The organism is Caulobacter sp. 05L422, from assembly GCF_056397765.1.
On the sequence record NZ_JBFTOB010000016.1, the window covers coordinates 54,363 to 145,222 of the forward strand.

85 protein-coding genes, 1 tRNA gene and 1 pseudogene (1 of these 87 only partly in view) are annotated in these 90,860 nt (G+C 69.2%); 45 read left to right on the plus strand and 42 right to left on the minus strand.

The window, feature by feature from the left end:
- Positions 1–1,531 carry the 5' portion of a glutamine--fructose-6-phosphate transaminase (isomerizing) gene (gene glmS, locus AC1DMQ_RS16105; protein ID WP_477034561.1) on the minus strand. Its footprint begins 290 nt before the window's first position, so only the first 1,531 of its 1,821 coding nucleotides appear in the window; the start codon lies at positions 1,529–1,531; its stop codon lies off the left edge, out of view.
- Positions 1,532–1,695: 164 nt separating this feature from the next.
- Between glmS and glmM the strand changes: the two genes are divergently transcribed.
- Positions 1,696–3,042 carry a phosphoglucosamine mutase gene (gene glmM, locus AC1DMQ_RS16110; RefSeq protein WP_477034562.1) on the plus strand — a complete coding sequence of 449 codons (1,347 nt, stop codon included), beginning with the start codon at positions 1,696–1,698 and terminating at the stop codon, positions 3,040–3,042.
- A 76-nt stretch (positions 3,043–3,118) separates the two neighbouring features.
- Here the strand turns inward: glmM and AC1DMQ_RS16115 are convergent, their stop codons facing one another.
- The 3 genes from AC1DMQ_RS16115 to AC1DMQ_RS16125 all read right to left on the minus strand — a co-directional run bounded on the left by AC1DMQ_RS16115 (position 3,119) and on the right by AC1DMQ_RS16125 (position 4,832).
- Positions 3,119–3,808: an alternative oxidase gene (locus tag AC1DMQ_RS16115; protein ID WP_477034563.1), complete on the minus strand. Its 690-nt coding sequence runs from the start codon at positions 3,806–3,808 to the stop codon at positions 3,119–3,121.
- A gap of 161 nt (positions 3,809–3,969) precedes the next feature.
- Positions 3,970–4,275, minus strand: coding sequence for a winged helix-turn-helix domain-containing protein (locus AC1DMQ_RS16120; protein ID WP_477034564.1), 306 nt, complete (start codon positions 4,273–4,275; stop codon positions 3,970–3,972).
- Positions 4,276–4,277: 2 nt separating this feature from the next.
- Complete coding sequence (locus AC1DMQ_RS16125; protein WP_477034565.1) at positions 4,278–4,832, minus strand: hypothetical protein; 555 nt, start codon at positions 4,830–4,832, stop codon at positions 4,278–4,280.
- A 186-nt stretch (positions 4,833–5,018) separates the two neighbouring features.
- Between AC1DMQ_RS16125 and AC1DMQ_RS16130 the strand changes: the two genes are divergently transcribed.
- Positions 5,019–7,430, plus strand: coding sequence for a membrane-bound PQQ-dependent dehydrogenase, glucose/quinate/shikimate family (locus AC1DMQ_RS16130; protein WP_477034566.1), 2,412 nt, complete (start codon positions 5,019–5,021; stop codon positions 7,428–7,430).
- On the opposite strand, the gene AC1DMQ_RS16135 is transcribed toward AC1DMQ_RS16130, so the two are convergent.
- Positions 7,431–7,850, minus strand: a complete 420-nt coding sequence (locus AC1DMQ_RS16135; protein WP_477034567.1) for a hypothetical protein — start codon at positions 7,848–7,850, stop codon at positions 7,431–7,433.
- 3 nt (positions 7,851–7,853) lie between these two features.
- Entirely contained in the window at positions 7,854–8,597 is a 744-nt protein-coding gene (locus tag AC1DMQ_RS16140; protein WP_477034568.1) for a DUF6065 family protein, read from the minus strand.
- Between the two features lie 84 nt (positions 8,598–8,681).
- Between AC1DMQ_RS16140 and AC1DMQ_RS16145 the strand changes: the two genes are divergently transcribed.
- A complete protein-coding gene (locus tag AC1DMQ_RS16145; RefSeq protein ID WP_477034645.1) occupies positions 8,682–9,188 on the plus strand; it encodes a prolyl-tRNA synthetase associated domain-containing protein in 507 nt (168 codons plus the stop codon).
- Positions 9,189–9,190: 2 nt separating this feature from the next.
- Here AC1DMQ_RS16145 and AC1DMQ_RS16150 read toward each other — a convergent pair whose 3' ends face one another.
- Positions 9,191–9,601: a hypothetical protein gene (locus AC1DMQ_RS16150; protein WP_477034569.1), complete on the minus strand. Its 411-nt coding sequence runs from the start codon at positions 9,599–9,601 to the stop codon at positions 9,191–9,193.
- A 137-nt stretch (positions 9,602–9,738) separates the two neighbouring features.
- Here AC1DMQ_RS16150 and AC1DMQ_RS16155 point away from each other — a divergent pair, with 137 nt between their 5' ends.
- Genes AC1DMQ_RS16155 through AC1DMQ_RS16170 form a run of 4 tightly spaced genes read left to right on the plus strand, consistent with a single transcriptional unit; the run spans position 9,739 to position 12,689 of the window.
- On the plus strand, positions 9,739–10,653 hold the full coding sequence (locus AC1DMQ_RS16155; RefSeq protein WP_477034570.1) for a tetratricopeptide repeat protein: 915 nt from the start codon (positions 9,739–9,741) through the stop codon (positions 10,651–10,653).
- Between the two features lie 20 nt (positions 10,654–10,673).
- Positions 10,674–11,336, plus strand: a complete 663-nt coding sequence (locus tag AC1DMQ_RS16160; RefSeq protein WP_477034571.1) for an LON peptidase substrate-binding domain-containing protein — start codon at positions 10,674–10,676, stop codon at positions 11,334–11,336.
- Between the two features lie 45 nt (positions 11,337–11,381).
- Positions 11,382–11,582 carry a Trm112 family protein gene (locus AC1DMQ_RS16165; RefSeq protein WP_477034572.1) on the plus strand — a complete coding sequence of 67 codons (201 nt, stop codon included), beginning with the start codon at positions 11,382–11,384 and terminating at the stop codon, positions 11,580–11,582.
- A 3-nt stretch (positions 11,583–11,585) separates the two neighbouring features.
- Positions 11,586–12,689 carry an acyltransferase family protein gene (locus AC1DMQ_RS16170; RefSeq protein ID WP_477034573.1) on the plus strand — a complete coding sequence of 368 codons (1,104 nt, stop codon included), beginning with the start codon at positions 11,586–11,588 and terminating at the stop codon, positions 12,687–12,689.
- A 6-nt stretch (positions 12,690–12,695) separates the two neighbouring features.
- On the opposite strand, the gene AC1DMQ_RS16175 is transcribed toward AC1DMQ_RS16170, so the two are convergent.
- The 3 genes from AC1DMQ_RS16175 to AC1DMQ_RS16185 form a co-directional block, all read right to left on the minus strand.
- On the minus strand, positions 12,696–13,946 hold the full coding sequence (locus AC1DMQ_RS16175) for a UbiH/UbiF/VisC/COQ6 family ubiquinone biosynthesis hydroxylase (protein ID WP_477034574.1): 1,251 nt from the start codon (positions 13,944–13,946) through the stop codon (positions 12,696–12,698).
- A 70-nt stretch (positions 13,947–14,016) separates the two neighbouring features.
- A complete protein-coding gene (locus tag AC1DMQ_RS16180; RefSeq protein ID WP_477034575.1) occupies positions 14,017–14,448 on the minus strand; it encodes an acyl-CoA thioesterase in 432 nt (143 codons plus the stop codon).
- A 12-nt stretch (positions 14,449–14,460) separates the two neighbouring features.
- Positions 14,461–14,745: a zinc-finger domain-containing protein gene (locus tag AC1DMQ_RS16185; protein ID WP_477034576.1), complete on the minus strand. Its 285-nt coding sequence runs from the start codon at positions 14,743–14,745 to the stop codon at positions 14,461–14,463.
- Positions 14,746–14,867: 122 nt separating this feature from the next.
- On the opposite strand from AC1DMQ_RS16185, the gene AC1DMQ_RS16190 reads away from it, so the two are divergent.
- Entirely contained in the window at positions 14,868–15,830 is a 963-nt protein-coding gene (locus AC1DMQ_RS16190; RefSeq protein WP_477034577.1) for an ABC transporter ATP-binding protein, read from the plus strand.
- Between the two features lie 107 nt (positions 15,831–15,937).
- Here the strand turns inward: AC1DMQ_RS16190 and AC1DMQ_RS16195 are convergent, their stop codons facing one another.
- Positions 15,938–16,834: a 5'-methylthioadenosine/S-adenosylhomocysteine nucleosidase gene (locus tag AC1DMQ_RS16195; RefSeq protein WP_477034578.1), complete on the minus strand. Its 897-nt coding sequence runs from the start codon at positions 16,832–16,834 to the stop codon at positions 15,938–15,940.
- A gap of 219 nt (positions 16,835–17,053) precedes the next feature.
- On the opposite strand from AC1DMQ_RS16195, the gene AC1DMQ_RS16200 reads away from it, so the two are divergent.
- The 3 genes from AC1DMQ_RS16200 (at position 17,054) to AC1DMQ_RS16210 (ending at position 19,597) form a co-directional block, all read left to right on the plus strand.
- Positions 17,054–18,130, plus strand: coding sequence for a purine nucleoside permease (locus AC1DMQ_RS16200; protein ID WP_477034579.1), 1,077 nt, complete (start codon positions 17,054–17,056; stop codon positions 18,128–18,130).
- 3 nt (positions 18,131–18,133) lie between these two features.
- On the plus strand, positions 18,134–19,450 hold the full coding sequence (locus AC1DMQ_RS16205; protein ID WP_477034580.1) for an NCS2 family permease: 1,317 nt from the start codon (positions 18,134–18,136) through the stop codon (positions 19,448–19,450).
- Positions 19,451–19,520: 70 nt separating this feature from the next.
- Positions 19,521–19,597: transfer RNA gene (locus tag AC1DMQ_RS16210), tRNA-Arg, on the plus strand.
- A gap of 36 nt (positions 19,598–19,633) precedes the next feature.
- Here the strand turns inward: AC1DMQ_RS16210 and AC1DMQ_RS16215 are convergent.
- The 8 genes from AC1DMQ_RS16215 to fucP are packed head-to-tail and all read right to left on the minus strand — an operon-like array spanning position 19,634 to position 26,834.
- On the minus strand, positions 19,634–20,362 hold the full coding sequence (locus AC1DMQ_RS16215; protein WP_477034581.1) for an SDR family oxidoreductase: 729 nt from the start codon (positions 20,360–20,362) through the stop codon (positions 19,634–19,636).
- Between the two features lie 11 nt (positions 20,363–20,373).
- Positions 20,374–21,585, minus strand: coding sequence for a UxaA family hydrolase (locus tag AC1DMQ_RS16220; RefSeq protein ID WP_477034582.1), 1,212 nt, complete (start codon positions 21,583–21,585; stop codon positions 20,374–20,376).
- Positions 21,586–21,590: 5 nt separating this feature from the next.
- The gene (locus tag AC1DMQ_RS16225) at positions 21,591–21,884 is read right to left on the minus strand and encodes a UxaA family hydrolase (protein ID WP_477034583.1); all 294 of its coding nucleotides are present in this window, start codon (positions 21,882–21,884) and stop codon (positions 21,591–21,593) included.
- A complete protein-coding gene (locus AC1DMQ_RS16230) occupies positions 21,881–22,921 on the minus strand; it encodes an aldo/keto reductase (RefSeq protein WP_477034584.1) in 1,041 nt (346 codons plus the stop codon). Before AC1DMQ_RS16230 ends, AC1DMQ_RS16225 begins: the two co-directional genes overlap by 4 nt.
- On the minus strand, positions 22,918–23,688 hold the full coding sequence (locus AC1DMQ_RS16235) for an IclR family transcriptional regulator (protein WP_477034585.1): 771 nt from the start codon (positions 23,686–23,688) through the stop codon (positions 22,918–22,920). Before AC1DMQ_RS16235 ends, AC1DMQ_RS16230 begins: the two co-directional genes overlap by 4 nt.
- A 4-nt stretch (positions 23,689–23,692) precedes the next feature.
- Positions 23,693–24,520: an amidohydrolase family protein gene (locus AC1DMQ_RS16240; protein WP_477034586.1), complete on the minus strand. Its 828-nt coding sequence runs from the start codon at positions 24,518–24,520 to the stop codon at positions 23,693–23,695.
- On the minus strand, positions 24,514–25,527 hold the full coding sequence (locus tag AC1DMQ_RS16245; RefSeq protein ID WP_477034587.1) for a zinc-binding alcohol dehydrogenase family protein: 1,014 nt from the start codon (positions 25,525–25,527) through the stop codon (positions 24,514–24,516). Before AC1DMQ_RS16245 ends, AC1DMQ_RS16240 begins: the two co-directional genes overlap by 7 nt.
- Positions 25,528–25,529: 2 nt before the next feature.
- Positions 25,530–26,834, minus strand: coding sequence for an L-fucose:H+ symporter permease (gene fucP / locus AC1DMQ_RS16250; protein ID WP_477034588.1), 1,305 nt, complete (start codon positions 26,832–26,834; stop codon positions 25,530–25,532).
- A 121-nt stretch (positions 26,835–26,955) separates the two neighbouring features.
- On the opposite strand from fucP, the gene AC1DMQ_RS16255 reads away from it, so the two are divergent.
- Together AC1DMQ_RS16255 and AC1DMQ_RS16260 are read left to right on the plus strand one after the other, a co-directional pair.
- Positions 26,956–27,300, plus strand: coding sequence for an L-rhamnose mutarotase (locus AC1DMQ_RS16255; RefSeq protein WP_477034589.1), 345 nt, complete (start codon positions 26,956–26,958; stop codon positions 27,298–27,300).
- Between the two features lie 170 nt (positions 27,301–27,470).
- Positions 27,471–28,337 carry a dienelactone hydrolase family protein gene (locus AC1DMQ_RS16260; RefSeq protein ID WP_477034590.1) on the plus strand — a complete coding sequence of 289 codons (867 nt, stop codon included), beginning with the start codon at positions 27,471–27,473 and terminating at the stop codon, positions 28,335–28,337.
- 111 nt (positions 28,338–28,448) lie between these two features.
- Here AC1DMQ_RS16260 and AC1DMQ_RS16265 read toward each other — a convergent pair whose 3' ends face one another.
- Both AC1DMQ_RS16265 and AC1DMQ_RS16270 read right to left on the minus strand, forming a co-directional pair.
- Positions 28,449–30,893: a TonB-dependent receptor gene (locus tag AC1DMQ_RS16265; protein WP_477034591.1), complete on the minus strand. Its 2,445-nt coding sequence runs from the start codon at positions 30,891–30,893 to the stop codon at positions 28,449–28,451.
- A gap of 107 nt (positions 30,894–31,000) precedes the next feature.
- Positions 31,001–32,203, minus strand: coding sequence for an acyl-CoA dehydrogenase family protein (locus tag AC1DMQ_RS16270; RefSeq protein WP_477034592.1), 1,203 nt, complete (start codon positions 32,201–32,203; stop codon positions 31,001–31,003).
- Positions 32,204–32,373: 170 nt separating this feature from the next.
- Between AC1DMQ_RS16270 and AC1DMQ_RS16275 the strand changes: the two genes are divergently transcribed.
- From AC1DMQ_RS16275 to AC1DMQ_RS16285, 3 genes are all read left to right on the plus strand, one after another.
- Entirely contained in the window at positions 32,374–33,141 is a 768-nt protein-coding gene (locus AC1DMQ_RS16275) for a helix-turn-helix transcriptional regulator (protein ID WP_477034593.1), read from the plus strand.
- 92 nt (positions 33,142–33,233) lie between these two features.
- Positions 33,234–34,154 carry an alpha/beta fold hydrolase gene (locus tag AC1DMQ_RS16280; protein WP_477034594.1) on the plus strand — a complete coding sequence of 307 codons (921 nt, stop codon included), beginning with the start codon at positions 33,234–33,236 and terminating at the stop codon, positions 34,152–34,154.
- Positions 34,151–34,633 (plus strand): cupin domain-containing protein, encoded by a 483-nt coding sequence (locus AC1DMQ_RS16285; RefSeq protein WP_477034595.1) that lies wholly within the window; start codon positions 34,151–34,153, stop codon positions 34,631–34,633. The genes AC1DMQ_RS16280 and AC1DMQ_RS16285 overlap by 4 nt, the downstream gene beginning before the upstream one ends.
- Here the strand turns inward: AC1DMQ_RS16285 and AC1DMQ_RS16290 are convergent.
- Entirely contained in the window at positions 34,617–35,543 is a 927-nt protein-coding gene (locus tag AC1DMQ_RS16290; RefSeq protein WP_477034596.1) for a LysR family transcriptional regulator, read from the minus strand. The genes AC1DMQ_RS16285 and AC1DMQ_RS16290 overlap by 17 nt on opposite strands.
- Before the next feature lie 100 nt (positions 35,544–35,643).
- Between AC1DMQ_RS16290 and AC1DMQ_RS16295 the strand changes: the two genes are divergently transcribed.
- From AC1DMQ_RS16295 to AC1DMQ_RS16305, 3 genes are all read left to right on the plus strand, one after another.
- A complete protein-coding gene (locus AC1DMQ_RS16295) occupies positions 35,644–36,813 on the plus strand; it encodes an MFS transporter (protein ID WP_477034597.1) in 1,170 nt (389 codons plus the stop codon).
- A gap of 20 nt (positions 36,814–36,833) precedes the next feature.
- Positions 36,834–37,868, plus strand: coding sequence for an aldo/keto reductase (locus AC1DMQ_RS16300; protein WP_477034598.1), 1,035 nt, complete (start codon positions 36,834–36,836; stop codon positions 37,866–37,868).
- A gap of 197 nt (positions 37,869–38,065) precedes the next feature.
- Positions 38,066–39,661 carry a flavin monoamine oxidase family protein gene (locus AC1DMQ_RS16305; protein WP_477034599.1) on the plus strand — a complete coding sequence of 532 codons (1,596 nt, stop codon included), beginning with the start codon at positions 38,066–38,068 and terminating at the stop codon, positions 39,659–39,661.
- A 15-nt stretch (positions 39,662–39,676) separates the two neighbouring features.
- Here the strand turns inward: AC1DMQ_RS16305 and AC1DMQ_RS16310 are convergent, their stop codons facing one another.
- Positions 39,677–40,900, minus strand: a complete 1,224-nt coding sequence (locus tag AC1DMQ_RS16310) for an ROK family transcriptional regulator (protein WP_477034600.1) — start codon at positions 40,898–40,900, stop codon at positions 39,677–39,679.
- A gap of 186 nt (positions 40,901–41,086) precedes the next feature.
- Here AC1DMQ_RS16310 and AC1DMQ_RS16315 point away from each other — a divergent pair, with 186 nt between their 5' ends.
- From AC1DMQ_RS16315 to ybaK, 8 genes are all read left to right on the plus strand, one after another.
- Positions 41,087–42,010 (plus strand): ROK family protein, encoded by a 924-nt coding sequence (locus tag AC1DMQ_RS16315; RefSeq protein WP_477034601.1) that lies wholly within the window; start codon positions 41,087–41,089, stop codon positions 42,008–42,010.
- Entirely contained in the window at positions 41,997–43,508 is a 1,512-nt protein-coding gene (locus AC1DMQ_RS16320) for a carboxylesterase/lipase family protein (RefSeq protein ID WP_477034602.1), read from the plus strand. Before AC1DMQ_RS16315 ends, AC1DMQ_RS16320 begins: the two co-directional genes overlap by 14 nt.
- Positions 43,509–43,567: 59 nt before the next feature.
- The gene (locus AC1DMQ_RS16325; RefSeq protein ID WP_477034603.1) at positions 43,568–47,023 is read left to right on the plus strand and encodes a glycosyl hydrolase 2 galactose-binding domain-containing protein; all 3,456 of its coding nucleotides are present in this window, start codon (positions 43,568–43,570) and stop codon (positions 47,021–47,023) included.
- Positions 47,023–47,757 carry an SGNH/GDSL hydrolase family protein gene (locus AC1DMQ_RS16330; protein ID WP_477034604.1) on the plus strand — a complete coding sequence of 245 codons (735 nt, stop codon included), beginning with the start codon at positions 47,023–47,025 and terminating at the stop codon, positions 47,755–47,757. The genes AC1DMQ_RS16325 and AC1DMQ_RS16330 overlap by 1 nt, the downstream gene beginning before the upstream one ends.
- Before the next feature lie 237 nt (positions 47,758–47,994).
- A complete protein-coding gene (locus AC1DMQ_RS16335) occupies positions 47,995–50,946 on the plus strand; it encodes a TonB-dependent receptor (RefSeq protein WP_477034605.1) in 2,952 nt (983 codons plus the stop codon).
- Positions 50,947–51,080: 134 nt separating this feature from the next.
- Positions 51,081–52,616, plus strand: a complete 1,536-nt coding sequence (locus AC1DMQ_RS16340; RefSeq protein WP_477034606.1) for a tryptophan halogenase family protein — start codon at positions 51,081–51,083, stop codon at positions 52,614–52,616.
- 395 nt (positions 52,617–53,011) lie between these two features.
- On the plus strand, positions 53,012–55,504 hold the full coding sequence (locus AC1DMQ_RS16345; protein WP_477034607.1) for a glycoside hydrolase family 3 protein: 2,493 nt from the start codon (positions 53,012–53,014) through the stop codon (positions 55,502–55,504).
- A gap of 77 nt (positions 55,505–55,581) precedes the next feature.
- On the plus strand, positions 55,582–56,055 hold the full coding sequence (ybaK, locus tag AC1DMQ_RS16350; RefSeq protein ID WP_477034608.1) for a Cys-tRNA(Pro) deacylase: 474 nt from the start codon (positions 55,582–55,584) through the stop codon (positions 56,053–56,055).
- On the opposite strand, the gene AC1DMQ_RS16355 is transcribed toward ybaK, so the two are convergent.
- Positions 56,052–57,002 (minus strand): bifunctional helix-turn-helix transcriptional regulator/GNAT family N-acetyltransferase, encoded by a 951-nt coding sequence (locus AC1DMQ_RS16355; protein WP_477034609.1) that lies wholly within the window; start codon positions 57,000–57,002, stop codon positions 56,052–56,054. The two genes, ybaK and AC1DMQ_RS16355, sit on opposite strands and share 4 nt — an antisense overlap.
- Positions 57,003–57,377: 375 nt before the next feature.
- Between AC1DMQ_RS16355 and AC1DMQ_RS16360 the strand changes: the two genes are divergently transcribed.
- Entirely contained in the window at positions 57,378–58,394 is a 1,017-nt protein-coding gene (locus AC1DMQ_RS16360; RefSeq protein ID WP_477034610.1) for a hypothetical protein, read from the plus strand.
- A gap of 25 nt (positions 58,395–58,419) precedes the next feature.
- Here AC1DMQ_RS16360 and AC1DMQ_RS16365 read toward each other — a convergent pair whose 3' ends face one another.
- The 5 genes from AC1DMQ_RS16365 to AC1DMQ_RS16385 form a co-directional block, all read right to left on the minus strand.
- Positions 58,420–58,794, minus strand: coding sequence for a hypothetical protein (locus AC1DMQ_RS16365; RefSeq protein WP_477034611.1), 375 nt, complete (start codon positions 58,792–58,794; stop codon positions 58,420–58,422).
- A gap of 39 nt (positions 58,795–58,833) precedes the next feature.
- On the minus strand, positions 58,834–61,326 hold the full coding sequence (gene gyrB / locus AC1DMQ_RS16370) for a DNA topoisomerase (ATP-hydrolyzing) subunit B (protein ID WP_477034612.1): 2,493 nt from the start codon (positions 61,324–61,326) through the stop codon (positions 58,834–58,836).
- Positions 61,323–62,486 carry a DNA replication/repair protein RecF gene (gene recF / locus AC1DMQ_RS16375; protein WP_477034613.1) on the minus strand — a complete coding sequence of 388 codons (1,164 nt, stop codon included), beginning with the start codon at positions 62,484–62,486 and terminating at the stop codon, positions 61,323–61,325. Before recF ends, gyrB begins: the two co-directional genes overlap by 4 nt.
- Before the next feature lie 41 nt (positions 62,487–62,527).
- A complete protein-coding gene (locus AC1DMQ_RS16380) occupies positions 62,528–63,277 on the minus strand; it encodes an SDR family NAD(P)-dependent oxidoreductase (RefSeq protein ID WP_477034614.1) in 750 nt (249 codons plus the stop codon).
- A gap of 80 nt (positions 63,278–63,357) precedes the next feature.
- Positions 63,358–63,732: a VOC family protein gene (locus tag AC1DMQ_RS16385; RefSeq protein ID WP_477034615.1), complete on the minus strand. Its 375-nt coding sequence runs from the start codon at positions 63,730–63,732 to the stop codon at positions 63,358–63,360.
- Positions 63,733–63,893: 161 nt separating this feature from the next.
- On the opposite strand from AC1DMQ_RS16385, the gene AC1DMQ_RS16390 reads away from it, so the two are divergent.
- On the plus strand, positions 63,894–64,022 hold the full coding sequence (locus AC1DMQ_RS16390; RefSeq protein WP_477034616.1) for a hypothetical protein: 129 nt from the start codon (positions 63,894–63,896) through the stop codon (positions 64,020–64,022).
- A gap of 42 nt (positions 64,023–64,064) precedes the next feature.
- Here AC1DMQ_RS16390 and AC1DMQ_RS16395 read toward each other — a convergent pair whose 3' ends face one another.
- From AC1DMQ_RS16395 to msrA, 3 genes are all read right to left on the minus strand, one after another.
- Entirely contained in the window at positions 64,065–64,754 is a 690-nt protein-coding gene (locus AC1DMQ_RS16395; RefSeq protein ID WP_477034617.1) for a hypothetical protein, read from the minus strand.
- Positions 64,755–64,838: 84 nt separating this feature from the next.
- Entirely contained in the window at positions 64,839–65,957 is a 1,119-nt protein-coding gene (dnaN, locus tag AC1DMQ_RS16400; protein ID WP_056444050.1) for a DNA polymerase III subunit beta, read from the minus strand.
- Positions 65,958–66,117: 160 nt separating this feature from the next.
- A complete protein-coding gene (msrA, locus tag AC1DMQ_RS16405; RefSeq protein ID WP_477034618.1) occupies positions 66,118–66,636 on the minus strand; it encodes a peptide-methionine (S)-S-oxide reductase MsrA in 519 nt (172 codons plus the stop codon).
- A gap of 97 nt (positions 66,637–66,733) precedes the next feature.
- Here msrA and AC1DMQ_RS16410 point away from each other — a divergent pair, with 97 nt between their 5' ends.
- Entirely contained in the window at positions 66,734–67,216 is a 483-nt protein-coding gene (locus tag AC1DMQ_RS16410) for a low molecular weight protein-tyrosine-phosphatase (protein WP_477034619.1), read from the plus strand.
- Between the two features lie 45 nt (positions 67,217–67,261).
- On the opposite strand, the gene grpE is transcribed toward AC1DMQ_RS16410, so the two are convergent.
- Positions 67,262–67,879 (minus strand): nucleotide exchange factor GrpE, encoded by a 618-nt coding sequence (grpE, locus tag AC1DMQ_RS16415; protein WP_477034620.1) that lies wholly within the window; start codon positions 67,877–67,879, stop codon positions 67,262–67,264.
- 10 nt (positions 67,880–67,889) lie between these two features.
- Entirely contained in the window at positions 67,890–68,966 is a 1,077-nt protein-coding gene (hrcA, locus tag AC1DMQ_RS16420; RefSeq protein ID WP_477034621.1) for a heat-inducible transcriptional repressor HrcA, read from the minus strand.
- Positions 68,967–69,088: 122 nt separating this feature from the next.
- Here hrcA and rph point away from each other — a divergent pair, with 122 nt between their 5' ends.
- A complete protein-coding gene (gene rph / locus AC1DMQ_RS16425) occupies positions 69,089–69,811 on the plus strand; it encodes a ribonuclease PH (protein WP_477034622.1) in 723 nt (240 codons plus the stop codon).
- Positions 69,812–69,981: 170 nt separating this feature from the next.
- On the opposite strand, the gene AC1DMQ_RS16430 is transcribed toward rph, so the two are convergent.
- The 3 genes from AC1DMQ_RS16430 to AC1DMQ_RS16440 form a co-directional block, all read right to left on the minus strand.
- Positions 69,982–70,212 (minus strand): helix-turn-helix domain-containing protein, encoded by a 231-nt coding sequence (locus tag AC1DMQ_RS16430; RefSeq protein WP_477034623.1) that lies wholly within the window; start codon positions 70,210–70,212, stop codon positions 69,982–69,984.
- Between the two features lie 22 nt (positions 70,213–70,234).
- Complete coding sequence (locus tag AC1DMQ_RS16435) at positions 70,235–70,771, minus strand: DUF2975 domain-containing protein (protein ID WP_477034624.1); 537 nt, start codon at positions 70,769–70,771, stop codon at positions 70,235–70,237.
- Between the two features lie 339 nt (positions 70,772–71,110).
- The gene (locus tag AC1DMQ_RS16440) at positions 71,111–71,713 is read right to left on the minus strand and encodes a glutathione S-transferase N-terminal domain-containing protein (RefSeq protein WP_477034625.1); all 603 of its coding nucleotides are present in this window, start codon (positions 71,711–71,713) and stop codon (positions 71,111–71,113) included.
- A gap of 27 nt (positions 71,714–71,740) precedes the next feature.
- Between AC1DMQ_RS16440 and rdgB the strand changes: the two genes are divergently transcribed.
- The 5 genes from rdgB to AC1DMQ_RS16465 all read left to right on the plus strand — a co-directional run bounded on the left by rdgB (position 71,741) and on the right by AC1DMQ_RS16465 (position 75,644).
- Entirely contained in the window at positions 71,741–72,346 is a 606-nt protein-coding gene (gene rdgB / locus AC1DMQ_RS16445) for an RdgB/HAM1 family non-canonical purine NTP pyrophosphatase (protein ID WP_477034626.1), read from the plus strand.
- Between the two features lie 13 nt (positions 72,347–72,359).
- Positions 72,360–73,502 (plus strand): radical SAM family heme chaperone HemW, encoded by a 1,143-nt coding sequence (gene hemW, locus AC1DMQ_RS16450; protein ID WP_477034646.1) that lies wholly within the window; start codon positions 72,360–72,362, stop codon positions 73,500–73,502.
- 68 nt (positions 73,503–73,570) lie between these two features.
- Positions 73,571–74,440 (plus strand): 16S rRNA (cytidine(1402)-2'-O)-methyltransferase, encoded by an 870-nt coding sequence (rsmI, locus tag AC1DMQ_RS16455; protein ID WP_477034627.1) that lies wholly within the window; start codon positions 73,571–73,573, stop codon positions 74,438–74,440.
- On the plus strand, positions 74,437–74,832 hold the full coding sequence (locus AC1DMQ_RS16460) for a YraN family protein (RefSeq protein ID WP_477034628.1): 396 nt from the start codon (positions 74,437–74,439) through the stop codon (positions 74,830–74,832). Before rsmI ends, AC1DMQ_RS16460 begins: the two co-directional genes overlap by 4 nt.
- Complete coding sequence (locus AC1DMQ_RS16465) at positions 74,829–75,644, plus strand: SirB1 family protein (protein ID WP_477034629.1); 816 nt, start codon at positions 74,829–74,831, stop codon at positions 75,642–75,644. The genes AC1DMQ_RS16460 and AC1DMQ_RS16465 overlap by 4 nt, the downstream gene beginning before the upstream one ends.
- 91 nt (positions 75,645–75,735) lie before the next feature.
- Here AC1DMQ_RS16465 and AC1DMQ_RS16470 read toward each other — a convergent pair whose 3' ends face one another.
- The gene (locus AC1DMQ_RS16470; protein ID WP_477034630.1) at positions 75,736–76,197 is read right to left on the minus strand and encodes a MarR family winged helix-turn-helix transcriptional regulator; all 462 of its coding nucleotides are present in this window, start codon (positions 76,195–76,197) and stop codon (positions 75,736–75,738) included.
- Between the two features lie 157 nt (positions 76,198–76,354).
- On the opposite strand from AC1DMQ_RS16470, the gene AC1DMQ_RS16475 reads away from it, so the two are divergent.
- The 4 genes and pseudogenes from AC1DMQ_RS16475 (at position 76,355) to AC1DMQ_RS16490 (ending at position 80,071) form a co-directional block, all read left to right on the plus strand.
- A complete protein-coding gene (locus tag AC1DMQ_RS16475) occupies positions 76,355–76,927 on the plus strand; it encodes a DUF308 domain-containing protein (protein ID WP_477034631.1) in 573 nt (190 codons plus the stop codon).
- Between the two features lie 110 nt (positions 76,928–77,037).
- The gene (gene gshB, locus AC1DMQ_RS16480) at positions 77,038–77,985 is read left to right on the plus strand and encodes a glutathione synthase (protein WP_477034632.1); all 948 of its coding nucleotides are present in this window, start codon (positions 77,038–77,040) and stop codon (positions 77,983–77,985) included.
- Positions 77,986–78,114: 129 nt separating this feature from the next.
- A pseudogene (locus tag AC1DMQ_RS16485) lies at positions 78,115–79,665 on the plus strand (YifB family Mg chelatase-like AAA ATPase).
- A gap of 67 nt (positions 79,666–79,732) precedes the next feature.
- Positions 79,733–80,071 (plus strand): DUF6559 family protein, encoded by a 339-nt coding sequence (locus AC1DMQ_RS16490; protein WP_477034633.1) that lies wholly within the window; start codon positions 79,733–79,735, stop codon positions 80,069–80,071.
- 100 nt (positions 80,072–80,171) lie between these two features.
- On the opposite strand, the gene AC1DMQ_RS16495 is transcribed toward AC1DMQ_RS16490, so the two are convergent.
- A complete protein-coding gene (locus AC1DMQ_RS16495) occupies positions 80,172–80,849 on the minus strand; it encodes a YiaD family glycine zipper/OmpA-like lipoprotein (protein ID WP_477034634.1) in 678 nt (225 codons plus the stop codon).
- Positions 80,850–81,046: 197 nt separating this feature from the next.
- Between AC1DMQ_RS16495 and AC1DMQ_RS16500 the strand changes: the two genes are divergently transcribed.
- Entirely contained in the window at positions 81,047–81,982 is a 936-nt protein-coding gene (locus tag AC1DMQ_RS16500; protein ID WP_477034635.1) for an isopenicillin N synthase family dioxygenase, read from the plus strand.
- Between the two features lie 117 nt (positions 81,983–82,099).
- On the opposite strand, the gene AC1DMQ_RS16505 is transcribed toward AC1DMQ_RS16500, so the two are convergent.
- Positions 82,100–83,788, minus strand: a complete 1,689-nt coding sequence (locus AC1DMQ_RS16505; RefSeq protein ID WP_477034636.1) for a TadE/TadG family type IV pilus assembly protein — start codon at positions 83,786–83,788, stop codon at positions 82,100–82,102.
- Between the two features lie 186 nt (positions 83,789–83,974).
- On the opposite strand from AC1DMQ_RS16505, the gene rlmN reads away from it, so the two are divergent.
- The 4 genes from rlmN to AC1DMQ_RS16525 all read left to right on the plus strand — a co-directional run bounded on the left by rlmN (position 83,975) and on the right by AC1DMQ_RS16525 (position 87,004).
- Positions 83,975–85,192 (plus strand): dual-specificity RNA methyltransferase RlmN, encoded by a 1,218-nt coding sequence (gene rlmN / locus AC1DMQ_RS16510; RefSeq protein WP_477034637.1) that lies wholly within the window; start codon positions 83,975–83,977, stop codon positions 85,190–85,192.
- Entirely contained in the window at positions 85,192–85,608 is a 417-nt protein-coding gene (locus AC1DMQ_RS16515; RefSeq protein WP_477034638.1) for a Cif family virulence factor, read from the plus strand. The genes rlmN and AC1DMQ_RS16515 overlap by 1 nt, the downstream gene beginning before the upstream one ends.
- 102 nt (positions 85,609–85,710) lie before the next feature.
- Positions 85,711–86,139, plus strand: a complete 429-nt coding sequence (locus AC1DMQ_RS16520) for a DUF350 domain-containing protein (RefSeq protein ID WP_477034639.1) — start codon at positions 85,711–85,713, stop codon at positions 86,137–86,139.
- A gap of 25 nt (positions 86,140–86,164) precedes the next feature.
- Entirely contained in the window at positions 86,165–87,004 is an 840-nt protein-coding gene (locus AC1DMQ_RS16525) for a S1 family peptidase (protein ID WP_477034640.1), read from the plus strand.
- Here AC1DMQ_RS16525 and AC1DMQ_RS16530 read toward each other — a convergent pair.
- Both AC1DMQ_RS16530 and AC1DMQ_RS16535 read right to left on the minus strand, forming a co-directional pair.
- Positions 87,001–88,713, minus strand: coding sequence for an AmpG family muropeptide MFS transporter (locus AC1DMQ_RS16530; protein WP_477034641.1), 1,713 nt, complete (start codon positions 88,711–88,713; stop codon positions 87,001–87,003). The genes AC1DMQ_RS16525 and AC1DMQ_RS16530 overlap by 4 nt on opposite strands.
- 33 nt (positions 88,714–88,746) lie before the next feature.
- Positions 88,747–90,297: a response regulator gene (locus AC1DMQ_RS16535; RefSeq protein WP_477034642.1), complete on the minus strand. Its 1,551-nt coding sequence runs from the start codon at positions 90,295–90,297 to the stop codon at positions 88,747–88,749.
- Between the last annotated feature and the right edge of the window lie 563 nt (positions 90,298–90,860).

Genomic DNA, 90,860 nt, shown 5'->3' on the forward strand with positions numbered 1-90,860 from the left:
TCTGGTCGTCGACCAGGGCGATCGGGCCGTGCTTCAGCTCGCCGGCCGCGTAGCCCTCGGCGTGGATGTAGCTGATCTCCTTCAGCTTCAGCGCGCCTTCCAGGGCCAGGGCCGACATTGGGCCGCGGCCCAGGAACAGCACGTCGCGCGCCTTGGCGATGTCGACGGCGATCTCCTTGAGGCTGTCCTCCAGGGCGATGGCCTCGGCGATCAGGCGCGGCGCCTCCAGCATCACCTTGACCATCCGCTGCTCTTCGGCGGCGTCGATCATGCCGCGCGCCTTGGCGGCGGCGACGGCCAAGGCGATCATCACGCTGACCTGTGCGGTGAAGGCCTTGGTCGAGGCCACGCCGATCTCGGGTCCGCAGTGGATGGGCCAGACCACGTCGACCTCGCGGGCCATCGTCGATTCCTGGGCGTTCACGACGACGGCGCTCTTCATGCCCTTGGCCTTGCAGTAGCGCAGGGCGGCCAGGGTGTCGGCGGTCTCGCCCGACTGCGACATGGCGATGACCAGCGAGCCCGGGCGCAGGGCCGGCTGGCGGTAGCGGAATTCCGAGGCGATCTCGACGTCGACCGGCAGGTCGGCCAGCTGCTCGATCAGGTACTTGCCGATCACCCCGGCGATATAGGACGTGCCGCAGGCGACGATCTGGATGCGCTCCAGGGCCTTGAAGTCCAGCCCGCCGGGCATGGCGGCGCGGGCGGTCAGGGCGTMGACATAGGCCGAGATCGTGCGCTGGCAGCCCTCCGGCTGGTCATGGATCTCCTTCTCCATGAAGTGCCGGTAGTTGCCCTTCTCCATCATCACCGCCGAAGCGGGGACCACCTTGACCGGGCGAACGACAGGAGCGCCCGAGGCGTCGAAGATCTTGGCGCTGTCGTGGTCGATGGCCACGTAGTCGCCCTCTTCCAGATAGATCACCCGGTTGGTGAAGGGGCCCACGGCCAGGGCGTCGGAGCCCAGGAACATCTCGCCCTGGCCCTCGCCCACCACCAGCGGACTGCCGCGGCGGGCGCCCAGGATCAGGTCGTCGGCCCCCTCGATCAGCACCGCCAGGGCGTAGGCGCCGGTCAGGCGGTCCAGGGTGGCCTTGAAGGCCTCGAGCGGCGCCAGGCCGGTGGCCAGCTCGGCGTCGATCAGCTGGGCGATGACCTCGGTGTCGGTGTCGCTCTCGAACACCCGGCCCGTGGCGGCCAGCTCGGCCTTCAGCTCGGCGAAGTTCTCGATGATGCCGTTGTGCACCAGGGTGACGCGGCCGGCGGTGTGGGGGTGGGCGTTCTGGACGTTGGGCGCGCCGTGGGTGGCCCAGCGGACATGGCCGATGCCGTTCTGGGCGACCAGCGGCTGCTCGGCCAGCACAGCCTCCAGGTTCTTGATCTTGCCCTGGGCGCGGCGGCGCTCGACCTTGCTCCCGACCACGGCGGCGATCCCAGCCGAGTCATAGCCGCGATATTCCAGTCGCTTGAGGCTGTCGATCAGTCGCTCCGAGACCGGCGCTTTTCCGACGATGCCGATGATGCCGCACATGGGCCATGATCCTTTGGAAAACGCAGCGGTGAGGACTATTGCTACCGTCGCGGTATATTTCGAGCGCCGCCTTTAGCATTCGCTTAGCGGCGGCCCTCATAAATCTGCATTTCGGATCGTTTCGCGGCCCGATGAAGACCTAATCAAGACGAGATCGAGAGATCATGAGCAAGCGCGCTTATTTCGGCACCGACGGCATCCGCGGCCAGGCCAACAAGCATCCGATGACCGCCGAGGTCGCCCTGCGGGTCGGGCTGGCGGCGGGCAAGCTGTTCCGCTCGCAGGACGACCGCCGCCACCTGGTGGTGATCGGCAAGGACACCCGCCTGTCGGGCTACATGATCGAGCCGGCCCTGGTCGCCGGTTTCGCCAGCGTCGGCATGGACGTGCGGCTGTTCGGTCCGTTGCCGACCCCGGCCGTGGCGATGATGACCCGCTCGATGCGCGCCGACCTGGGCGTGATGATCAGCGCCAGCCACAACGATTTCGCCGACAACGGCATCAAGCTGTTCGGCCCCGACGGCTACAAGCTGTCCGACGAGCAGGAACTGAAGATCGAGTCCCTGATGGACGAGGGCCTGCAGGAGGGCCTGGCCGAGCCGCGCGACCTGGGACGGGTCAAGCGCGTCGACGACGCCCAGGCCCGCTATATCGAGATCGTCAAGGCGACCTTCCCGCGCCACCTGAGCCTGGCGGGCTTGCGCATCGTCATCGATTGCGCCCACGGGGCCGCCTACAAGGTCGCGCCCGAGGCTCTCTACGAGCTGGGCGCCGAGGTGTTCCCGGTCGGGGTCGCGCCGAACGGCACGAACATCAACGCCGACTGCGGCTCGACCCATCCCGAGACCATGGCCAAGCTGGTGCGCGAGTATCGCGCCGACATCGGCATCGCCCTGGACGGCGACGCCGACCGGCTGGTGATCTGCGACGAGAAGGGCGTGGTGGTCGACGGCGACCAGATCATGGCCATCGTCGCCCTGGCCTTCGCCAAGGCCGGCAGGCTGAACGCCGGCGGCGTGGTCGCCACGGTGATGTCGAACCTGGGCCTGGAGCGGCTGATGGCCGACAACGGCCTGAAGCTGGAGCGCACCTCGGTGGGCGACCGCTACGTGATGGCCCGCATGCGCGAGGGCGGCTTCAACATCGGCGGCGAGCAGTCGGGCCACGTGATCCTGTCGGACTTCTCGACCACCGGCGACGGCCTGATCGCGGCCCTGCAGGTGCTGGCGGTGATGATCCAGAGCGGCAAGCCGATGAGCGCCCTGGGCCGTCAGTTCGAGCCCGTGCCGCAGCTGCTGGAGAACGTCCGCTTCGCCGGGGGCAAGCCGCTGGAGCACAAGACCGTCAAGGAGGCGATCGCCGACGGCGAGAGCCAGCTGAACGGCTCGGGCCGCATCGTGGTCCGCCCGTCCGGCACCGAACCCCTGATCCGCATCATGGCCGAGGGCGACGACCCGGCCCTGGTCAAGAAGGTGGTGAAGTCGATCGTCTCTGCCGTGAAGGCGGTCTGACGGCGCTAACCCCCAAACGACAACGCCCCGAGGGGGAACCTCGGGGCGCGTGCGGAGCCTGAGCGGGGCGACGGCGTCAGGCCGCCGTCTTCCAGTTCGGCTCCAGCACCACATGCGGCGGGCAAGGGGCGATCGCGCCTTGCGGCAGGCCGCGCAGTTCGTTGGCGAAGCCGTGATTGACGTCGCGGTGGTGGGCCTCGTCGGCGCGGACCACCTCGACCACGTCACGCAGCGTGGCGCCGGCGGGCAGGCTCCAGTAGTCCAGCGCGATCTGAGGCGCCGGCACGTTCGGGGACCGGCCCTCGTCGATCTCGGCCAGGTAGTGGGTATAGCTGATCACCGCCTCCTCCTCGAAATAGCCGACCACGCGGTGGGCGGTCTTGGAGGAGACGAGGTAGAGGCCGAAGAAGAACAGGTAGAACACCCACTGGGCGGCGACGACCACGAAGCGTTCGAACAGCGTGGGCTTGGCGACCTCGATGAAGGTCATCAGGTGCATGCGCTCGTTCTCGGCCTCGTCCATCAGGGTCTTGATCCAGCCCTTGTCGCTTTCCATCCGGCGCAGGCACTTCAGGTGGGTCAGGGTGGCGCCGACCATGCCGGGCACGGCGGCGACGGTTTCCAGCACCACCGCGCGATGGCCGTAGCGCTTGGCGAAGAAGGTGTCGGCGCAGAACCGCAGCGCCTTGACGAAGCCATGGGCGACAGCGTCGGAGACGCCCTTGGGCTGGTGGTGAACCGTGAGGTCGACGGGCTGGTGGGTCATCGTCTTTGTCCTGATGTCCCCGAGGTCCGCGCGGTGCGGGAACGGGTTCGACTGACCGTTTCAATAGCCCTGTCGTGAGCAAGGAGATATTCGGGGCCCGCCCCTAAGGGGCTCTGCGCTAAGGGGGTTTGCGTAGGTCCCCTGGAAGGGACGGCGGCGCCTCAGTCGCCGCCGTCCACCCCTTCCACCACCGCCCGCAGATAGTCGACGTGGCGGCGGAAGGCCTTGCGGCCGGCTTGGGTCAGGGCCACGCGGGTGCGCGGCCGCTTGCCGACGAAGTCCTTGGCGATCTCGACATAGCCGGCCTTTTCCAGGGTGTTCAGGTGGCTGCCCAGATTGCCGTCGGTCGCCTGGGTGACGGCCTTGAGCCGAGAGAACTCCACCGGATCGGCGTCGCGCTCGGCGTGGAGCGCGGCCATGATCTTCAGCCGCAGGGGCTGATGGATCAGCTCGTCCAGCTCCGCCATCCTCACGCCCTCCGCAGCCACAGACCGGCCACGAACAGCCCGCCGCCGCCGACCGCCGCCATCCAGTACGCGAGCCAGGGCTGGAAGAAGAAATAGCCGACCATGCTGGCGGCGAACATAGCCGCGCCGATCCACAGGTAGCGGGGCGCGTAGGCGATGCCGATCCCTGAATAGACCAGGCCGATCACCACGCCCGGAAAGGCGATCGCGGCATCGATGGAGGCGGGCCGAAACAGCGTGAAGGTGGCGGCGAAGAAGATCAGTATGGCCCCCATTCCGGCGACGACCTTCCAGCCCTGTCCGACCTTGGCCGCGCCCTTTGCGCCGCGGCCCAGCAGGATCGAGGCCGCGGCGCCGATCAGGTCCAGCACCAGCCACATCACGCCCCATTGTTCGGGGGGCAGGAAGCCCATCGCCGAATAGCCCAGGGCCCAGATCACGCCCCAGGACATCAGGATCGGCCCCGCCACATGGTAGCCTTTCAGCAGCCCGCTGCGGCGAGCGGCGCTCTCGATGTCGGTCAGCGCGGACGCCGCCTCGCTCTTGGAAATGCCCATCGCACCTCTCCTTGAAATGAGCGCCCAGAGCGCTCTGTAATACAGAGTGACAGGTTGATATGCTCTGTCAAGCAGAGTATTCTGCGCGTCATCGTCATTTCGACGCCTCCGGCCTACGGAGAGAGGAACTGATCGCTCGCCGAACATGTTCAGTCCGCGTACGACCGTTCAGTTCGGAGCATGGCGATGGCGTCCCTGGCATCTTCTCGGAAGGGCGCGGGCGGGTGGGCCGTCGTGCTGCTGGGCGTCGTCCTGGCGCTGATCGGACTGACCCTGACGATCGGCGGCGCCTGGCTCGCCGTGCTGGGCGGCTCGGCTTACTACGTGCTCGCGGGCCTTGGCCTGCTGGTCTCGGGCGTCCTGCTGATCCAGCGCCGGGCCCTGGGAGCCTGGATCTACATCGCCGTCTTCGTGCTGACCGTGCTGTGGGCGCTGTGGGAGGTCGGGCTGAACGGCTGGGCGCTGGTCCCGCGCGTGATCGCCCCGACGGTGCTTCTGGTCCTGGTGCTGGCCGCCCTGCCGGCGGTCGACCCCGGCCCGCCCGGCCGCCGCAAGTCGCTGGTCGGCTTCGCGGCGCTGGCGGTGTTCCTGATCGTCGGCGGCGTGGTGGTGGCCGGGGCCAACAAGGCCAAGGTCGACGGGCCGCTGCCCGCCGTCGCGGCCATGACCGACAACGACCCTTCGCTGATGCGGGTCGGCGCCGACTGGCCCGCCTATGGCGGCACTTATGCCGGCCAGCGCTATTCGCCCCTGACCCAGCTGAACGCCGGCAACGCCAGGAACCTGACGCGGGTCTGGATGATCCGCACCGGCGACATGCCCAGCGCCGCCGCCGAGGGAAAGTACGGCGCCGAGAACACCCCGCTGAAGGTGGGAAACAGCCTCTATGTCTGCACGCCCAAGAACATCATGATCGCCATCGACGCGGCCACCGGCCAGACCCGCTGGCGCTACGACCCCAAGGTCCCGGACGAGGCCATCCCCTACACCGCCGCCTGCCGGGGCGTTTCCTACTACGCCGCGCCCGGGGCCGATCCGGCCAAGGCCTGCGCGACCCGGATCATCGAGGGCACGCTGGACGCTCGGCTGATCGCCGTCGACGCCCGGACCGGCGTCCCTTGCGCCGATTTCGGGACCAACGGCCAGGTCTCGACCGCCGTCGGCATGGGCCCCTCGGCCGCCGGCATGCTGTCGATCACCTCGGCCCCGACCATCGTGCGCGGGGTGATCGTCACCGGCCACCAGGTGCTGGACGGCCAGCGTCGCGACGCGCCGTCCGGGACGATCCAGGGCTATGACGCGATCACCGGCGCCCTGCGCTGGGCCTGGGACATGACCCGTCCCGACATCGCCACCCTGCCGCCCGAGGGCCAGACCTACACCAAGGGCACGCCCAACATGTGGACCACGGCCACCGGCGACGAGGCCCTGGGCCTGGTCTATCTGCCGCTGGGCGTCTCTGCCGCCGACTACTGGAGCTCCAGCCGCTCGGCTCTGGAGAAGCAGTACTCGACCTCGTTGGTCGCCCTGGACGTGACCACCGGCAAGCCGCGCTGGAGCTTCCAGACCGTGCGTAACGACGTCTGGGACTACGACCTGGGCTCGCAAGGGACCCTGGTCGATTTCCCGACCGCCGGCGGACCCGTCCCGGCCGTGGTCCTGCCCAGCAAGCGCGGCGACATCTTCGTGCTGGACCGCCGCACCGGCCGGCCGCTGACCGGGGTGAAGGACCAGGCCGTGCCGCAGGGCGGGCTCGAGCCCGAGCAGCGGGCGGCGACCCAGCCGATCTCGCTCTACCACACCCTGCGCAAGCCCGACCTGACCGAGAAGCAGATGTGGGGCATGTCGCCGATCGACCAGATGATCTGCCGCATCCAGTTCAAGCGGGCCAAGTACGACGGCTTCTTCACCCCGCCGGTCGCCGACCGTCGCTACATCGAGTACCCGGGTTACAACGGCGGCTCGGACTGGGGCGGCGTGGCCGTCGATTCCAGCCGCGGCGTGATCGTCGCCAACTACAACGACATGCCCAACTACAACCGCCTGGTGCCGCGCGCGGTGGCCGACGCCAAGGGCTGGACCCCGCGCGGCGACGCCCGCGGCGGCTCGATGAAGAAGGGCGCGGAGGGGGCCGGCGATCCGCAGGTCGGCACGCCCTACGCCATCGACGTCAACGCCGGCTGGCGTCTGCCGCTGACCGGGTTGCTGTGCAAGGAGCCGCCGTATGGGGGCATCCGGGCCATCGACCTGCGCACCGGCAAGACGATCTGGGACCGCCCGCTGGGCACGGCCCGCACCAACGGCCCGTTCGGCATCCCCTCGCACCTGCCGCTGGACATCGGCACGCCCAACAACGGCGGGGCGGTGGTCACGGCGGGCGGGCTGGTGTTCGTCGCGGCCGCCACCGACAACCTGATCCGGGCCATCGACCTGAAGACTGGCAAGACCGTCTGGCAGGACGTCCTGCCGGCCGGCGGCCAGGCCACGCCGATGACCTACGACGTCGGCGGCAAGCAGTACGTGGTCATCATGACCGGCGGCCACCACTTCATGGAGACCCCGATCGGCGACCAAGTGATTGCCTATGCGCTGAAGTAGCTAGGCGAAGGCTTCGGCCTGGTCCTCGGGCGGTCGATACGGCCGCCCGAACAGGGCCCAGTTCATCTTGCGCCAGTGGGGCAGGACGAGAGCGAAGTAGAGGGCCGTCGGGATCACGAAGACGAATATGCCCAGCAACGGATAATGCGCTCGCCAGTCAAAGCCCGCCTGATGTCGGTTCTGTAAGACCAAGCCGAAGCTTATCGACTGCAGGACAATTGGCCATCGGCTGAGCCGCCACAAAGCGATCGCATGGTAGGACACAAAGCCCACAGCGGCCGTGAGCGTTATGAGCCACGATGGAGTAATTCCCGATGCCGGGATTCTGCTGTTTGTCGCGAGTTGAAGCAGACCGATCAGCGACCAGACCACCACTAGAATTTTGATCGACAGCGGCGTTGGATTAAGTCGCGTCTTCATCGGCTACCCGACCTTCGGCGCCTTGAGCCGTCGCTTGTTGACGTGGGCCGCCGGGGCCGGGGCCTCGACTTCCTCGGGGTATTCGCCCTTGAAGTAGAAGCGCTGCCACGCCTCCTTCATCGCCTCGGGCTCGCGCTTGAAGATGCGGGCGTTGAACTCGCCGCGCTTGGCGGCCCAGGCGTCGTACTGGCCGCGCAGGTCCGGATTGGCGTTCATCGACCGGATCACCGGCTGCACCTGCTCCAGCGGCTTGTCCTGGATCATCATGAAGAAGCAGAACGGCTCGCCCTTCTCGAAGCGGATCGTGCCCGGGCGGGTGAAGATCCAGTTCATCGTGAAGGGAAAGGGCAGCCAGTCGGTCTCGACCAGACCAGCCAGCGGCTGGACGCCGTCCTTGATGTGGTTCGGCGGACCCATGGTCCAGATCGACCAGCCCGGCGGGGTGCGGAACAGGTAGCCGGTGTGGAAGGTGATGGTCCCGCGCGAGAAGTGCGACTTCACGAAGTCGTCGAAGCCCGGATGCGGGTGGTCGGCCTTGAAGGTGATGCAGTTCTGGTGCGCCCCGCCGTCCCAGGTGGCGGAGAAGCCGACCGGGCACAGGATCTCCCAGCCGGTGGTGTTGGCCATGGTCAGGGGCAGGCAGCGATAGGGATGGCGGTCGGCGAAGTGGTCCATCCACGCCCGCTGGGGCCGTCCGGGCACGATTTCGGGCGGCCGGTTCTCGGTGGGGTAGCACTCCAGTTCCATGCCGGCTCTTTCTTCCCTAGCTGGTCTTGGAGTCTGGTCTAGCGGGCCACGGCTCGGCTAGGAAGTCCCCCCATGAAGACCAAGATGAAGAGCCGCGCCGACCTGTTCGCCTTCCTCGACGCCCACGGCGTCGCCCATTCCACGCTCGACCATCCGCCGGTGTTCCGGGTGGAGGAGGGACTGGAGATCAAGGCGGCCCTGCCCGGCGGCCACACCAAGAACCTGTTCCTCAAGGACGCCAGGGGCCAGCTGTGGCTGATCTCGGCCCTGGGCGAGACGGCGATCGATCTGAAGCGCCTGCACACGGTGATCGGCTCGGGCCGGCTGTCGTTCGGCAATCCCGAGCTGATGGTCGAGACCCTGGGCGTGACGCCGGGCTCGGTCACCGCCTTCGGCCTGATCAACGACACCGATCGCCGCGTGCGCTTCGTGCTGGACGCCGCCCTGGCCCAGGCCGATCCGGTCAACTTCCACCCGCTGGCCAACGACGCCACCACGGCCGTCTCGCAGGACGGCCTGCGGCGGTTCCTGGCGGCGCTGGGGATCGAGCCGATGATCGTCGATTTCGCCGCCATGACCGTGGTCGCCTAGGATCAGCGCGGCGCGACCCTGCGAATGCTCAGGCACGGCTGGTCGGATGCATGGCCGGCGCAGGCCGCCTCCGACGCTTCGACGCGCACCCGGCCATGCCTGGCGGTCGAGCACCGGTCCAGGCGGGCCTTGAGGTCGGCCAAGGGGATGTAGTGGGTCGTCTGAGCGTAGGCGGCGTAGAGCTCGTGCGCGGCCGCATCCATCGGCTGGGCCGCCATGGACGCGTAGATGTCGAACGTGTCGTCGCTCGAGGAGGACCAGAAGAACAGCGCCGAGCGATCGCCCGGCGGGGCCGAGGCGAACTGGTCCAGCGCCTTGCAGAAGCCCGGGCGGTCCCTGGGCGTTTCGGCGCGTGGCGCGCCGCCGGCGATGACCAAGGCGACTCCGGCGGCGGCCGTCAGCAAGCGTCTCATCTTTAATTCCCCCAAGAACCCGAACATCATCATCGGGCGCCGCGCCGCTCAAGACTCGCCCCGCCGACGATTGCGTGGGGACACTCTAAGGACCATCTTGGCGGCCTAGGCGTTCCCTATCCAGTACGAGAGACCCGATGGCCCTGATTGGCGACACTCCCCCTCCCATCCAAGCCGGTGGCGCGGCCAAGAGCGCGCATATCAAGGACGGGACCGACGCCAGCTTCATGGCCGACGTGATCGAGGCCTCCAAGACCCAGCCGGTGATCGTCGACTTCTGGGCCACCTGGTGCGGCCCGTGCCGCCAGCTGACCCCGGCCCTGGAAAAGGCGGTCAACGCCGCCGGCGGCGCGGTCAAGCTGGTCAAGATCGACGTCGACAAGAACCCTGGCTATTCGGGCCAGCTGCGCGTGCAGTCGATCCCGACCGTCTACGCCTTCGTCAACGGCCAGCCGGTCGACGGCTTCCAGGGCGCCGTGCCCGAGAGCCAGATCAAGTCGTTCATCGACCGCCTGGCCGGCCCGCCGCCCGAGAGCGACGTCGACGCCCTGCTGGCCATGGCCAGGGAGTCGCTGGACCTGGGCGACCTCGGCGGCGCGGCCCAGGCCTTCGCCCAGGTGCTTCAGATGGATCCGGCCAACGTCAAGGCCATCGGCGGCCTGGCCAAATGCTACCTGACCGGCGGCGACCTGGAGGGCGCGGCCGAGGTCGCGGCCACCGCCCCGGCCGGGGCCAAGGACCCGGACCTGGACAGCGTCCGCGCCGCCCTGGCCCTGGCCGAGGACGCCCCGTCCGAGACCGCGCCGTTCGAAAAGCGCCTGGCCGCCGACGCCGACGACCACGAGGCCCGCTTCGAGCTGGCCAAGGCCCTGGCCGGCGCCGGCCATCTTCAGGCCGCTTCGGACCATCTTCTGACCATCATCGAACGCGACCGTGTCTGGAACGACGAGGCGGCCCGCAAGCAGCTGCTGACCGTGTTCGAGGCCGCCGGCTATGCATCCGAGGTGGCCAAGGCCGGCCGCAAGCGGCTGTCATCGATCCTGTTCAGTTAGGCTTCAAAGAGGAGCGTCGCATGCCGGGATCCTATCGAAGGGCGGACGACCTGCCGCTGGTGATCCCGGTGTTCCCGCTGGACGGCGCCCTGCTGCTGCCCGGCGGCCAGCTGCCGCTGAACATCTTCGAGCCGCGCTACCTCAACATGTTCGACGACGCCATGTCGGGCGAGCGGATCATCGGCATGGTCCAGACCCGTCCGGGCGGCGATATCGAGCGGCCGAACCTGGCCCCCGTCGGCTGCGCGGGTCGGGTGACCAGCTTCGCCGAGACCAGCGACGGCCGCTATCTGGTCACCCTGACCGGGGTCTGCCGGTTCCGGGTCGGCGAGGAGCTGCCGGCCCGTTCGCCCTATCGCCAGGTGCGCGCCGATTTCACGACGTTCGAGGACGACTTGCGCGAGGCTGTCCCCCACACGGCCAGCGCCGGCGACGCCTCGCCGCTGCTGGACGCCCTGCGCCGCTATCTGGACCATCGCGGCCTGGCGATCGACTGGAGCAGCGCCGAGGCCGCGCCGTCCGACGCCCTGATCAACAGCCTGGCCATGGCCCTGCCGTTCGAACCGGTCGAGAAGCAGGCCCTGCTCGAGGCCCCGACCCTGGTGGAACGCCGCGAGACCCTGGTGGCGCTGCTCGAGATCGATGCGGCTGGCGACGACGAAGACCCGACGATGATCCAGTAGCGGCGGTGGTTCTCAACCCCGTCGAAACCGCATAGAAACGCAGCCATGACCGCCCAACCGCCTCCGCCGCCCGCCGATCTCGACCCGCGCCTGCTGGAGGTGCTGGTCTGTCCCGTCACCCGCGCGCCGCTGTTCTACGACCGCGCCCGGGGCGAGCTGATCAGCAACGCCGCCAAGCTGGCCTATCCGATCCGCGACGGCGTGCCGATCATGCTGCCCGAGGAAGCCCGCAGCCTGGAAGACTAGGGCGTGGCGCAGGGGGGCAGGGTCGAGCGACAGCGACTGGCTTCGCTGGACGTGCTTCGTGGACTGACGATCGTCGGCATGATCGTCGTCAACAGCGCCTCCTACCTCTACTACGTCAGCGGCTACGCGATCTTCGCCCCTCTGGAGCACGCCGCCTGGCGAGGCTTCACGATCGCCGACTCGGTGTTCCCCGCCTTCGTGTTCATGACCGGCGTCTCGACCCCTCTGGCCCTGGGGCAGGGCGGCGATGGTCTGGACGGCGCGACGCTGCGCCGGCTGCTGGTCCGGTCCGGACGCTTGTTCCTGCTCGGCCTGATCCTCAGCAACATCTACTGGATGGCCACGCCCGAGAGCGTGCTGTTCCGGCCGATGGGGGTGCTGCAGCGCCTGGCCCTGTCCTTCCTGGCCGCCGCCGTCCTCTACAAGACGCTGGGCCCGCGCGCCCGGCTGGTCCTGGCGGCGGCGATCCTGCTGCTCTACTGGCCCCTGACCCTCCTGCCGTTCCCGGACGGCGCCGTCGACCTGCTCAAGCCCGGGGCCAATTTCGTCGGCTGGTTCGACCGCCTGGTGCTGGGCGCCCACACCTATGTGAAGGGACCGCTGGGCTACGACCCCGAAGGCCTGCTCTCGACCCTGCCGGCCATCGCCCAGGCGTTGCTCGGCGTCGCGGCGGGCGAGTGGCTGCTGGCCCGGCGGGGATCCCTGGGCCTGTTGATCGTGGGCGCGGTCATGATCGTCGGCGGCCTGGCCTGGGGCCTGGTGTTCCCGACCTCCAAGGAGCTCTGGACCTCGAGCTTCGTGCTGCTGTCGACCGGGATCGCCCTGGTCCTGCTGGCCGGCCTGCACCAGGTGCTGGACATCAAGGGCCGGAAGCTTCCCGGAACCGGCTTCCTGACCGATTTCGGGATCAACGCCATCTTCGCCTACAGCCTGCACATGCTGGCTTCGATCATGCTGGCGGCCCACATCCTGAAGATCCCCTACGCCTGGGCCACGCCGCTGATCGGCGCCAAGACCGCGGCCCTGATCCCGGTGGCGATCTTCGTCGGCTTGATCTGGATGGTGCTGGCCTACATGCGCAAGCGCGGCTGGGTGGTGAAGGTCTAGGGCGCGCTAGAGCGCCACGCCCCGCAGCAGCTTGGGCAGGTCGCCGACCCCGCCGCCGGCCTCGTGCATGAAGAACCGCCGGGCCGGGGCGATGCGGTTGACCGCCGCCATGCCCACGCCGCGCGCCAGGCGCAGCAGCGGATTGTCGTTGGAGAACAGGCGCACGAAGCCGTCGAAGGCCAGGGCGTTGGACACGTTGTCGAACCGCCGCCAGCGGGCGTAGCGCTCCAGCGTCGCCTCGGCCCCGATGTCCTCGCCGTTGCGCAGGGCCTCGGCCACCACCTCGGCCAGGGCCGCGGCGTCCTTCAGGCCCAGGTTCAGGCCCTGGCCGGCGATCGGGTGCACGCCGTGGGCGGCGTCGCCGATCAGGGCCAGGCGCGGGGCGACCAGCCGCTCGGCCAGCGACAGCGACAGCGGATAGACGAAGGTCGGGCCAGCCATCTCGACCGCGCCCAGGAACTCGCCGAACCGCCGCATCAGGTGGGCGTGGAACGCTTCCGGCGACGCATGCCGCAGGGCCTCGGCCCGGTCGGTGCTCTCGGTCCAGACCAGGCTGGCGCGATTGTCCGTCAACGGAAGAATGGCGAACGGGCCGCTGGGCAGGAAGTATTCGTGGGCCACGCCGTGGTGCGGATGCTCCATGCGGACGGTGGCCACCACCCCGCTCTGGCCATAGCTCCAGCCGATGTCGCCGATGCCGGCGGCCTTGCGCAGCACGCCGTTGCGGCCCTCGGCGCTGACCACCAGCGGGGCCGACAGGGTGCGGCCGTCCGTGAGCGTCAGGGTCGCGCCGGCCGGGGTGACCTCCAGGGCCTTGGCGGCGGCCGGGGCCAGCACGGTGATGCCCTTGTCGATCACGGTCTTGGCCAGGGCGGCGCGGATCTGGCGGTTCTCGATCAGGTAGCCCAGGGGCTCGCCTTCGGAGCGGTCGGCGATTTCGCTGGAATCGAACCGCAGGAAGAACGGCGAGGGCCCGCCCGAGGCCGGACCGGGCGCCTTGCCGTCGGTGACCAGGATCTGCTCGATCCGCTGGGCGTGGGGGCTGAGCGCCTCGCCGGCCCCGATCGCCCGCCACTGGCGGAACGACGAATAGGCGATGGCCGACGAGCGCCCGTCGAAGCTTTCGGCCAGCTGGGCGTCGAACGGCTGGGGATCGACCAGCAGGGCCTTGACCCCGGCCGAGGCCAGGGCGAGCGCCAGGGTGGTTCCGGCCATGCCGGCTCCGGCGATGATGACGTCGGCGTCGTGGTCGCGCATGGGCGGATATGGCGCTGGGGAGGGGGCGGTGTCTAGAGACTAGGTCCTCCCCCACAGGGGGAGGAGCGAGCTACGGCAGCGGTCGCGGCTTCCGGTGCTCGTCGATGGCCACGAAGGTGAACACGCCCTGGGTCACCTTGTGGGCCTGCTCGCCGTCGCGGCGGCGGCGCCAGGCCTCTACCTCGACCTTCAGCGAGGTGCGGCCCACGTGGACGACCTTGGCGAACAGGCTGACCTCGTCGCCGACGAACACCGGGCTGATGAAGGTCATGCCGTCGATGGCGATGGTGGCGCAGCGGCCGGCGGCGCGGTGGAAGGCGATCGAGGCCGCCGCCAGGTCCATCTGCGACAGCAGCCAGCCGCCGAAGATGTCGCCTTCGGGATTGGTGTCGGACGGCATGGCGATGGCCCGCAGCACCGGGGCCTCGTGCGGCCACTCGGCGGCCTCCCAGGCCTTGGCCAGGGATTCGGCGCGCTGGGCCGTGGGAATCGTCTCGGTCATGACGGGACCGGCTTAGTGGCCGCCGGAGCCTTCGTAGACCCCCGGGGCCAACTGCTCGTCTTCGTCGTGGCCGGCGGCGGTCGAGGCCACGAAGCGGCGGTCGCAATAGGAGCAGTCGACGAAGCCGGCCGCGCCCATCTCCAGCCAGACGCGCGGGTGGCCCAGGGCGCCGCCGACGCCGTCGCAGGCGATGCGGTGCGAGCGGACCATGATCGTTTCGGGCGCGGGACCGGCGCCGACGTCCAGGACAGTCGGCTCCATCGCGGTGGGAGCGGTGGTCTTGGCCTTGTGCGCCATGTTCGAAAACCCTTGAAATCCAGACGCGGCCTTGGCGTGGCGGCGATGCAGGCATACCTATGCGACCTGTCGCGGCGCCGTCAATTCGCGCGGCGTGTTCCTTTTCCGCATCTGGACGCTCCATGGACCTGCCCGCGTACGCGATCGAAGCCGAAGGCCTGTTCAAGACCTATCCCGCCAGCAAGACCGCGCCCGAGAAGCGGGCGCTCAACGGCATCGACCTGAAGGTGCCGCGCGGCTCGATCTTCGGGCTCCTGGGGCCGAACGGGGCGGGCAAGTCGACCTTCATCAACATCCTGGCCGGCCTGACCCGCAAGTCGAGCGGCACGGTGCGGATCTGGGGCCGCGACATCGACGAGCGGCCGCGTGACGCCCGCGCCGCCATCGGCGTGGTGCCGCAGGAGCTGGCCGCAGACGTCTTCTTCACCCCGCGCGAGTCGCTGGAGGTGCAGGCCGGCTTCTACGGCGTGCCCAAGAACGAGCGCCGGACCGCCGAGCTGCTCAACGCCCTGGGCCTGGGCGACAAGGCCGACGCCTATGTCCGCCAGCTGTCGGGCGGCATGAAGCGCCGCCTGATGGTGGCGAAAGCCATGGTCCACCAGCCGCCGGTGCTGATCCTCGACGAGCCGACCGCCGGGGTCGACGTCGAGCTGCGCCGCCAGCTGTGGAGCTATGTCACCGGCCTGAACCAGCTGGGCGTGACCATCGTCCTGACCACCCACTACCTGGAAGAGGCCCAGGAACTGTGCGACCAGATCGCCATCGTCAATCGCGGCGAGGTGGTCGTGAACGAGCCGACGGCCAAGCTGCTGAGCCGCATGGACATCCGCAACGTGGTGGTCACGCCGGAAGAGCCGGTGACCGCCGCGCCGCTGCTGCCGGGCTTCGAGACCAAGCTGCGTGGGGCCGGAGCGTTCTCGGTCTCGTACCGCACCGGCCAGTCCAGCGTGGAGCAGGTGCTGGCGGCGGTTCGCGCCGAGGGCCTGAAGATCAAGGACATCGCCACCGAGGACCCGGACCTGGAGGACGTGTTCGTGTCGCTGACCTATGGGGATCCCAATGCGAAGGATCCTTTGAAGACCTAGGGAGCGGACCCCCTCCGGCCCTCCGGGCCACCTCCCCCAGAGGGGGAGGATCTAGCACGACCAAATGCTCCCCCTCTGGGGAACTGTCGCGGAGCGACTGAGGGGGCTTAGGGCAGGGCTTTGACAAAAGCCCGCACCACCGTCGCCGAGTTCTCCGCCGCGAACTTCAGGAACACCGGGAACTGGTTGCCCGCCGGGTCGCCGCCGGCCAGGTCCGAGAGGCTGCGGAAGGCGATGAACGGCGTGTTGTTCACATAGGCCACCTGGGCGACCGCGGCGCTTTCCATGTCCAGCACCCGGGCCCCGAACACGTCGTGGGCGTATTGCCGGAAGGCGGCGTTGTCGACGAACACCGGACCCGAGCCGCCCACCCCGCCGACCACCACCTTGGGCGGCTTGGTCAGGCACTGGTCGGCGGCGCAGCGCTTCAGGGTCAGCCCCTCGACGCTGCGGCGGGCCAGGTCCAGCAGGGCCGGGTCGACTGGGAATTCCTTCAAATCTTCCGGCTTGGCGGGATCGCGGGTCACCGTCACGGCGCGCGGATGCATCATGCCGAAGTTCGCGCGGCCGTCGGTCAGGCCCGGCGTCGGAGCGAAGCCGCCGGGAATCTCGCGGGCATAGGCCATCTCGGACGACTGCACCCAGCGCTCGGGCGCGACCACGTCGCCGACCTCCAGCGCCGGATCGGCCCCGCCGGCCACGCCGGAGAACACGATCCGTTCGATCTTGAAGCGGTCCAGGGCGCTCTGGGTGGTCATGGCGGCGTTGACCATGCTGATGCCGCTGAGGAACAGCACCACCGGCTTGCCCTCCAGCGTGCCGGTGACGAACCGCGTGCCGGCGGCCGTGTAGGCGTGCTTGTCGGAGGTCGCCGCCTCCAGCGCCGCCATCTCCGGCGGAAACGCGCTGATCACCGCCGTGCGCGGCTTGGCGTCCAGCAGGTCGGCGGCCAGGGCGGGGAGCGGGGCGCAGGCCAGGATCAGCAGAGATAGAAGGAGGCGCATGGGCGGCTTTCGAACAGGGGCGATTCGCAGGCACCCTAGCCGCGGTCCCAGCCCGGAGGCGAGGCTTCGAGCCGCCTTCGCCGTGCGAAAGCCAAGGATCGGGCGCCGCCGCCTCGTGCGGGCGCACCGCGAACCCGCATCGGTGCTCGTGGCGATCCCCGATTGCGTCGCGGGCCGCATCGGTGGAGGTTCACCGCCGGATTTCTGGTGGGGCCTGGCATGCGCGCTTTGTGGTTTCGGATCGTCCTGGCGCTGAGCTTGGCGCTCGGCCTTGGCCTGGCCTCGGCCCAGGCGGCAGGCCGCCTGCCGATCAAGGTGGTGGTCGTCACCACCTTCGAGATCGGGGCCGACACCGGCGACTTCGCCGGCGAGTTCCAGCCCTGGGTCGAAGGCTGGCCGCTGAAGCACGAGATCCGCATTCCCGGCGTCCGCCACGTGGCCCGCTATTCCGACGACGGGGTGCTGGCCATCGTCAGCGACATGCGCGGCCGCACGCGCGAGAGCGTCGCGGCCCTGATCCTGTCGGACCAGTTCGACCTCARCAAAGCTTACTGGATCGTCAGCGGCATCGCCGGCGTCGATCCCGCCGTCGCCTCGGTCGGCAGCGCCGCCTGGGCCCGGTACGTGGTCGACGCCGATCCGATCTACGAGGTCGACGATCGCGAGATCCCGGACGGCTGGCCCTACGGCCTCTATTCGAACGACGCCGAGCGCCCCAACGTGAAGGGCAAGGCCGAGGGCTCCAGCGCCATGGTCTGGACCCTGGACCGGGGCCTGGTCGACTGGGCCTACGCCCTGACCCGCGACGTCAAGCTGCCCGACTCTCCGGCTCTGCAGGCGGTGCGCGCGCCCTATGTGGGCGACCCGGAAGGCCAGCGGCCGCCGTTCGTGCTGCAGGGCGACGCCCTGGGCACGGTGCGCTTCTGGCACGGCCACAAGCGCACCCAGTGGGCGCGGGACTGGGTCAAGCTCTGGACCGACGGGGCCGGAACCTTCACCATGACCGACTGCGAAGACCAGGGAATCCTCGACGTGCTCGACGTCTACGCCGCGTCCGGAAAGATCGACCGCAAACGCGTCCTGGTCCTGCGCACCGGCAGCAACTATTCGCGCGCGCCGCAGGGGCGGACCAGCCTGCCCCACGTGTTCCACGAGGACAGCCTGAAGGCCAGTTTCGACTCGGCGTTCCGGGTCGGCGGCGTCGTGGTGCGCGAACTGACCGCCCACTGGGACCGCTACGCGTCCGAAATCCCCACCGCCGCCCCCCTTGCCTCCAAGTCCGGCCGGAGCCGCTAAGCCATGCTCGAACGCCTCTTCGGCCTGAAGGCCAATGGAACCAACGTCCGCACCGAGGTGCTGGCCGGCGTCACCACCTTCATGACCATGGCCTATATCGTCGTGGTCAATCCCGCGATCCTGGGCGAGGCCGGCATGCCGGTGGCCGCCGTGGCCGCCGCCACCTGCCTGGCCGCCGGCTTCGGCTCGATCCTGATGGGGCTGATCGCCAACTATCCCCTGGCCCTGGCGCCCGGCATGGGGCTGAACGCCTATTTCACCTATACCGTGGTCAAGGGCATGGGCGTGCCATGGGAAGTGGCCCTGGGCTGCGTCTTCCTGTCGGGCGTGGCCTTCCTGGTCCTGACCCTGGTGGGCGTGCGCCAGATGATCGTCGCGGCCATCCCCAAGCCCTTGTTCTCGGCCGTCGCGGCCGGGGTGGGGCTGTTCATCGCCTTCATCGGCCTGAAGGAAGCCGGCATCATCGTCGCCAATCCGGCCACCACCGTGGCCCTGGGCGACCTGACCACCCCGACCGCCGCCGTGGCGATCATGGGCCTGATCCTGATCGCCGTGCTGCAGGCCTGGCGGGTCAAGGGCGCGATCCTGATCGGCATCCTGCTGGCCACCGCCGCCGGCTGGGCCCTGGGCCTGGCCAAGATCGCGCCGGCCACCTCCAGCCTCGCCGACCTGACCGCCACGGCCTTCAAGATGGACGTGCCGGGCGCCTTCAACCTGCAGGGCGGCCTCGGCCTGGCCCTGCTGGAGATCATCTTCGTCTTCCTGTTCGTCGACCTGTTCGACAATGTCGGCACCCTGGTGGCCGTGACCAAGAAGGCCGGCCTGCAGGCCCCCGACGGCTCGATCCCGCGCCTCAACCGCATCCTGCTGGCCGACTCGGCCGCCACCATGGTCGGCGCGGCCGCCGGCACTTCGACGGTGGTCAGCTATATCGAGAGCGCCTCGGGCGTGACGGCCGGCGGGCGCACCGGCCTGACGGCCGTGGTGGTCGGGATCCTGTTCCTGGTCACCCTGTTCTTCGCGCCCCTGGTCCAGGCCATCCCGGCCGCCGCGACGGCGCCGGCCCTGATCCTGGTGGGCGCCCTGATGGTCGGCTCGCTGGTCGACGTCGACTGGGCCGACCCGACCGTGGCGATCCCGGCCTTCCTGACCCTGATCACCATTCCGCTGACCTTCTCGATCGCCAACGGCCTGGCCTTTGGCATCACCAGCTATGCGGTGCTGCGCCTGCTGACCGGCAAGATCGGCAAGGGCGACTGGCTGCTGCTGATCCTGGCGGCGCTGTTCGTGGTCCGCTTCGTCTATCTGGCCAAGGGGTGACCGGAACCGACAAAGACCCGTTTGCGCCAGCGCGGCCTTTCGGCTAAGACCGCGCTTCCGCAAGGCGGAAGCACCCGTAGCTCAGCTGGATAGAGCGTTGCCCTCCGAAGGCAAAGGTCACACGTTCGAATCGTGTCGGGTGCGCCAACTTCTTCAAATCCCTGGATCTCCGCCCGGCCTGGATCAGTTGATCCAGCCGCCGTCGATGATGTGGATCTGGCCGGTGGTGAAGCTCGACTCGTCGCTGGCCAGGTAGAGCGCCAGTTGCGCCAGCTCCTCGGGCTTGCCCAGGCGGCCCATCGGTTGGCGGGCGGTGAAGGCCGCTCGGGCGGCTTCGTAGTCGCCGGTGTCGGCCAGGCGCTGGTTCAGCGACGGGGTCTCGACGGTGCCGGGGCAGATGGCGTTGCAGCGCACGCCCTGGCCCACGAAGTCGGCCGCCACGGCCTTGGTCAGGCCGATCACCGCCGCCTTGGTGGCCCCATAGGCGAAGCGGCCGGGTACGCCTTTGATCGAGCTGGCCACCGAGGCCATGTTGACGATCGAGCCGCCCCCGGCCGCCAGCATGGCCGGCAGGAAGGCGCGGATCATCCTGTACTGGGCGGTGACGTTCAGGTCGGTGGAGAACGCCCAGGCCGCCTCGTCGCAGTCGAGGATCGTGCCGCTGTGGACCACGCCGGCGCAGTTGAACAGCACGTCGACCGGGCCCAGCTCGGCGGCCAGGTCGAGGATGGCCTTCGGGTCCAGCACGTCCAGGCGACGGGTTTCGCAGCCGATGACCTCGGCCAGCAGGGCCTCGTTGATGTCGGTGGCGACCACCCGCGCGCCCTCCCGGGCGAACAGCTCGGCGCTGGCCTTGCCGATGCCCTGGGCGGCGGCCGTGACCAGGGCGGTCTTGCCGGAAAGTCTTCCCATCTCGATGCTCTCTAACTGGCCCGCCGAAGCGGAAGACAGGCCGGACCGATCGGGTCGAAGGCCTTGTAGGTGAGGATGAATTCCTGGTGGCCCAGGGCCTCGGAGACGGTGCGCGCGCCGCCGGCCACGGCCAGCACCAGGTCGTGGATCTCGGCCCCGACCTCGTCCAGCGTGCCGCGCCCTTCCATGATCCGACCGGCGTCGACGTCCATGTCGCCGGCCAGCTTGCGGTAGGTCTCGGGATTGGCGCAGATCTTGATCACCGGCGAGATCGCCGAGCCGACCACCGAGCCGCGCCCGGTGGTGAACAGCGTGACGTGGGCCCCGCAGGCGATCAACTCGACGATCTCGGCGTTGTCGGAGATGTTGGGGAAGCCGAAGCGCGGCTCGCCGTCGGGGACCACGTCCAGCAGGTAGAGCCCGCCGCTGGGCGGCTGGTCGCCGGGCTTGAGGATGCCGACGATCGGCGCCGATCCGGACTTGGAATAGGCGCCCATCGACTTTTCCTCCTGGGTGGTCAGCCCGCCCTCGGCGTTGCCCGGCGCGAAGCTGCCGTAGCCCATCACGGTGTAGTAGGCCTCGGCCTTCTGGACGCTGCGTTCCAGCTCCAGGCCCAGTTCCGGCGTCAGGGCCCGGCTGGCCATGATCGTCTCGCAGCCGACCAGTTCGCCGGTCTCCTCGAAGACGCAGGCCGCGCCCTCGGCGCCCAGGCGGTCGAAGGCGCGGCCGACGGCGGGGTTGGCGGTGATGCCGCTGGTGCCGTCCGAACCGCCGCAGATCGTGCCGATCACCAGCTCGGAGATCGCCATGGGCTCGCGCGGGGTCTGGGCGGCGATCGCCCGCAGGCGGGCGACGGCGGCGCGGCCCTTCTCGATGGTGCTGGCCGTACCGCCGCTCTCCTGGATCACCAGGGTCTCGACCGGCCGGCCGCTGGCCTCGATGGTGGCGCGCAACTGCTCGCGGTTGAAGCTTTCGCAGCCCAGCGAGACCAGCAGCACCCCGCCGACATTGGGGTGGGTGGTGATCGCCTGCATGACCTTCAGAGCGTAGGCGTTGGGGTAGCAGCCGGGAAAGCCGATCAGGTGGACGTCGGCGTCGTCGCTCTTGGTGACGATGGCGCGGGCCACGTGGTGGGCGCACTCGACCAGATAGGCCACGGCCACCACGTTGCGGATGCCCTTGCGGCCGTCGGCCCGGAGATAGCCCTGCAGCGTCTGGGCCATGGTCGTCATCCCTGCGAACCCGTCGCCTGCCGGGTGTGGCTGGCGATGTAGTCGCTCTTCATGTTGTGCAGGTGGACGTGGCCGCCGGCGGCCACGGGGGCGGTGATCGAGCCGATCGGCGCGCCGTACTTCAGCACCTTGTCGCCGAGCGCCAGGGCGTGGCGGGCGAGCTTGTGCCCGACCCCGACGTCGGCGTCGGCCGTCGCGGTTCGGCCGTCGATCGTCAGGGTCTGGCCGGCGTGAACGGGCGCGCTGAGCACCAGCACGTTGTCGTCGGGGTGGAGCAGGATCAGGCTCATCGCGCGCCCCCAAGCTTGGTGGAGAGGGGCGTCGGCGCTTCCGGATGCAGCAGGTCCTCGCCGCGCAGGTCGTCCCACAGGGCGTCTGGGATGGGGTGCGCGGCCCAGGTCAGCGCCTGGCTCACCTGGGTCGGGCTGGACAGTCCGGGGATGACGCTGACCACCCGCGGATGGGCCAGCGGGAATTGCAGGGCCGCCGCCGCGAGGGGCGTGGCGTGGGCTTGGCAGACGGCCTCCAGCTTGCTGACCCGATCCAGGATCTCCGCCGAGGCCGGTCCGTAGTTGTAGTGGGCGCCGGCCTTCACCCCCTCGACCAGCACGCCGGAATTGAACGGGCCGCCGACGATGATCGACACGTCGCGGGCGGCGCAGCGCGGCAGGAAGCGGTCCAGGGCGTTCTGCTCCAGCAGGGTGTAGCGGCCGGCCAGCAGGAAGACGTCGAAGTCGCCCTCGTCCAGCGCCGCGTCGCAGATCTCCCATTCGTTGACGCCCAGTCCGATGGCGTCGACCGCGCCGCTGTCGCGCAAGCGCCGCATCGCCTTGTAGCCGCCGTCGAAGAACTGACGCCGGCGCGCTTCGTCGTCGGCGCCGTGGGTGCGTTGGCCCAGGTCGTGGGCCAGCAGCACGTCGACATGGTCGCGCTTCAGGCGCTGCAGGCTGGCCTCGAACGATCGCATGACCCCGTCGTAGGAATAGTCGAACACCGGCTCGAACGGCGCGGCGGCGACGAAGCCGTGGCGCTCGGCCGTCGGGTCTGCCTCGGGCGCCGGACGCAACAGACGGCCGACCTTGGTGGAGACCTTGACGTTCGGGGGCAGGGCGTCGCCCAGGCGCGTTTCGCTCAGGCCGAAGCCGTAGTGGGGCGCGGTGTCGAAATAGGCGAGGCCGGCGGCCAGAGCCGCCTCGACCGTCTCGCGCGCGGCCTCGTCGCTCATGGCGGCGTAGAGGTTGCCGATCCCGCCCGCGCCGAAGCCCAGCGGCGGCAGGTCCAGCCGGCTTCCGGATGTGGCGGGGCGCGAAGGATCGGCCAAGGTCACTGGACCTGGCCTCCGAGTTCCACGGAGATCTCGTCGGCCGCGGCCCGGATGGCCGCGATCGTGTCCACCACGCTGATCGCCGTGGGCGTCTCGACATAGGGCGAGGTCAGGGCCGCGGCGACGCCGTCGGGCCCGAAGATCGGCGCGGAGAGATCGACGACCAGGCGGGTCACGTCGCTGGGCGCCAGGACGTGCCGGTCGGCGCGGGCCTTCTTCGCCCTGGCTTCGAAGATGGTCCAGACGGCCTGGGCGACGGTCGGCCCCAGCCGGGCGCGCCACTCGGCCCGGATCGGCTCGGGCTGGAAGGCGTAGAGCACCAGGCCCGAGGTCGCCTCGATGATGGACCGATGATAGCCGACGCGCACCGAAAAGCCCTGGTTGCCGGGCGCCTCGATCCGCGCCACCACCACCATCTGGTCGGCGCTGGCCACGGCCAGGTGGCAGGATTGGCCGATCGTTTCGGACAGCCGCCGCATCACCGGCAGGGCGGCTTCCAGTACGGTCTTGGTCGGCGCCTGCGCCATGCCCAACGAGAACAGCTTGTTGGTGAGCGCCATGCCGTCGCCCGTCGGGGTGTTGGCGACATAGCCTCGGTGTTCCAGGACCTGGACCATCCGGAACAGCTCGCTGACCGAACGGTTCAGCGCCGCGGCGATCTGCACCATGCCCATGGGCTCGCCGCGCGCCGCCAGCAGCTCGAGGACGTCCAGGCCCTTTTCCAGGGCGGGCGCGCGGTATTTGGAGAGCGTTTCTTCGGGATCGGTCATGGCCCTATATCCGATAGAAGCGACGGGATGTCCCGCCGAACAGGGCCGCCAGATCGGCGGGATCGGTGAGGCCGCTCAGGGCCTCGGCCAGGGCCCGCCAGCCGCCATAATCGCCGGCCAGATCGAGCACCGGCCAGTCGCTGCCCCACATCAGGCGGTCGGGTCCGAAGGCGGAAACCAGGCGCTGGACATAGGGCGACAGGGCGTCGGTCGGCTGGCCCGGCGCGGCCTCGGTCAGCAGTCCCGACAGCTTGCAGAAGACCTGCGGAAACTCCGCCAGGGCCTCGATGCCGCGCGCCCAGGCGTCGGCCTGTTCGCCGGTGGCGATCGGCGGCTTGGCGCCGTGGTCGATGACGACGGCCAGGTCCGGCCGCCGGCGGGCCAGGGTCAGCAGATGCGGCAGGTGGCGGGTCAGGACCAGGGCGTCCAGCGACAGGCCGTGGACGACCATGGCGTCGAGCGCCGGATCCAGGCGGGGCGCGGCGATCCAGGCGTCGTCGTCGAGGTTCTGCAGCATCGGCCGCAGGCCGCGAAGCTTCGGGTTGCGCGCCAGCTCGGCGATGCGGGCCGGCGCGTCGGGCGCCGACAGGTCGGTCCAGCCCACGACGGCCAGGACCAGCGGCGTGTCGGTCGCGAGCTCCAGCAGCCAGTCGGTGTCGCGGTCGTCGGCCTGGGATTGCACCAGCACCGAGCCGCTCAGGCCGACCGGCCCGCCGACCGCCGCCAGATCGGTGGGCCCGTAGTCGCGGTGGATGGCGACCAGGTCCGGCGTCGGCCAGGCAAAGCCGTTCTGGCCGACCCGCCAGAAGTGCTGGTGGGCGTCGATCAGCACGACACGATCGCCTTGATGACGCCGGCCTGGGGCTCCATCCAGCCGGGCAGGACCTCGGGCAGCTGGGCCAGGGTGGCGGCGTGGGTGTTCAGGGCCTTGGTCGGGACCTTGCCGGCCCGCATGGCCTCGACCACGGCGTCGAAGTCCTCGGGCGTGGCGTTGCGGCTGCCCAGCAGGGTGGTTTCGCGCTTGTGGAACTCGGGATCAGAAAAGGTGATGTCGGCCCCGACCACCGAGATCAGCACATAGGTCCCGCCGTGGCCGACATAGCCGAAGCCCGCCTCCATGGCCTTGGCGTTGCCGGTGGCGTCGAACACGACGTCGAAGAAGTCGCCGTCGGTGAGATCGGACAAGGCCTGGCGGGTGTCGTCGCTCAAGGAGACGATGTGATCGGTCCCCAGATGGTCCCGGCAGAAGTCCAGGCGGTCCTGGCGGCCGTCCAGGGCCGCGACGATCCCGCCCTGCAGCTTGGCGAACAGGGCGGCGGCGATGCCGATCGGGCCGGCCCCGACCACCAGGACCGATTGTCCGGGGACGATCCGCGCCCGGCGCACGGCGTGGGCGCCGATGGCCAGGAACTCGATCATCGCCGCCTCGTCCAGGGTGACGCCCTCGGCCTTGCGGACGAAGCCGGCGGGCACCGTGAGATATTCGGCCATGCCGCCGTCGCGGTGCACGCCCAGCACCTGGATGTTCATGCAGCAGTTCGGCTTGGCCTTGCGGCAGGCCGCGCACGTTCCGCACGACATGTAAGGCATGACATAGACCGGATCGCCGGGCGCCAGGTCGCCGCCCGCCGGCGCCTCGACGACTTCGCCGGCCAGCTCGTGGCCCATCACCCGCGGATAGGCCAGGAACGGCTGCGTGCCCCGGAAGATGTGCATGTCGGTGCCGCACACGCCTACCCGGCGCACCCGGATCAGCACCTCGTCGGTCGCCCGCGTAGGGATGGGGCGGCGCTCGAGGACCAGTCGGCCGGGCGCGGCGCAGATCAGGGCGTCCATCATGACTAGTGGGCTCCCACAGGGGCGGTCTTGAGATTCGCGCGGGTGGTGCGGCCGGCCGTGAAGCCGAACAGGCCGACCACGGCGAAGCAGGCGCAAGGCACCAGGATGGCGACGTTGATCGCGCTGGCGTCCGAGACCGCGCCCATCACCGTCGTCAGGATCGCGCCGCCGATGATGCTCATCACCAGGAAGGACGAGCCGGTCTTGGTCAGCGGCCCCAGCCCCTTCAGCGAGCCGGCGAAGATGGTGGGGAACATGATCGACATGAAGAAGCTGGTGGCGGCCAGGGCGTAGAGCCCGACCTTTCCGCCCGCCACGACCGCGACCAGCGTCAGGCCGACATTGATCGCCGCGAATGCGCCCATCAGCAGCGAGGGGCTGACCCGGCTCATGGCGGCCGTGCCGATGAAGCGCCCGGCCATGAAGCCGACCAGGGACCACGACAGATAGGCCGCCGCCGCCTTCTCGCCCATGCCCGGCACCTCGTGCTGGGCGTAGCGGATCATGTAGCTCCAGACGCCGACCTGGGCGCCGACATAGAAGAACTGGGCCGCCACGCCGAACAGGAAGCGGGGCCGCGCCAGCAGGGCGGGGATCGCCTGGCGAGCGGGCAGGCCGGCGTCGGCCTCATTGGGATCGGGCCGTCCGGCCTCGTGCGGGAATTTCGTGAAGGCCACCAGCAGCGCCCAGGCCAGCACCACGGCGGCGATGATCAGGTAAGGCCCCTGGGTCGAGTGAGCCTCGGCGGCCTGGAACGCGTCCAGCTGGGCCGGCGTCATGGCGGCGAACTGCGCCTTGGTCGGCTCGACGCCCGACAGGATGAACTGGCGTCCGACCACCACGGCGGTGATCGCGCCCAGCGGGTTGAAGGCCTGGGCGAAGTTGAGGCGCTGCTCGGCCTTGGCCGGATCGCCCAGCACGGTGATCAGCGGATTGGCCGAGGTCTCCAGGAACGCCAGGCCCGAGGCCAGCACGAACAGGGCGGCCAGGAACCAGGAATATTGCCGGACCTCGGCGGCCGGATAGAACAACAGGGCGCCCAGGCCGAACAGCAGCAGGCCGACGATCACGGCGGCCTTGTAGCCGTAGCGTCGCATCACGACGCTGGCCGGCAGGGCCAGGAAGAAATAGCCCAGATAGAAGGCCATCTGCACCAGGCCCGACTGCAGGTCGTTGAGGAAGAAGGCCTTTTTCAAGTGCGGGATCAGGACGTCGTTGAGATTGTTGGCGACGCCCCAAAGGAAGAACAGGGCGACGATGAGAACCAGCGGTGCGAACGCGGTCCTTCCCGATGGGGCTTTTTCCAAGGTGGGTTCCTCCCTTGAGGACGGTTGACCCGACCTCGTTTGTCTGGAACGAAAAGCATCACATGTGACGTGTCGCGTCAAATATGAAAACAAAAGCGACGCGGGGAGAGGAGACCATCCGATGCGGCATTGCCTGGCGCTGGACCTGCATGACGACCCCGAGACGATCGCGACCTATGTGCGCTGGCACGCGCCCGGCGGCCCGCCCGCGGCGGTCACCCGCTCGATCCGGGCGGCGGGCATATTGGAGATGCAGATCTGGCTGACCGGCTCGCGGCTGTTCATGATCATGGAGACCGGACCGGGCTTCTCGCCGGAGGCCAAGGCCGCGGCGGACGCCGCCGATCCGGACGTGCAGGCCTGGGAGGCGATGATGGGCGCTCTTCAGAAGACCCTGCCCTGGGCGGGTCCGGGCGCAAAATGGACGCCGGCGGCCTGCATCTTCGATCTGGCCGAACACGGATGATCCGCCGGCCGGCGAGGCGTTGGTCGCGTTCTAGACCCGCTTCGTCGAACGATGTTTCCCCGTTGAAACATTTCCGGTGTTGGGTCATGCGGTAATGGGCTCACCCCCCAAGGGCGCACGAAGGCTCGCGCCCGCCCGCTCCCCCGCCTGTTTTGACGGAGACCGCCCGCATGTGTGACGACGACATCCACCCCGGCCTGATCTACGACCCCCGCCTGTCGCGCCGGACCTTCGGCCTGGCCGCCGCCGCGCTGGGCGGCGTCGCCGCCACCGCCGCCCAGGCCCAGAGCCCCGTGGTCGAGAAGGACGTCGAGATCAAGACGGCCGACGGCGTGGCCGACGCCGCCCTGTTCTATCCCGAGGGCAAGGGCAGCTGGCCGGCCGTGCTGATCTGGCCCGACGTTCTGAGCCTGCGGCCGGCGTTCCGCGACATGGGCAAGCGCCTGGCCGCGGCCGGCTACGTGGTGCTGGTCGTCAACCTCTACTACCGGGTCAAGAAGGCGCCGGTGATCGAGCAGAGCTTCGACTTCTCCAAGCCCGACGACCGCGCCAAGCTGGCCCCCATGCGGGCCACGGTGACGCCCGACGGCACCGACCGCGACGCGGCGGCCTACATCGCCTTCCTCGACGCCCAGCCCCAGACCAACAAGGGCAAGAAGGTCGGCGTCCAGGGCTATTGCATGGGCGGTCCGCTGTCGTTCCGCACCGCCGCGGCGGTGTCGGGCCGCATCGGGGCCGTGGCCAGCTTCCACGGCGGCGGCCTGGTCACCGACCAGCCGACCAGCCCGCACCTGCTGATCCCCAAGACCCACGCCGACTACCTGATCTGCGTCGCCGACAACGACGACAAGCAGGACCCGACCGTGAAGGACAAGCTGAAGGCGGCCTTCGCCGAGGCCAAGCGTCCGGCCAAGGTCGAGGTCTACGAAGGCGCGGCCCACGGTTGGACCGTCAAGGGCAGCGCCGTCTATAACGAGCCCGCCGCAGAGAAGGCCTGGGCCGAGCTGCTGGCCCTGTACAAGAAGGCGCTGGCCTAGGGTTTCCCGGACGAAAAAGGAGCGTGGCGTTGGCCGCCACGCTCCAAGTGTCCGAGGTCGATGGCGAGCGGGAGGTCGGCTCGGCGGCCATCACGCCGAAGCGATCGTTCGTCAGAACCTCAGGCTCAGCGACGCGCCGTAGGTCCGGGGCTTGCCGGGGAAGCGGACCACGACGTTGGCGTTGCTGCTGACCGCGCTCCAGTAATATTCGTCGGTGAGGTTGCGGCCCCACAGGGACAACTCCCAGCCCTTGGCGGGGTCCGATAGGCCGACGCTGGCGTTCAACAGGCCGTAGCTGTCGATCGCGAACAGCGGATTGCCCTCCAGATCGGCGGACGACTTGTCCTGCCAGCGGCCGTTCAGCGCCGCCCGCAGCTTCAGGCCGCTCGAAAGGTCGTGGTCGAACAGCGCCGTCAGCCCGCCCTGGAACTTGGGGCTGTAGAGGAACGGCCGGCCGTCGAAGTCCTGCGGCTGGCCGGCGGCGTTGATGCCGGTATAGCCCTGCACCTCGGTATGCAGCCAGGTGGCCGAGGCGATCAGGGTCAGGTCGCGCAGCGGCCGCCAGGTGATGTCGCCGTCCAGGCCGTAGGCCATCGACTCCGGCACGTTGGCCAGGCGGGCCAGGGCCGTATAGATCGGGTCGGCGAAATAGACGCTCAGCTGCTTGTCCGTGTAGTCGTAATAGAACGCGCTGACATTGGCCTGCAGCCTGTGGTCCAGCAGAGCCGCCTTCATCCCGACCTCGTAGGCGGTCAGCAGCTCCTGGGTGGCCGGGGCGTTCTGGGTCGAGATGTTGGCGGCGTTGATCGGCGTGACGCCGGCCTTGGCCCCGCGCGAGATGGAGCCGAACAGCAGGACGTCCTCGGTGGCCTTCCAGTCCAGGGCCACGCGCCAGGCCAGGTTGTCCTCGTCGAGCGTCGAGGCGACCAGGCCGAAGCTCTTCTTGACCGGGTCGAAGGTGTTGCACTGGCCCCGGCTGATCGGCGCGACAGGGCCATAGGCGGCGAAGAACAGCGCCCGGTTCACGACATTGACGTTGGGCAGCATGTTGCCGTTGAAGTCGCGCGAGCAGCCGGCGTAGTCCTGCTTGTCCTGGCTGTAGCGCACCCCCAGGGTCAGCTTCAGGTCGTTGGTCAGCTGGTGGTCGACATTGGCGAACAGGCTCCAGGTGTCGGTCTCGATGTTGCCGACGTCCTCGTAGGTGCGGAACGCCTGGTTCATCTGCAGGGCCGTATACCCGCCGCTGTTGAACGGCGTGGCCAGCAGGGTCGAGCCGGCGAAGCGCACCAGCCCGACATTGGCGTTCTGGCCCAGCAAGGTGCGATTGCTGTCCAGGATCTCGTCATGGGCGATATAGCCGCCGACCAGCCAGGCGCCCTTGTCGGTCTTGCCCTCGAAATGCAGCTCCTCGGCCGCGGACTCGATCTCGCCGTGGGCCTTCTGGACCAGGATCTCGTAGGGCGCGCCGCTCCAGTCGAACACCGCGTCGCGGGTCAGCTCGTTGTAGCTGGTCAGCGAGACCAGCCGCACCGAGTCGGTCAGGTCCCAGACCACCTTCAGCTTGAGCGCGTCCATCCGGTCGTCCTCGCGGGCCGGGCCGGCGATGCCAAGGCCCGTGCCGATGTCGGTTCCGCGGGCGGTGGGCGAGGCCCAGTCGGCCTGGCTGGCCTTGGTCGGCTGGTGCGTGGCGATGTAGTTGACCAGGCCCGGGGCGTTGAACGGGCTGGCCGCCGTGGCCGGGGTGAAGCCGATCCCCTGGGCGGCCACGGTGTCGGAGGTGTTGGTCCAGCCGGAATACGAGAAGTCGATCTCGACCTTGTCGCCCGGCTGGAAGGCCAGGGCGCCGCGCCAGCCCAGGCGGTGGTTCTCGCCCTGCCGTTCGCCGCGCGTGTTGCTGACCTGCCAGCCCTCGTCGCTGTCCTCCGAACGGAAGGCCAGCCGCGCTTGCAGCCCCTTGGCCAGCGGTCCGCTGACATAGCCCTCGAAATTGTGGGTCTGGTAGTTGCCGACCTCGCCGGTGACCGAGCCCTCGAAGGTCTCGCTGGGCTTGCTGGTCACGAAGTCGATCAGGCCGGCGGTGGTGTTGCGGCCGTAGAGCGTGCCCTGCGGTCCCTTCAGCACCTCGACCCGCTCCAGGTCGAACATCGGGCCGGTGTTCATGAACGGATAGGCGTAGGCGACCTCGTCGACATAGGTGCCGACCGTCGAGGTGGCCGACAGGTTGATGGTGTTGAAGCCGATGCCGCGCAGCGTATAGGTCGGCACGCCTTGATAGCTTTGCGAGACCGTGAAGCTGGGGGCGATGGCCGACAGGTCCTTGGGGTCGGTGACCCGCAACTGCTGGAGGGTCTCGCCGCTGAAGGCCTGGATCGGCATGCCGACGCTGTTGGCGGTCTCCTCGCGCCGTTGGGCGGTGACCACCAGGGTCTCGATGGTGAAGGGCTCGGCCTTCTGGCCCTGGGTCTGAGCCTGCCCTTGGGCCCAAGCGGGCGCGGCCGCCAGCAAGGCGAGCGCCGACGCACCGAGCGTCAGCGCCAAACGCGATGGTCCGGACATCCTAGTTCCTCCCTGATCGCCGCGCCTTCATGGGACGCTGGCTTTGGGACGGAGCGTGCGGGTCCGGCGTTGGGCGAACAAGCTATCGGAAATGATAGGGGTGGGGTTCAGAGACCGAGAATCTGGCGGGCGATGATGTCGCGCTGGATCTCGCTGGAGCCGCCGTAGATCGAGGCCGCGCGGTTGTTCAGGTAGCGGGCCATGGTGGTCAGGCCGTGCTCGGGGCCGATCGGCGCCAGGTTCGAGCCGGCCGCCCGCGCCTGCGGCTGGTGCGGGGCCATATACGGCCCCAGCGTGTCGGTCGCCAGTTCGTCCAGACGCTGCAGGGCTTCGGATCCCTGCAGCTTGAGCAGCGACGAGGCCGGGCCGGGACCGGCGCCGCCGGCCAGGGCGCTGAGCACCCGCCGTTCGGAGATGTCGATGGCCAGGGTCGCGATCTGGGCTTCGGCCAGGCGGCGGCGGTGATGCGGATCATCGAGCAGGCGGTCGGTCTCGTCGCCGGCCTCCAGCCCGGCCGAGGTCCGCAGGCGCTCCAGCATGGCCTCCAGGCCAGGGGCGTAGCCGCCGCCACGCTCGAAGGTCAGCAGGTGCTTGGCCACGGCCCAGCCCTGGTTCTCCTCGCCCAGCCGGTCGGCGACCGGGGTGCGGGCCGCGTCGAAGAACACCTGGTTGACCTCGTGCTCGCCGGCCAGGGTGACGATCGGCTTCACGCTGATCCCGGGATTGTCCATGTCGATCAGCAGGAAGGTGATCCCGGCCTGGGGGCGGCCCTCGGTGGAGGTGCGGACCAGGCAGAACATCCGGTTGGCCCAGTGGGCGTGGGTGGTCCACAGCTTGGAGCCGGTCAGGACATAGTCGTCGCCGTCTCGTTCCGCGCGCAGCGACAGGGCGGCCAGGTCCGACCCCGCGCCGGGTTCGGAATAGCCCTGGCACCAGTAGTCCTCGCCCGAGAGGATGCGCGGCAGGTAGTGCGCCTTTTGAGCCGGCGTGCCGAACGCCATGATCGCCGGCGCCACCATCTTCAGCCCCATCGGCGCCAGGGCGGGCGCGCCGGCCCGGGCGCATTCGGCGGCGAAGACGTGGCGCTGCATCTCGCTCCAGCCAGGACCGCCGTGCTCCTCCGGCCAGGACGGCGCGGCCCAGCCTTGGGCGTGCAGGATCTTCTGCCAGGCCAGGCTGTGGGTCCTGTCGCAGAAGACGCTGGTCATCCGCCGCCCGGCCTGGGCCAGCTCAGGCGTCAGGTGGGCGGCGAGGAAGGCGCGGACCGCGTCGCGAAAGGCCAGGTCCTTGGCCGACAGTTCAAGCTCCACCCCACGCACCTCGCCACGCGGGCGCGCCGCTGCCGCCCGCCGGAAAGCTCGCCAAGGGCGCCGGCCGGCGCAAGCTATCGGAACTGATAGGGGGCTTCCCCAGGGGGATCGTTGCGCCCCGCGCCGGGCGGGATCATCGTCCAGGCGTTGCGATGAGCAAGGGTGGGACGATGAGCGCCGAGCGCGCGCCCGGGGCCACGGGGTTTGCGGATCTGGAGCTGGTCGAACGGCTGGCGCGCGAGATCGACGCGCTGGGCCGCGAGGTCGGCCTGCCGTTCATCGCCGTCAGCGCCGACATCTCTAGTCCCCGACCGATGGTTGGAGCTGATGCGAGGCCCCTGGCCGAGACCCTGTTCCGCTGGATCGACCCGACGCTGGAATACTGGCGCGACCGGGCCTTCGCCCTACGCGCGCCGTTCGTCTTCGCCACCCGCCTGACGTCCGAGCCGTTCTACTTCCAGGACGGCCGGCTGCAGACTTGGCGGCCGACCGGCTGGACCCAGGCGATGGGGGCGATCGATCCGGGCGACATGTTCGGCGTCGCCACCGCGATCGTCGCCCCGGCCTATCAACCGCGCGGGGTGATCGGCGCGGTGGTCTGGGCCTCGCCGGACGCGAACGTCGACGTGGCCGAGGTCTTCGCGACGCGGGCCTGCGAGTTCCACCTGCTGGCCCTGCGCCTGACCGGGGCCTACCAGGAGGCGGCGCTGGGCGCGCGCAAGGACATGGCCCGGCTGACCCGGCGCGAGATCCAGTGCCTGAAATGGGCCGCGGCGGGCAAGACCGACGGCGAGATCGCCGCCATCGTCCAGATCGCCACCCCGACGGTCCGCTTCCACATGATCAACGCCGCCGACAAGCTGGGTGTGGCCGGCCGTTCCCAGACCGTCCACCGGGCGGCGACGCTGGGCTATATCGGGGCGGTCGGAGGCGGATAACGCCGCGATCCGAAATCGTGCGTCCCGGCTGAAATGTTCAAGCCCGGCAGGCGGTCGCGGCCCAGGTTGGCGCCCTCATCTGGAGCCCTGCCATGAAACGTCTTGTCCTTTGGGTCGCCGCGCTGTTCGCGCTGGCCGGCGTCGCCCACGCCGAGATGCCGGCCTTCCCGGCGTCGTTCAAGACCCAGGAGATCACCACCAACGGCACGACCATCCACGTCCGGGTCGGCGGCAAGGGCCCGGCCGTCGTGCTGCTGCACGGGTACGGCGAGACCGGCGACATGTGGGCGCCGATGGCCGCCGACCTGGCCCGCGACCATACGGTGATCGTGCCCGACCTGCGCGGCATGGGGCTGTCGACCAAGCCGGCCGGCGGCTACGACAAGAAGACCCAGGCCGGCGACGTGGCGGGCGTCCTGGACACCCTGAAGATCGACAAGACCGACGTGGTCGCCCACGACATCGGCAACATGGTCGCCTACGCCTTCGCGGTGCAGAACCAGAAGCGCGTGACGCGCCTGGTGCTGATCGACGCCCCGGTGCCCGGCGTCGGGCCGTGGGAAGAGATCCTCAAGAACCCGCTGCTGTGGCACTTCCGGTTCGGCGGACCCGACATGGAGCGCCTGGTCGCCGGCCGCGAGCGCATCTATCTGGACCGCTTCTGGAACGAGTTCTCGGCCACGCCGGCCAACTTCACCGAGGACGCCCGCGTCCACTACGCCGCGCTCTATGCCCGCCCGGGCGCCATGCACGCCGGCTTCGAGCAGTTCCACGCCTTCGACCAGGACGCCGTCGACAACAAGGCCTTCCTGGCCCAGTACGGCAAGCTGACCATGCCGGTGCTGGCCCTGGGCGGCGAGAAGTCGTTCGGCCCGATGATGGCCACGGTGATGCGCGCGGCGGCCGATAACGTCACCGAGGGCGTGGTCCCCGCGTCGGGCCACTGGATCATGGAAGAGAACCCCAAGGCGACCATCGGCCTGGTGCGTCCGTTCCTGGACAAGCCCCTGTGAGAGCGGCCGCTCTAGGCGCCATCACGATCCTGCTGGCGGCGTCGGGCGCCGTCGCCGCGCCCAGCGCCGAGCTGCGCCTCACCCCGGCCGAGATCGCCGCCTTGGCCCAGGGCGGGGCGGGTCCGGGATCCTCCGGCGTCGCCGGCATCCAGACCTCGGTCCTGGCCGGCGATCCGACCAAGCTCGGGCCCTACACGATCCGGCTGTCGGCTCCGGCCAACACCCGGATCGCCGCCCACAGCCACCGCGACGAGCGCACGGCGGTGGTGGTCTCGGGCACCTGGTTCTTCGGCTATGGCGACAAGGCCGACGAGGTCAAGGTCAAGGCCCTGCCGCCGGGCAGCTTCTACACCGAGCCGGCGGGCGACCATCACTTCGCCCTGACCCGGGACGAGCCGGTGGTGGTCTACATCTTCGGCCAGGGCCCGACCGACACGGTCTATGTCGACCCGGCGGCCGCCCCTAAGCCGAAACCCTAGGGGGCGCGTGCAGATCGACCTCCTCGACCAGGAAGTCGATCAGCGCCCGCACCCGGCTGGGCAGTTGGCCGCCGTGGCCGACATAGACCGCATGGACCTCCTCGACGTCGCCGGGATTGTAGGCCTCCAGCACCGGGACCAGCCGGCCGCTGGCGAGGTCGTCGCCGAGGTGGAAACGGGCCAGCCGGGTCAGGCCCTGGCCGACCAGGGCCAGGTGGCGCGAGGTCTCGCCGTCGCCCGAGGTGACGTCGCCATGCACCAGCAACGACACCCGCTCGCCGTCCTCGACGAACGGCCACTTGTCGCAGTGGCGGCTGAAGTTGAAGCCGATGCAGTTGTGGGCGGCCAGGTCATGGGGTGTTTTCGGAACGCCGTGGCGGGCCAGGTAGGCGGGCGAGGCGACCACGGCCGAGGCGCTTTCCCCCAGCTTGCGGGCCATCAGCTGCGAGGCCCGCATCGGCCCGACCCGTATGGCGACGTCGGTGCGGGCGTCCATCAGGTCCACCACCGTGTCGCTGAGCACGATGTCGAGGATCACCTTCGGATACAGCGCCGAGAACTTCGGGACCAGCGGCAGCAGGTGGTGCAGGCCGAACGCGACGTTGGAATTGATCCGCACCCGGCCGCGCGGGCTGGTGTTGGCGGCCACCGCGCTTTCAGCCTCGTCCAGGTCGGCCAGCACGCGCAGGGTCCGCTCATGGAACAGCTGACCCTCCGCCGTCAGGGTCAGCTTGCGGGTCGAGCGGTTGATCAGCCGCGCGCCCAGCCGCGCCTCCATCCGGCTGATCAGCTTGCTGACCGCCGAGGGCGTCATCTTCAGCTCGCGCGCCGCCGGCGAGAAACCGCCCAGCTCCACGGCCCGGGCGAACACCTCCATCTCGCCCGAGCGATTGATCTCCAATCTGGCCATTTTTGACTTGAACTCACAGATGCGTGTCTTTCCACCAGTCTAATTCATAGGATGGGAAGGGACTACCTCAGCGGCTCGAAATCGTTCCGGAGCCCTGGCCGTGCCTCTCGCCCTCTACGCCCTGACCGTCGGCGCCTTCGGGATCGGCGTCACCGAATTCGTCATCATGGGTCTGCTGATGCAGGTCTCGTCCGATCTGGGGGTCTCGATCCCGCAGGCCGGCCTGCTGATGACCGGCTACGCCCTGGGCGTGTTCGTCGGCGCGCCGATCCTGACGATCGCCACCCGCCGCCTGCCGCGCAAGACCACCTTGCTGGTGCTGATGGCGATCTTCACGATCGGCAACATCGCCGCCGCCCTGGCCCCGACCTACGGCCTGCTGATGGCCGCGCGGATCGTCACCGCCCTGGCCCATGGCACCTTCTTCGGCGTCGGCTCGTTGGTCGCCGTCAGCCTGGTTCCGCCCCAGCGCAAGGCCTCGGCCATCGCCGTCATGTTCACCGGCCTGACCCTGGCCACCCTGCTGGGCGTGCCGTTCGGCTCGTGGCTGGGCCTGGCGTTCGGCTGGCGCTCGACCTTCTGGGCGGTGGGCGCGATCGGCCTGGTCGCCTTCGCCGTGCTGGCCGCCCTGGTCCCGCCCGAGAAGGAAACCGCCGAGCCGGCCCCGCTGCGCGAGGAGTTCACCGTCCTGGCCCGGCCGCAGGTGCAGATGGGTCTGCTGACGACCGTCCTGGGCTTTGGCGGCGTGTTCGCGGTCTTCACCTACATCCAGCCGATCCTGACCGAGCTGGCCGGCTTCTCGAAGGAAGCCGTCTCGCCGATCCTGCTGGTGTTCGGCGCGGGCCTGGTCGGCGGCAACCTGGTCGGCGGCCGCTGGGCCGACAAGGCCCTGGCCCCGGCCTTGCTGGGAACCCTGGCCATCCTGACGGTGGTGCTGGTCGCCTCGGCCTTCGGCTTCCACGACCGGATCGGGGCGGTGGTCGCCGCCTTCGGCCTGGGCGCGGCCGCCTTCGCCACCGTCGCGCCGCTGCAGATGCGGGTGCTGTCGCAGGCCGGCGGCGCGGGCCAGGGCCTGGCCTCCAGCCTGAACATCGCCGCCTTCAACCTGGGCAACGCGTTCGGCGCCTGGCTGGGCGGGGCGGTGATCGCCCACGGCCCGGGCTTGGCCGCCGTCCCCCTGGTCGCCGCCGCCGTGCCCCTGTCGGCCCTTGCCCTGGCCGCCTTCAGCCTCTCTGTTGAGCGCCGCGCCCCCCGCGTCGCCGCCCTCTGATCTAAAAAGGACGTCGGATCATGGAATACCGCCAACTCGGAAAATCGGGCCTGAAGGTCCCGGCCCTCAGCTTCGGCGCGGGCACCTTTGGCGGCCAGGGGCCGCTGTTCAGCGCCTGGGGCGACACCGACGCCGCCCAGGCCCGCCGGATCATCGAGATCTGCCTGGAAGCCGGGGTGAACCTGTTCGACACCGCCGACGTCTATTCGAACGGCGCCTCGGAAGAGATCCTCGGCGCGGCCCTGGAAGGCCTGCGCGACCGCGCCCTGATCTCGACCAAGCTGGGCCTGCCGACCGGCGACGGGCCGCTGGATCGGGGGACTTCGCGTCCGCGTCTGGTCCAGGGCGTCGAGGCGGCGCTGAAGCGCCTGCGCACCGACCGCATCGACCTGCTGCAGCTGCACGCCTTCGACGCCTTCACCCCGATCGAGGAGGTGCTGTCGGCCCTCGACGACCTCGTGCGGGCCGGCAAGGTGCTGCATGTCGGCGCCTCCAACTTCTCCGGCTGGCAGCTGATGAAGTCGCTGGCGCTGGCCGACCAGCACGGCTGGCCGCGCTACGTCGCCAACCAAGTCTACTACTCGCTGGTCGGCCGCGACTACGAGCACGAGTTGATGCCGCTGGGCATCGACCAGGGGGTCGGGGCCATGGTCTGGAGCCCGCTGGGCTGGGGCCGACTGACCGGCAAGATCCGTCGCGGCCAACCGCTGCCGCAGGTCAGCCGCCTGCACGAGACCGCCGACATCGGCCCGCCGGTCGACGACGAGCAGCTCTACGCGGTGGTCGACGCCCTGGACGAGATCGCCGCCGAGACCGGCAAGACCCTGCCGCAGATCGCCATCAACTGGCTGCTGCGCCGGCCCACGGTGTCCAGCGTGATCGTCGGGGCCCGCAACGAGGAGCAGCTGCGCCAGAACCTCGGCGCGGTGGGCTGGAGCCTGACGCCGGAGCAGGTGGCGCGCCTGGACGCCGCCAGCGCCGTGACCCCGGCCTATCCGCACTATCCCTACTGGCGCGAGGGCGGCTTCAAGATGGTCAATCCGCCGCCCGTCTGACCGCGAGTCGCTTGTCCGTACGCGCCCGAACGCTTGCACGATCGCGCACGGACAGGGGGGCAGCGCCGCGAAATGCGGCGCCGTCCGCAAGCTCCAGCGGCGCCGCGCGGCCAAACGCGCGGCGCCGTCGTGTTTGATTGACCCACCGGAAGCGGCCGTCTCGCATAGCCTCAACAACAGGCAACGAGGGGTCACGCATGCCGGTCAGCCGTCGCAGTTTCATTCAGGCCGTCGGTACGGCGGGCGGTTACAGCGCCGCCTTCACGGCCATGCAGGCGCTGGGCTTGCTCGCGCCCGCGACGGCCTTCGCCGGCGCCCCGCCGGACCTGGCCAAGGGCGGCGGCGGGGCGGGCGCCAAGGTGGTGATCCTGGGCGCCGGCGTGGCGGGCATGGCGGCGGCGTGGGAGCTGGGCAAGGCCGGTTACGACTGCACGATCCTGGAGGCCCGGGCCCGCACAGGGGGCCGGGTGTGGACGGTGCGCAAGGGCGACAAGATCGAGATGGCCGACGGCTCGCGCCAGGTCTGCCAGTGGGACGAAGGCCAGTACATGAACGCCGGCGCCGCGCGCCTGCCCAGCCACCACCAGATCGTCCTGGGCTATTGCCGCGAGCTGGGCGTGGAGCTGGAGGTCGAGGTCAATTCCAGCCGCAGCGCCCTGTTGCTGAACCCGATGGCCAACGACGGCAAGCCGATCCGGATGCGGACGGCGATCAACGACACCCGCGGCCACGTCTCCGAACTGCTGGCCAAGGCCATCAACAAGGGCGCGCTCGACGCCGAGCTGACCGCCGACGACAAGCAGCGGATGGTCGCCTTCCTCAAGACCTATGGCGACCTGTCGCCGGACCTCTTCTACAAGGGCTCGGAGCGGGCCGGCCTGAAGATCGAGCCCGGGGCCGGCGACGAACGTGCCACGCCCTACGATCCGATCAGCCTGAAGGCGCTGCTGGACGAGGATCTCTGGAACGGCGTGCTGTTCGAGGAGACCATCGACATGCAGGCCACCATGTTCCAGCCCAAGGGCGGCATGGACATGATCCCGCACGCCTTCGCCAAGGCCTTGGGCCCCAAGATCATCAAGCGCCAGTGCGAGGTGCGCCAGATCCGCAAGACGGGCAAAGGGGTCAAGATCGCCTATCACGACAAGGTCGCGAAACAGGACCTGACGATCGAGGCCGACTACTGCATCTCGACCATCCCGCTGCCGGTGCTGGCCAAGATCGACGCCGATTTCAGCCCGGCCTACAAGACGGCCATCGCCCGCACGCCCTATCGCGACAGCATCAAGATCGCCTGGCAGGCCCCGCGCTTCTGGGAGGGGCCCAAGTACCAGATCTATGGCGGCCTCTCGTTCGTGAAGGGCCCCAGCAACATGGTCTGGTATCCCAGCTACGGCCTGCATTCGAAGACCGGGGTGATCCTGGGGGCCTATGCCGGCGGCCGGGCGGCGGATCAGCTGGCCAAACTTTCCCGGGCTGAGCAGATCGAGCACACCCGCAAGGTCATCGAGGCCATGCACCCGGGCTGCGGCAAGCTGCTGGAAAAGCCGATGCAGGTGCAGTGGGCGCAGGTGCCCTACACCCAGGGCATCGGGGTGGGCTGGGCCAGCGACGACGAGCCGGACTATCACCTGCTGGGCCAGCCGGACGGGCCGATCCACTTCGCCGGCGAATATCTCAGCCACGTCGGGGCCTGGCAGGAAGGGGCGATCCGCGCCGCCCACCGCGCCATCGTCATGCTCGACGCCCAGCACCGTAAGGGCCAGCCGGTGACCGCTCAGCGGGTCATCTGACCCGCAGGCTGACGACTATCTCGCGCCGGTCTTCATCAGGGCGGCGCGAGACGGCAGCAACTGGGCCATGAACGGCAGCAAGGCTGCGCCCACCGCCGGTCCATCGGCCGAGGTGGCGGCCCGCTCGACCTTGGCCAGGGCCGGCACGTCCGCGATCCCGGCCAGGCGGGCGTTGACCGCGGCCACCAGGCGATCGATCAGGTCGTCGGGCAGGCGGCCGCCGACATAGATGGCTTCGGGATTGACCACGCAGCTGATCGCCACGAACGGCTGGGCCAGCAGCTCGGCGCTCAGCGCGATCCAGTCCTCGACCAGGGCCTGGCCCTGCGGCGTCAGGTCGGTCAGCTGGTCAGGCCGGGTCACCACGATCCCGCCCGCCTCCAGGTGGGCGTAGAGCGCCGACAGCGACACCACTTCCTGCAGCGAGCGGGCCTTGGTCTTGGGCGAGCTGACCGGCAGGAAGCCGATCTCGCCGCTGCGGCCCTGGGCCCCGCGGAAATAGTCGCCCTCGACCACCAGGCCGCCGCCCAAGCCCGACGACACCAGGACGTAGAAGAAGCTGGGCCGGCGTAGGCCATGGCCGAACTGCAACTCGCCCAGGGCGGCCGCGGCGGCGTCGTTCTCCAGGAACACCGGCAGGGGCAGGATGTCGGCCATCAGCTTGCCGATGTCGGCCGTGCTCCAGACGTCGTATTTCTCGGGCCGATGCGGCAGGTCCACCCGGCCCAGGTCGTCGGGCAGGGCCACGCCGATCCCCGACAGGCGCGGCGGCTGGCCCTTCCAGGCGCCCAGCATCTTGCGGATCTGGGTCTTGCAGAACTTGGCCACGTCGGCGGGCAGCGGGAACTCGATTTCCTGGCTGGCCCGGGCCCGCACGGCGCCCAGCAGGTCCAGCATGACGATCGTGATGTGGTCGCGGTCGATGTTGACGCCGATCGACAGGCAGCCGTCGGGGTTTATCGTCAGGTTCATGGCCGGCTGGCCGCGCGCGCCCTGCACGCGTCCGGCTTCCAGGATCAGCCCGTCGTCCAGCAGGCGCTTGGTGATGTTGGCCACGGCGGGCGGGGTCAGGCCGCTGATCTGGGCCAGGGTCACGCGGGTGATCGGGCCGTTGACCCGGATGGCCTGCAGGATGACCCGCTGATTGTGGTCGCCGACCCGTTCGAGATTGGCGCCCGACAGGCTGGCGCCGGCGGTGCGCTTCCGGTTCGATTTCCGCGAGACTTCCAAGGACGGCATTCGACAACCTTCGACCAGAGGCCCTAGTAGCATCGCGGCGCGGGTGGTGGCGATAGCGGCGCCGCTATCCGCGAATTATTTAAATTGCTTTCTTTATTCGAGGCTGCTGACTATGAGGCAAGCTGGAAGCGCGCCGAGGCGCGCGCACAAGAAAAGCGGCGAATGGGCGGCTGGAGGACTGCGGGTTTGATTCAGGTTGGCGTGGATTTTGGTGGCACGAAGATCGAGGCCGCCGCCCTGTCGCCGGATGGTCGGTTCCTGGCCCGCGTACGCGCCCCCAATCCCGGATCCTACGACGCCGCCATCGCCACGGTCCGCGACCTGATCGGCCAGGCCGAGCAGAAGGCCGGCGGTCGGGGCACGATCGGGGTCGGCGCGCCCGGCTCGGTGTCGCCGCGCACCGGCGTGATGCGCAACGCCAACTCCACCTGGCTGAACGGCCGCCGGTTCCGCGAGGACCTGGAAGCGGGTCTGGGTCGCTCGGTGCGGCTGGCCAACGACGCCAACTGCCTGGCCTTGTCCGAGGCCGTCGACGGCGCGGCGGCGGGCTTGGCCGGGGTCTTCGCGGTGATCATCGGCACCGGCTGCGGCGGCGGCCTGGCGATCGACGGCAAGCTGGTCGAGGGCGCCAACGGCGTGGCCGGCGAGTGGGGCCACACGCCCCTGCCCTGGCCCAAGCCGGAAGAATCGCCGGGCCCGGCCTGCTGGTGTGGCCGTCACGGCTGCCTGGAGACCTGGATTTCCGGAACCGGTTTCCGCCGCGACCACGCCGAACGCACCGGCCAGGCCCTGACCGGCGAAGAGATCATCGCCGCCGCCCGGGCCGGCGACGCCGAGGCCCAGGCCAGCTTCGACCGCTATCTCGACCGCCTGGGCCGCGGCCTGGCGGTGATCTGCGACATCGTCGATCCGGACGCCTTCGTGTTCGGCGGCGGGCTGTCGAACGTCGACGAGCTGTACGAGCGCCTGCCGGCCTTCATCGAGCCGCACGTGTTCTCCGACGGCTGGCGGGCGCGGCTGGCCCCGGCCAAGTGGGGCGATTCCTCGGGCGTGCGCGGCGCCGCCCGCCTTTGGACCCCGGCCGAGGCCGCCGGCCATGCCGCGGCCTGACCGCCGCGCCTTCGCCCCCCTGGTCCTCTGGACCGCCCTGCTGGCTTTCGGGTCGGCGGAAACCGCCTTCGCCGATGACCGCGTCGACGTCACGCTCACCGGAGGGACGATCCGGGGCGAGGCGCGCGGCGTCGGCGCGGTGTTTCGCGGCCTGCCCTTCGCCGCGCCGCCGGTTGGTGATCGGCGCTGGAAAGCGCCGGCGGCCGCCCAGCCCTGGACCGGAGCCCGCGATGCGACGATGTCGGGCGCGCCCTGCCTGCAACGCTCCTATGGCTGGAACGCCAAGGACGCCGCCGACAGCCGCGAGGACTGCCTCTATCTCGACATCCGCACCCCGGCCCTGAAGCCCGCCGCGCCGCTGCCGGTCATGGTCTGGATCCACGGCGGGGCCAATCGGGCCGGATCGGCGCGGGGCACGGTCGAGTCCAGCCTGGTCGAGCAGGGCGTGGTGCTGGTCTCGATCCAGTACCGCCTGGGCGCCTTCGGCTTCCTGTCGCATCCCGGCCTGACCGCCGAGGGCGGCGGTGCTTCCGGCAACTACGCCCTGATGGACCAGATCGCCGCCCTGCGCTGGGTGCGCGACAACATCGCCCGTTTCGGCGGCGACCCCGGCAACGTGACGATCTTCGGCCATTCGGCCGGGGGCCAGAACGTGGGCCTGCTGATGCTGGCGCCCGAGGCGCGCGGCCTGTTCCACAAGGCCATCGAGCAGAGCGGCACGGCGGGCTTCGGCCTGCCGCCGCGATCCCTGGCGCGGAACGAAAAGCTGGGCGAGGACCTGGCGCGGGCGCTGGGCGTCAAGGACCTGGCCGGGCTTCGCGCGGCGACCGGTCCGGCCGTGCTCGACGCCGCCGACGGCCTGAAGCCGCCGATCGCGGACGACGGCTTCGTCTGGCTGCAGGCGGTGGTCGACGGGGTGGTGATCCGCGAGCCGCCGGCCAAGACCCTGGCCGCCGGTCGCCAGGCCCGTGTTCCGCTGATCATCGGCAACAGCGCCAACGAGCTGTCGCTCCATGGTGGGGCGGCCAACGCCCGGAACTGGATCAGCGCCGAGTACGGCCCCGGCGCGGGTCGCGCCCTGGCGCTCTACGGGATCAAGGACGGGGAGACGGTCTCCGACCAGACCGCCGACCAGATCGCCGCCGACACCGGCTTTCGCTGCCCGGCGATCTGGGTCGCCGCGCGCCAGGTCGAGACCGGCGCGCCCGTCTGGCGCTACGAACTGAAGGCGGCCGCGCCAGGGTCGGGACCCGTGCGCCACGGCTCGGAACTAGCGTTCGTGTTCGACACGCCGCCGGCCGGATCCACCCCGCACACCTGGCCTGGCCTGCAAGCCCATTGGGCCAATTTCGCGCGCACCGGCAATCCGAACTGGGCCGGATCGATTCCCTGGCCAACCGCCGGCGCGATGGGGGTCGTGCAGGATTTCACCCCATCGGGCGCCTTCCCGTCTCGAGGCGGCCACGAGGCGCTCTGCCGTTTGCTGCCACGACCCTGACGCCGACCCGACACTGACGAAGCGGCCCGCAGAGGCCGTCCCATCGAGGAGGAAACATGATGCGCCACCAGATCCGCCGGATTTCACGCCTGTCGCTGCTGGCCTCCTGCGCCCTGCTGGTCGCGGTGTCGGCCGGCGCCCAGTCCGTTTACGGACCTTACAACGCCGATCTGCCGCGCGGCGGCGACGGCCTGGTCAAGCCGCTGGCGGGAAGCCCGCTGCCGGCGCAAGGGCCATGGTCGTTGCAGGGCTGGATCTCGCCGACGAACGCGCCCGCCGGACGGGTCGTGGTGGCGGGGGTCGGTGACCCGACGAGCGGCGGCCGCTTCATCGTGCTCGACGACGGAGCGCCGGCCATCTCGACCGGCGCCGCGACCGTGAAAGGCTCGGACGTGCTGAAGCCGGGCGTCTGGGCCCACGTCGCGGCGGTGTCGGACGGGACGAAGGTCACGCTCTATGTCGACGGGGCCAAGGTCGGGGAGGGGGCGGCGGCGCCGGTCGCTCCGGCCACGACCGTGCAGCTGGGCCCGCGCAAGCCGGCCGGGACCGCGCCGTTCGGCGGCAGGGTCGCCGGCTTCACCGCTCAGGCGGGCGCCTTGACGCCGGCCGAGCTCAAGGCCCTGGCGGCGGCCAAGCCCGATCCGGCGCTGACGGTGTACGAACCCGGCAGCCCGACCTGGCCGGTGCAGGTGCGCCAGATGTACGGCCAGGTCACGCCGCAGGACGCCTGGACACGGCCCAGGAGCAAGGCGCCGATCTCCAAGCCGGTAGCCGTCGCGCCCTATGCCGGTCCAGCGCTGGTGCCCGCCCCCGCCACGGAAGGCGCTGACGCCTGGACCCTGAAGCGCTGGTCGCTGGTCGAGGCGCCGAAAATCACCGCCCCGAAAAATGGGAATCCCGGGACAGCGCTGTCTAAGCCCGGCTACGACGCCAAGGCCTGGTACGCGGCCACGGTGCCCGGCACGGTGCTGACCACCCTGGTCGATCGTGGCGTCTATCCGGACCCGGACTATGCGCTGAACAACACCGCCATCCCCGAGAGCCTGAACAAGCAGGACTACTGGTACCGCAGCGAGTTCATCGCGCCCAAAAGCGAGGATAGCGGCCAGGACGGCCGCCACCAGCAGCTGATCTTCAAGGGGATCAACTACGCCGCCGAGATCTGGCTGAACGGCGAGAAGCTGGGCGACCTGAAGGGCGCCTTCATCCGCGGCCAGTTCGATGTCACCGGCAAGCTGAAGCCCGGCGTCGCCAACGCGATCGCCGTCAAGGTCTCTCCGCCGCCGCATCCGGGCCTGGCCCACGAGGAGTCCCTGACCGCCGGGGTCGGCGAGAACGGCGGGATGCAGGCCTTGGACGGCCCGACCTTCATCGCCAGCGAGGGCTGGGACTGGATCCCCAGCGTCCGCGACCGCAACACGGGCCTCTGGCAGGACGTGGTGCTGCGCTCGACCGGCCCGGTGCGGATCGGCGACAGCCATGTGGTCACCACGCTTCCGAAAGCCGACAACAGCGTCGCCGAGGTCGAGATCACCGTGCCGGTCGAGAACCTGACCGACGCGTCCGTTCAAACCGTCGTGCGCGCCGCCTTCGACACCGTCGCCGTCGAGAAGACCGTCACCGTGGCGCCTGGTCAGGGCGAGGTGGTGTTCAGGCCCGCCGACTTCCCGCAGCTGTCGGTGAAGAACCCCGAGCTGTGGTGGCCCAACGGCTACGGCGCCCAGACCCTGTACGGCCTGCGCCTGATCGCCTCGGTCGACGGCAAGGTCAGTGACCAGAAGGACAGCCGCATCGGCCTGCGCCAGATGACCTACGAGCTGTCGCTGATGGACAGCCACGGCGAGCTGCGCCGGGTCGAGGTCGACTATTCCAGGGCCCGCCAGCTGGGCCAGGACGTCACCGACGGCAGCCACGAGGGCATCCGCAAGGTCGCCGACGGCTGGGCCACCTCGCTGACCAAGGTCGGCGAGACCTCGCCGGCGGTGAGGGACGTGCCCGACACCGGCCTGACGCCGTACCTTGTTCTCAAGGTCAACGGCGTGAAGATCGCCGCGCGCGGCGGCAACTGGGGCACGGACGACTGGCGCAAGCGTGTCTCCCGCGAGCGGCTGGAGCCCTATTTCCGCCTGCACAAGGACGCCCACCTCAACACCATCCGCAACTGGGTGGGGCAGAACACCGAGGACGTCTTCTACGACCTGGCTGACGAGTACGGCCTGCTGGTGCTGAACGACTTCTGGGCCTCGACCCAGGACTACCAGCTGGAGCCGCAAGACGTGCCGCTGTTCCTGAAGAACGCCGCCGACGTGATCAGCCGCTATCGCAACCACCCCTCGATCGCCCTGTGGTTCGGCCGCAACGAAGGCGTGCCGCAGCCGATCCTCAACGAGGGGCTGGAGGCGCTGGTCCACGACCTGGACGGCACCCGCTGGTACACCGGCAGCTCCAACCGGGTGAACCTGCAGAACAGCGGGCCCTATAACTATCGCGAGCCCGAGACCTATTTCACCGAGCACGCCAAGGGCTTCTCGGTCGAGGTCGGCACGCCGTCGTTCCCGACCCTTGAGGCCTTCGAGGCCGCCGTGCCGGCCCCCGATCGCTGGCCGATCAGCGACGTCTGGGCCTATCACGACTGGCACCCCACCGGGAACGGCGCGACCAAGACCTTCATCGACGCCATGACCGCCAAGCTGGGCGCGCCGACCAGCCTCGAGGACTTCGAGCGCAAGGCCCAACTGATGAACTACGAGACGCACCGGGCGATCTTCGAGGGCATGAACCAGGAGCTGTGGACCAGGTCGTCGGGCCGCCTGCTGTGGATGACCCAGCCCGCCTGGCCCTCGACCATGTGGCAGATCCTCAGCCACGACTACGACACCCACGCCTCGTACTACGGGACCCAGAAGGGCTCGGAGATCGTCCACGTCCAGATGAGCCAGCCCGACCACCGGCTGGCCTTGGTCAACAACGGCCTGACGCCGATCACCGGTGCGACGCTGCGGGCCCGGGTCGTGGCGTTGGACGGCAAGATCCTGGCCGATCGGTCCTCGCGGATCGACACGGCCGCCAACAGCACGGCCCTGGGCGAGATGCTGGACCTGCCGCTGGACCAAGGCGCGGTGGTGGTGCGGCTGGACCTGACCGCCGCCGACGGGACGCTGTTGTCGAGCAACCTCTACTGGGCGGCCAGGGACGCCGAGGGCGAGCGCAAGCTGTCGGCCATGGCGGCCCAGCCGGTGTCGATCGCCGCGGCCTCGTCAGCCTCGGGCGCGGAGACCGTGGTCGCCGTGACCCTGGCCAACACCGGTTCGGCCCCGGCGCTGAACGGCAAGCTGACCCTGGTCGACGCCAAGGGCGCGCGGATCCTGCCGGCCTACTACGCCGACAACTACGTCTCGCTTCTGCCCGGCGAGCGGCGGACGGTGGAGATTCGCTATCCGGGCGCGGCGAGGGGCGGCGCCAAGGTCGAGCTGCGCGGCTGGAACGTGACCCCGGCCAAGGCGGAGGTGCGCTGATGCTGGATCGTCGCGCCCTGCTGACGGCCGGTCTCGGCGCGGTCCCCGGCCTCGCCCTGGCCCAGACCGCTGTCCCGCCCCAGTGGCCCTCGGAGGAGGAGCGGCTGCGCACCGACTGGCCGTTCCTGCAGCGCTACGCCGCCGAGAACGCCGCCGACCGCGACCTGCCGCCCGAGCGGCGGCGGGTGGTGTTCATCGGCGATTCGATCACCCAGGGCTGGCGAGACTTCCATCCGGCCTTCTTCGCCGACAACGGCCTGCTGGGGCGGGGCATCGGCGGTCAGGTGACGGCCCAGATGCTGGTGCGGTTCTGGCCGGACGTGGTCGCGCTGAAGCCGGCGGCCGTGCACATCCTGGCCGGGGTCAACGACATCGCCCAGAACGCCGGGCCCTACGACCCGGCCGCAACCCAGGCCAATCTGCAGGCCATGACGACGCTGGCCCAGGCCAGCGGGATCGCCGTGATCCTGGCCACGGTCACGCCGGTGGCGGAGTTTCCCTGGAAACCTGGCCTGGGCCCTACGGCCAAGGTCAGAGCCCTGAACGCCTGGTTGCGCGCCTACACGGCCGAACGCGGCGCGGTTCTGGCCGACTACACCCAGGTGCTGGATGACGGGGCGGGCGGCATGAAGCCGGGCCTGGCCTATGACGGGGTCCACCCCACCCGCGAAGGCTACGCCGCGATGGAGTCCGTCACCCTGGCGGCGATCGGTTCGGCCCTCGCCCGAAAGTGACCGCGAGAACGACGCCGGGCGTGACCTGAAAGCCGCATAACGAAAATCGATTTCGAAATCTCCTGTCCAAAGTTGACAGCGCTGTCGGTTGTCCATAGGTTGAAGCTACCGGCACTCCAAAAAAAGCCGGAACTCCACGGGAGGATGCGCACGCATCCCTCAAACTTCCGCGTCTTGGCTCGTTCGGCTCCGCTGATCGAGACTGAGAACTGCTGCCGCACATCAGGGGAATGCATAATGACCACAACGTCTTATCGATCGCGCACGGCTCTGCTCGGGGCCGCCTCGGCCATGGTGCTGCTGAGCGCCAGCCAGGCCCTCGCCCAGGCCGCGCCAGCTCAAAACGACCAACCATCTGAGGTTGACGCCGTCGTCGTCACCGGCTTCCGCGCCTCGCTGGCCAACGCGCTGACTCTCAAGAAGAACTCGGACCAGATCATCGAGTCGATCACCGCCGAGGACATGGGCAAGTTCCCTGACCAGAACATCGCCGAGTCGCTGCAACGCCTGCCCGGCGTGCAGATCGATCGCGAGAACGGCCAGGGCACCAAGGTCCGCATCCGGGGCCTGGACCAGAACGTCACGCTGCTGAACAGCGACACGTTCCTCTCGGGGCTGGAAGCCTTCCGCCTGGGCGAGGGCAACGCCAAGCAGACCAACTCGCTGGAGGGCATCCCCTCCAACCTGCTGGCGGGCGTGGACGTCATCAAGTCGCCGCAGGCCGACCAGATCGAAGGCGCTCTGGGCGGCACGGTCAACCTGAAGACCCGCAACGCGCTGGACATGGCCAACGACCTGACCCTGGCGCTCGACGTCGCCGGCAACAAGGGTTCGACGAAGGGCAAGCTCAAGCCGAACCTGTCGGCGGTGATCGGCTACAAGTTCTCCGACAGCTTCGGTCTGCTGGGCAGCTTCACCTACGACGAAAACTCGATCGACACCGAGGTGCTCAGCGGCGAGAACCGCGGCGGCTGGGCCTATCTGAACCGGCCCACCGCGACCGGCAACAACCAGGTCCAGACGGGCACGACCAACATCTGGTCGCCGGAATACCGCTACAGCAACAACCGCCACCAGGAACGCAAGCGCACCGCCTTCTCGCTGAACGCCGACTGGGACGTCTCGGATACGGTGACCCTGCAAGCGGACTGGTTCCACTCCGACCTGAAGATCTTCACCGGCGAGCATTCGCTGAAGTGGGCCTACGCCAACGAAAACGCGATGTACAATTCGCAGGGCCTGAGCAAGAGCAGCGACAACGTGCTGCAGTCGGGCATGGTCACCGCCAACTCGTCCGAAGGCGACACCTTCGCCAAGAACGCCAAGGCCAAGACCGACAACGTCCAGTTCGCCCTGGACTGGAACGGCACGGAGCGCCTGAGCGGCAAGGTCCGAGCCGCCTGGTCGAAGACCGACTACGAGTCCACCTCGGGCCAGGTCGACACGCGCTATACGCAGTACACGGTGCGTGACGGGATCGCGGGCTTCGCCCCGAACTCGACCGCGCCGCTGACGGCGACCTACGGCTTCACCAACGGCGCCTATCCGATGTTCACGCCGGCGGCCAACCTGGCCACCGCCATGACCACGCCCAGCTCGGTGTTCTTCAAGTCGCACTGGGCGTTCGGCGACAAGTCCAAGCTGGACGACAAGGCCATCACGGGCGACCTCAGCTGGCGTCCCGAGTTCGGCGAGGGCGCCAACATGGTGCTCACCGGCGGCCTGCGCTATTCGGAAAACAAGGTCGACTCCGACTATGGCCGCTACCTGGCCGACTACTCGGCCAAGGGCGAACTGCCGGCCAGCGCCCAGGGCACGACCGATCACGGCGTGTTCGTCGATTGGACCCCGCTGGGCTACTTCCAGGACGGCTCGATCGGCCTGAAGAAGTGCGACATCGCCTTCTACGGCTGCAGCCGCTTCGGCGACTCGCCCGCCGTGGTCACGCCCTACCAGACCGCCGCCTCGGCCCCGGGTCGCGCGGTCGTCGACAATGTCCACGGCGTGAACGCGATCTTCCAGGACTACGGGCAGATGAAGAACCCGGTGACCTGGCTGCAGGCGCTGTATCCGTCGACCAAGCTCGGCTTCTATCGCGACCCGATCGAGTCCTTCAAAATCAAGGACGCGACGACCTCGGGCTACGTGATGGCCGACCTCGGCGACGACGGCTTCCACATCAACGCCGGCGTCCGCGTGGTGCACACCAAGCTGACCATCGACTCGTCCAACACGCCGGTGACCCCGCTGTGGTGGGGCACCGACAGCTGGAACGGGATCCTGAAGAACCCGGATTCGGCCCGCACGGTGCGCGAGTACACCGACGTCCTGCCCAGCATCAACGCGGTGTTCAACATCAACGAGAACGACAAGGTCCGCGCGACCGGCGCTCGCGTCGTCGCCGCCCAGAACCTGTTCGACCTGGGCCAGGGCGCGTCTTACAACTTCACCCGTTCGTCCACCCCGGGGCCTAACCTCGACAAGTTCCTCTACACCAACGGCAGCGGCGGCAACCCCAACCTCGACCCGTTCCGCGCGTCGCAGTTCGACCTGGCCTGGGAGCACTATTTCGGCAGCCAGGGCCTGGTCTCGGCCGGCGTGTTCTACAAGACCGTCGACTCGTTCATCGTTTCCAACACCTTCCCGGTGACGGTGAAGGACCAGTCGGTGGCGGGCGCTTCGACCGGCACGTTCACCTCGGTGGTCAACGGCGAGGGCGGCGAGATCAAGGGTCTGGAGGCTCAGGCGCAGTACGCGTTCGAGAACGGTCTGGGCTTCACGGCCAACTACACCTACTCGGACTCCAAGTCGCCCTACGCCAACGACTTCTCCGACAACCTGCCGATCCCGGGCGTCTCCAAGCACGCCTTCAACGTCCAGGGCTATTTCGAGCGGGGTCCGTTCTCGACCCGCCTGTCCTATGCCTGGCGTGACAAGGCCTATCAGGGCAACTACGGCTTTGGCTCCGGCGCCGACGTCCACAACCTGGGCATCTACAACGAAGCCTACGGCCAGCTGGACGGCCAGGTGGCCTACGACATCACCCAGGACCTGAAGGTGACGCTGGAGGCTTCCAACCTGACCAAGGAAGACAGCAAGAGCTACCTGCAGTTCTCCGACCTGCCCCTGCGTTTCGTGTCGGGCGACCGGCGCGTCTCGTTCGGTCTGCGCTACCGCTTCGGCCGCTAGGGCCCAGGCGAGGGATGGCCATGGCTCCTGGCGAGCCATGGCCATTTTCCTTGAGCATCGCCGTCGCCAGGCGGAGGATCGGTCGCACGATCCCTGGGCGACGAGCTGTTACTAGGCCGGAAAGGAACGGCGACATGTCGGATAACGACTGGATCCAGAACATCGTCATCGTCGGGGGCGGAAGCGCCGGATGGATGACCGCCGCGGCCCTGGCTCGGGGCCTGGATCGCCGCTACCGGATCCAGGTGGTCGAATCCCAGGACATCGGGGTGGTCGGCGTCGGCGAGGCGACGATCCCGCCGATCCGCCTGTTCAACGCCATGCTGGGCCTGGACGAGGCAGAGTTCATGCGCGAGACCCAGGCGACCTACAAGCTGGGCATCGAGTTCCGCGACTGGGGCGGCCTTGGCCAGTCCTATTTCCACCCGTTCGGCGTCTACGGCCTCAACGCCGAGATGGGCCATTTCTTCCAATACTGGCTGAAGCTGAACCAGGAGGGCGCCCAAGACGGGGGAAGCCTTGCCCTGGCCGACTATTCGCTGTGCGCCCAGGCCGCCAAGGCCGGCCGGTTCGATCGCCAGAGCGACGATCCGCGCGACCCGATGGCGACCTTCGGCTTCGCCTATCACTTCGACACCATCCTCTACGGCCAGTACCTGCGCCGCTTCGCCCAGGGCCTGGGCGTCGTCCGGACCGAGGGCGAGGTCGTCCAGGTCGACCAGGATTCCGAGACCGGCTTCGTCACAGCCCTGCGGCTGAAGTCCGGCGCCAGCGTCGAGGGCGACCTGTTCATCGACTGCACAGGTTTCCGGGGCCTGCTGATCGAGCAGACGCTGAAGGCCGGCTATGACGACTGGTCGTCCTACCTGCCGATGGACCGCGCCGCCGCCGTGCCCTGCGTCCTGCGCGGCCCCCTGTCGCCGTACACCACCTCGACGGCCCGCGAGGCCGGCTGGCAGTGGCGCATCCCGCTGCAGCACCGGGTGGGCAATGGCTATGTCTATTCCAGCCGCTTCATCTCGGACGACGACGCCGTCGCGATGCTGATGGGCAATCTCGAAAGCGAGCCCCTGGCCGACGCCCGCCTGCTGCGGTTCGCCACCGGCCGTCGCCGCAAGATGTGGGACAAGAACGTCGTCGCCATCGGGCTATCGAGCGGGTTCATGGAGCCGCTGGAGTCCACCAGCATCCATCTGATCCAGGCCAGCATCAACAAGCTGCTGCAGCACTTCCCCGACCGCCGGTTCTCGCCCGCCAACCGCGAGGTCTACAACCGGCGCATCGCGACCGACATGGAGACGATCCGCGACTTCCTGATCCTGCACTACAAGGCCACCGCCCGCGACGACGCGGCCCTGTGGTCCTACACGCGCCAGATGCCGATCCCGGACTCGCTGGCCGAGCGGATCGAACTGTTCCGTGAGCGCGGCCAACTGGTCATCCATCCCGACGAGATGTTCACCCCGACCTCCTGGCTGGCCGTGCTGCTAGGGCAGGGCGTCCAGCCGCAAGGCTACACGCCGCTGATGGCGGGGCAGGACAGCCGGGCGATCGCCGACGGCTTCCGCAACATGAAGGCGCTGATCGCCCGTCGCGTCGACGCCATGCCCAGTCACGCCGACTACATGAAGCGCCACGGCATGTGGGCCGCCGAGGCCATGGTGGCCTGACGCCTCGCGGCGGCGGGCCTCGATCCGACATCCAGGGCGGCTTGACAAGGTACCGCTATCAAATATCTGGACAGCGCTGTCAATCCATGGTGCAGTCAGGACCGTCAAAGAGGGGCGTCAGCCCCCACTTCAGGGAAGGGAACACCCACACCGCGTCCGCGCGCCGATAGCGGCGAGCGGCGTCCACGAAATTCCGATCCGTCCCGTTCCAGCGCCGATCCGTCGGCGGGGACGACGCGCCTTCGTCAGACCCCTCCGACGGCGGCGTGACTGGATCCCCTTCATCGGGGGCTCTCCAAACTCCGGCGCGACGATGTTCTCCCCGTCGCGCCGGTTTTTTGCCGCGCAATGTCCGCCCGCGCTCCGTCGCCAGGGCCGCTTCTCGAAGGTGTTGAATGACCGTAGCCTCCCGTCGCCTTCTGATTTCGGCCCTTGTCGCCTCGACCAGCATGGTCTGCCTGGCGGGCGCGCCGGCCTTTGCTCAGTCGGCGGCCCAATCAAGCCAAGACCAGGCGACTATCGCCCATCCGGCCCAATGGCCCGCGGCGGCCAGCCCGGCGGCGATCACCGACGCCAAGACCGAGGCCTTCATCACCCAGCTGATGGCCAAGATGAGCGTCGAGGAGAAGGTCGGCCAGACCATCCAGGGCGACATCGCCTCGATGACCCCGGCCGATCTCGAGAAATATCCGCTGGGCTCGATCCTGGCCGGCGGCAATTCGGCGCCGGGCGGCAACGACCGCGCCCCGCCCAAGGCCTGGATCGACCTGGTCGACGCCTATCGCAAGGAGGCCCTGGCCGCGCGGCCAGGGCACACCCCGATCCCGATCATGTTCGGCATCGACGCCGTGCACGGCCACAACAACATCGTCGGGGCGACGATCTTCCCGCACAATATCGGCCTGGGCGCCATGCGCGACCCGGCCCTGATCCGTCGCATCGGCCAGGCCACCGGCGAGGAGGTGGCGGTGGTCGGCGGCGACTGGACCTTCGGTCCCACCGTGGCCGTGCCCCGCGACGACCGCTGGGGCCGGAGCTACGAGGGCTATGCCGAGGATCCCGAGGTCGTGAAGTCCTATTCGGGCCCGATGACCCTGGGCCTGCAGGGCGAGCTCAAGCCCGGCCAGACACTGAGCGCCGGCCACATCGCCGGCTCGGCCAAGCACTTTCTGGCCGACGGCGGCACCGACGGCGGTCAGGATCAGGGCGACGCCAGGATCTCCGAGACCGAGCTGGTGGCGATCCACGCCCAGGGCTATCCGCCCAGCATCGACGCCGGCATCCTGACGGTGATGGCCTCGTTCTCCAGCTGGAACGGCCAGAAGATCACTGGCAACAAGACCCTGATCACCGACGTGCTGAAGGGGCGGATGGGCTTCCAGGGCTTCGTGGTCAGCGACTGGAACGCCCACGGACAGCTTGCGGGCTGCACCAACGTCAGCTGCCCGCAGGCGATGAACGCCGGGCTCGACATGTACATGGCGCCCGACAGCTGGAAGGGGCTCTACGACAACACCCTGGCCCAGGTGAAGGCGGGCGAGATCCCGATGGCGCGGCTGGACGACGCGGTGCGCCGCATCCTGCGGGTCAAGGTCAAGACCGGTCTGTTCGAGCGCGTCGCGCCGACCGTCCAGGGCAAGCTCGACCGTCTGGGCGCCGACGAGCACCGCGCGATCGCCCGCGAGGCGGTGGCCAAGTCGCTGGTGCTGCTGAAGAACGACGGCGTTCTGCCGGTCAAGCCGGGCGCCAGGGTGCTGGTGGCGGGCGCCGCCGACGACATCGGCAAGGCCTCGGGCGGCTGGACCCTGACTTGGCAAGGCACCGGCAACAAGAACAGCGATTTCCCGCACGGCCAGTCGATCTGGGGCGGCATCGAGCAGGCGGTGAAGGCCTCCGGCGGCGAGGCCGAGCTGGCCCCCGACGGCCAGTTCAAGACCAAGCCCGACGTCGCCATCGTGGTGTTCGGCGAGGACCCCTATGCCGAGTTCCAGGGCGACGTCGCCAACCTCGGCTACCAACTGGGCGACAAGACCGACCTGGCCCTGCTCAGGAAGCTGAAGGCGCAGGGCATCCCCGTGGTGTCGGTGTTCCTGTCGGGCCGCCCCCTGTGGGTGAACCCCGAGATCAACGCCTCGGACGCGTTCGTGGCGGCCTGGCTGCCGGGCAGCGAGGGGGGCGGCGTGGCCGACGTGCTGGTGGCCGGAAAGGACGGCAAGTCCAAGCGCGACTTCCAGGGCAAGCTGGGCTTCTCCTGGCCCAAGCGCGCCGACCAGGGCCCGCTGAACCGCGGTCAGCCCGGCTACGACCCGCAGTTCGCCTACGGCTACGGCCTGTCCTACGCCAAGGGCGGCCAGGTGGGCGCCCTGCCGGAGGACGCGGGCAATGTCGCCGCCGCCGGCAGCGTCGATCGCTACTTCGTGGACGGCCGCCTGCCCGCGCCGTGGCGGATGGACTTCCTGGGGGCGGGCTCGATCAAGACGATCGACGCCGGGGCCCAGGAGAACGCCCGCCAGGCGACTTGGACGGGCCAGGGCACGCTGGCCGTCCACGGTCCGGCGGTCGACCTGTCGCGCCAGACCACCGGCGACATGGCGGTGGTGGTCCGTTATCGGATCGACGCCGCGCCGACCGCTCCGGTGTCGATGGGCATCGGCTGCAGCGACGACGCCTCGTGCGGCGGGACGGTGGACGTCTCCGGCCTGCTCAAGGACGCCAAGCCCGGCGAGTGGCGCAGCGCCAAGATCAAGCTGTCCTGCTTCCAGGCGGCCGGTGCGAAGATGGACCATGTCACCGCGCCGTTCGCGGTCAGCACCAGCGGGCCGTTCTCGCTGTCGTTGACCGAGGTGCGGCTGGCCTCCAACGAGGGCGACGCGATCTGCCCGAAATAGGTTCGGACCAGGCTTAGGGAGACCAGGCCCAAACCGGGGTCTGGTTCGGCGCGCGCGGGCTTGGCTATAGTCACGCCATGTCCCGCACCACCCCCGCCACCCTCGCCCTGACCAAGGCCGGGGTCGAGTTCACGGTCCACGCCTACGACTACGATCCGGACGCCGACAGCATCGGCTTGGCGGCCGCCGCCGCATTGGGCGAGGATCCTGGGCGGGTGCTCAAGACCCTGATGGCCCTGGTCGACGGCAAGCCGGTGCTGGTCATCGTCCCGTCCGACCGCGAGGTGGCGATGAAGAAGCTGGCCGCGGCGGTCGGCGGCAAGTCGGCCCAGATGATGAAGCCCGCCGACGCCGAACGGATCAGCGGCTACAAGGTCGGCGGCATCAGCCCGTTCGGCCAGAGGAAGCCCCTGCCGGCGGTGATCGAGGCCGACGCCCTGGCCCACGATCGCGTCTACATCAACGGCGGCCAGCGGGGCCTGCAGGTCCGGCTGGGCCCGAACACGGCCAAGGCGGTGCTGAAGGCCGTAGCGGCGCAGGTCTCGTCCTAGGCCCGATACCGCATCGCCACGTCGCAGCGCTCATACCGCGCGCCGAACAGCGCCATGATCTCGGCGTCGTGCTGGAAGCCCAGCTTTTCGTAGAGATGGATCGCCGGCCCGCATTTCCTGTTGGTCAGCAGGTAGAGCCGGTCGGCCACGCCCATCGCCTTGGCCCGCTCGATCGACGCCGCCAGCAGGAACTCGCCGACCTTGCGGCCGCGCGCGGCCTCCAGCACGCCCATCTTGGTCAGTTCGAACCAGCCGTCCTTCATCCGCATGATGGCGCAGGTCCCCACCACGCCGAGGTCGGGGGTCTCCGCGAACAGCACCGCCCCGCCCTTGTCGACGATCAGCTCGCGCGGGTTCTCCAGCAGCGTGATGTCGTTCTCCTCGAGGGCGAACATCTGCGAGATCCACGCGGCGTTGATGTCGTAAAACGCCTGGGCCAGGTCGTCGGTGAAATCGCGGATCGTCATGTCGGGCGTCATCACCCGGTCGACCAGCGAGCGGCGATCCAGTTCGGCTTCGATCATCGTGATCTCCTTCAGAAGGGCGGCATGGCGGCCGCCGCACAGCGATACGGCGGCGGCCTCGACCCGGGGCCACAGGTCGCGTTCCAGCCGGTCCATCAACGCCACGCCGTCCGGGCTCAGCGACAGCAGCTTCTGGCGCTGGTCGCGGCCTTCGCGGCTGACGTCGATCAGGCCCTGCTCGATCAGGGCCTGGATGGCGCGGGTGGCGGTCGGCTGGCTGAGCCGCAGGTGCAGGGCGACGCCGCCCACGGTCTGCGGCCCCTGCTGGCGCAGCACGGCCAGGAACTGCTGCTGGGCCGGCTGGATCGGCAGGTCCATGGCCTGGAGCGTGGCGGCCGCGTCGGTCTGCAGCCGGTCGGCCAGGCGTTTCATCCGGCTGCCCAGGAAGGTCACGCCCAGGTCGGCGAGGGTGTCGGGGGTCATGATCAGGCTCTCGGGATCACAAACATGTCGATATATATACATAGCTATGTATTGGTTTTGGCAAGCGCGAAATTGCGCGCCTTTCGGCCGATGACCTGACGCGTACGGCGTTCGCCGAACCGTGTCCTGACGGCAACAAGGTGAACGCCAAGTCGCCTCCAGCGTCGCGACGACCTTGTCCGTGACCGGGGATCATGAGATCAGCGCTTCCCGATCCACGCTCTGGAAGAAGCCGCCGCCGCATGACCTTGAACGCCGCCCAGCCATACAAGCCACCGATCCCGGTGCGATGGCGCGCGTCGTGCGAGCCGCGCCCGCTTCGTCTCCAACACAACCGCTAGCGACGGCCGCCCCGGCTGTCGCCGGGAGCTATCGATGACCACCCTCGTTCTGGCCAAGGCGACCGAGTCCGCCTCGCCCCTGCTGCGCCTGATCGCGCCCGCCTATGCGGACGTGCTGGCCGCGCTGTGGCCCGCGCCGCACACCCCGTTCGTCACCGCCCCGACGGCGCGACGACACCTGATCTGCCTGATGCTGGCGGCAGAGGCCGACGGCCGCGCGTCGACCGACGTCGCCCTGCTGCTGGACGCGCCGCTGCGCAAGGCGGTGCGCCTGGTGCTCGATCCGGCTCCGGAGGGGCTGGCCCGGGCGCTGGAGCGGCTGGGCGAGATCGCCTGGGCGCCGGAGGACTACCGCGTCCTGATCGCCCTGCTGGGTGATCCGAAGCCGGCCAAGACCCTGCGCCACGCCGACCGGATCGACCCGTTGCAGGTGCGGACCCTGGGCGCCCTGCCGCGTCCGCTGCGCGACGCCGGCGGGGTGGCCGTGCGGGTCAGCGCCGCCCAGGCCAAGCTGCTGGCCGAGGCCCACGCCCTGCTCAGCCGGCGTTTGCCGGAGGCCGTTCTGGCCGAGCGGGTCGCGGTGTGGACCCGCGCCCCGAGCGCCAAGACCCTGTTCAACCTGGTGGCCGACGATTTCCGCCGCGACCTGCCCAAGCCCCCTCATCCGGGCACGGATCGTCTGAAGCCGCTGGAGACGGTGGCGGCGATCCGCGACGCCGCGCGGCGCTACCGCAACTGCCTGGCCGGCTATGTCGACTCGGCGGTCGACCATCGCTGCGCGATCTACGAGTGGCTGCCGGCTCCGGGCGCGGTGATCGAACTGACGCCTGATAGTTATTTCGGCTGGCGGCTGGACCAGGCGCGGCTGGAGAACAACAAGTCGGTCGACGAGGCCACCCGCGCGGCGATCGTCGAGGAACTGCGCGGCATGGACATCCACGTCGGCCGCAGCGCCTGGCAGATCCGCCACGCCCTGGAGCGCGCCGGCTCGCCGAACTTCGAGCTGGAGTCGGAGGACGCCGCGATCGCGGACTATTTCACGGACGACTAATTCCGCGATGTCGGAAACCTGGGTCCTAGGGGTCGGCGCCGTAGTTGAACGACCAGGCGATGCCGGTGACCCGGTCGCCGGCGAAGGTCACGTAGATCTGGCCATCCCGCACCACGCCGTGCCGGCGATAGAGGTCGAACGGCGCGTTCGTCGGACAAGCGACAAACGTCTGGGTCGCCGCACGACAGCGCTGCTCGCCGTAGTACTCGTCCTTGCTCCGGGCGAGGATCCGCATCACCTCGGCCCGCGGTTGCCCGACGGTGACGCCCAACTTCTTTCCGGTGGTCACATAGCCATAGTAGAAGGTGTCGACGCCAGGCCTGATGGGCTCAGGCGTCCGGCTGCAGGACGCGGACGAGACCGTCACGGCCAACATCGTCGCGAAGGTCATCGCCCGCATTGCCGTCCCCCGTCTTTGACGGCGCCGCCCTCTTGATGGCTAGACGTCCACCTCGGCGTCCAGGGCGTTTTCCTGGATGAACTCGCGGCGGGGTTCGACCAGGTCGCCCATCAGACGGCTGAACATGTCGTCGGCGTCGTCGGCGTGGTTGACGCGCACCTGCAGCAGGGTGCGGGCCTCGACGTCCAGGGTGGTTTCCCACAGCTGGTCGGGGTTCATCTCGCCCAGGCCCTTGTAGCGCTGGATCGACAGGCCCTTGCGGCCGGCGTCCAGCACCGCGCCCAGCAGGTCGAGCGGACCGCGCACCGTGGTCGACTTGTCCTTGCGGCGGAAGATCGCCGCGCCCGAGAAGATGTCGCCCAGGGCGCCGGCCCGTTCGGCCAGGCGGCGGGCGTCGGCGGCGTGCAGCAGGCCGTCGTCCAGCACCACGCTCTCGGTGACGCCGCGGCGGATGCGCTTGAACACGTAAGCCGTGTCGCCGCGCTCGCCCGACCACGGGCCGTCGCCTTCTTCCGCATACAGATCAAGACGCTTGGCGGCGGCGGCGATGTCGGGATTTTCGCCGAGCAGGCCGGCCAGGGCCCCCTGTTCGACGGCGAAGGCCGGGGCGCGGGCGGCCAGGCGGTCGATGTTGCCCTTGGCCTGGCGGCAGAGCTGGACCAGGGCCAGCAGGTCCTGGCCGGTCCGGCGCTCGCCCGACGGCAGGTCCAGCTCGGCGCCCTCGACGCCTTCGTCGACCAGGAAGGCGTCCATCTCGCTGTCGTCCTTCAGATAGCGCGACGACTTGCCCTTGGCGGCTTTGTAGAGCGGCGGCTGGGCGATGTAGATGTAGCCGCGCTCGATCAGCTCCGGCATCTGACGATAGAAGAAGGTCAGCAGCAGGGTGCGGATGTGGGCGCCGTCGACGTCGGCGTCGGTCATCAGCACGATCTTGTGGTAGCGCACCTTGTCCGGGTTGAAGTCGTCGCGGCCAATGCCGGCGCCCAGCGCCGTGATCAGCGTTCCGATCTGGTCGGACGACAGCATCTTGTCGAAGCGCGCCCGCTCGACGTTCAGGATCTTGCCGCGCAGGGGCAGGACGGCTTGGTTGTCGCGGTTGCGGGCCTGCTTGGCCGAGCCGCCGGCTGAGTCGCCCTCGACGATGAAGATTTCGGACTTGGCCGGGTCGCGTTCCGAGCAGTCCGCGAGCTTGCCCGGCAACGACGTGATGTCGAGCGCGCTCTTGCGGCGGGTCAGTTCGCGGGCCTTGCGGGCCGCTTCACGGGCGGCGGCGGCCTCGGCGATCTTGGAGACGATGGCCTTGGCCTCGTTCGGATGCTCCTCGAACCAGGTCGACAGGCCTTCCTGCACCAGGCTTTCGACGGCCGGGCGCACTTCGGACGAGACCAGCTTGTCCTTGGTCTGCGAGCTGAACTTGGGGTCTGGCACCTTGACCGACAGCACGCAGGTCAGGCCTTCGCGGGCGTCTTCGCCCCCGACGCTGACCTTTTCCTTCTTGGTGATGCCCGAGCTCTCGGCATAGCCGGTGATGATGCGGGTCAGCGCGCCCCGGAACGCCGACAAGTGCGTGCCGCCATCCCGCTGGGGGATGTTGTTGGTGAAGCACAGCATGTGCTCGTGGTAGCTGTCGTTCCACCACAGGGCCAGGTCGACCTCGACCTTGTCCTTGCGGCCGCGAATGACGATCGGCGTCTTCAGCAGCGGGGTCTTGGCCTTGTCGAGGTGGCGCACGAAGGCCTCGATGCCGCCCTCGTAGTGCAGCTTTTCTTCCCAAGGCTCGGCGTCGCGCAGGTCGCGGAAATAGATCGTCACGCCCGAGTTCAGGAAGGCCAGCTCGCGCAGGCGATGCTCCAGCGTCTTCCGGTCGAATTCGATGAAGGCGAAGGTTTCCAGCGACGGGAAGAAGGTCACTTCCGTGCCCGTCAGGGTCTCGCCGGCCTTGGGACCGTCGGCGCGGACGGGCGAGTCGCCGGTCTGGGCCAGCGAGGTCACCGCATCGCCGCGCTCAAAGCGCATCTGGTAGCTGTGGCCGTTGCGGTGGATCTTCAGCTCCAGCCAGTCGCTGAGCGCGTTGACCACCGAGACGCCCACGCCGTGCAGGCCGCCCGAGACCTTGTAGCTGTTCTGGTCGAACTTACCGCCGGCGTGCAGCTGGGTCATGATGACCTCGGCCGCGCTGACGCCTTCGCCCTCGTGGATGTCGACCGGGATGCCGCGGCCGTCGTCGGTGACCGTCACCGAGCCGTCGGCGTTGAGGATCACCTCCACCTTGGTGGCGTGGCCGGCCAGGGCTTCGTCGATGGCGTTGTCGACCACCTCGTAGACCATGTGGTGCAGGCCCGAGCCGTCATCGGTGTCGCCGATGTACATGCCGGGGCGCTTGCGCACCGCGTCCAGGCCCTTGAGCACCTTGATGGAGTCGGCGCTGTATTCGCCGGTCATCACTTCAGGGGCCGACATTTCCGAACCGTCCGCGGTCGTCAGGCGATCGGTGTTGGCGTCGGCTTCAGGGCCTTTGGTCTCTTCGGTCATACGTCTTCCAATGCGGTCAGGCCGAGTTCGCTGACGCGAACGCCGAGAGCCCGACCTTTCAGGTGGTCGAACAGCGATTGGTCCGTGCCTGTGAGAAAGGCCTGGAGTCCGAGCGCCGTGATTTCGTCGGCCAATGCGGCCCGCCTTTTCAGGTCGAGATGCGCGGCGACTTCGTCGAGCAACAATATAGGATTCGGCGCGTCTTTCGCACGCGAAAGTCGCGCCGCCTGGGCCAAAACCAGGTTCAGAATCAGCGCTTTCTGCTCCCCGGTCGAACATTCCGCGGCAGGACGGTCCTTCTCGACGTGATGGATGGCCAGATCGCCCCGGTGAGGACCGGTCAGAGCCCGTCCGGCGGCCCCGTCGCGAGGCCGGGCGGCGGCCAGGGCGGCGGCGAGTCGGACCTCGATTTCGGCGGTTTCGACGCCCTCCAGCGCCATCTTCTCCCACTCGCCGGTCAGGGCCAGGCGAGCGCGGGGAAAGGGGCGGTCGCCGCGGCTGTCGATCTCGACCTGCAGGGCCAGCAGCGTGCGGGCCCGGGCCCCGGCCATCAGGGCGCCCGCCTGGCCGAGGCGGGCCTCCAGGGCGGTGAGCCACACCGCGTCTGCCGGATGGCCGCTCTCGGCGGCGTCGGTCAGCAGGCGCATGCGTTCGCGCTGGGCCTTGTCGTAGGCGTTGGCGTGGCGGGCGTGGTCGGGCTCGCCGGCGAACACCAGGCGGTCGAAGAACTTGCGCCTTTCGCCGGCGGCTTCGAGGAACAGCCGGTCCTGGGCCGGGGTCAGCCAGATCGGACGGACGTGGTCGGCGAGGCGGCCGGGCGGCACGGTCTCGCCCTCGATGCGGACGATGCGGCGGGCGGCGCCGGCCAGCTCGACGCCGGCGCCCAGGCGCACGGGCTCGTCGTCGCCGCCTTGAGCCTCCGCCGACACGGCCCAGGCGCGGCCGGTGGCTTCGCCAGGCAAGCGGCGTCCGACCTCGGGCAGGCTGGCGTTGCGCAGGCCCTTGCCCGGCGACAGCAGGCTGATGGCCTCCAGCAGGTTGGTCTTGCCCGCCCCGTTGGCCCCGAACAGATAGACGCTGGCCCCCTCCGGACGCAGGGTCGCCCGCTCGTACGAGCGAAAGTCGGTCAGGGTCAGCGAAAGAAGGGCGGCGCGGCTCACCGGGGGGTTCTAGCCTATTCGCGCCGCAGGTCTAAATCCGCCTACCGCTCCTGATCCGTGGACCGCATCAGGATCTCGTTGATCATCACGTGCGGCGGGCGCGAGACGGCGTAGAGGATGGCGTCGGCCACGTCCTCGGCGGTCAGCTGGCGCATGGCGTCGGCGGCGGAATTGACGGCGTTCTGGACGGCCTCGACGGCGATGTGGTCGCGCAGCTCGGTGGCGGCCATGCCGGGCGAGATGACGCTGACCCGGATGTTGTCCTTGTGGACCTCCTTGCGCAGCGATTCCGAGAAGCCCGCCACGCCGAACTTGGTCGCCGAATAGGCCGCCGCCATCGGGTTGGCGACGTGGGCGGCGGTCGAGGCGATGTTGACGATGTGGCCGTCCTTGCGGGCGGTCATGCCGGGCAGGGCGGCCTGGGTGGCGGCGATCAGGCCCAGCAGGTTCAGCTCGATCATCGAGCGCCAGCGCGAGAGGTCGGCGGTGGCCACCGGCTCCAGGTACATGACGCCGGCGTTGTTGATCAGGATGTCGAGGCGGCCGAACGCGGCCTCGGTCTCGCGGACCGCCCGCTGGGCCTCTGCCTCCTTGGTGAAGTCGGCGACGATGACGACCGCCTCGCCGCCCTCGGCCTGGATCCTCGCGGCCAGGTCGCGCAGGCGGTCCTCGCGGCGGGCGGCCAGGGCGACCTTGGCGCCGGCCTTGGCCAGCCCCAGGGCCACGGCCTCGCCGAAGCCCGAAGACGCGCCGGTGACCAGAGCCACGCGGCCGCTCAAATCCATGCTCATTGGGGGATCTCCTCGCCGGCGCCGGACGGCGTCCGGCGAGGATATAGGGTCTCAGGCCAAGGCCCGCATCAAGCCGCCGGTCAGCCGAACTTGTAGCCGCACAGCTTGTTGCCATCCAGATCGCGGAAATAGGCGAAATAGGCCCCCGGCATCCGCTCGCCCGGCGCGCCCTCGCAGCGGCCGCCCAGTTCGATGGCCCTGGCGTGGAAGGCGTCGACCTCCTCGCGGCTCTCGAAGTCGAAGCCGCCCATCATGCCGTTGCCGACGCAGGCGGCCTCGCCGTCATAGGGGCCCAGCACCCCGAACAGTCCCGTGCCCTTGCCGCGATAGAGCCGTCCGCCCGAGGGGTGCTCGTAGACCCCCTTCATGCCGATCGATCCCAGCAGGGCGTCGTAGAAGACCTTGGCCGCCTCCAGCTTGTTGGACCCCACGGTCATATAGCTGACCCTCGCCATGCGCATTCCTCCCGTTTTCTTATGAAACGGAGGCTAGCACGGGTTCGGAGGCGGGCAAGGTCGGCGGGCGATCGTGACGACCCTGTGACACCGCAGGTTGCTTGCGCCTCGCCGCGCTTCGGTGGTGAATAGCGGTAACAAAAACCCTGGGGAGGGGGCACATGCGACTCAAGACTTTGGGCGCTCAGCGCCAATGGTGGCAGACCAATCCGGAACTCGGCATCGCCATCGGCTGGGCCGTCGTCTGCGGCGTCCTCTGGGTGGCCGTGAGAGCCCTCGGCATCGCGTGACGCCTCTGGAGAGCGGCGCTTCGACCTAGGCCGCGGCCGTCGTCACGGGGCGTCGAGACTCAAGACCATGGCCTCCATGGTCTTGAGCGCCTGACTGGCGCCTTCCATCGACTCTCGATGACCAGGGTAGCCGCTTCCGCCATAGTTCCGGTCGGCCTCGGCGAAGCGCGCCTGCTCGACTTGCAGGGCGCGGCCCCAGGTTATCCGGGCTTCGTCGCGCCTTCCCAGACGCAGCAATACGGCGCCCAGCACCAGCAGAGCCAGCTTGTGATCAGGCTCGGCCTCGCAGGCCATCGCGTAGTACGCGCCGGAGGTCTCGTCGCAAACGCAGTAGCCAACGGCGCCGGCGAACATGCAGACATTGGCCAGGGTCGTGGGATATCTGGCCGCGTCGGCGTCGTGTTTCAGCCCGGCGATCAGCGTGTCCAGCTTTCTCAGCGCCGCGTCCAGCTTTCCGCGTTGGGCCAGCGCGTAGGCCTCGCGAGCGCGCAGGACGCTGGGCGGAGGCGGGCGATCGTCGAGCCTGAGGCCCGGCGCGAACTCTTGATAGTGCCCCCAAAGCGCGTCGACCACGTGAGGGAACGAAGACAGCGGGCGTCGCTCGAGGGCCGAACGCAGCGGCGCGGCGGCCTCTTCGCGTCGCCCGGTCCATTGCTCGATCCCGCGATTGAACCGCGCCATTCGCAGGGCTTGGGCCAGTTCCTCGCGTCGCTCAGGACCGGCGAACGCCATCCGCCCGTGAAACTCGAGCTCTAGAAGGGTGTGCCTGAAGAACGTTCGACCTTGAGGTCGCGACCCGTTCTTCATGCGCGATCCCTACACCCGCAGCGGCATCAGCACGTATTTGACGCCCGGATCGGTTGGGTCGACCACCAGGGTGGGCGAGGCCGGGTCGGCGAAGCGGAACTCGGCGATCGGGCCGCCGATCTGGCCGCAGACGTCCAGCAGGTAGCGGGCGTTGAAGCCGATCTCGAAGGCTTCGCCGTCGTAGTCGACCTCGACCTCTTCGACGGCCTGGCCGGCTTCCATGTTGCGCACGGTCAGGGTGATGCGGCCCGGCTCGACGGCCAGCTTCACCGAGCGGCTCTTCTCGGCCGAGATGGTGGCCACCCGGTCGACGGCCTTGGCGAACAGGTCGTTGTCCAGCGTCAGGATCTTGGCGTTGTCGCGCGGTATGACGCGCAGATAGTCCGGGAAGGCGCCATCGATGACCTTGGAGGTCAGGGCCGCGCGGCCGAACTCGAAGCGGATCTTCTGGGCGCTGATCTGCAGGTCGACCTGCTCGCCGGCCGATTCCATCAGGCGGCGGGCCTCCTGGATGGTCTTGCGGGGCACGATCACGCCGGGCAGGCCGGCCGAGCCTTCCGGCGCGTCCATCTCGGCCAGGGCCAGGCGGTGGCCGTCGGTGGCCACGGCGCGCAGCTTGGTCACGCCGCCGTCGTTGACGGTGTGGAGGTACAGGCCGTTCAGGTAGTAGCGGGTCTCTTCGGTCGAGATCGCGAAGCGGGTCTTGTCGATCAGCCGCATCAGGTCGTTGGTGTCGACCGAGATCCGACCCGACAGGCCGTCGCTGCTCATCACCGGGAAGTCGCCGGCCGGCAGCACCGGCAGGTTGAAGCGCGAGCGGCCGGCCTGGATCACCAGGCGGGGATCGTCGCCGCTGAAGCTGAGCGAAACGTCAGAGCCGTCGGGCAGCTTGCGGACGATTTCATATAGCGTGTGGGCCGGAGCGGTGATCTGGCCGGGCCCGTCGATCTGGGCCAGGCCCTCGTCGATGATCTCCATGTCCAGGTCGGTGGCCGAGAACGACAGGGTGTCGCGATCGGCCGACAGCAGGATGTTCGACAGGATCGGGATGGTGTTGCGGCGCTCGACGACGCTCTGCACGTGACCCAGCGCCTTCAGCAGCGCCGCCCGCTCGATGGTAAGCTTCATATCTCGGTCCAGGTTCGGGGTCGCCGCCGACAGAGAGAATCCCCCCGTGGCCCCGTCATGAATGGACTTGCGACATTAGCGCAAACCGCGACCGGGGGAAGGCCTGGGTGCGGCGAAATGCGCACCCAGGCTCGGCGATAGCGCGACGGTCGGAAAGTCTTCAGCTGGCGGCGGCGCGTTCGGCCTTGGTCGGCAGCTTCCAGCCCGGGCGGATGAAGTGGCAGGTGTAGCCGTTGGGGATCCGCTCCAGATAGTCCTGATGCTCGGGTTCGGCCTCCCAGAACGGGCCGGCAGGCGCGAGTTCGGTCACCACCTTGCCCGGCCACAGGCCGGAGGCGTCGACGTCCTCGATGGTCTCCTCGGCGACCCGCTTCTGCTCGTCGTCGGCATAGAAGATCGCCGAGCGGTAGCTGAGACCCAGGTCGTTGCCCTGGCGGTTCAGGGTGGTCGGATCGTGGATCTGGAAGAAGAACTCCAGGATCTGGCGGTAGCTGATCACGGCGGGGTCGAAGATGATCTCGATCGCCTCGGCGTGGGTCCCGTGGTTGCGATAGGTGGCGTTGGGCACGTCGCCGCCGGAATAGCCGACGCGGGTCTTCAGCACGCCCGGATAGCGGCGCAGCAGGTCCTGGACGCCCCAGAAGCAGCCGCCGGCGAGGATCGCGGTTTGGGTGGTCATGGGAAGACGGCCTTTCGTCAGGGGAATGGGCGAGGCTACATGTTGGCCCTGTCGGGGTCGCGCGCAAGCGGCGCGGCCCGTTGTTGAGGGCTCATCCGTGAAGCGCGCCGCCGTCCTGCCCTCTGTCCTGTTCGTCTGCCTGGGCAACATCTGTCGCTCGCCCCTCGCCGAGGCCGCCTTCCGCGCGGAGGCCGAGCGTCGGGGCCTGGAGGTCGAGATCGATTCGGCTGGCACGGGCGGCTGGCACGTCGGCCACCCGCCGGACCGCCGGGCCCAGGCGGTGGCGCTGCGGCAAGGGATCGACATCGGCGGCTATCGCGGACGTCAGGTGAAGCCGGAAGATTTCCGTCGCTTCACCCACGTCGTCGCGCTGGACCGCGACAATCTCGCGGACCTCAAGCGGATCCGGCCATCCGATGCGACGGCGGAGCTGCTGCTGTTGCTGGACGTGGTCGAGGGTCGACAAGGCAAGTCGGTGGCCGACCCGTACTACGGCGACGACGCGGACTTCGACATCACGTGGGCCGACGCCGTGGCGGGGGCGAAGGGGCTGGCGGATCGGATCGAGGCCCAATCCTAAATCCCGCTCATCCCAGCCTTCGCCGGGATGAGCGGATATTCAAGGTCAGGCCTTGGTGTCGAACGTCCCGCCCGTATCCGCGCCGTTGCCGGCGTACGGATTGGCGCCCGCCGTCGGTTCGGCCGGCGAGTCCGGGCCCTTCGAGCCCTTGGCGGCCACGGCGACCATGGCCGGACGGACCAGGCGGCCCATCAGCTCGTAGCCGGCCTGCAGCACCTGGATGACGCCGCCCGCGGCGACTTCGTCCGAGGGCTGCTCCATCACCGCCTGGTGCAGATGGGGGTCAAACTTCTCGCCCTTGGTCGGGTCGATCTTCTTCAGGCCGTTGCGTTCGAAGGCGCCCAGCAGCTCCTTCTCGGTCATCTCGACGCCGATGATGTAGTTGGTCACCGCCGGATCCTGCGAGTCGCGCGGGCTCAGGGCCGTGGCGCGCGACAGGTTGTCGGCCACGCCCAGCAGGTCGCGGGCGAACTTCTGGATCGCATAGGCGCGGGCGTCGTTCATCTCGCGCTCGGCCCGGCGCTTGGTGTTCTCGACGTCGGCCGCGTAGCGCAGCGCCTGATCCTTCAGGGCCGCCACTTCCAGCTTCAGCGCCTCGATTTCCTGCGACGCGTCGTCGGCCTCGAAGGCCACGTCTTCGGCCGGCGTTTGTTCGTCGGTCATCTCTCAGTCCTTATCCGTCCATCATCCGGCCGAGCACGCGGGCGGTATAGTCCACCAGCGGGATCACCCGGGCATAGTTTAAGCGGGTGGGGCCGATCACGCCGATCGCCCCCAACACCTTCTGTCGGCCCGTCATATAGGGCGCCGCGATCAGGGAGGAACCCGAAAGCGAAAAGAGTCGCGTTTCGGCCCCGATGAAAATGCGCACGCCCTCGGCGGTGCGGACGTCGTCCAGCAGGCCGATCAGTTGGCCCTTCTGCTCCAGATCGTCGAACAGCCGCCGCACGCGCTCCAGGTCCTCCCGGGCGCTGGCGTCGGCCAGCAGATTGGCCCGGCCGCGGACGATCAGGGCGCGGTCGGGGTCGTCGCCGCCGCTCCAGGCGGCCAGGCCGTCCTCGACCAAACGCGCCGCCGCGGCGTCCAGTTCACGCCGGGCGGTGTCCAGCTCGGCGGCCATCTCGAGCTTGGTCTCGTTCAGGGTGCGGCCGCGCAGGCGGGCGTTGAGGAAGTTGGAGGCCTCCTGCAGCGAGGCTGGGGTGACGCCGGCCGCGCGCTTCATCAGCCGGTTCTCCACCGTGCCGTCGTCGAACACCATGATCGCCAAGGCCTGGTCGGCGCCCAGGGCCACGAACTCCACATGCTTGACCCCGCCCTCGCGGACCGGGGCGACCACCACGCCGGCCCCGCCGGCCAGGCCCGACAGGATGGCGCTGGCCTCGCCCATGGCTTCCTCGAACGAGCGGCCGTGGGCGAACAGGCGCGACTCGATCATCCGCCGCTCCTCCTCGCCGATGTCGCCCACCTCCAGCAGGCCGTCGACGAACATCCGCAGGCCCGCGTGCGTCGGAATGCGGCCGGCGCTGGTGTGGGGGGCGTCCAGCAGGCCCAACTGGGCCAAGTCCTGCATGGTGTTGCGGATCGAGGCTGGCGACAACTGCACCCCGCCGCGCGAAATGGTCCGCGAACCGACGGGTTCGCCGGTCTCCAGATAGGATTCCACGACTCGCCGGAAGATGTCGCGGGCGCGGGCGTCCAGGTCCGTGAGGCTGGGAGTCTGAGCGGAAAACCCCGAAAAGAGCTGTGTCATGTAGCCTTCGAACGCGCCGCCAGGGTCCCGGGGGAGGTCCCCTCGGGTTTCGACGGGATTGGACGACCGTCTTAACTAGGATAAGCGGCCCCATCCTATCACGCAAAGCCCCGGAGTTTCCCATGCGTCCGTCCGAACGCGCCCCAGACCAAACGCGCGAAGTCACGCTGGAAACCGGCGTCAACCGCTATGCCGAGGGCTCGTGCCTGGTCAGCTTCGGCCACACCAAGGTGCTGGTCACCGCCACGGTCGAGGAAAGCGTCCCGGGCTGGATGCGCAACAAGGGCGCCGGCTGGGTCACGGCCGAGTACGGCATGCTGCCCCGCGCCACCCACACCCGCGGCCGGCGTGAGGCCGCCCAGGGCAAGCAGAGCGGCCGCACCCAGGAAATCCAGCGCCTGATCGGCCGCTCCCTGCGCGCCGTCGTCGACATGAAGGCCCTGGGCGAACGCCAGATCAGCCTGGACTGCGACGTCATCCAGGCCGACGGCGGCACCCGCACCGCCGCCATCACCGGCGCCTGGGTCGCCCTGCGCATCGCGGTCAACTACCTGATCGAGGAAGGCGTGCTGAAGACCGACCCGATCCTGGGCCAGGTCGCGGCCATCTCCTGCGGCGTGTTCAAGGACACCCCGGTGCTCGACCTCGACTACGAGGAAGACTCCAGCGCCGAGGCCGACAGCAACTTCGTGCTGACCGACACCGGCGACATCGTCGAGGTCCAGGCCACGGGCGAAAAGCGCGGCTTCACCCGCGCCGAGTTCGACGCCCTGTTCGCCCTGGCGGAAAAGGGCATCGGCGAGCTGTTCGTGAAGCAGCGCGAAGCGGTTTCGGCGGCTAAGTAATCGAAATCCCTCTCCCCTTGCGGGAGAGGGTGGCCTCCGAAGGCGGTCGGGTGAGGCGTTGAAGAACAGAAACGCCGCGACAGCCGTTGGGCCGGTCGCGGCGTTTTGCGTTCGAGAGACCATCATCCGTCGGCTTCGCCGACACCTTCTCCCGCAAGGGGAGAAGGATCTCAGTCCTCTTCGTGCGCGTCGCCCGGGCCCGGCTCGTACGTCATCAAATCCCCCGGCTGGCAGTTCAGTTCGCGGCACAGGGCGTCCAGGGTGGTGAAGCGCACGGCGCGGGCCTTGCCGGTCTTGAGGATCGACAGGTTGGCGATGGTCACGCCGACCCGGTCCGACAGCTCGGTCAGCGACATCCGTCTTTCCAGGAGGATGCGGTCCAGTTGCACGCGGATGGCCATGGGGTTCTTCGTCTCCGCGGAGTCAGATTGTCAGTTCGGCTTCCCGTCGAAGGCGGGCGCCCTCGCGGAAGACCTCGGCCAGGACGAACACCACCAGGACCGGAAACCAGGCGCTCAAGCTGAACGAGCGCTCGGAGAAACTGGTGATGTCCGGCGCCAGCCACTTGGCCAAGCCGGCGAAGATGTAGTTGCCGATCTCGAGAGCGGCCAGGACCAGGCCCACCACCCGCAGGCGGCGGACATTGTCCGGATGGAACGGATCGCCGGCGGTCAGGGTGGCGAACACCCGCCGCAGGCGCTCGACGATCACCATCCAGCCTCCCGAAAGCAGCGCCCACGCCCCCATGGCGCCGGCGCGCTGAACGCCCTTGTTGACTAGCTCGTCGAGCGAGCCGCCGATATGCAGTCTTGAAGTGATCAATTCGGGATTGAAGCTGAGCAGCAGCACGGCGACCGTGAAGATCGCCAACAGGCTGACCCAGACCCACAGACCCACATAGATCACGTCGAGAATGATCTTCAGGAAACTCGATACCGAGCCAGGCCCCAAGGCGCGCATCCGCTCATCCCCTCACGCAGAAACGCCGACCATGCCCCGGCGGATCGGGGCGGGTCAAAGGCGAGCTGGACCTCGGGTCAGAACGTCTTGATCGCGAAGGTCACGGCGGCGAGCGGCAGACCGGCGATCAGCGTCAGCGTGGCCAGGCGGGTGGCGACGACGTCGACGATGCGGAACAGTCTGGCGGCGGACATTGGCGGGCCTTCGGGTCGGGTGCGGGACCGCGCCGACATGGCGTGTCTCCCATGGCGCGAACATAAGGAGCGATTCCACCAGCGCCAATGTCGCTTATCGATAAACGATATTAAACCTCTGTAATGATCGCGCTCATCGAACGGATTATGCGAGGTGTGGCGCCGTAGCCACCATCGAGCTCCGGCGGCTGGCGGTTTCGAACCATGCGGCGAGGTTCGGACGGCCCTCGCGCCAGTCCAGAACTTGGCGAATGTCCAGATAGGCCAACTGGGCGGCGACCGCGATCTCGCCGATCTCGAAGCGATCGGCGGGCGGGGTCTCGGCCTCCAGAAGGTCGAGGGCGGCGGCCAGCGCCGCGGTCTGGCGGTCGAACAGGTCCTGGCGGTGCGGGGCGTCGCGCAGCCTTTCGCGGACGATGGCCAGGGCCGCGTCGCCCATGCCGTCGGCCATGGCCTGCCGGGTCAGGGCGGCCCAGCGCTCCGGACCGGCGGCGGGGGTCAGGGTCCTGCCGGCCAGGGCTTCCAGATAGTCGCAGATCACCGGCGAGTCGAAGATCGGCGTGCCCCCGCCTTCATCGGCGTCCGGGATCAGGATCGGGATCTTCGACAGAGGATTGATCGCCCGCAGGCTCTCGTCGGTGTAGGGACTGGCGATCACCAGCTCCACCCGGTCGGCCAGGCCCAGCTCGAACGCGACCACGCGAACCTTGCGGGCGAAGGGCGACATGGGGGAGTAGAGAAGCTGCATGATCTTGTCCCGGAAAGGAGCCGCGCGATGACGCTGAAGCTGGAAGCTGGTCTTAAGCTGGTCGCGGCGACGCACAACCCCGGCAAGGCCAAGGAATTGGCCGCGCTGCTCGACGGGCGCTTCGAGGTGCTGGCCGCCGGCGCCCTGGGCCTGCCCGAACCGGACGAGACCGAGACCACCTTCGTCGGCAACGCCCTGCTCAAGGCCCGCCATGCCGCCGACCTGTCGGGCCAGATCGCCCTGGCGGACGATTCGGGCGTGTCGGTCGCGGCGCTGGAAGGCGCGCCTGGCATCTATTCGGCGCGCTGGGCCGGTCCGACCAAGGATTTCGCCGTGGCCATGGACAAGGTGGCCGAGCGGATCGAGGAGACGGGCTCGCAGGATCGCTCCGCCTGGTTCACCTGCGCCCTGGCCGTGGCCTGGCCGAACGGCGGGCCGGCGGTGGTGGTGCAGGGCGAGGTCCACGGGACCCTGACCTTCCCGCCGCGCGGCGACCGGGGCTTCGGCTACGATCCGATCTTCATCCCCAACGGCTACGATCAGACGTTCGGCGAGATGGAGCCGGCCGCCAAGGACGCCATGAGCCACCGCGCCGTGGCTTTCGAGAAGTTGAAGGCGGCGCTGTTTGAGTGACGCCCAACCCGCGTTGGGGGCGCCGCTCGGCGTCTACGTCCATTGGCCCTACTGCGCCAAGATCTGCCCCTATTGCGACTTCAACGTCGTGCGCGATCGGGGGCGGACCGACGAACAGACCGCCCTGGCCGACGCGATCGTCGCCGACCTGAAGGCCCAGCGCGACCTGACCGGACCGCGTCGGCTGCTGTCGATCTTCTTCGGCGGCGGCACGCCCTCGCTGATGGACCCCGCCCAGGTCGCCCGGGTGATCGAGACCGCCAAGGCGCTGTGGACGCCGGCCGACGACCTGGAGATCAGCCTCGAGGCCAATCCCACCGACGCCGAGACCGACCGCTTCGAAGCCCTGGCGGCGGCGGGCGTGGCGCGGCTGTCGCTGGGCGTCCAGGCGCTGAACGATGAGGCCCTGGCGCTGCTGGGCCGCAACCACGACGCCGGCTCGGCCCGACGGGCGATCGCCGTGGCGGCCAAGGCCTTCCCGCGCCTGTCGGCCGACCTGATCTACGCCGTGCCCGGCCAGACGGTGGAGGCCTGGACGCGGGAGCTGTCCGAACTTCTGGCCTACGGACCCGAGCACGTCTCGCCCTACCAGCTGACCATCGAGCACGGCACCGCCTTCGACCGCGCCGTCGGCCGCGGCAAGCTGGTCGTGCCGGACGAGGACTTGGCCGCCGCCCTGTTCGAGACGACACAGAGCGTGCTGGAGGCCGCCGGCTTCGACGCCTACGAGGTCTCCAATCACGCCCGGGGCCAGGCCGCGCGCTCGCGCCACAACCTCGTCTACTGGCGCGGCCACGACTATGTCGGCGTCGGTCCGGGGGCTCATGGCCGCCTCACGCTCGCGGATGGAAAGCTCGCCACGACCGCCCAGCGCAAGATCGCCGACTACATCCGCGCGGTCGCCGAGACCCAGGTCGGCTTCGAGCGCGAAGCCCTCACCGCCCTGGAGGCGGCCGAGGAGCGCCTGCTGCTGGGCCTGCGCATCGACGACGGCGTTACCTTCGCCGAGATCGCCGCCCTGGGCTTGTCGCCGGACACGCCCAAGGTGAAAGATCTGGTCGAAGCAGATCTTCTCGTCGACGATAGGATCCGGCTTCGCGCCACCCGGTCCGGTCGTCTTGTACTGGACCGGCTGACAGGAACGCTCGCGACCTGATAGTCCTGTCGGCACAGTCTTGCGTAACCGCGTCGTCGGCGCCCCAGTTCGTGTCGGAAAGTTCGCCCTTGAGCCGCCAGCTTGCCCCGCCCGCCCTGTCCGACGCGCCGCTGGCGGCGGGGCTGTATCTGGTGGCGACGCCGATCGGGAACCTGCGCGACATCACCTTGCGGGCCTTGGACGTGCTGAACGCGTGCGACGTCCTGCTGGCCGAGGACACCCGGGTGTCGGGAAAGCTGCTGGCCGCCTACGCCATCTCCAAGCGGCTGCAGCGCTATGACGAGCACGTCGCCGATCGCGAGACGCCGCGCATCCTGGAACGGCTGGAGGCCGGCGAGCGGGTCGCCCTGGTCTCGGACGCCGGCACCCCGATGGTCTCCGATCCCGGCCTGCGCCTGGCCCAGGCGGCGATCGCGGCCGGCCACCAGGTGTTCCCGATCCCTGGCGCCTCGGCGGCCCTGGCGGCCCTGACCCTGGCCGGCCTGCCCACCGACCGCTTCCTGTTCGCCGGTTTCCCGCCGACCAAGACCGCCGCGCGCAAGACGTTCTTCGAGGACCTGGCCAATGTCCGCGCCACGCTGATCTTCTACGAGGGCGCCTCGCGGGTGGCCGACAGCCTGGCCGACATGGCCGCCGTGTTCGGTCCGCGCCCCGGGGCCGTGGCCCGCGAGCTGACCAAGCTCTACGAGACATGCATCCGCGGGCGGCTGGACGAACTGGCGGCCGATCCCCGTTTTGAAGCGCCGAAGGGCGAGATCGTCATCCTGGTCGGCCCCGGCGAGGACGAGGTCGCCACGGCCGCCGACGCCGAGACCGCGCTGCGCGAAGCCATGGCCCGCCTGCCGCTGGGCGAGGCCGCCTCCGAGGTCGCCAAGGCCCTGGGGCTGTCGCGCAAGGACCTCTACCGCCAAGCCTTGGCGATGAAGGAGGCCGGATGAGCGTCGTCCGTCCTGTCCGTCCCGAAAGACAGGCGCGGGGCGCCGCCGCGCGGCTGTCGGGTCGTCGCGCCGAGGTGGTCGCGGCCCTGTGGCTGATGGCCAAGGGCTATCGGATTCTCGGCTTCCGCCTGGCCACCCCGCTGGGCGAGATCGACCTGCTGGCGCAACGTGGCGGCGTGCTGGCCGTTGTTGAAGTCAAGAGCAGGACCAGTCTGGAGGCGGCGCTGGAAGCGGTGACCTACGAGCAGCGGGCCCGTCTGCGTCGCGCCGGCGCGCACATCGCCGCCCACCGCGCCGGCCTGCGCGACGCCTCGGTCCGCCTGGACCTGATCGCCCTCGCGCCCGGCCGCCGTCCGCGCCATGTCCTCAACGCGTGGGTGGACGGTCAATGACGCGGGAAGAGGCCGAAGTCCTGCTGACCGACGCCGGCGAGCGTTCGGACAAGGCTTTCCCGCTGTTCGAGGCCGCCCTGGCCTGCGCCGTCCACGACGATCCGGACCGCGACCTGGCTCCCGTTCTCGACATGGCCAAGGCCTCGATCGACCGCCTGACCGAGCGGTTGAAGGGCGAGTCGCCCGAGGAGGCCCTGGCCGAGACCATGGCCGGCGACCTGCGGCTGTCGGGCGACCTGATCACCTACGACCACCCCGACAACGCCGACGTGGTCGCCGTGGCCGAGCGGCGCAAGGGCCTGCCGGTGACGCTGGGGGTGTTCTACCTGCACGCCGGCCGAGCCTGCGGCCTGGAGCTGCACGGCGTCGACTTTCCGGGCCACTTCCTGCTGCGCATCGAGACCGAGGAGGGGCCGCTGGCCCTGGACCCGTTCAGCGAGGGGCGGGTCGTGCTGCCGTCCGAGCTGTCGCGCCGGGCCCTGCGCACCGGCCTGATGCCCGACGTCGCCGCCAAGCTGGACGTGCTGATGAGCCCGATCAGCGATCGGGCCGTGTTGATCCGTCTGCAGAACAACATCTTCGCCCGCGCTCAGCAGGCCCGCGACTGGGCCCGGGCCGAACGCTCGGCCCTGCGCCGCGCCCTGCTCGACCCCACCGACCACCATCCCTGGCTGGACGTCGCCGCCGCCCGCGAGGGTCAGGGCGCCCTGGCCGGGGCCCTGCAGGCCCTGTCCCGCGCCCAGGTTCTGGACGGCGGCGCGGCCATCGCGGCCCGGGCGGCGCGCGAGCGGATGCGCATGCGGCTGAACTAGCCGCGGTCGGGGACATGCCCTGGCGGCGTGTCCCCAGCGACAAGCGCCGTGTCCGGAAACGGGGACACGCCACAAGGGCATGTCCTCGACCTCAGTGCTGGGGCCGCGAGACCACGAACCGCGCGACCGAGTCGCGGAAGGCCTGCACGTCCTTGTTCAGCTGGATCAGTCGCTCGACGCTCATGTCGGCCGACTCGAACAGCGTCTGGCCCAGGCACGCGCTGCGGGCCTGCATGTCGCGGCCGTGATCGGTCAGGCTGACGACGACCTGACGCTCATCGGCGGGATTACGCTCCCGTGAGAGCAGGCCGGCGGCCTCCATGCGCTTGACCAGCGGCGTGACGTTGCTGGAATCCAGGCCCAGGCGCTCGGCGATCGCGCCGACGCTCTGGCCGTCGACCTCCCAGAGCGCGCTCAGCACCAGGTACTGCGGGTAGGTGATCTCCAGGGCGTCGAGCAGCGGCTTGTAGGCGCGATTGATCGCCAGGCTCGCCCCGTACAGCGAAAAACACAGCTGGTCGTCGAGCGTGAGGGTGCGAGCGGGGTCTGGCATGGAGGGCTCCTCGGAACGGTCCGCCTTAGCGCAAAAATATATGTCGTGACAAATAATGACTCGACAGGGGTTCGGGCGGCCGGTTAGATCATATCACATGTCGCGACATTAAATGTCGTGACATTTTCCAAACTGTTCCGTTCCGATGGAGGCCCCCATGGCCAACGACATCCCGCTCTCGCGCACCGGCGCCGACGCGCTCGTGCGCTACTATTTCCTTCGCGCCGGCGTGGCGGCCGTTTGGGTCGCGCTCGCCTTTACGATCGCTCGGTCCAATCCCGTTCTCGCGGGCGTTCTGCTGGTGATCTATCCGGCCTGGGACGCGTTCGCCAACGCGCGGGACGCCCTGGCCAACGGCGGCTTCCGCGCCAACGCCCCTCAGGCCCTCAACACCGCCGTCAGCACCGCCATCGCGTTGGCGGTGCTGGTCGCCCTCCAGATCGACATGCGCCTGGTGCTGGTACTGTTCGGCGCCTGGGCGTTCCTGGCGGGCGTGCTGCAACTGGTCGTCGGCGTGCGCCGCTGGCGGACCTACGGCGCCCAGTGGGCGATGGTGCTGAGCGGCGCCCAGTCGGCCCTGGCGGGCGGGTTCTTCATCAAGAGCGCCGCCGGACCCGTCGCCTCGGTCATCACCGTCGTCGCGCCCTATGCGGCGTTCGGGGCCTTCTACTTCCTGGTCTCGGGGATCCTGCTGGCCGTGAAGACCCGCCGGCGCGCCGAAACCGCCTGAACCCCACGCCTGGATCGCGGTCGGCCCTCGCATTCGGGGCCGGGCCGCCTTAACTAGGCAGTCGCGGCGCGGGGGTCTCCCGCGCCGCCAAAGCTTGATCCGGAGCCGTTATGTCGCTGAGAGTCGCCGTCCAGATGGATCCCGTCCAAGGGATCAACATCGAGAACGACACCACCTTCCTGATGATGTGGGAGGCCCAGGCGCGCGGCCACAAGCTGTGGTTCTACACGCCCGACAAGCTGTCGATGGAGGACGGCCGGGTGTTCGCCCGCGCCCAGCCGCTGGTGCTGACCAAGGTGCAGGGCGAGCACGCCCAGCTCGGCGAGACCGTGCTGCTGGACATGAAGGACGACGTCGACGTGGTGCTGATGCGCCAGGATCCGCCGTTCGACATGGCCTACATCACCGCCACGCACTTCCTTGAGAAGGTCCACCCCCATACCTTGGTCGTGAACAATCCGGCCGAGGTGCGCAACGCGCCCGAGAAGCTGTTCGTCACCGACTTCCCGGGCGTCCAGCCGCCGACCCTGATCACCAGCGACCACGAGGCGATCTACGACTTCCGCGCCCGGCACGGCGACATCGTGCTGAAGCCCCTGTACGGCGGCGGCGGTTCGGGCGTGGCGCGGCTGCTAGCCGACGACCCCAACCTCGACGCCCTGCTGGAACTGCACGCCATGATCGGCCGAGAGCAGGTGATCGCCCAGAAATTCGTCCCGGCCGTGAGCAAGGGCGACAAGCGCATCCTGCTGGTCCACGGCGAGCCGGTGGGCGCGGTCAACCGCGTGCCGGCCGCCGGCCAGGTCCGCTCCAACCTCCGCGTGGGCGGCCGCGCCGAAGCCGTGGACCTGACCGCGCGCGACCTGGAGCTCTGCGCGATCATCGGCCCGGAACTGAAGAAGCGCGGGCTGCTGTTCGTCGGCATCGACGTGATCGGAGAGTACCTGACCGAGATCAACGTCACCTCGCCCACCGGGGCCCAGCAGCTCAAGCGGTTCGGCGGCGCCGACGCCGCCGCGATCCTCTGGGATCGGATCGCCGAGCTCAGCTCCACCTGAGGATTAGGAACTACTTCTAGACGACTGAATCGTCACACTTTCCTGAAACGTTCGTTTTTCGTTCTTGCTCCGCTCCAACGGCCATGCTTGGCTTGTGGATAAATCGGTGGGCAAGAGGGCGGAATCCCAATGGCCGCAAAGGTCGTCACGGTGGCGTTCGAGGGCGTGGAGGCGCGGCGCGTCGACGTCGAGGTCCAGCTGACGGGCGGCGATAAGGTCATGGTCATCGTCGGCCTGGGCGACAAGGCCGTGGCCGAGAGCAAGGAGCGGGTGCGCGGAGCATTCGCAGGCATGGGCCTGGCCCTGCCGCCCAAGCGCATCGTCGCCAATCTGGCCCCGGCCGACATGCGCAAGGAGGGCAGCCACTACGATCTGCCCATCGCCCTGGCCGTGATGGCCGCGATGGGCGTGATCCCGATCGACGCGCTCGACGGCTGGGCGGCGATGGGGGAACTATCCTTGGACGGACGGATCGTGCCGACCGCCGGGGCGCTGCCCGCCGCCATGGCGGCCGGGGCCATGGACCTGGGCTTGATTTGTCCCGAGGCCAGTGGGCCCGAGGCGGCCTGGGCCGGCGGTACGCGGATCCTGGCCCCACGCTCGCTGGTGGCGCTGATCAATCACTTCCGAGGCGGTCAGATCCTGTCGGCGCCCCTGCCGGGTCCGGTGATCGAGGGCGAGGCGTTCAAGGACCTGCGCGACGTCAAGGGCCAGGAGCAGGCCAAGCGGGCCCTGGAGATCGCCGCCGCCGGCTCGCACAACCTGCTGTTCTGCGGCCCGCCCGGATCGGGCAAGTCGATGCTGGCCCAGCGCCTGCCGGGGCTCTTGCCCCCCTTGAGCTCGCACGAACTGCTGGAGACCTAGATGGTCCATTCGGTGGCGGGGCTGATCGCCAAGGGCGCCCTGACCCGGGCCCGGCCCTATCGCGCCCCGCACCACAGCGCCTCGATGGCGGCCCTGACCGGCGGAGGGCTGAAGGCCAAGCCGGGCGAGGTGTCGCTGGCCCACAACGGCGTGCTGTTCCTGGACGAGCTGCCCGAGTTCGGGGTCCAGGCGCTGGACAGCCTGCGCGGGCCGCTGGAGACCGGTGAGGTGATGGTGGCCCGGGCCAACGCCCACGTCCGCTATCCGGCCCGCGTACAGCTGGTGGCGGCCATGAACCCCTGTCGCTGTGGTCACGGCGGGGCCGGGCGCGGGGCGTGCGGCAAGGCCCCACGCTGCATTCGCGACTATCAGGGCCGGGTCAGCGGGCCGCTGATGGACCGTATCGACCTGGCCGTCGACATGCCCGCCGTCACCGCCGCCGACCTGTCCTTGCCCCCGCCGTCCGAGGGCACGGCCGAGGTCGCCGCCCGGGTGGCCCGGGCCCGGCGGCTGCAGCAGGAACGGGCCGAAACGATCGATGGCGCGCCGATCGGGGCCGAGGCGCTCAACGGCCGCGCCGAGGGACGCTTCCTGGAGAAGATCGTCGATCTCGACGAGGCCGGACGGACCTTGCTGGCCCGCGCCGCCGAGGCCGGCCAGATCAGCGCCCGAGGCTGGACGAGGGTCCTGCGCCTGGCGCGTACGATCGCCGACCTGGAGGGCGCGGCGAGCGTTCGGCGGGTGCACGTGGCGGAGGCGCTGGCGCATCGGCGGACGAACGCGATGGGCGCGGCGGCTGGGGAGGCGGCGTTTTGAGGGGTCTTCCAGCGTGGAGAGCGCCTCCCGCTCCGTGCTAAGGTCGCGGAACCACGGGAGTACGACGATGGGGTGGCTGGACAGGTTCAAGCGCGACCGTGCGGTGCGCCGCTTGGCTCGACGTGTGCCTCCGGCTCTGGCGGTCGGCTGGGGCGGCTCGAAGTTCTATACGGTCGGTCAGATCGGCCGGGTGCTGAGGAACCTGAAGCTCGAAGGGCCCTACGCGCTGACGGCCTATGCGGCGTTCCTTGGCCGCGAGGATTTCCAGGTCCATGCCGGCGACGACGCGAACATGACCTATGACGAAGCGCGCGCCCTGTTCTTCCGCCATGTTCCAGGTTCGGGCAGCCCATACACTCACGATCCGATGACCAATGAAGGCGCCGCCAACAGCGGTTTCTACTGAGGTCAGGCCGACATTCCTCGCTGAACCCTCCCCTCTAGGGGGAGATGGCCGAAGGTCTGAAGGGGGCAAGTGGGTAAGCCACCAGCCCCCTGCAGAACCTCTACTTCGTCAGCGGTCGCAGGATGATCTCGACCCGGCGGTTCTGGGCGCGGCCTTCGGCGGTGTCGTTGGTGGCGATCGGCTGGCGCTCGCCCTGGCCGGCCACGAAGACCCGGTCGGCGATCACCTTGCCGGGACCGGTCAGATAGCCGGCCACCGAACTGGCGCGGCGCTCGGACAGGGTCTGGTTGTAGTCGTCCGGGCCGCTGGAGTCGGCGTGGCCGACCACGTCGATCGTGGTCTGCGGATAGGCGTTCAGCGTGCGGGCCACGTCGTCGAGCACGCGGGTGAAGTTGGGCTGGACCTCGGACTTGTCGACCGCGAAGGTCACGTCGCTGGGCATGACCAGCACGATCTGGTCGCCGTTGCGGCGGATCATCACGCCCGAGCCTTCCAGGCTGCGGCGGAAGTCGGCCTGCTGGCGGTCCATGTAGTTGCCGACGGCGCCGCCGGCCAGGGCGCCGATGCCGGCCCCGATCAGGGCGTTCTTGCGGCCCTGCTCGCCCTTGTTGGTGTTGGTCAGATAGCCTAGCACAGCGCCGACGCCCGCGCCGGTCAGGGCGCCGGTGCCGGTGTTGTTGCGCACGGGCATGCCGGTATAGGGATCGGTCGTGGTGCAGGCGGAGGCCAGGGTCGCGGCGCCCAGGAGGGCGATCCACGGGGCGGTCTTCTTCATCATCACGGTAGTTTCCCTCTTGCGGCCTTGATCCCAGGCTATGGCCCGTGATCCTTGGCGTCTTGAACCATTGCGAGGCAGAACGCCTCGCCAATGGTCAAGTTCCAGTATCGCACATGACCCCCGCATGAACGGGGACTTCGCGCCGGCCCGCTGTCGGTGTAGTAAGTCCCGTCTTACTAATATCGAGGCCCACGCCCGTGTCCGCATCCGCCATCGAACCCGTCTCGTTCACCCTGTATTCGAAGGATTTCGACAGGTTCGCCCAGGAGCTGGGCGCGTCGTTCCAGCGCTACGGCTTCGCGGTGATCTCGGACCATGACATGGCCCAGGCCCGCATCGACGCCGCCATCGCCGACGCCAAGGCCTTCTTCGCCCTGCCCGAGGAGACCAAGAAGCAGTACGCCGGATCGTCGGGCGGCTCGCGCGGCTACATCCCGTTCGGCATCGAGACCGCCAAGGGCGCGACCCATTACGACCTGAAGGAATTCTGGCACGTCGGCCGCGACCTGCCGCCGGGCCACCCGTTCCGCGCCAACATGGCCGACAATGTCTGGCCGGCCGAGATCCCCAGCTTCCACCACAATGTCGGCTGGCTGTACGGCGCGCTCGACAGCCTGGGCGTGCGGGTGCTGAAGGCCATCGCCACCTATCTGAACCTGGGTCGCGATTTCTTCGACCCGACGGTCAAGGACGGCAACAGCGTGCTGCGCCTGCTGCACTATCCGCCGATCCCCAAGGACGCCACCGGCGTGCGGGCCGGGGCCCACGGCGACATCAACACCATCACCCTGCTGATGGGCGCGGAAGAGGGCGGGCTGGAGCTGCTGGACCGCAACGGCGACTGGCTGCCGATCAACCCGCCGCCCGGCTGCGTGGTCTGCAACATCGGCGACATGCTGGAGCGCCTGACCAACCACGTCCTGCCCTCGACGATCCACCGGGTGGTCAATCCGCCGCCGGAACGTCGCGGCGTGCCGCGCTATTCGACGCCGTTCTTCCTGCACTTCGCGTCGGACTATCTGATCAAGACCCTGCCCAGCTGCATCACGGAAGAGAACCCGGACCGCTACCCCGAGCCGATCACCGCCGACGCCTTCCTCCAGCAGCGCCTGCGCGAGATCAAGCTGGCCTAGGGAACACAGCCCGCCGCGCTCCCGGATCCTCCATCAGTCCCGGGACGAGCCAGCGGCGAGGTGCGGCCAAGGAGAAAGTAGAAATGAAAAGGCCCGGAGCAGCGCTCCGGGCCTTTTCTATTTCGTGATCCGCAGGTTCTGGATCGAGCCGGCGATGGTGTTGAACACCGAGGTCAGCTGGTCGGCGCTGGTCACGTCGTAATACATGTCCAGCTTGGTGGCGCACTGCTGCAGGATGGTCCTGGAGTGGTCCGAGACGCCCACCCCGATGGCGTAGATCACCACGCCCTTGTCCTTGGCGTTCTGGCACAGCAGCTTTTCGCGGCTGTCGATCGCGTCGCGGCGGTCGGTCGCCGAGGAACTGGCCGTCAGGGACGTGCCGTAGGCGTTCTTCAGGCGGCCCTGGGCGATGTAGCCGTAGCCCGTATAGATCGACTTGTTGGGGTTGTTGGTGACGTCGTTGGTGTTGTCGCCGTCGGTCAGCAGCACGATCACCTTGGTGGTCTTCTTGCCGTTGGCGGTGGCCGGATCGACGCCGTCGGCGAACGGCGCGTTCTTCGACAGGGTGTGCCAGCCCCAGGCCAGGCCCATGGCGACGTTGGTGTTGCCGTCGGCGATCATCTGGCCGAGCTTGGCCTTCACCGCGTCCCGCTCGGTGGTGGTGCGGACATTGGTCAGGCGCTTCAGGGGGGTCAGGCCGCAGCCGGCGTTGGGGCCGTAGGCGGTGCCGGTCTTGGCCGGGCTGATGACATTGTTCTTGTTGCTCGCGCCGTACTTGGCGGTCGGCGTCGAGCGCGTGGCCCAGGCTGTCGTCAGGGTGCCGCTGGGCGAGACGCCGTCCGGCAGCCAGTTGTTGACGATCGGGTTGCCGGGATTGTTCACGACCCGGTTGTCGCGATAGCGCGTCGTGCTGGACTGGGCGACGCCGACGGTGTTGTCGTCGGGCTCGTCCGGCGCGAAGAACGGCACGAACATCGAGGCGGGGATCGTGGTGGCGGGCGCATCGTCGGTGACGTCATAGGGCGAGGGACGGCTTTCGACGCATCCGGCCCAGGTCAGGCCCAGGTTCGACAGCAGGGTGAAGCGGTTCTGGTTGGTGGCGAACACGTCCGTGCCGTAGCCGGTGGTCGGCATCTTGCCGGCCAGCCAAGTGGTCTGGCTCTGGTAGGTCGAGCCGATGTTCACGGTCATCGAGAACGGCACGACGCTGATCTTCACCGCGTCGGTCTCGCTGGCCCGGGCCGCGGCCGAGGCCAGGACGTCGACCAGCGACTTGGAGGCGTTGATCAGGGCGTCGATCTTCTTGGTCCCCGAGTTCAGGGTGCTGCCCATCGAGCCGGTGTTGTCGAGCACCAGGGCCACTTCCAGCTTGTTCACCGAGCGCATCACGGTGGAGCCGGCCGAGACGTGGGTGTCGCCGCTGCTCCAGAGGTTGGCGATGATCGGCTTGATCGTGACGTTCTTGACCGAGCCGACCACCGTGTTGTTGGCGCCCAGCGTGAAGTCGACATTGTCCTTGGTCAGGGGCACGCCCAGGCCGGTCATCTCGGCCTGCATGGCGGCCAGGCCGATGGTGGTCAGGTCATCGTTGTTGGTCGCGGTCGAGCGGGCGGCCATCAGGGTCGCGGCGTCCAGGGCGTCCTGCAGCTGACGCTTCTGGACGCTGGTGCGGCTCAGGTCGATCAGGCCGAACGTCAGGATGGCGATGGGGATCAGCAGCAGCGCGAACTGCACGGCGATGGCCCCGCGCTCATCGGCGCCCAAACGCGTCACCAGCCGCGCCGCAAGGCGTTTCCACATGGTCATGAGCAAGGCCCGACTCCCCAGAGATCGGGCATTATCGCCAAGGACGGTGAACGGGCCGCAAACGACGATGGTGAATCGCGGCCCCTCGGCTCGGAAGCCCGCGACGCCCCGTCCCTTTGGAAAAAGCCGGGAGAGCTGCTATATCCTCGCCTCGATCCCGAAAATCTCTTGCCCCCGGACCGCCCCTTGAGCGTCACCCTCGACCTGTCGCGCATGGCTCCCCCCAATTCTGAGGGAAGGGCCGATGCCCCCAAGCCGCCGATCAACCTGTCGGGCCTCACCCGCCCGCAGATGGTCGTCGCCCTGACCGAGAGCGGCGTGGTCGAGCACGGCAAGGCCAAGATGCGCGCCACCCAGATCTTCCGTTGGGTGCACCATCGCGGCATCACCGACTTCGCCCAGATGAGCGACGTGGCCAAGGAGACCCGCGCCCGTCTGGCCGACCAGTTCACGATCGCCCGCCCCGAGGTGGTCGAGCGCCAGGTCAGCAAGGACGGCACCCGCAAGTGGCTGATCCGCATGGCCCCGGGCATCGAGGTCGAGACCGTCTACATCCCCTCCGTCGGCCGAAGCGGCGCGCTGTGCGTCTCCAGCCAGGTGGGCTGCACGCTGAACTGCAGCTTCTGCCACACCGGCACCCAGGCCCTGGTCCGCAACCTGACGGCCGCCGAGATCGTCGCCCAGGTGCAGATCGCCAAGGACGACCTCGCCGAATGGCCGTCCGACAAGGACGACCGCCTGCTGAGCAACATCGTGTTCATGGGCATGGGCGAGCCGCTCTACAACATGGGCCAGGTGGCCGACGCCATCGAGATCATCAGCGACAACGAGGGCATCGCCATCTCGCGTCGCCGGATCACGGTCTCGACCTCGGGCGTGGTCCCGCAGCTGGAAGCCCTGGGCGACAAGACCCAGGCCATGCTGGCCATCAGCCTGCACGCCACCAACGACGCCCTGCGCGACGTGCTGGTGCCGCTGAACAAGAAGTACCCGCTCGAGCAGTTGATGGCCGGCATCCGAGCCTATCCGGGCCTGAGCAACGCTCGCCGGGTGACGTTCGAATACGTGATGCTGAAGGGCGTCAACGACAGTCCCGACGAGGCCCGCGCCCTGGTCAAGCTGATCAAGGGCATCCCGGCCAAGGTCAATCTGATCCCGTTCAACCCGTGGCCCGGCACCGACTACCAGTGCTCGGACTGGGCCGCGATCGAGACCTTCGCCGCGATCCTCAACCGCGCCGGCTACTCCTCGCCGATCCGCACACCGCGGGGCCGCGACATCCTCGCCGCCTGCGGCCAGTTGAAGAGCGAGAGCGAGAAGGTCCGCGCCTCGGCGATGCGCAAGCTGTCGATGGCCGCCATGGCCGGCGTGCTGGACGACGACGAGGACGAGGCGGCGGCCTGATGTCGGACGTCGCCGCGCCGGACGCCGCCATGATGGCGGGTCCCGAGGCGCTGGCGCGGTTCCTCGAGACGGCCGACGAAAGCGTCGTGCACGGCGTGTTCTCGACGGGCGACGTGACCATCCTCGAGAACTTCCCGCCGCACGTCTTCACCGGACAGGCCGGCCTGGACCACTGGCGCGGCCTGATGGCGCGGCATGCCGGCGCGATCTCGGACCTTCGGCACACGTTCGGCCCGCCGCAGGACTTCGTCCGCACAGGCGACACCGCCTACTTCTCCCTGCCCACACGGTGGACCGGCGTCCGTGACGGCAAGCCGTTCGACGAGCACGGCGGCTGGTCGTTCGTGCTCGTGCTGGAGGACGGCGCCTGGCGGATCCGGTCCTACGGCTGGTCGGTGACGAGCTTCGTCCAATAGCGCCGCGACCCCTGCGCCTTCGCGTCGCCGACGAGCCCTCTACGCACGGCGCTTGATCCCGTGCTAGCAATGCGTCCCTCAAGTTCGGGGTTTACCGCTTCCATGCCGCCACAGCTTCAGTCGCCCGAGATCCAGGCCTTCGCCAGCGGCCTGCCGCTGACCCTGATGCACGCCGCCATCACCCTGGTGATGCTGGTGCTGGGCACGGCGCTTTACGCCCTGCTGACCCCGCACAAGGAGATCAAGCTGATCCGCGAGGGCAACGCCGCCGCCGCCCTGTCGCTGGGCGGGGTGATGGTCGGCCTGGCCATCCCGCTGGCCACCTCGCTGTCGGCCTCGGTGTCGCCGCTGGAGATCGTGCTGTGGGGCGTCTCGACCATCGCCGTCCAACTGCTGGTCTTCCGGATCACCGACATGCTGCTCAAGGGTCTGCCCGAGCGGATCAACGAGGGCGAAGTCGCCGCCGCCGCCCTGCTGGTCGGGGCCAAGATCGCCACCGCCCTGATCCTGGCCGCCGCGGTGGCCGGCTGACGGTCGGGCGAGCGGGGGCGGTCAGGTGCATTTCCCGAAACTTCCGGACTGGCTGATCTACGGGGCGGTGGTCAGCGCCCTGCTGGTCGTCGCCATCGGCCGACAGGAGCGCTCCGACGCCCCGCCGCCGCCGCCGCCGGTGCCGGGCGACGTCGGCCTGCCGCTGGGCCCCGCCTCGCCGTTCGATCCGTCCATCGTCGTCCAGGTGCCCGAAAAGGGCCAGCCCGGCAGCGGCACGGCCTTCTCGGTCGATGACGGCGGCTCGTGGCTGACCGCCCGGCACGTGGTCGACGGCTGCCGAGAGGCGGCGATCGTCGTGGCCGACGGCCGGGGCGTCGCGGCCCGCGTCACCCTCGATCCCTCCGGCGACGCCGCCATCCTGACCACCGAGGGCGGGGCGCCGGCCGTGCCGTTGCGCGCCGCGGCCGAACCGCCCCGGCGCGGCGAGCGGGCCTATCATCCGGGCTTCCCGCAGGGCCATCCCGGCGAGGTCACCTCGCGCCTGCTGGGCCGCGAGAACCTGGTCGTCCGGGGACGCGGCGCCCGGGTCGAGCCGGTGCTTGTCTGGGCCGAGGTCGGCCGTACCGACAATCTGAAGGGCACGCTGTCGGGCCTGTCGGGCGCTCCGGCCCTGGACAGCGCCGGGCGGGTGATCGGCGTGACGGTGGCGGAGTCGCCGCGCCGGGGCCGAATCTACACGACGGCCCAGGAGACGGTCGAGGACCTGCTCAAGCACAGCCGCCGCCGTCCGGCCAGCTTCGCCCTGGGCGAGTCGATCACCACCGAGAACTACGGCCGCGTCGCCGACGGCCTGCGCCGCGACCTGCGCGTGGCCCAGGTGGTGTGCCTCAAGAGCGAGACCTAGGCCGGAGCCTCCGCTTCCGCCTCGGCCGCCTTCACCGCCATGTGCTTGGGCTGGCGGGCGGCGACCATGAACGACAACGCGATGGCCACCACGCCGATCAGCGCCGTGTAGATGAAGAAGGCCGTGTAGCCCGCCGCCATGGCCGGGGCGCTGACCCCGAGCTTGGCGCCGGCGGCCGTGAAGCTCTCGGGCGGCAGGCGGGTGAACAGGCCCTTCAGGGCGCCGATCGGTCCGCCCTTTTCGGCCGCGACGGCCGAGGCCTCGACGATCCGTCCCGACTGCGAGGCGATCAGCTTGCCGGGCAGGGCGTAGAGCGACGAGAACAGTGCGTACTGCGTGGCCGTGAAGCCCGCCGTGGTCAGGCTGGACATGTAGGCGATCAGGGCCGTGCCGGCCACGCCGCCGGCCAGGTTGTCGATGCAGATCGCCCAGAACAGCACCGGCACGTTGTGGCCGCTCATGGCCAACCACGCGAAGAAGAGGTTGCTGATCGGCTGGGCGAAGGCGCCGATCACCAAGGCCTTCATCAGGCCGAGCCGCGCCACGATCACCCCGCCCAGGAAGACGCCGATCATCGAGGCGATGATGCCGAACACCTTCCGGATCTCGGCGATCTCGGTGAGGGTGAAGCCCATGTCGCGGTAGAACGGGTTCATGATGTTGAGCACGAAGTCGGACACCCGGTAGACGCAGATCGCCGCCAGGATCAGGCCGGCCAGGCCCGAGAAGCGCTTGGTGAAATCGATCAGCGGCTCGCCGAAGGCGGCCGACATGTAGACCCCAGGCTTGGTGCGGACCTTGGGGATCGGCCAAGCCGCCACCACGACGATGGCCAAGCCCGCCAGAACGCCCAGCAACTGCAGCCAGACGCCGTTCGGCTTGGCCTTCCACGCTTCGGCCAGGGCCTCGCCGCCGACCAGCTTGGACAGCAGGCTGGCGTCGCCCGACAGACCCGAGCCCAGGGCCAGGGCGCCCAGCAGCAGGACGCCCAGGCGCACGATCCATTCCAGAATTTCCAGCGCCCGGGGCTGGTTGACGTCGCCGGTCGGGATCGGCCGGACGGTGTGCTCGGCCTCGCGCGGGGCCCACAGGGTGGCCAGGACCCCGATCCCGACGACGAACCCCATGACCGCGTAGGAGAAGTTCCAGCCGAACCGCTCGGCCAGCAGCAGGGGACCGGCGCCGGCGGCGATCATCGCGACCCGGTAGCCCCACTGATAGGCCACGACCATCGGTCCCTGTTCCTCCTTGTCGGCGACCTCGATCCGCCAGGCGTCGATGACGATGTCGTGCGAGGCCGTCGCGAAGCCGACCGCCACGGCGGCGGCGCCCAGGGCGGCCAGCTGCGAGGCCGGGTTCAGGGTGGAGATGGCCCACAGCCCCAGGATCATCGCGGTCTGGAAGACCAGGATCCAGGCGCGCCGATGGCCCAGCAGCCGGTGCAGGACCGGCACCTTGGCGCGGTCGATCAGCGGGGCCCACAGGAACTTGAACGAGAACGACAGGGTCGCCAGGCTGAAGAAGCCGATCACCGCCAGCGACAGGCCCGCATCGCGCAGCCACAGCGACAGGGTGTCGAAGATCAGCATGTAGGGCAGGCCCGAGGCGAACCCCAGGCCCAGCATCACCAGGCTGCGGCGTTCGAGGAAGAAGGCCAGGGTCTGGAGAAGGCTCTTCTTCTCCGGCGCGGATTTGACGTCGTCGGTCATGCGGTGGTCCCCGTGCGGGAACCGCGCCCCGCCTTAGCCGGCGACCTTGGCGCGCGTCGTGGCTTTCGTCCAGCCGAGGCCGCTCTGTCCAAGTTGGGCCCAGTTGATGAGCACGCCGCGCAGGGCGGCTGGGGTCAGGGGCTTGGCGAGGAAGTCGTTCATGCCCGCCGCCAGGCAGGCGCGGCGGTCCTCGTCGAAGGCGTCGGCGGTCAGGGCGACGATCGGCGTGGTCACGCCGCGTTCGCGCAGGGCCTTGGTCGCCTCGATGCCGTTCAGGCCCGGCATGCGCAGGTCCATGAGGATCAGGTCGTAGAAGCCGCGCGACAGGGCCGAGACGGCCTCGTCGCCGCTGGCGATGCGGTCGACCTTGCAGCCCTCGCGCTCCAGCAGGGCGCGGGCCAGCAGGGCGTTGATCGGATTGTCCTCGGCCAGCAGCACGCGGACGCCGGGCGCGGCGGCCGGGGCGATGCGGTCGTCCTCGTGGGCGGTCGAAGGCGTGGTCTCGACAGGCTGGACCTTGGTGGCCGGGCGCGCGGCCAGCACCTGGGCGATCAGCGAGGCGCGGCGCAGCGGCTTGATCAGATAGCCGAGGCCGGCGGCCTTCAGCTTGGGGATGCGGTCGCGCTGTTCGGGCGTCAGCAGGGCGACGCAGGCGCGGCCGGCCGGGGCCTTCAGCGCGCCGCGCGGTCCGGCCAGCGCCGCGTCCAGCAGCAGCACGGCGTCGGCCGGCGCGCCCTTCAGGGCGACGGCGACGGTCTCGCCCGACAGGGCCTGGCCGCCGCTGGCCCGGACCTGGCGGATGGCGGCTTCGCGGACCATGGCGTTGGGCGAGGCGATGGCGACGGTGCGGCCGGTCAGGGGCAGGTCGACCGGGAGGGCGGGCGCGAACTCGAACGGGGCCCCGAACCAGAAGTCCGCGCCCTGGCCCAGCTCGCCGCCGACCCCGGCCTCGCCGTTCATGGCGCCGGCCAGGCGGGCGACGATGGCCAGGCCCAGGCCCGCGCCGCCCAGTTGGGCCTGGTGCGAGGGATCGGTCTGGACGAAGGCCTCGAAGATCGCGGCCCGGGCTTCCGGGGCGACGCCCGGCCCGGTGTCGCGGACGGAGAAGCGGATGCGGCCGTTAGGCGCGACGTCGGCGCTCAGCAGCACGCCGCCGACCTCGGTGAACTTGATGGCGTTGCCGGCGTAGTTCAGCAGCACCTGCCGCAGGCGGCCCTCGTCGGCCAGGATGGCCGGCAGGCCGGGCGCGGCGGCCCAGGCGATCTCGATGGCCTTTTCGTGGGCGCGCGGGCTCAGCAGCTCGGCGACCTGGCGCAGCAGGTTCTCGACGTCGACCGGCGCGTTGTGCAGCTCGATGGCCGTGGCGCCCAGGCGGGCAAAGTCCAGCACGTCATTGACCAGCGACAGCAGGTGGTCGCCGCTTTCGCGCAGCGCCCCGACATAGGCCCGCTGCTCGGCGGTCAGCCGCGTGCCTTCCAGCAGCCGGGCCATGCCCAGCACGCCGTTCAGCGGGGTGCGGAACTCGTGGCTGAGGGTGGCCAGCTGTTCGGGGGTGACCCCGGCGGAGGAAGGACGGTTGCTCATGGCGGGAGACTGTAGCGCTCTCGGCTTAACGACGGGTGTTCGACGAAGCGGGTTCGGGGCATGGCCGGGATTCATGGTGCGGTGAGCACTTGCCCCCTACGGACCGCTTCGCGGTCGTCTTCCCCCATAGGGGGAAGAGGTGCGGTGCGCGTGTCCTCCGCCCCCTTTGGGGGCGGACAGGCGGCGAAGCCGCCAGGTGGGGGCAAGTGTTCACCGGCACGATCTCTCATACTCACGCGGTAAGCCGCTGAGCTGATGGAAAGGGTCGCGGAGCGCCGGACGACGTCCGGAGGTCTTTGAATGAATACCGTTTCGACGAAGCCAGTCGCTCCGCGCCATCGTTATCCGCCAGCATCCGGTGGGCAGCCCTGTTGAGGCTTAGCCGGACCCGGTCTCGATCCCTTTCGGGAGAAACCAGCCGCCGAGGGCGCGGGCCAATGGGCAATACACGCGCTTTGTCCCCGTTCGACGCCGACGGCGGGCGGGCTCCCCAACGACAGGAGTCCCCGGACACGCTGAAGTAACCCCCTCCAGCCCAGTCCCGCTCGATCGCCCCCCGCCGC

Coding starts and splice junctions, on each gene's coding strand:
- AC1DMQ_RS16225 (WP_477034583.1), bottom strand. CDS start 21,884: ATGAGCCTGATCCTGCTCCACCCCGACGACAACGTGCTGGTGCTCAGC.
- AC1DMQ_RS16435 (WP_477034624.1), bottom strand. CDS start 70,771: ATGCGCGCCTTGGGGCCTGGCTCGGTATCGAGTTTCCTGAAGATCATT.
- AC1DMQ_RS16135 (WP_477034567.1), bottom strand. CDS start 7,850: ATGAAGACGCGACTTAATCCAACGCCGCTGTCGATCAAAATTCTAGTG.
- AC1DMQ_RS16395 (WP_477034617.1), bottom strand. CDS start 64,754: ATGGCGTTCGCCGGTCCTGAGCGACGCGAGGAACTGGCCCAAGCCCTG.
- AC1DMQ_RS16460 (WP_477034628.1), top strand. CDS start 74,437: ATGAGCGTCGTCCGTCCTGTCCGTCCCGAAAGACAGGCGCGGGGCGCC.
- AC1DMQ_RS16515 (WP_477034638.1), top strand. CDS start 85,192: ATGTCGGACGTCGCCGCGCCGGACGCCGCCATGATGGCGGGTCCCGAG.
- AC1DMQ_RS16165 (WP_477034572.1), top strand. CDS start 11,382: ATGACCGCCCAACCGCCTCCGCCGCCCGCCGATCTCGACCCGCGCCTG.
- AC1DMQ_RS16320 (WP_477034602.1), top strand. CDS start 41,997: ATGCCGCGGCCTGACCGCCGCGCCTTCGCCCCCCTGGTCCTCTGGACC.
- rph (WP_477034622.1), top strand. CDS start 69,089: ATGCGTCCGTCCGAACGCGCCCCAGACCAAACGCGCGAAGTCACGCTG.
- AC1DMQ_RS16495 (WP_477034634.1), bottom strand. CDS start 80,849: ATGATGAAGAAGACCGCCCCGTGGATCGCCCTCCTGGGCGCCGCGACC.
- AC1DMQ_RS16335 (WP_477034605.1), top strand. CDS start 47,995: ATGACCACAACGTCTTATCGATCGCGCACGGCTCTGCTCGGGGCCGCC.
- AC1DMQ_RS16235 (WP_477034585.1), bottom strand. CDS start 23,688: ATGACCGATCCCGAAGAAACGCTCTCCAAATACCGCGCGCCCGCCCTG.
- AC1DMQ_RS16380 (WP_477034614.1), bottom strand. CDS start 63,277: ATGAGCATGGATTTGAGCGGCCGCGTGGCTCTGGTCACCGGCGCGTCT.
- AC1DMQ_RS16340 (WP_477034606.1), top strand. CDS start 51,081: ATGTCGGATAACGACTGGATCCAGAACATCGTCATCGTCGGGGGCGGA.
- AC1DMQ_RS16330 (WP_477034604.1), top strand. CDS start 47,023: ATGCTGGATCGTCGCGCCCTGCTGACGGCCGGTCTCGGCGCGGTCCCC.
- AC1DMQ_RS16185 (WP_477034576.1), bottom strand. CDS start 14,745: ATGGCGCACAAGGCCAAGACCACCGCTCCCACCGCGATGGAGCCGACT.
- AC1DMQ_RS16215 (WP_477034581.1), bottom strand. CDS start 20,362: ATGGGAAGACTTTCCGGCAAGACCGCCCTGGTCACGGCCGCCGCCCAG.
- AC1DMQ_RS16160 (WP_477034571.1), top strand. CDS start 10,674: ATGCCGGGATCCTATCGAAGGGCGGACGACCTGCCGCTGGTGATCCCG.
- AC1DMQ_RS16385 (WP_477034615.1), bottom strand. CDS start 63,732: ATGGCGAGGGTCAGCTATATGACCGTGGGGTCCAACAAGCTGGAGGCG.
- AC1DMQ_RS16470 (WP_477034630.1), bottom strand. CDS start 76,197: ATGCCAGACCCCGCTCGCACCCTCACGCTCGACGACCAGCTGTGTTTT.
- rdgB (WP_477034626.1), top strand. CDS start 71,741: ATGACGCTGAAGCTGGAAGCTGGTCTTAAGCTGGTCGCGGCGACGCAC.
- AC1DMQ_RS16115 (WP_477034563.1), bottom strand. CDS start 3,808: ATGACCCACCAGCCCGTCGACCTCACGGTTCACCACCAGCCCAAGGGC.
- AC1DMQ_RS16150 (WP_477034569.1), bottom strand. CDS start 9,601: ATGAGACGCTTGCTGACGGCCGCCGCCGGAGTCGCCTTGGTCATCGCC.
- AC1DMQ_RS16255 (WP_477034589.1), top strand. CDS start 26,956: ATGCGGCATTGCCTGGCGCTGGACCTGCATGACGACCCCGAGACGATC.
- AC1DMQ_RS16290 (WP_477034596.1), bottom strand. CDS start 35,543: ATGGCCAGATTGGAGATCAATCGCTCGGGCGAGATGGAGGTGTTCGCC.
- AC1DMQ_RS16155 (WP_477034570.1), top strand. CDS start 9,739: ATGGCCCTGATTGGCGACACTCCCCCTCCCATCCAAGCCGGTGGCGCG.
- dnaN (WP_056444050.1), bottom strand. CDS start 65,957: ATGAAGCTTACCATCGAGCGGGCGGCGCTGCTGAAGGCGCTGGGTCAC.
- AC1DMQ_RS16195 (WP_477034578.1), bottom strand. CDS start 16,834: ATGCGCCTCCTTCTATCTCTGCTGATCCTGGCCTGCGCCCCGCTCCCC.
- AC1DMQ_RS16245 (WP_477034587.1), bottom strand. CDS start 25,527: ATGATGGACGCCCTGATCTGCGCCGCGCCCGGCCGACTGGTCCTCGAG.
- hrcA (WP_477034621.1), bottom strand. CDS start 68,966: ATGACACAGCTCTTTTCGGGGTTTTCCGCTCAGACTCCCAGCCTCACG.
- ybaK (WP_477034608.1), top strand. CDS start 55,582: ATGTCCCGCACCACCCCCGCCACCCTCGCCCTGACCAAGGCCGGGGTC.
- AC1DMQ_RS16190 (WP_477034577.1), top strand. CDS start 14,868: ATGGACCTGCCCGCGTACGCGATCGAAGCCGAAGGCCTGTTCAAGACC.
- AC1DMQ_RS16265 (WP_477034591.1), bottom strand. CDS start 30,893: ATGTCCGGACCATCGCGTTTGGCGCTGACGCTCGGTGCGTCGGCGCTC.
- grpE (WP_477034620.1), bottom strand. CDS start 67,879: ATGACCGACGAACAAACGCCGGCCGAAGACGTGGCCTTCGAGGCCGAC.
- AC1DMQ_RS16505 (WP_477034636.1), bottom strand. CDS start 83,788: ATGACCATGTGGAAACGCCTTGCGGCGCGGCTGGTGACGCGTTTGGGC.
- AC1DMQ_RS16440 (WP_477034625.1), bottom strand. CDS start 71,713: ATGCAGCTTCTCTACTCCCCCATGTCGCCCTTCGCCCGCAAGGTTCGC.
- AC1DMQ_RS16530 (WP_477034641.1), bottom strand. CDS start 88,713: ATGACCGACGACGTCAAATCCGCGCCGGAGAAGAAGAGCCTTCTCCAG.
- AC1DMQ_RS16130 (WP_477034566.1), top strand. CDS start 5,019: ATGGCGTCCCTGGCATCTTCTCGGAAGGGCGCGGGCGGGTGGGCCGTC.
- AC1DMQ_RS16175 (WP_477034574.1), bottom strand. CDS start 13,946: ATGCGCGACCACGACGCCGACGTCATCATCGCCGGAGCCGGCATGGCC.
- AC1DMQ_RS16345 (WP_477034607.1), top strand. CDS start 53,012: ATGACCGTAGCCTCCCGTCGCCTTCTGATTTCGGCCCTTGTCGCCTCG.
- AC1DMQ_RS16300 (WP_477034598.1), top strand. CDS start 36,834: ATGGAATACCGCCAACTCGGAAAATCGGGCCTGAAGGTCCCGGCCCTC.
- glmM (WP_477034562.1), top strand. CDS start 1,696: ATGAGCAAGCGCGCTTATTTCGGCACCGACGGCATCCGCGGCCAGGCC.
- AC1DMQ_RS16535 (WP_477034642.1), bottom strand. CDS start 90,297: ATGAGCAACCGTCCTTCCTCCGCCGGGGTCACCCCCGAACAGCTGGCC.
- AC1DMQ_RS16465 (WP_477034629.1), top strand. CDS start 74,829: ATGACGCGGGAAGAGGCCGAAGTCCTGCTGACCGACGCCGGCGAGCGT.
- msrA (WP_477034618.1), bottom strand. CDS start 66,636: ATGACCACCCAAACCGCGATCCTCGCCGGCGGCTGCTTCTGGGGCGTC.
- AC1DMQ_RS16275 (WP_477034593.1), top strand. CDS start 32,374: ATGAGCGCCGAGCGCGCGCCCGGGGCCACGGGGTTTGCGGATCTGGAG.
- AC1DMQ_RS16325 (WP_477034603.1), top strand. CDS start 43,568: ATGCGCCACCAGATCCGCCGGATTTCACGCCTGTCGCTGCTGGCCTCC.
- AC1DMQ_RS16305 (WP_477034599.1), top strand. CDS start 38,066: ATGCCGGTCAGCCGTCGCAGTTTCATTCAGGCCGTCGGTACGGCGGGC.
- AC1DMQ_RS16520 (WP_477034639.1), top strand. CDS start 85,711: ATGCCGCCACAGCTTCAGTCGCCCGAGATCCAGGCCTTCGCCAGCGGC.
- AC1DMQ_RS16140 (WP_477034568.1), bottom strand. CDS start 8,597: ATGGAACTGGAGTGCTACCCCACCGAGAACCGGCCGCCCGAAATCGTG.
- AC1DMQ_RS16205 (WP_477034580.1), top strand. CDS start 18,134: ATGCTCGAACGCCTCTTCGGCCTGAAGGCCAATGGAACCAACGTCCGC.
- AC1DMQ_RS16360 (WP_477034610.1), top strand. CDS start 57,378: ATGACCACCCTCGTTCTGGCCAAGGCGACCGAGTCCGCCTCGCCCCTG.
- AC1DMQ_RS16490 (WP_477034633.1), top strand. CDS start 79,733: ATGGGGTGGCTGGACAGGTTCAAGCGCGACCGTGCGGTGCGCCGCTTG.
- AC1DMQ_RS16145 (WP_477034645.1), top strand. CDS start 8,682: ATGAAGAGCCGCGCCGACCTGTTCGCCTTCCTCGACGCCCACGGCGTC.
- AC1DMQ_RS16310 (WP_477034600.1), bottom strand. CDS start 40,900: ATGCCGTCCTTGGAAGTCTCGCGGAAATCGAACCGGAAGCGCACCGCC.
- AC1DMQ_RS16390 (WP_477034616.1), top strand. CDS start 63,894: ATGCGACTCAAGACTTTGGGCGCTCAGCGCCAATGGTGGCAGACCAAT.
- AC1DMQ_RS16180 (WP_477034575.1), bottom strand. CDS start 14,448: ATGACCGAGACGATTCCCACGGCCCAGCGCGCCGAATCCCTGGCCAAG.
- AC1DMQ_RS16365 (WP_477034611.1), bottom strand. CDS start 58,794: ATGCGGGCGATGACCTTCGCGACGATGTTGGCCGTGACGGTCTCGTCC.
- AC1DMQ_RS16220 (WP_477034582.1), bottom strand. CDS start 21,585: ATGGCCCAGACGCTGCAGGGCTATCTCCGGGCCGACGGCCGCAAGGGC.
- AC1DMQ_RS16125 (WP_477034565.1), bottom strand. CDS start 4,832: ATGGGCATTTCCAAGAGCGAGGCGGCGTCCGCGCTGACCGACATCGAG.
- gshB (WP_477034632.1), top strand. CDS start 77,038: ATGTCGCTGAGAGTCGCCGTCCAGATGGATCCCGTCCAAGGGATCAAC.
- AC1DMQ_RS16120 (WP_477034564.1), bottom strand. CDS start 4,275: ATGGCGGAGCTGGACGAGCTGATCCATCAGCCCCTGCGGCTGAAGATC.
- AC1DMQ_RS16260 (WP_477034590.1), top strand. CDS start 27,471: ATGTGTGACGACGACATCCACCCCGGCCTGATCTACGACCCCCGCCTG.
- gyrB (WP_477034612.1), bottom strand. CDS start 61,326: ATGACCGAAGAGACCAAAGGCCCTGAAGCCGACGCCAACACCGATCGC.
- AC1DMQ_RS16355 (WP_477034609.1), bottom strand. CDS start 57,002: ATGACCCCCGACACCCTCGCCGACCTGGGCGTGACCTTCCTGGGCAGC.
- AC1DMQ_RS16475 (WP_477034631.1), top strand. CDS start 76,355: ATGGCCAACGACATCCCGCTCTCGCGCACCGGCGCCGACGCGCTCGTG.
- AC1DMQ_RS16430 (WP_477034623.1), bottom strand. CDS start 70,212: ATGGCCATCCGCGTGCAACTGGACCGCATCCTCCTGGAAAGACGGATG.
- AC1DMQ_RS16280 (WP_477034594.1), top strand. CDS start 33,234: ATGAAACGTCTTGTCCTTTGGGTCGCCGCGCTGTTCGCGCTGGCCGGC.